This window comes from Proteus terrae (assembly GCF_003144325.1).
Classification (GTDB): Bacteria; Pseudomonadota; Gammaproteobacteria; order Enterobacterales; family Enterobacteriaceae; genus Proteus; species Proteus terrae.
The window spans coordinates 288,358-403,700 of record NZ_PENS01000001.1 but is presented as its reverse complement, the minus strand read 5'-3'; the positions used below and the strand labels follow the sequence as shown (position 1 = coordinate 403,700).

General features: G+C 38.6%; 99 protein-coding genes, 1 other RNA gene and 1 other annotated feature (1 of these 101 running past the window's edge). Of the genes, 56 read left to right on the top strand and 44 right to left on the bottom strand.

All coding sequences use genetic code 11. The features are described 5' to 3' along the window. Window positions 1-169 precede the first annotated feature (169 nt). From mreB to DK857_RS01665, 10 genes are all read left to right on the top strand, one after another. On the top strand, window positions 170-1,213 hold the full coding sequence (mreB, locus tag DK857_RS01710; RefSeq protein ID WP_023582893.1) for a rod shape-determining protein MreB: 1,044 nt from the start codon (window positions 170-172) through the stop codon (window positions 1,211-1,213). 91 nt (window positions 1,214-1,304) lie between these two features. Then, window positions 1,305-2,357, top strand: coding sequence for a rod shape-determining protein MreC (gene mreC / locus DK857_RS01705; RefSeq protein ID WP_109393129.1), 1,053 nt, complete (start codon window positions 1,305-1,307; stop codon window positions 2,355-2,357). 5 nt (window positions 2,358-2,362) lie between these two features. After that, a complete protein-coding gene (mreD, locus tag DK857_RS01700) occupies window positions 2,363-2,851 on the top strand; it encodes a rod shape-determining protein MreD (protein WP_109393130.1) in 489 nt (162 codons plus the stop codon). 52 nt (window positions 2,852-2,903) lie between these two features. Then, on the top strand, window positions 2,904-3,491 hold the full coding sequence (locus DK857_RS01695; protein WP_109401366.1) for a Maf family protein: 588 nt from the start codon (window positions 2,904-2,906) through the stop codon (window positions 3,489-3,491). Next, a complete protein-coding gene (gene rng / locus DK857_RS01690; RefSeq protein WP_088493817.1) occupies window positions 3,488-4,957 on the top strand; it encodes a ribonuclease G in 1,470 nt (489 codons plus the stop codon). The genes DK857_RS01695 and rng overlap by 4 nt, the downstream gene beginning before the upstream one ends. A 45-nt stretch (window positions 4,958-5,002) precedes the next feature. Continuing rightward, window positions 5,003-8,803 (top strand): AsmA2 domain-containing protein YhdP, encoded by a 3,801-nt coding sequence (gene yhdP, locus DK857_RS01685; RefSeq protein ID WP_109401365.1) that lies wholly within the window; start codon window positions 5,003-5,005, stop codon window positions 8,801-8,803. Then, window positions 8,800-9,660, top strand: a complete 861-nt coding sequence (gene nit1 / locus DK857_RS01680; RefSeq protein WP_109401364.1) for a deaminated glutathione amidase — start codon at window positions 8,800-8,802, stop codon at window positions 9,658-9,660. The genes yhdP and nit1 overlap by 4 nt, the downstream gene beginning before the upstream one ends. Next, window positions 9,657-11,102: a metalloprotease TldD gene (gene tldD, locus DK857_RS01675; RefSeq protein ID WP_109393134.1), complete on the top strand. Its 1,446-nt coding sequence runs from the start codon at window positions 9,657-9,659 to the stop codon at window positions 11,100-11,102. The genes nit1 and tldD overlap by 4 nt, the downstream gene beginning before the upstream one ends. 86 nt (window positions 11,103-11,188) lie before the next feature. Beyond that, the gene (locus tag DK857_RS01670) at window positions 11,189-11,689 is read left to right on the top strand and encodes a ribonuclease domain-containing protein (protein ID WP_109401363.1); all 501 of its coding nucleotides are present in this window, start codon (window positions 11,189-11,191) and stop codon (window positions 11,687-11,689) included. Beyond that, window positions 11,689-11,970 (top strand): barstar family protein, encoded by a 282-nt coding sequence (locus tag DK857_RS01665; protein WP_109401362.1) that lies wholly within the window; start codon window positions 11,689-11,691, stop codon window positions 11,968-11,970. Before DK857_RS01670 ends, DK857_RS01665 begins: the two co-directional genes overlap by 1 nt. A gap of 73 nt (window positions 11,971-12,043) precedes the next feature. On the opposite strand, the gene yjgA is transcribed toward DK857_RS01665, so the two are convergent. Continuing rightward, window positions 12,044-12,604 (bottom strand): ribosome biogenesis factor YjgA, encoded by a 561-nt coding sequence (yjgA, locus tag DK857_RS01660; protein WP_088495963.1) that lies wholly within the window; start codon window positions 12,602-12,604, stop codon window positions 12,044-12,046. A gap of 187 nt (window positions 12,605-12,791) precedes the next feature. Here yjgA and pmbA point away from each other — a divergent pair, with 187 nt between their 5' ends. Beyond that, complete coding sequence (gene pmbA, locus DK857_RS01655) at window positions 12,792-14,120, top strand: metalloprotease PmbA (RefSeq protein ID WP_109393136.1); 1,329 nt, start codon at window positions 12,792-12,794, stop codon at window positions 14,118-14,120. 117 nt (window positions 14,121-14,237) lie between these two features. Here pmbA and rnk read toward each other — a convergent pair whose 3' ends face one another. The 12 genes from rnk to DK857_RS01595 all read right to left on the bottom strand — a co-directional run bounded on the left by rnk (window position 14,238) and on the right by DK857_RS01595 (window position 22,895). Further along, window positions 14,238-14,648, bottom strand: coding sequence for a nucleoside diphosphate kinase regulator (gene rnk / locus DK857_RS01650; protein WP_109393137.1), 411 nt, complete (start codon window positions 14,646-14,648; stop codon window positions 14,238-14,240). 175 nt (window positions 14,649-14,823) lie between these two features. Continuing rightward, window positions 14,824-15,096: a PTS phosphocarrier protein NPr gene (gene npr, locus DK857_RS01645; protein ID WP_006535359.1), complete on the bottom strand. Its 273-nt coding sequence runs from the start codon at window positions 15,094-15,096 to the stop codon at window positions 14,824-14,826. Next, window positions 15,093-15,947, bottom strand: coding sequence for an RNase adapter RapZ (gene rapZ, locus DK857_RS01640; RefSeq protein WP_023582880.1), 855 nt, complete (start codon window positions 15,945-15,947; stop codon window positions 15,093-15,095). Before rapZ ends, npr begins: the two co-directional genes overlap by 4 nt. 79 nt (window positions 15,948-16,026) lie before the next feature. Continuing rightward, complete coding sequence (ptsN, locus tag DK857_RS01635) at window positions 16,027-16,494, bottom strand: PTS IIA-like nitrogen regulatory protein PtsN (protein ID WP_023582879.1); 468 nt, start codon at window positions 16,492-16,494, stop codon at window positions 16,027-16,029. Between the two features lie 149 nt (window positions 16,495-16,643). Further along, on the bottom strand, window positions 16,644-16,931 hold the full coding sequence (gene hpf, locus DK857_RS01630) for a ribosome hibernation promoting factor (protein ID WP_036913954.1): 288 nt from the start codon (window positions 16,929-16,931) through the stop codon (window positions 16,644-16,646). A 23-nt stretch (window positions 16,932-16,954) separates the two neighbouring features. After that, window positions 16,955-18,436, bottom strand: a complete 1,482-nt coding sequence (gene rpoN, locus DK857_RS01625) for an RNA polymerase factor sigma-54 (RefSeq protein WP_109393138.1) — start codon at window positions 18,434-18,436, stop codon at window positions 16,955-16,957. Between the two features lie 59 nt (window positions 18,437-18,495). Next, window positions 18,496-19,221 carry an LPS export ABC transporter ATP-binding protein gene (gene lptB, locus DK857_RS01620; protein ID WP_109393139.1) on the bottom strand — a complete coding sequence of 242 codons (726 nt, stop codon included), beginning with the start codon at window positions 19,219-19,221 and terminating at the stop codon, window positions 18,496-18,498. A 6-nt stretch (window positions 19,222-19,227) separates the two neighbouring features. Beyond that, window positions 19,228-19,761 carry a lipopolysaccharide ABC transporter substrate-binding protein LptA gene (gene lptA, locus DK857_RS01615; protein ID WP_075671459.1) on the bottom strand — a complete coding sequence of 178 codons (534 nt, stop codon included), beginning with the start codon at window positions 19,759-19,761 and terminating at the stop codon, window positions 19,228-19,230. Beyond that, window positions 19,742-20,320 carry an LPS export ABC transporter periplasmic protein LptC gene (gene lptC / locus DK857_RS01610; RefSeq protein WP_109401361.1) on the bottom strand — a complete coding sequence of 193 codons (579 nt, stop codon included), beginning with the start codon at window positions 20,318-20,320 and terminating at the stop codon, window positions 19,742-19,744. Before lptC ends, lptA begins: the two co-directional genes overlap by 20 nt. Before the next feature lie 16 nt (window positions 20,321-20,336). Further along, window positions 20,337-20,894, bottom strand: coding sequence for a 3-deoxy-manno-octulosonate-8-phosphatase KdsC (gene kdsC, locus DK857_RS01605; protein ID WP_109401360.1), 558 nt, complete (start codon window positions 20,892-20,894; stop codon window positions 20,337-20,339). Between the two features lie 27 nt (window positions 20,895-20,921). Then, on the bottom strand, window positions 20,922-21,896 hold the full coding sequence (gene kdsD / locus DK857_RS01600) for an arabinose-5-phosphate isomerase KdsD (protein ID WP_109393140.1): 975 nt from the start codon (window positions 21,894-21,896) through the stop codon (window positions 20,922-20,924). Window positions 21,897-21,914: 18 nt separating this feature from the next. Further along, window positions 21,915-22,895 (bottom strand): calcium/sodium antiporter, encoded by a 981-nt coding sequence (locus DK857_RS01595; protein WP_098941209.1) that lies wholly within the window; start codon window positions 22,893-22,895, stop codon window positions 21,915-21,917. Window positions 22,896-23,134: 239 nt separating this feature from the next. Between DK857_RS01595 and mlaF the strand changes: the two genes are divergently transcribed. The 9 genes from mlaF to DK857_RS01550 all read left to right on the top strand — a co-directional run bounded on the left by mlaF (window position 23,135) and on the right by DK857_RS01550 (window position 29,523). Continuing rightward, on the top strand, window positions 23,135-23,947 hold the full coding sequence (gene mlaF, locus DK857_RS01590; RefSeq protein ID WP_109393142.1) for a phospholipid ABC transporter ATP-binding protein MlaF: 813 nt from the start codon (window positions 23,135-23,137) through the stop codon (window positions 23,945-23,947). 3 nt (window positions 23,948-23,950) lie between these two features. Beyond that, window positions 23,951-24,730, top strand: a complete 780-nt coding sequence (gene mlaE / locus DK857_RS01585) for a lipid asymmetry maintenance ABC transporter permease subunit MlaE (protein WP_075671447.1) — start codon at window positions 23,951-23,953, stop codon at window positions 24,728-24,730. A 3-nt stretch (window positions 24,731-24,733) separates the two neighbouring features. Next, window positions 24,734-25,270: an outer membrane lipid asymmetry maintenance protein MlaD gene (mlaD, locus tag DK857_RS01580; RefSeq protein ID WP_109393143.1), complete on the top strand. Its 537-nt coding sequence runs from the start codon at window positions 24,734-24,736 to the stop codon at window positions 25,268-25,270. An 86-nt stretch (window positions 25,271-25,356) separates the two neighbouring features. Next, entirely contained in the window at window positions 25,357-25,986 is a 630-nt protein-coding gene (gene mlaC, locus DK857_RS01575; RefSeq protein WP_075671443.1) for a phospholipid-binding protein MlaC, read from the top strand. Window position 25,987: 1 nt separating this feature from the next. Continuing rightward, complete coding sequence (mlaB, locus tag DK857_RS01570) at window positions 25,988-26,281, top strand: lipid asymmetry maintenance protein MlaB (RefSeq protein WP_109393144.1); 294 nt, start codon at window positions 25,988-25,990, stop codon at window positions 26,279-26,281. Between the two features lie 140 nt (window positions 26,282-26,421). Continuing rightward, window positions 26,422-26,676, top strand: coding sequence for a BolA family iron metabolism protein IbaG (gene ibaG, locus DK857_RS01565; RefSeq protein ID WP_006535338.1), 255 nt, complete (start codon window positions 26,422-26,424; stop codon window positions 26,674-26,676). A 48-nt stretch (window positions 26,677-26,724) separates the two neighbouring features. Continuing rightward, complete coding sequence (murA, locus tag DK857_RS01560) at window positions 26,725-27,987, top strand: UDP-N-acetylglucosamine 1-carboxyvinyltransferase (protein ID WP_109393145.1); 1,263 nt, start codon at window positions 26,725-26,727, stop codon at window positions 27,985-27,987. Between the two features lie 195 nt (window positions 27,988-28,182). Further along, the gene (locus tag DK857_RS01555) at window positions 28,183-29,244 is read left to right on the top strand and encodes a DUF2157 domain-containing protein (protein ID WP_109401359.1); all 1,062 of its coding nucleotides are present in this window, start codon (window positions 28,183-28,185) and stop codon (window positions 29,242-29,244) included. 33 nt (window positions 29,245-29,277) lie between these two features. Next, window positions 29,278-29,523: a CPCC family cysteine-rich protein gene (locus tag DK857_RS01550; protein WP_109393147.1), complete on the top strand. Its 246-nt coding sequence runs from the start codon at window positions 29,278-29,280 to the stop codon at window positions 29,521-29,523. A 26-nt stretch (window positions 29,524-29,549) separates the two neighbouring features. Here the strand turns inward: DK857_RS01550 and degS are convergent, their stop codons facing one another. The 3 genes from degS to zapG form a co-directional block, all read right to left on the bottom strand. Then, window positions 29,550-30,620: an outer membrane-stress sensor serine endopeptidase DegS gene (gene degS, locus DK857_RS01545; protein WP_109401358.1), complete on the bottom strand. Its 1,071-nt coding sequence runs from the start codon at window positions 30,618-30,620 to the stop codon at window positions 29,550-29,552. A gap of 207 nt (window positions 30,621-30,827) precedes the next feature. After that, complete coding sequence (gene degQ / locus DK857_RS01540) at window positions 30,828-32,219, bottom strand: serine endoprotease DegQ (RefSeq protein ID WP_109401357.1); 1,392 nt, start codon at window positions 32,217-32,219, stop codon at window positions 30,828-30,830. A 230-nt stretch (window positions 32,220-32,449) separates the two neighbouring features. Further along, complete coding sequence (gene zapG / locus DK857_RS01535) at window positions 32,450-32,854, bottom strand: Z-ring associated protein ZapG (protein ID WP_109393149.1); 405 nt, start codon at window positions 32,852-32,854, stop codon at window positions 32,450-32,452. Window positions 32,855-33,057: 203 nt separating this feature from the next. On the opposite strand from zapG, the gene zapE reads away from it, so the two are divergent. The 5 genes from zapE to sspB all read left to right on the top strand — a co-directional run bounded on the left by zapE (window position 33,058) and on the right by sspB (window position 37,258). Then, entirely contained in the window at window positions 33,058-34,173 is a 1,116-nt protein-coding gene (gene zapE / locus DK857_RS01530; protein ID WP_109401356.1) for a cell division protein ZapE, read from the top strand. Between the two features lie 434 nt (window positions 34,174-34,607). After that, a complete protein-coding gene (gene rplM / locus DK857_RS01525) occupies window positions 34,608-35,036 on the top strand; it encodes a 50S ribosomal protein L13 (protein ID WP_006535327.1) in 429 nt (142 codons plus the stop codon). A gap of 15 nt (window positions 35,037-35,051) precedes the next feature. Next, entirely contained in the window at window positions 35,052-35,444 is a 393-nt protein-coding gene (gene rpsI, locus DK857_RS01520) for a 30S ribosomal protein S9 (protein ID WP_004245284.1), read from the top strand. Window positions 35,445-36,100: 656 nt separating this feature from the next. After that, window positions 36,101-36,742 (top strand): stringent starvation protein SspA, encoded by a 642-nt coding sequence (sspA, locus tag DK857_RS01515; RefSeq protein ID WP_023582862.1) that lies wholly within the window; start codon window positions 36,101-36,103, stop codon window positions 36,740-36,742. 6 nt (window positions 36,743-36,748) lie between these two features. After that, window positions 36,749-37,258: a ClpXP protease specificity-enhancing factor gene (sspB, locus tag DK857_RS01510; RefSeq protein ID WP_109393151.1), complete on the top strand. Its 510-nt coding sequence runs from the start codon at window positions 36,749-36,751 to the stop codon at window positions 37,256-37,258. A gap of 117 nt (window positions 37,259-37,375) precedes the next feature. Here the strand turns inward: sspB and DK857_RS01505 are convergent, their stop codons facing one another. The 4 genes from DK857_RS01505 to gltB form a co-directional block, all read right to left on the bottom strand. After that, a complete protein-coding gene (locus DK857_RS01505; protein WP_109393152.1) occupies window positions 37,376-38,644 on the bottom strand; it encodes an amidohydrolase in 1,269 nt (422 codons plus the stop codon). Window positions 38,645-38,658: 14 nt separating this feature from the next. Beyond that, window positions 38,659-39,933: a C4-dicarboxylate transporter DcuC gene (gene dcuC, locus DK857_RS01500; RefSeq protein WP_098941196.1), complete on the bottom strand. Its 1,275-nt coding sequence runs from the start codon at window positions 39,931-39,933 to the stop codon at window positions 38,659-38,661. A gap of 501 nt (window positions 39,934-40,434) precedes the next feature. Continuing rightward, window positions 40,435-41,832: an FAD-dependent oxidoreductase gene (locus DK857_RS01495; RefSeq protein ID WP_109401355.1), complete on the bottom strand. Its 1,398-nt coding sequence runs from the start codon at window positions 41,830-41,832 to the stop codon at window positions 40,435-40,437. Window positions 41,833-41,841: 9 nt separating this feature from the next. Next, a complete protein-coding gene (gltB, locus tag DK857_RS01490) occupies window positions 41,842-46,302 on the bottom strand; it encodes a glutamate synthase large subunit (protein ID WP_109401354.1) in 4,461 nt (1,486 codons plus the stop codon). A 673-nt stretch (window positions 46,303-46,975) separates the two neighbouring features. Between gltB and arcB the strand changes: the two genes are divergently transcribed. The 3 genes from arcB (at window position 46,976) to mtgA (ending at window position 50,922) form a co-directional block, all read left to right on the top strand. Further along, a complete protein-coding gene (gene arcB, locus DK857_RS01485) occupies window positions 46,976-49,312 on the top strand; it encodes an aerobic respiration two-component sensor histidine kinase ArcB (RefSeq protein ID WP_109393155.1) in 2,337 nt (778 codons plus the stop codon). Window positions 49,313-49,549: 237 nt separating this feature from the next. Continuing rightward, entirely contained in the window at window positions 49,550-50,200 is a 651-nt protein-coding gene (elbB, locus tag DK857_RS01480) for an isoprenoid biosynthesis glyoxalase ElbB (RefSeq protein WP_109401353.1), read from the top strand. Between the two features lie 20 nt (window positions 50,201-50,220). Next, on the top strand, window positions 50,221-50,922 hold the full coding sequence (gene mtgA / locus DK857_RS01475; RefSeq protein ID WP_109393156.1) for a monofunctional biosynthetic peptidoglycan transglycosylase: 702 nt from the start codon (window positions 50,221-50,223) through the stop codon (window positions 50,920-50,922). A gap of 2 nt (window positions 50,923-50,924) precedes the next feature. Here mtgA and DK857_RS01470 read toward each other — a convergent pair whose 3' ends face one another. Continuing rightward, complete coding sequence (locus DK857_RS01470) at window positions 50,925-51,815, bottom strand: AraC family transcriptional regulator (RefSeq protein ID WP_109401352.1); 891 nt, start codon at window positions 51,813-51,815, stop codon at window positions 50,925-50,927. A 493-nt stretch (window positions 51,816-52,308) separates the two neighbouring features. On the opposite strand from DK857_RS01470, the gene DK857_RS01465 reads away from it, so the two are divergent. Genes DK857_RS01465 through ureG form a run of 7 tightly spaced genes read left to right on the top strand, consistent with a single transcriptional unit; the run spans window position 52,309 to window position 57,344 of the window. Further along, complete coding sequence (locus DK857_RS01465) at window positions 52,309-53,145, top strand: urease accessory protein UreD (protein WP_109401351.1); 837 nt, start codon at window positions 52,309-52,311, stop codon at window positions 53,143-53,145. Window positions 53,146-53,166: 21 nt separating this feature from the next. After that, a complete protein-coding gene (locus DK857_RS01460; RefSeq protein ID WP_023582851.1) occupies window positions 53,167-53,469 on the top strand; it encodes an urease subunit gamma in 303 nt (100 codons plus the stop codon). An 8-nt stretch (window positions 53,470-53,477) separates the two neighbouring features. Next, window positions 53,478-53,804 (top strand): urease subunit beta, encoded by a 327-nt coding sequence (locus tag DK857_RS01455; protein WP_109393159.1) that lies wholly within the window; start codon window positions 53,478-53,480, stop codon window positions 53,802-53,804. Then, complete coding sequence (ureC, locus tag DK857_RS01450; protein WP_109401350.1) at window positions 53,801-55,504, top strand: urease subunit alpha; 1,704 nt, start codon at window positions 53,801-53,803, stop codon at window positions 55,502-55,504. Before DK857_RS01455 ends, ureC begins: the two co-directional genes overlap by 4 nt. 25 nt (window positions 55,505-55,529) lie before the next feature. Continuing rightward, window positions 55,530-56,027: an urease accessory protein UreE gene (gene ureE / locus DK857_RS01445; protein WP_109393160.1), complete on the top strand. Its 498-nt coding sequence runs from the start codon at window positions 55,530-55,532 to the stop codon at window positions 56,025-56,027. Between the two features lie 24 nt (window positions 56,028-56,051). Then, window positions 56,052-56,717, top strand: a complete 666-nt coding sequence (locus DK857_RS01440) for an urease accessory protein UreF (RefSeq protein WP_161711173.1) — start codon at window positions 56,052-56,054, stop codon at window positions 56,715-56,717. Between the two features lie 9 nt (window positions 56,718-56,726). After that, window positions 56,727-57,344 carry an urease accessory protein UreG gene (ureG, locus tag DK857_RS01435; RefSeq protein ID WP_006535303.1) on the top strand — a complete coding sequence of 206 codons (618 nt, stop codon included), beginning with the start codon at window positions 56,727-56,729 and terminating at the stop codon, window positions 57,342-57,344. 112 nt (window positions 57,345-57,456) lie between these two features. Here the strand turns inward: ureG and dolP are convergent, their stop codons facing one another. From dolP to DK857_RS01415, 4 genes are all read right to left on the bottom strand, one after another. Continuing rightward, window positions 57,457-58,035: a division/outer membrane stress-associated lipid-binding lipoprotein gene (gene dolP / locus DK857_RS01430; protein WP_036933029.1), complete on the bottom strand. Its 579-nt coding sequence runs from the start codon at window positions 58,033-58,035 to the stop codon at window positions 57,457-57,459. A gap of 9 nt (window positions 58,036-58,044) precedes the next feature. Then, window positions 58,045-58,635 (bottom strand): DnaA initiator-associating protein DiaA, encoded by a 591-nt coding sequence (diaA, locus tag DK857_RS01425; RefSeq protein ID WP_004245257.1) that lies wholly within the window; start codon window positions 58,633-58,635, stop codon window positions 58,045-58,047. A gap of 22 nt (window positions 58,636-58,657) precedes the next feature. After that, entirely contained in the window at window positions 58,658-59,035 is a 378-nt protein-coding gene (locus DK857_RS01420) for a YraN family protein (RefSeq protein ID WP_109393164.1), read from the bottom strand. Window positions 59,036-59,115: 80 nt separating this feature from the next. Next, window positions 59,116-60,870, bottom strand: coding sequence for a penicillin-binding protein activator (locus DK857_RS01415; protein WP_109393165.1), 1,755 nt, complete (start codon window positions 60,868-60,870; stop codon window positions 59,116-59,118). 61 nt (window positions 60,871-60,931) lie between these two features. Between DK857_RS01415 and rsmI the strand changes: the two genes are divergently transcribed. Together rsmI and rnpB are read left to right on the top strand one after the other, a co-directional pair. Beyond that, entirely contained in the window at window positions 60,932-61,810 is an 879-nt protein-coding gene (rsmI, locus tag DK857_RS01410; RefSeq protein ID WP_075671389.1) for a 16S rRNA (cytidine(1402)-2'-O)-methyltransferase, read from the top strand. Between the two features lie 60 nt (window positions 61,811-61,870). Beyond that, an RNA gene (gene rnpB, locus DK857_RS01405) (RNase P RNA component class A) lies at window positions 61,871-62,246 on the top strand. A gap of 67 nt (window positions 62,247-62,313) precedes the next feature. Here the strand turns inward: rnpB and DK857_RS01400 are convergent. Beyond that, a complete protein-coding gene (locus tag DK857_RS01400; RefSeq protein ID WP_109393166.1) occupies window positions 62,314-63,018 on the bottom strand; it encodes a pirin family protein in 705 nt (234 codons plus the stop codon). 113 nt (window positions 63,019-63,131) lie between these two features. Between DK857_RS01400 and DK857_RS01395 the strand changes: the two genes are divergently transcribed. Then, window positions 63,132-64,034 carry a LysR family transcriptional regulator gene (locus DK857_RS01395; protein ID WP_036933024.1) on the top strand — a complete coding sequence of 301 codons (903 nt, stop codon included), beginning with the start codon at window positions 63,132-63,134 and terminating at the stop codon, window positions 64,032-64,034. A gap of 88 nt (window positions 64,035-64,122) precedes the next feature. Here DK857_RS01395 and DK857_RS01390 read toward each other — a convergent pair whose 3' ends face one another. The 5 genes from DK857_RS01390 to DK857_RS01370 form a co-directional block, all read right to left on the bottom strand. Continuing rightward, complete coding sequence (locus tag DK857_RS01390; RefSeq protein ID WP_075671385.1) at window positions 64,123-64,515, bottom strand: DoxX family protein; 393 nt, start codon at window positions 64,513-64,515, stop codon at window positions 64,123-64,125. Window positions 64,516-64,699: 184 nt separating this feature from the next. Then, window positions 64,700-65,005 carry a YqjK-like family protein gene (locus DK857_RS01385; protein WP_227003101.1) on the bottom strand — a complete coding sequence of 102 codons (306 nt, stop codon included), beginning with the start codon at window positions 65,003-65,005 and terminating at the stop codon, window positions 64,700-64,702. Further along, window positions 64,986-65,396 (bottom strand): phage holin family protein, encoded by a 411-nt coding sequence (locus tag DK857_RS01380; protein ID WP_109393167.1) that lies wholly within the window; start codon window positions 65,394-65,396, stop codon window positions 64,986-64,988. Before DK857_RS01380 ends, DK857_RS01385 begins: the two co-directional genes overlap by 20 nt. A gap of 6 nt (window positions 65,397-65,402) precedes the next feature. Then, window positions 65,403-65,708: a DUF883 family protein gene (locus DK857_RS01375; RefSeq protein ID WP_109393168.1), complete on the bottom strand. Its 306-nt coding sequence runs from the start codon at window positions 65,706-65,708 to the stop codon at window positions 65,403-65,405. 262 nt (window positions 65,709-65,970) lie between these two features. Next, on the bottom strand, window positions 65,971-66,630 hold the full coding sequence (locus DK857_RS01370) for a DedA family protein (protein WP_109393169.1): 660 nt from the start codon (window positions 66,628-66,630) through the stop codon (window positions 65,971-65,973). Window positions 66,631-67,365: 735 nt separating this feature from the next. On the opposite strand from DK857_RS01370, the gene sstT reads away from it, so the two are divergent. Beyond that, window positions 67,366-68,619, top strand: a complete 1,254-nt coding sequence (gene sstT / locus DK857_RS01365; RefSeq protein WP_109393170.1) for a serine/threonine transporter SstT — start codon at window positions 67,366-67,368, stop codon at window positions 68,617-68,619. Window positions 68,620-68,729: 110 nt separating this feature from the next. On the opposite strand, the gene DK857_RS01360 is transcribed toward sstT, so the two are convergent. Further along, window positions 68,730-70,748: an oxidoreductase gene (locus tag DK857_RS01360; protein WP_109401349.1), complete on the bottom strand. Its 2,019-nt coding sequence runs from the start codon at window positions 70,746-70,748 to the stop codon at window positions 68,730-68,732. Between the two features lie 269 nt (window positions 70,749-71,017). Between DK857_RS01360 and DK857_RS01355 the strand changes: the two genes are divergently transcribed. Continuing rightward, window positions 71,018-71,434 (top strand): DoxX family protein, encoded by a 417-nt coding sequence (locus DK857_RS01355; protein WP_109393172.1) that lies wholly within the window; start codon window positions 71,018-71,020, stop codon window positions 71,432-71,434. Between the two features lie 150 nt (window positions 71,435-71,584). On the opposite strand, the gene DK857_RS01350 is transcribed toward DK857_RS01355, so the two are convergent. The 5 genes from DK857_RS01350 to DK857_RS01330 form a co-directional block, all read right to left on the bottom strand. After that, the gene (locus DK857_RS01350) at window positions 71,585-74,383 is read right to left on the bottom strand and encodes a M16 family metallopeptidase (RefSeq protein WP_109401348.1); all 2,799 of its coding nucleotides are present in this window, start codon (window positions 74,381-74,383) and stop codon (window positions 71,585-71,587) included. Continuing rightward, window positions 74,373-76,082: an ABC transporter ATP-binding protein/permease gene (locus DK857_RS01345; protein WP_098941175.1), complete on the bottom strand. Its 1,710-nt coding sequence runs from the start codon at window positions 76,080-76,082 to the stop codon at window positions 74,373-74,375. Before DK857_RS01345 ends, DK857_RS01350 begins: the two co-directional genes overlap by 11 nt. 63 nt (window positions 76,083-76,145) lie before the next feature. Next, entirely contained in the window at window positions 76,146-78,908 is a 2,763-nt protein-coding gene (locus tag DK857_RS01340; RefSeq protein WP_109393174.1) for a TonB-dependent receptor, read from the bottom strand. A 103-nt stretch (window positions 78,909-79,011) separates the two neighbouring features. Further along, window positions 79,012-80,040 (bottom strand): FecR family protein, encoded by a 1,029-nt coding sequence (locus tag DK857_RS01335; protein WP_227003100.1) that lies wholly within the window; start codon window positions 80,038-80,040, stop codon window positions 79,012-79,014. Next, a complete protein-coding gene (locus tag DK857_RS01330; RefSeq protein WP_109401347.1) occupies window positions 80,030-80,578 on the bottom strand; it encodes an RNA polymerase sigma factor in 549 nt (182 codons plus the stop codon). The genes DK857_RS01335 and DK857_RS01330 overlap by 11 nt, the downstream gene beginning before the upstream one ends. A 171-nt stretch (window positions 80,579-80,749) precedes the next feature. On the opposite strand from DK857_RS01330, the gene DK857_RS01325 reads away from it, so the two are divergent. Next, window positions 80,750-81,547 carry an energy transducer TonB gene (locus tag DK857_RS01325; protein WP_109401346.1) on the top strand — a complete coding sequence of 266 codons (798 nt, stop codon included), beginning with the start codon at window positions 80,750-80,752 and terminating at the stop codon, window positions 81,545-81,547. Window positions 81,548-81,635: 88 nt separating this feature from the next. Here DK857_RS01325 and ettA read toward each other — a convergent pair whose 3' ends face one another. After that, on the bottom strand, window positions 81,636-83,303 hold the full coding sequence (ettA, locus tag DK857_RS01320; protein ID WP_036911774.1) for an energy-dependent translational throttle protein EttA: 1,668 nt from the start codon (window positions 83,301-83,303) through the stop codon (window positions 81,636-81,638). A gap of 341 nt (window positions 83,304-83,644) precedes the next feature. Between ettA and sltY the strand changes: the two genes are divergently transcribed. Both sltY and trpR read left to right on the top strand, forming a co-directional pair. Further along, complete coding sequence (sltY, locus tag DK857_RS01315) at window positions 83,645-85,564, top strand: murein transglycosylase (protein WP_109393177.1); 1,920 nt, start codon at window positions 83,645-83,647, stop codon at window positions 85,562-85,564. Between the two features lie 101 nt (window positions 85,565-85,665). Beyond that, complete coding sequence (gene trpR / locus DK857_RS01310; protein ID WP_075671359.1) at window positions 85,666-85,977, top strand: trp operon repressor; 312 nt, start codon at window positions 85,666-85,668, stop codon at window positions 85,975-85,977. Between the two features lie 120 nt (window positions 85,978-86,097). Here the strand turns inward: trpR and yjjX are convergent, their stop codons facing one another. Next, window positions 86,098-86,634 (bottom strand): inosine/xanthosine triphosphatase, encoded by a 537-nt coding sequence (gene yjjX / locus DK857_RS01305; protein WP_023580954.1) that lies wholly within the window; start codon window positions 86,632-86,634, stop codon window positions 86,098-86,100. Window positions 86,635-86,685: 51 nt separating this feature from the next. On the opposite strand from yjjX, the gene gpmB reads away from it, so the two are divergent. Beyond that, window positions 86,686-87,333, top strand: a complete 648-nt coding sequence (gpmB, locus tag DK857_RS01300; RefSeq protein WP_109393178.1) for a 2,3-diphosphoglycerate-dependent phosphoglycerate mutase GpmB — start codon at window positions 86,686-86,688, stop codon at window positions 87,331-87,333. A 43-nt stretch (window positions 87,334-87,376) separates the two neighbouring features. On the opposite strand, the gene robA is transcribed toward gpmB, so the two are convergent. Continuing rightward, window positions 87,377-88,285, bottom strand: a complete 909-nt coding sequence (robA, locus tag DK857_RS01295) for an MDR efflux pump AcrAB transcriptional activator RobA (protein ID WP_109401345.1) — start codon at window positions 88,283-88,285, stop codon at window positions 87,377-87,379. Between the two features lie 221 nt (window positions 88,286-88,506). On the opposite strand from robA, the gene creA reads away from it, so the two are divergent. Then, the gene (gene creA, locus DK857_RS01290) at window positions 88,507-88,965 is read left to right on the top strand and encodes a protein CreA (RefSeq protein WP_193528581.1); all 459 of its coding nucleotides are present in this window, start codon (window positions 88,507-88,509) and stop codon (window positions 88,963-88,965) included. A gap of 211 nt (window positions 88,966-89,176) precedes the next feature. On the opposite strand, the gene arcA is transcribed toward creA, so the two are convergent. Beyond that, a complete protein-coding gene (gene arcA / locus DK857_RS01285) occupies window positions 89,177-89,893 on the bottom strand; it encodes a two-component system response regulator ArcA (RefSeq protein ID WP_006535263.1) in 717 nt (238 codons plus the stop codon). Between the two features lie 663 nt (window positions 89,894-90,556). Further along, window positions 90,557-90,677, top strand: a sequence feature (Thr leader region). Window positions 90,678-90,699: 22 nt separating this feature from the next. Between arcA and thrA the strand changes: the two genes are divergently transcribed. From thrA to DK857_RS01265, 4 genes are all read left to right on the top strand, one after another. After that, window positions 90,700-93,159 (top strand): bifunctional aspartate kinase/homoserine dehydrogenase I, encoded by a 2,460-nt coding sequence (gene thrA, locus DK857_RS01280; RefSeq protein ID WP_109401344.1) that lies wholly within the window; start codon window positions 90,700-90,702, stop codon window positions 93,157-93,159. Beyond that, window positions 93,141-94,091, top strand: coding sequence for a homoserine kinase (gene thrB / locus DK857_RS01275; protein WP_088493767.1), 951 nt, complete (start codon window positions 93,141-93,143; stop codon window positions 94,089-94,091). Before thrA ends, thrB begins: the two co-directional genes overlap by 19 nt. A gap of 3 nt (window positions 94,092-94,094) precedes the next feature. Beyond that, window positions 94,095-95,387 carry a threonine synthase gene (gene thrC / locus DK857_RS01270; protein WP_109401343.1) on the top strand — a complete coding sequence of 431 codons (1,293 nt, stop codon included), beginning with the start codon at window positions 94,095-94,097 and terminating at the stop codon, window positions 95,385-95,387. A 163-nt stretch (window positions 95,388-95,550) separates the two neighbouring features. After that, entirely contained in the window at window positions 95,551-103,743 is an 8,193-nt protein-coding gene (locus DK857_RS01265; protein WP_109401342.1) for a calcium-binding protein, read from the top strand. A 62-nt stretch (window positions 103,744-103,805) separates the two neighbouring features. Here DK857_RS01265 and yaaA read toward each other — a convergent pair whose 3' ends face one another. Continuing rightward, complete coding sequence (yaaA, locus tag DK857_RS01260) at window positions 103,806-104,588, bottom strand: peroxide stress protein YaaA (RefSeq protein ID WP_109401341.1); 783 nt, start codon at window positions 104,586-104,588, stop codon at window positions 103,806-103,808. A 304-nt stretch (window positions 104,589-104,892) separates the two neighbouring features. Here yaaA and tal point away from each other — a divergent pair, with 304 nt between their 5' ends. The 5 genes from tal (at window position 104,893) to dnaJ (ending at window position 111,479) form a co-directional block, all read left to right on the top strand. Continuing rightward, window positions 104,893-105,846: a transaldolase gene (gene tal / locus DK857_RS01255; RefSeq protein WP_075674224.1), complete on the top strand. Its 954-nt coding sequence runs from the start codon at window positions 104,893-104,895 to the stop codon at window positions 105,844-105,846. Between the two features lie 183 nt (window positions 105,847-106,029). After that, a complete protein-coding gene (locus DK857_RS01250) occupies window positions 106,030-107,013 on the top strand; it encodes a tetratricopeptide repeat protein (protein ID WP_109401340.1) in 984 nt (327 codons plus the stop codon). Between the two features lie 224 nt (window positions 107,014-107,237). Continuing rightward, window positions 107,238-107,825, top strand: a complete 588-nt coding sequence (mog, locus tag DK857_RS01245; protein ID WP_088493762.1) for a molybdopterin adenylyltransferase — start codon at window positions 107,238-107,240, stop codon at window positions 107,823-107,825. 483 nt (window positions 107,826-108,308) lie between these two features. After that, window positions 108,309-110,234 carry a molecular chaperone DnaK gene (gene dnaK / locus DK857_RS01240; RefSeq protein WP_109401339.1) on the top strand — a complete coding sequence of 642 codons (1,926 nt, stop codon included), beginning with the start codon at window positions 108,309-108,311 and terminating at the stop codon, window positions 110,232-110,234. Between the two features lie 105 nt (window positions 110,235-110,339). After that, on the top strand, window positions 110,340-111,479 hold the full coding sequence (dnaJ, locus tag DK857_RS01235) for a molecular chaperone DnaJ (RefSeq protein WP_109393188.1): 1,140 nt from the start codon (window positions 110,340-110,342) through the stop codon (window positions 111,477-111,479). A 77-nt stretch (window positions 111,480-111,556) separates the two neighbouring features. Here the strand turns inward: dnaJ and DK857_RS01230 are convergent, their stop codons facing one another. Beyond that, window positions 111,557-112,402: a DMT family transporter gene (locus DK857_RS01230; protein ID WP_109393189.1), complete on the bottom strand. Its 846-nt coding sequence runs from the start codon at window positions 112,400-112,402 to the stop codon at window positions 111,557-111,559. A gap of 440 nt (window positions 112,403-112,842) precedes the next feature. On the opposite strand from DK857_RS01230, the gene nhaA reads away from it, so the two are divergent. Both nhaA and nhaR read left to right on the top strand, forming a co-directional pair. Then, window positions 112,843-114,021 carry a Na+/H+ antiporter NhaA gene (nhaA, locus tag DK857_RS01225; RefSeq protein WP_109393190.1) on the top strand — a complete coding sequence of 393 codons (1,179 nt, stop codon included), beginning with the start codon at window positions 112,843-112,845 and terminating at the stop codon, window positions 114,019-114,021. 190 nt (window positions 114,022-114,211) lie between these two features. Next, window positions 114,212-115,132, top strand: coding sequence for a transcriptional activator NhaR (gene nhaR / locus DK857_RS01220; RefSeq protein WP_109393191.1), 921 nt, complete (start codon window positions 114,212-114,214; stop codon window positions 115,130-115,132). 72 nt (window positions 115,133-115,204) lie between these two features. Here nhaR and rpsT read toward each other — a convergent pair whose 3' ends face one another. Continuing rightward, window positions 115,205-115,343, bottom strand: partial view of a 30S ribosomal protein S20 gene (rpsT, locus tag DK857_RS01215; RefSeq protein ID WP_109393192.1) — the 3' portion only. The gene runs 122 nt beyond the window's last position; only the last 139 of its 261 coding nucleotides appear in the window; the start codon falls outside the window, past its right edge; the stop codon is at window positions 115,205-115,207.

Here is a 115,343-nt window from a genome sequence, read left to right as displayed (position 1 = left end):
TGCAGTTTTTTTCTGCTCCAATTGGGAAAAGTAACGTAGAATATTGTGCCTTTAAGATTATTTACGTGTCCACTTTAATTTAAGTAGTGAATCGCGCCTTGTCGCTGCTTATTGTGGTTGATAGAGTAGACGGATTTTTCCGTCCCGGCTTGCAGGATTATCCTTTCGTATGTTTAAAAAATTTCGTGGCATGTTTTCCAACGATTTGTCTATTGACTTGGGTACCGCCAATACCCTTATTTATGTCAAAGGACAGGGTATTGTTCTCGATGAACCCTCCGTTGTCGCTATTCGTCAAGATCGCGCTGGCACATCAAAAAGTGTTGCAGCTGTAGGGCATGAAGCCAAACAGATGTTAGGGCGTACACCTGGGAATATCGCTGCCATCCGTCCAATGAAAGACGGTGTGATTGCTGATTTTTATGTAACCGAAAAAATGCTTCAGCACTTCATAAAACAGGTTCATAACAATAGCTTTATGCGTCCAAGTCCTCGTGTATTAGTTTGTGTACCCGTTGGGGCAACTCAAGTAGAACGCAGAGCTATTCGTGAATCAGCATTAAGTGCAGGTGCTCGCGAAGTGTTCTTAATTGAAGAACCTATGTCTGCGGCAATCGGTGCAGGTTTGCCTGTTTCTGAAGCAACTGGCTCAATGGTGGTTGATATTGGTGGTGGTACAACAGAAGTTGCTGTGATTTCATTAAACGGTGTCGTTTACTCTTCTTCTGTTCGTATCGGTGGTGACCGTTTTGATGAAGCTATCATTAACTATGTGCGTCGTAACTATGGCTCACTGATTGGTGAAGCAACCGCAGAACGTATCAAACACGATATCGGTTCAGCTTACCCTTCTGATGAAGTCAATGAGATTGAAGTTCGTGGTCGTAACCTTGCAGAAGGTGTACCTCGTAGCTTTACATTAAATTCTAATGAAATTCTTGAAGCCTTACAGGAACCATTAACAGGTATCGTAAGTGCAGTCATGGTTGCATTAGAACAATGCCCGCCAGAATTGGCTTCTGATATTTCAGAGCGCGGCATGGTATTAACTGGTGGTGGTGCGTTATTACGTAACCTAGACCGTTTATTAATGGAAGAAACAGGTATTCCTGTGATTGTTGCTGAAGATCCACTGACTTGTGTTGCTCGTGGTGGTGGTAAAGCATTAGAAATGATCGATATGCACGGTGGCGATCTGTTTAGCGAAGATTGAGATTAATTCTAACAAGGGAGAATGGATTCCCCCTTGGTGAGAATATTAACGCCTGTTCTTTTACTTCTCCGTGTGAGTGATCTTAGAGTTTATGAAGCCAATTTTTAGTCGGGGCCCTTCCCTGCAACTAAGATTAATAATCGCCGTGGTTGTCGCTATTTCTTTATTGATTGCTGATAATCGTATTGGTGCATTTTCTAAAGTCCGCCAGTATCTTGATACTGCTGTTAGTCCCTTCTATTTTCTTGCAAATGGCCCTCGCCGTTTCCTTGATCAAATTTCAGAAACATTTGCCACTCGTGAGCGTTTACAATTTGAGAATCAGGCGTTAAGAAAAGAGTTGTTAGTTCGCAGCGGAGAAAGTCAATTACTTGAACAATTTAAACAAGAGAATGCCCGTTTACGAGAATTACTTGGTTCACCATTACGCCAAAATGAACAAATGACAGTGACGCAAGTGCTGTCTGGTAATAGTACGCCTTATCGAGATCAAGTGGTTATTGATAAAGGCACCAATGATGGTGTCTATGAAGGACAACCTGTTATTAGTGATAAGGGTGTTGTAGGACAAGTTATTGCCGTAAGTGAGCTTACGAGTCGTGTCCTATTAATATGTGACACTTCTCATGCATTACCGGTACAAGTTTTGCGTAACGATATTCGAGTTATAGCTTCTGGTGCAGGTTGTGCTGATGATTTATTGTTAGAAGCATTACCCGCCAATATTGATATTCGTGTAGGCGATGTTTTAGTGACATCAGGATTGGGCGGTCGTTTCCCAGAAGGGTATCCTGTTGGTGTAGTATCTTCCGTTAAAGTAGATAATCAACGAGCTTATTCCGTGATTAATGTTCGTCCATCAGCAGAGCTACAGCGTTTACGCTATTTACTTTTATTATGGAATGCTTCAGATAAAACAGGGGAGCCCCCTCTTCCTTCAGAGGTTTATCACGCAGCCAATGAGCGTTTAATGCAATTGATGCCTCAAGTATTACCTAATTATGAACAAGCAGGGCCACCGCTTCCTCGTTCTATGTCTCAAGAGCCGTTAGACAATACGGCTGAAGGAACTAACGGAATCACGGCACCAGCAACAACGCCTGCTGCAACAAATACACCAGCTAATACCAATAGAAGTAGGTAGACACGATGAATCCATATCAAAGTCGTGGACGTTGGGTTGTTTGGCTCTCTTTTCTTGTCGCATTGGTTTTACAAATTATGCCGTGGCCAGAACAGTTAGCAGTATATAGACCTATTTGGCCCATGTTATTTCTTATTTATTGGATAACAGCAATTCCTCATCGTATCAGTGTCGGAACCGCATTTGTCTTGGGGATGGTTATGGACTTAGTCCAAGGAACGACCTTAGGTGTCAATGCACTGGCCTATACTTTAGTGAGTTATGTCATCGCCTTTAAATATCAGCTTTTTTGTAATTTAGCGTTATGGCAACAAGCCTTAGTGGTGATGTTCAGTGTTGTCGTTGTTGATCTTGCTGTATTTTGGGCGGAATTTTTACTTTCACCAGTGACTTTTCACCCTCAAGTATTCTGGAATAGCCCAGTCAGTGGTATTCTTTGGCCATGGCTTTATTTTTTGCTTCGCAAAATCCGTCACCAGTTTTTAGTTCACTAAGTTATTGGATCATGGCGGTCACTTTTGCGTTACCGTCATGAGGACATTATTTGTGACCACGCTTTACCTTGCTTCCAGCTCGCCAAGGAGACGTGAACTTCTCGCGTTATTAGATATTGAATTTAGTATTATCACGCCAGCAATTGATGAAATTTGGCAACAAGGTGAAAAGCCAGAAGAGTATGTTCTTCGTTTGGCAAAAGAAAAATCACAAGAAGGTGTAAGGCAAGCACCTCATGATTATCCCGTATTGGGCTCTGATACTATTGTGGTTCATGATGGTCATATTCTTGAAAAACCTCGTGATAAAACCCATGCCGCGCAAATTCTACGTTCACTTTCAGGCGCAACTCATCAAGTGATGACAGCAATTGCTATCTCTAATAGAACACGGACATTGAGCCAATTAGTCGTCACACACGTCACTTTTAGAGAGATGACAGAGAGTGAGATTAGCGCGTATATTGAGTCAGGAGAGCCAATGGATAAAGCTGGCGCTTACGGTATTCAAGGAAAAGGAGGCCGTTTTGTTCAACGGATTGAGGGAAGTTATCATGCTGTTGTCGGATTGCCTCTTGTTGAAACCGAAGCGTTGATAACTCAATTTTCGTCTCTAGCTAATGAGAAGGAGATTTCATGACAGCTGAGTTATTAGTGAATGTGACGCCATCTGAAACTCGTGTTGCTTATATTCGTGGAGGCATACTTCAAGAAATACATGTCGAAAGAGAAGCTAAACGAGGTATCGTCGGAAACATCTATAAAGGTCGGGTAAGTCGCGTATTACCCGGGATGCAAGCTGCATTTATTGACATCGGGCTGGATAAAGCCGCTTTTCTACATGCTTCTGATATTATGCCTCACACTGAATGTATTGCGGGTGAAGAGCAGAAAAAATTTAATGTTCGTGATATTGCACAACTGGTGCATCAAGGACAAGACTTAATTGTACAAGTGGTTAAAGATCCTTTAGGAACTAAAGGTGCTCGCCTTACCACTGATATTACATTGCCTTCTCGTTATTTAGTCTTTATGCCTGGTGCATCTCATGTGGGTGTTTCTCAGCGAATTGATAGTGAAGAAGAGCGTGAGCGCTTAAAACAACTCGTTGAAGAGTATTGTGATGAAAATGGCGGTTTTATCATTCGCACAGCCGCTGAAGGTGTTGGCGAGAATGAAATTAAGCAAGATGCCGCTTTTCTTAAACGCTTATGGAATAAAATTATTGAGCGTAAGAAAAGAAATAAAACCCGCATTCAAATTTATGGCGAACTGGCTTTAGCACAGCGTATTTTACGCGATTTTGCAGGTTCTGAATTAGATAGCATACGAGTTGATTCTAAATTAACTTACAATCAACTACAGGAATTTATTGGTGAATATATTCCTGAATTAACCGCTAAACTTGAATTACACCAAGGCAATCAGCCTATTTTTGATCTCTATGGTGTAGAAAGTGAAATTCAACGGGCTTTAGAGCGCAAAGTTGAATTGAAATCAGGTGGTTATCTAATTATCGATCAAACTGAAGCAATGACCACTATTGATATCAATACAGGGGCATTTGTTGGTCATAGAAATTTAGAAGAAACGATTTTTAATACTAATATTGAAGCAAGCCAAGCCATTGCTCGTCAATTACGGTTACGTAATTTAGGCGGTATCATCATTATTGACTTTATTGATATGAATAATGATGAGCATAAACGCAGAGTATTGGCATCACTTGAACAAGCACTAAGTAAAGATAGAGTGAAAACAACGATTAATGGCTTCTCTCAACTTGGCTTAGTCGAAATGACACGTAAAAGAACTCGAGAAAGTCTCGAACATGTTCTTTGTGATGACTGCCCAACTTGCCAAGGGCGAGGTACGGTAAAATCAGTTGAAACGGTTTGTTATGAGATTTTACGTGAAATAGTGCGCGTACATAAAACTATTGATGCAGATCGCTTCTTGGTTTACGCCTCTTCAGCAGTGGCAGATACCTTAAAAGGTGATGAGTCACATGCATTAGCAGAGGTTGAAATTTTTGTCGGTAAACAAGTGAAAGTGCAAACTGAGCTACTCTATAGTCAGGAGCAATTTGATGTGGTGATGATGTAATGGATTCGCCTTCCTAATGAATATGATGGCAGAAAGGAGACAAAAATGAAGCGGCTGCCTAAATACCTGTTAGTGATAACAGTTTTTTGCCTCATCGTTTTTGCCTTGGTATTAAGCGGATTTCGCTACTTTCTGCCTCGCTTAGATAGCTATCGCCCTGAAATAGAATCGTATCTTACGAAGCAACTCAATAGCCCTGTCTCCATGACAAAAATCATGGGAGAGTGGCAAAATTTTGGCCCAGAGATCCAAGTAGAAGGGCTGAACGTAACCAATAAAGATGTGAACGTTACGGTAGAAAAAGTCACTTTTTCTTTTGATGTTTGGCGTTCATTATTTGCTTTTCGCCCTCATTTTCGTGAGCTAACTTTTGAACAGTTATATGTTAATTACCACAGTCCTATTTTTACTGGGCAAAGTGGAGATATAACGTTAACTGAACCTGATGATATTTCTTCTATTTTCCTTGAACAGTTTGATCGTTTTAAACTGATTGAAAGCCGTTTTGTTTTTTTAACCCCTTCAGGAGACACCAGTACATTGCATGTGCCTGAATTGATGTGGTTAAATCAAAAAAATCGTCATCGTGCTCAAGGTGAAGTCACTCTTGATACACCGATTAATCATTATGGCGGATTAAAGGTACGTCTTGATCTCTATACCACAGAGAACGGTTTAATCGATAACGGTAAAGTATTTCTTACTGCTGATGATATTGATATCTCACCTTGGCTTAGTCAGTGGGTAAAAAATAATAGCGGAGTAGGTGAAGCCAAAGCGAGTTTATCTAACTGGATTGAAATTACTCAAGGGCGTATTACCGGAAGTCAGTTGCAAATTCATCAAGGTGAAATGGATTGGAGTAGTGATGGAACCTCACATGCATTAAAAGTTGAAGACTTAATACTGCGGATGAGAAGGCAAGAAAATGGTTGGCTTGCTGATATTCCTTATACTCGAAAAATTACCATGGATGGTGAAGAGTGGCCTGATGGCTATTTAGCCGTTCTTTATCAACCAAAAGAAAAACAACATGATGAAGCATGGCGTATTCGTGCCAAAAATATTGAGTTAGATAGGCTATATGCTGTATTGCCATTATTCTCTTTTTTAACCCCTGATTTTGTTCGTCAATGGCAGTATCGCCAATTTTCTGGGATGGTTAATGATTTTGCATTAGATCTCACGCCTGAGCATTTCGAGCAAAGCGCGATTAATCTCTCATGGGAAAATGTGGGTTGGAAGCGTTGGCAAGAGATCCCTTCAGTACAACATTTCAGTGGGCAATTAAAAGGTAATATGCAACGCGGTGAACTTAATTTCGCGTTAGCAAACAGTGAAATAGATACTGGTGAATTGTTTAAAGCACCGCTGAATATTGAGAAAGGGAAAGGAACAGTTTATTGGACTCATTCTGGAGATGACTTATCTCTTTGGAGTGAAGGGTTAGATGTTCAAGCTACATCAGCATGGGTTACGGGTGATTTTCGTTACGAGAAACAAGGAGAAGATCAGCGTCTTTCTATACTCTCAGGTGTAAGAGTTACAAATGCAGGAGATGCATGGCGTTATCTGCCAGAGGAATATGTTGGTAAAGAGCTTACACAATACCTCTCAGAGGCGATTATTGCGGGTAATATCGATAATGGAACCTTTATTTTCCATGGCGATCCCGCCGATTTTCCTTTTGATAATCACAAAGGGTGGTTCCAAGTTTATGCCCCTGTTAAACACGCCACCTTTAAATTTGATAGCGAATGGCCTGTATTATTCGATCTAGATATTAATTTAGATTTTAAAAATGATGGGCTATGGATGTCTTCTGCACAGGCGAAAGTGGGCAAAGCCACTGCCACAAATTTAAGTGCAGTGATTGAGAGCTATCGACAAGAGAAGATCTTAATTAATGCAGATATTCAAGCCACAGGCGACGAGCTGAAAGAGTATTTCTTAGATTCTCAAATGGCGAGTATAGGTCATACACTTGAAGAGCTTAAAGTCGCAGGGAAAATCAATGGTACATTGAAATTAGATATTCCCTTTGATGGTGAAGATGTGATTGCTTCTGGTGATATTAATTTAAAAAACAATGATGTCACATTGAATTTTATGGATACCACCTTACAGGGCGTAAGTGGACAATTTCGTTATCACAATGACAAACTTGAGAGTGATACATTAACGGCTAATTGGTTTGGGCAGCCTCTTGCTTTCTCATTTACAAGTCACAATGATACGGATAATTATCAGGTCGATGTGGGCTTAAAAGGCCAATGGGATATTCAAAAAATTCAAGGATTGCCTAGCGATATTCAACAGAAATTTAGTGGCGTATTTCCTTGGAGTGGCAACGTTGATGTGAAGATCCCCGAAAAAGGCGATGTCGATTATCAAGTCGATTTAACCGGAAATATCAATGCATTAAGTAGCAAATTAACTGCACCTGAAACGCAAGATTTAAAAACTTCACCACCTATTGTTATTTCTGCAAAAGGTAACAGTGAAACCTTAAGTGTGAATGCAGGTGCTGAGAAACAGTGGAAACTTAATAGCCAGTGGACATTAGGAAAACAGTTACGGTTATTACAAGGTAACCTTGTTTCTTCTTCTATTAAATTACCAGAATTGAGTTCACAACAACGCTTAACTATTGCTCTTAAAGGATTAGAGGGTGATAAATGGTTGCCAACATTAATGGCTTTTTCATCTTTAACGCCATCTGAAAATGAAATCACTTTTCCTGATAATGTGCACATCAGTTTGCCTGACTTAAATTTTGCAGGGCAAAAATGGCGTGATCCTCAAACTGAAATTATGCGCGTTAGTGACGGTGTAAAATTTGCATTTTCAGGAAATGAATTACGAGGCGATGTGTTTATTCCTGAAGCATCGGCACCTTGGCAAGTGAATATTAATTATCTCTATTTTAATGCTGTTTCTTCTACCCAAGAAGAGAAAACGTTAAAAATGGCGAACGTTGCTGATCCTAATGAATTGAAATTTTCAGTAAAAAATATTCCTTCTATTGATTTTGAATGTCGAGAATGTTGGGTGAATGGTCTGCTTTTAGGGCAAATTCAAGGCTCATTAAAGCAAAGTAATGGCACATTGCTTTTAACTGACGGTAAATTAGAAAATAGCAGTGGTGAGCTACATGTTAATGGCGAATGGTCTGATGATATCGCAGGAAACAACACTACAAAGCTACAAGGTCAGCTAAAAGCAGATGAAATTGATGAAATGGCAGCTTACTTTGGCTATATCGTTCCTATTTTGCAATCTCCTCTTTCTGCTGATTTTTCATTACAATGGCATAATACGCCGTGGAATTTTGAGCTTGCGACCTTAAATGGCGATATTAAATCAACTTTAGGTAAAGGGCGGATAGAAAAAGTGAATGTCGGACAAGCCGGTAAGTTACTTCGCCTTGTGAGTTTCGATGCACTTTTACGTAAATTACAGTTTGATTTTAGAGATACTTTCAGCGAGCATTTTGAATATGACTCGATTAAGAGTGAAATTACGATTAATCAAGGTATTATGAATGCTGATAGTGTCCGAATTGATGGTGTTATTGCTGATATTGCAATCAGTGGGAAAGTTGATTTACTTGAACGTAAAATGGACCTACAAGTTGTGGTAACGCCAGAGATTTCAGCAACAGTCGGTGTTGCTACTGCATTCGCTATAAACCCAATTGCAGGCGCCGCAGTGTTTGCGGCATCAAAGGTTCTGGGGCCACTTTGGAGTAAGATTTCAGTTATCCGTTATCATGTGACCGGAACTATGGAACAACCCAAAATTGACGAAGTACTGCGTCAGCTTAAGGAGAATCAGGCGTTATGAAAAAAGTTAATGTCGCACTTTTGCAACTTTGTAGCGGTAAAAACACAAAAAATAATCTGGCGCAAATTGAGCAACAGATTAAGCAATTACCCGATTCAGTGAAGCTTGTATTAACACCTGAAAATGCGTTACTTTTTTCAAACTCTAAAGATTACCATAAACACGCTGAAATTCAGGGCGATGGGCCTTTACAAAATGCTATCACTAAAATGGCTCAGCGTTACAAAGTATGGATCTTAGTCGGTTCTATGCCATTGATTAGTCGAGACTCTCCAGACCAAATTACCAGCAGTAGCTTGGTGTTTGATGATGAAGGGGTTATTCGCGCTCGTTATGACAAAATCCATATGTTTGATGTCAGTATTGATGATGAGCAAGGTGAATATAATGAGTCTTCTATTTATCAACGTGGTGAACGCTTAACCGTTGTTGATACTCCCGTTGGGAAATTAGGTTTAACGATCTGTTATGACTTACGCTTCCCAGGTATTTTCCAAGCATTAAGAGAAAAAGGTGCCGAGATAATCTCTGTGCCAGCTGCTTTTACCCGTTTAACAGGAAAAGCACACTGGGAACCTTTATTACGTGCTCGTGCCATTGAGAATCAGTGTATTATCTTAGCGCCAGCACAAGTGGGTACACATGATACGCGCCGGACTTGGGGTCATACTATGGCGGTTGATGGCTGGGGTAAAGTCTTGAAAAAGAACCCTGATGCTGTCAGTGCGCTAACGCTGAATGTTGGTGTCGAAAGTTTACACGGTATGCGTGAACAGATCCGAGTTGTAAAACATAACCGTTTTCGCCCGAAACTGACCCACTTAATCAAAAAAGTTAAGGATAAAGAAGAATTATGAGTTTAGCTGTTGTCAGCGAAAGTCTGTTGGAAGCAAACAAACTTAGTTTAGATGATTTAGCATCAACACTAGAGCAGCTTGCACAGCGTCAAATTGATTATGGTGATCTTTATTTTCAGTCCAGTTATCACGAGGCTTGGGTCCTCGACGATCAGATTATTAAAGATGGCTCTTACAATATTGATCAAGGTGTTGGCGTTAGAGCAATTTACGGTGAAAAAACCGGTTTTGCTTATGCTGACCAACTAACGCTTAACGCACTTAACCAAAGTGCTCATGCTGCACGAAGTATTGTTCAAGCTAAAGGTAATGGTCGTATCCATACTTTAGGTGCTATTCAACATTCTCCGCTATACAGCTTAAATGATCCTCTGCAAAGCCTCTCTCGCGAAGAGAAAATTGCATTATTGCATGAGGTAGATAAAGCCGCTCGTGCTGAAGATAAACGCGTTAAACAAGTTAATGCGTCATTAACTGGTGTTTATGAGCATGTGCTGGTTGCTGCAACTGATGGTACGTTAGCCGCTGATGTACGTCCTTTAGTTCGCCTTTCTGTCAGCGTGCTGGTGGAAGAAGATGGCAAACGTGAGCGTGGTGCAAGTGGCGGTGGTGGTCGCTTTGGTTATGACTATTTCTTAACTAAATTGGATGGTGAAAGCCATGCAGTCACTTATGCTCGTGAAGCAGTACGTATGGCATTAGTGAATTTATCTGCGATTGCAGCACCAGCGGGAACAATGCCTGTGGTATTAGGTGCAGGATGGCCGGGTGTATTATTGCATGAAGCTGTGGGTCATGGTTTAGAAGGTGATTTTAACCGCCGTGAAACATCTGTATTTTCTGGTCGCCTTGGTGAGAAAGTCACTTCCGAGCTTTGTACGATTGTTGATGATGGTACTCTTGAAGGCCGTCGAGGCTCTGTTGCTATCGACGATGAAGGTGTTCCGGGTCAATACAATGTTTTAATCGAAAACGGCATCTTAAAAGGCTATATGCAAGATAAGATGAATGCACGTTTAATGGGTGTTGCACCAACAGGAAATGGTCGTCGTGAGTCTTATGCGCATCTTCCTATGCCTCGTATGACGAACACCTATATGTTAGCAGGCAAATCTTCGCCTGAAGAAATTATTGCCAGCGTTGATCGCGGTATTTATGCACCAAACTTTGGTGGTGGCCAGGTTGATATCACATCGGGTAAATTTGTTTTCTCAACTTCAGAAGCTTATTTAATTGAGAATGGGAAAATAACAAAACCCATTAAAGGGGCAACTCTGATTGGTTCAGGTATTGAAGCCATGCAACAGGTCTCTATGGTGGGTAATGATCTCGCTTTAGATAAAGGAGTCGGCGTTTGTGGTAAAGAAGGACAAAGCCTCCCTGTTGGTGTGGGTCAACCAACGTTGAAGCTTGATAAGATCACCGTAGGTGGTACTGCTTAATCTTTGTTATAGTTATTTATACGTATTAATTAAACTCCATCTTTTGATGGAGTTTTTTATCCCAGAGACAGTGAAGGTGCTAATTTATGGGTAAACGTTTATTACCAGTTATTATTGTTATTGCTGTTTTATTTGGTGTTCTCTATAAAGGTTTACTTCCTGAAGCGAAAGTATCATCCTCTTCATCGCCAGTTTCTGTTCCAACATCATCAAGCAACAGCAGCAATAAACCAGCACAAATCCCTCTTTCTATTGATGAAAAAACACAAGCCAATGTAGTGGCTAACTATTTACAACGTCATCAACAGCTACCGAGTTTTTATCTCACTAAAAGACAGGCAAGAGAGCAAGGCTGGAACGCGAAAGAAGGTAACTTATGTGAAGTTCTGCCGGGAAGAGCAATTGGTGGTGATCGTTTTATGAACCGTGAAAAACAGCTACCAGAAGAAGCAGGACGCCAGTGGTATGAAGCCGATGTGAATTATCACTGTGGTCATCGTGGTAGCGACAGATTGCTCTATTCGAATGATGGGTTGATTTATGTCACCACCGACCATTACCGCACAATGACAAAGGTTGCTCCTTAATGAAACAGGTTATCTTCGATTTTAAGATGCTAGTAGATAGAGATGCTTTTTATCAGGATTTTGCACTGCAATTTCAGTTAGATGATAATTTTGGCGATAACCTAGATGCATTATGGGATGCGTTAGTGGGAGGAATAGAATTGCCTGTCAGTATTGTGTTTAAGCATCTACCTCATCATTCCCGTGATTTTCAGCCTTTAGTGGAAGTGATGCAAGAAGCACAAAATGAGCTTGGTAAAGACGTATTGTGCTTTCATTGTGAGCATAAAGCGCAAAAGTAATTAAGCGTAGAAGGCTCGTCCTGAAAATCGCAGTGATACTGAATTTACACTGCGTTTTCAGGATGATCAGGTTTTATGCTGATTCTGATAAATCTTTTAGATATTGGAATAGTAAGCGGAATGATTTTGGTGGTTTATTCGCTTCTTTTTCTTTTTTTGCATTACGGATAAGTGTGCGTAATTGTTGGCGATCGGCCATTGGATAAAGCGCCACGACTTCTTCAATCACTTCATTACCACCTTCAACAAGGCGAATTCGCAGATCTTCTAGTTTATGTAACACTAAGATCTGTTGGTTATGGCGGTTTTTCAGTTTATCAAGCGCTTGGCGGATCGGATCTTCGTCCACATTGCGCAGTAGTTTTCCAATATATTGAATTTGGCGGCGGCGTGCTTCACGCTGTACTTTTTGTGCTAATTGAATAGAGGCTAATAATTTTTCATCTAATGGCACACGTTCTAACTCTTGCGCACTTAATTCAACTAATTCAGTACCCAGTTTTTTGAGTGCTTCAGCATCACGTTTAATTTCACTTTTGCTGACCCAGATGATTTCGTCCTCTTCTTCCTCTTCTGACGACGTATCGTCAAATTCAGGATTGAGGTAATGCCACTCTTCAGGCTGCTTTGCCATAATAAAAATTCCTGTTGCAGAGTAAGCCGGGAGTGTGATTTGGTGAATGACCAAAAGCCCGACGGGTGATAACATTCATATATCTTCTATTGTAACTGGGAAAATCGCTTGTTGACCACCTGTCAATTGATTTACTTTGCTAAAAATAAGTAAAAAGTGGTGTTCTCCTTAGGAAAAATGGTTCTCAATGAATAATTCAGATCAGGTAAAACAGCTTGAAGACGCCGTCTCACTCGCATTAGAGCTGGCTGCGAAACAGTGTGATAGTGCCGAAGTCGCTATTAATAAATCGACGGGCATAAGTGTGAGTACGCGTTATGGTGAAGTTGAAAATGTTGAATTTAACAGTGATGGTGCTTTAGGCATTACGGTTTACCAACAACAACGTAAAGGTAGTGCATCTTCAACAGATTTAAGCCCTGATGCAATTAAGCGTGCTGTACAGGCCGCTGTGGATATTGCGCGCTACACTTCCATTGATCCGTATGCAGGACCTGCTGATCAAGAACTATTAGCCTTTGATGCGCCTTTCCTTGATCTTTACCATCCTACTGAGGTAACGGCAGATAAAGCGATTGAATTAGCATCAAGAGCAGAAAAAGCCGCTTTAGATAGTGATAGCCGAATTATTAATACAGAAGGAGGCAGCTTTAATAGCCACAGTGGAACCCGTGTATTTGGTAATAGCCTTGGCTTATTAAAAAGCTATTCATCTTCACGCTATTCTATGTCGAGTTGTGTTATTGCTCGTGATGGTGAAGATATGGAGCGCGATTATGCCTACACCATTAGTCGTCGTTTTGATGATCTAGAATCACCTGAATGGGTAGGTCAAGAGTGTGCTCGCCGTACTTTATCTCGCCTTGCACCTCGTAAGCTGCCAACCATGAAAGCCCCCGTTATTTTTGCAGCCGATGTTGCGACAGGTATTTTTGGTCATTTAGTTGCGGCAATCAGTGGTAGCATGATTTATCGAGAGTCTTCTTGTTTACTCGATAGTTTAGGTAAGCAAATTTTCCCTCAATGGTTAAATATTCAAGAGCGTCCTCACTTAATGAGAGGCTTGGCATCAACACCGTTTGATAGCGAAGGTGTGCGCACAACAGATGCCGAAATCATTAAAGATGGTGTATTACAAGAGTGGCTATTAACCACTTATTCAGCAAGAAAACTGGGTTTAAAAAGTAATGGTCATGCTGGTGGGATCCATAACTGGTATATCCCTGGGCAAGGTTTATCGTTTGATGCATTGTTAAAAGAGATGGGAACAGGTCTTGTTGTCACTGAATTGATGGGACAAGGCGTCAGCACAGTAACGGGTGATTATTCTCGTGGCGCGAGCGGTTTTTGGGTTGAAAATGGTGAAATCCAATACCCTGTAAGCGAAGTGACTATTGCCGGTAACTTAAAAGATATGTGGGCAAATATTGCCACTATGGGTGATGATATCGAGATACGCAGTAATGTTCAGTGTGGATCGTTGTTATTACCAGAAATGAGTATTGCAGGTGAGTAAATTTTAGATACTTATCGCGACCTTTAATCTCAGCCCGCAATGGGCTGAGATATCGCGTTTATCAGTGTGCTTTTCAATTTGAGAAGATAAAAATAAGACGCGAACCTTCAGCTCTGTTTAACGGTGTAATTCACCCGCAGCTTCCGGTTGGTATAGAATTTCTAATACTTTAACCTTGGTTTCAAGGCCATTTGGCAGCTTCCAACTGATCTCATCATCAACCGCTAAACCTAGTAGCGCAGCACCCATTGGTGCCATAACGGAAAGTTCAGTAGTGCTGTCTTTTAATGAAGCCGGATACACTAACGTACGAGTACGCTCTTCATTATTTTTTAAGTCCATAAAACGGACTTTGCTGTTCATTGTGACAATATTAGCAGGGATATCAGCTGGTGTAACAATGTCAGCACGATCTAATTCTTCATTCAATGCTTCAGCAATCGGGCTATCTGCAAATGCCGGTTGTTCAAGTAATGAATCTAAACGTTCAGCATCAAGTTCGTTGATGATAATTGTTGGCTTTGTCATACCACACTCCAATTTATTCCAATGCAAAACAACACCCCCACGGGTGAAGTGGGGGTGTTGTTAAACTCATATAAGAGATAATAGGCGGTTCTGTATAAAAAAGAAAGAGACAGTGATCACAGTCTCTTTCGGGTTATTTAGTTAAGAAATGCTAATCTATTGTTTTCTATTACGATTATTCTTCATCAAACCCCGATTCAAATAATGCGATAATAGCATCAATAGCTTCATTTTCATCACTACCAGTAACTTCTATATCAATTTGACTGCCTTGCTCTGAATCTAACATCAGCATAGCAATCACACTATCCGCTTGTGCTTCAACCCCTTCGTTGTTGCGTAAAATGACGGTTGATTGAAATGTTTTTACTAAATCAAACAATTTCATCGCAGGTCTTGCATGCATACCGAGTCGATTTTTAATCGCAACTTGTCGATATTGGGTCATTTGCGTTTTTCTAGTGTTCTGTGGCGTGATTGTACGTTTTTCCCTCTAGAGCGGAAATAATCTGCGAGTTGCTCCGCAACATAAACAGAACGGTGTTTACCACCCGTACAACCAATCGCAACCGTCAAATAACTACGGTTATTGGTTTCTAACATCGGCAACCAAAGTTCAAGGTAGCTTCTAGTTTGATAAATAAAGTTATGAACTTCGGTGTGTCTATCTAAAAATGCTGCGACAGGGCGATCAAGACCTGTCATTGGGCGCAGTTTAGGATCCCAATGTGGATTTGGTAAGAAGCGCACATCAAAAACATAGTCTGCATCAATAGGAATACCATGCTTAAAGCCAAACGATTCAAAGACCATCGTCAGCTCACGTTCACGCTTACCTAATAAGCGAGTACGCAACATTTCTGCGAGCTCATGAACTGACATCTCAGAAGTATCAATGATGAGATCAGCGCGTGATCGCAATGGCTCAAGTAGATCACTTTCGGTATCAATTGCCATTTCTAATGAAAGGTTCTTGGTCGAAAGAGGGTGAAGACGTCGAGTATCACTATAACGACGAATTAAGGTATTTCTATCTGCATCTAAAAATAAGAGTTGTGGAGAATATTCAGCGGGTAAACTTTCCAGCGCTTTTTCGAAGATCTCCGGCGACTCTGGCATATTTCGGACATCAATACTGACTGCGGCAGCAGAAGCATCACGTTCAGCCAGTGTTTTTGCGAGCTCAGGTAAAAGATCAACAGGTAAGTTATCAACACAATAAAATCCCATGTCTTCAAGCGCACGCAAAGCGACTGACTTACCTGAACCAGAGCGTCCGCTGACTATCATCAGCACCATGAGGTAGCTCCCCTATAATTTCCCAGTGATGAATATCATTCCACTGTATGCTATTCGCGTCCTACTAAACCCGTAGGGGTTATTCTGTGATAATCTGATAAAGCTCTTCATCACTTTGTGCGGAGCGTAGTCGGCGACATAAGTTTTTGTCTGCCAACTGTTTTGCAATCAAAGACAGTGTGTGTAAATGTTCCTTACATTGTGTCGCAGGAACGAGTAATGCGAACAACAAGTCGACAGGTTGATTATCAATAGCGTCGAAGGCAATAGGTTCGCTTAGGTGAAGAAACACACCAACTACTTTTTCTGTTTCATCACTTTCAATACGTCCATGAGGGATAGCTAAACCACCCCCAATCCCTGTTGTACCGACTTTTTCACGCGTCAATAAAGCTTCAAATATCAGTGTTTCGGGTAAATTAAGTGCTTTTGCTGCATTTTCACTGATAATTTCTAACGCGCGCTTTTTACTCGTGCAATGTACATCATTATGCGTACATGCCAGAGAAAGTACGTCGCTAATATTCATCTTTGTATCGTTGTTCATTGTCTTATTCACTTAGACCAGCAAACCAGATGCCACAAAGTGACATCTGGTTTTTTGTTACTGATATTGATTAGGCGTTGGATTAAACCGAGTCATAAACAACGCAGTAACTTCGCCGATTGTATCCCCATTTTACAATGGGAAATGAATTAATGTTGTCTCAGTTTATCTTTGTGTTTGGTTAATTGACGAGCCAGCTTATCCATTAATCCATCAATTGCTGCGTACATATCTTCTGCTTCTGCAGAAGCATGCAACTCACCGCCATTAACTTGAATGGTCGCTTCCGCGATTTTATTAACTTTCTCGACTTTCAGGATCACCTGAACGTTATTAATTTTGTCAAAGAACTGAGGTAATTTCGCGCTTTTTGCTTTGACTGTGTCACGCAGAGCATCGGTTAATTCAATATTATGACCAGTGATTTGAAGTTCCATAGTGTCTTCCTTCTCAATTATGCTCAAACCAACTCTTTGCGTTGATTTGAAGGCGGGATGGATAATGACTCTCTATACTTCGCAACAGTGCGTCGAGCAACTTGTATTCCAAGTTCTCCGAGCATATCAGCCAGTTTACTATCACTAAGTGGTTTCGCTGGATTTTCTGCTGCGATGAGTTTCTTCACTAAAGCCCTGATTGCCGTTGAAGAGGCTTCGCCTCCGCTATCAGTATTCACATGGCTAGAGAAAAAATACTTCAATTCGAAAATTCCTCTTGGGCAATGCAAAAATTTTTGCGTTGTCACTCGAGAAATGGTGGATTCGTGCATTTCAACCTGTTCAGCAATATCTGCTAACACAAGGGGTTTCATATGCTCTTCACCCAATTCGAAAAATGCCTGCTGTGTGTCAACAATGCAATGAGCGACTTTTAATAATGTCTCATTACGGCTTTCTAAACTTTTTATCAGCCATTTGGCTTCTTGTAAATTGTCACGAATAAATTTTCCATCGCTCTCATTTTGAGTTGATTGACCCAATGCCGCATAGGTCTCATTTATTCGTAGGCGAGGAATGCTATCTGTATTTAACTCAACTTGCCAGCGTTCACCTGATTTTTTTACCAGTATATCTGGAATAACATACTCTGACTCGCCTGTATCAATACTTAATCCGGGCTTAGGATCAAGAGACTGGATCATCTCAATAACAGATTTAAGTGTCTCTTCTCGTAACTTCGTTTGACGCATCAATTGGCGAAAGTCACGGTTACCTAGCAACTCTAAATATTGGCTAATCACTAACTGCGTTTCTTTAAGATAAGGTGTTTCTGTTGAAAAAGCGGATAGCTGAATCAAAAGACACTCTTTTAAATCACGCGCAGCAACACCAATAGGATCAAAGCGTTGGATACGTTTTAATACAACTTCGACTTCATCAAGCTCTAACTCATCATCGCCCATTCCAGCAAGGATGTCATCTGTTGTGACAGTTAAATATCCTGTTTCATCAATAGCATCGATAATACTTATCGCAATTGCTCTGTCTGTTTCTGAAAACGGAGTGAGATCAGCCTGCCATGTTAGGTAATCTTGCAATGAAGCAGTTGTTTCGCCTTGATACAGTGGAAGTTCATCATCAGTATAGTCATTACTGGTGCCAGAAGGTGTGCCTGCGGTGTAGATCTCTTCCCATTGAGTATCTAAAGGGAGATCGTCAGGCATCTCTTTTTGCTCTAAAGCATCCAGCGTATCGAACTCTTCAACTTCGTTTTCAGTTGTTGTTTCTGTTGTGGAGTCTGACTGATTTTCTGTATGAGAGGTATCATCTGAAACGGGATCTTGCTGATCATCGTCTTGTTCTAGAAGTGGATTAGACTCAAGCGCTTGCTGAATTTCTTGTTGTAATTCAAGCGTCGAAAGTTGCAACAAACGAATAGCCTGTTGTAGCTGTGGCGTCATTGCCAGTTGCTGACTAAGACGAAGTTGCAGACTTTGTTTCATAATAATGCGATGAGTCCTTTGCTGTTGTCATCCATGACAGAGTAAAAGTGAATCAAAGATTACAGGCGGAAGCCTTCACCTAAGTAAACACGTTTAACTTGCTCATTTTCAAGAATTTCTTCTGGTGAACCATGAGCAATAAGGTGACCTTGGCTGACGATATAAGCACGTTCACACACATCTAATGTTTCACGAACGTTATGGTCAGTAATCAGTACACCTAATCCATAATCACGTAGATGCTGGATAATTTTTTTAATATCTAATACGGAAATAGGGTCAACACCCGCAAAAGGTTCATCTAATAAAATGAATTTAGGGTTTGCTGCCAATGCCCGTGCGATTTCAACACGACGGCGTTCACCCCCTGATAATGATTGCCCTAAGCTGTTACGTAAGTGGCTGACATTAAACTCTTCTAGCAGCTCTTCTGCACGGTCTTTTCGTCCTTCAGGTGTTAGATCATGACGGATTTCTAAGATCCCCATAATGTTGTCATAAACGCTTAAGCGTCTAAAAATAGACGCTTCTTGAGGAAGATAACCAATGCCTTTACGTGCTCGTTCATGTAACGGTAACAGCGTAATGTCTTCATCATCAATTGTAATACTACCTGCATCACGAGCTACAATGCCAACAACCATATAAAATGTGGTTGTTTTACCTGCACCATTAGGTCCAAGTAAGCCGACAATCTCACCTGAATTAACGTTCAGGCTCACATCACCGACAACGGTGCGCCCTTTGTATGCTTTCGCTAAATTTTCAGCTTTTAACAGCGCCATAAAGTGTTACTTACCTTTGTTGTTAACACCAGGGCCTTTCTCTTGCAACTGGGAAGGCAGTAAAACAGTAGTTACTTGTTTACCTTTACCGCTAAAAGCTTCCATTTGCTGAGTTGGGACGAGATAAGTGATCTTATCACCGGTGATATTACTGTCTAATTGTTCAAGATAGGCTTTACCCGTTAAGGTCATTAACTCTTTATCCATTTCATAGGTCATTTTCTCGCCACGACCTTTGATAGGTTTGCCATCATCTTGTAACTGATAAAAAGTCACAGGGTTACCAAACGCTTCTATTACGATCCTTTTGGAGTCACCGCCTGGGCGTGTGACAACAACTTTATCAGCACGAATATCGATAGAACCTTGTTTGATCACAACATTTTGTGTAAAGGTTGTGACGTTTTTTTCTAGATCAAGCGACTGTTTCTCTGAGTTCACAACAATAGGTTGTTGTGTGTCATCTTTAAGCGCCATCGCAGGTACACTTATCGCTAAAAGTGTACCGATAATCAGTGTATTACGGATTTTTTGATTCATTAGGGATCTCATAATAGGTGTTTACCTTTTCAATCAGCTCTGCACGTTTCTCGCGCAGATTGCCTCGCATTTTTAAGCCGACTGATTTCAGTCCGACGCCGATAATAGTCACTTCATCATCAGAGGAAACATCCTGTGTATCCAAATTTGCAATAGCATTGTCTGTGCTTATTCTCTGTAGCTTAGAATCATCCGTTAAGCTATCAATTTGAACATCGCCATAAAGATAGAGCATTTTACTGTTTGTTAGCTTGGCTTTATTTGCGCGTACTGTCCATGTTGCATCCCCTGTCGGTGAATAGGTAGTTAAGACAGGGTTAGTAAACCATGTAAACTTTTGCTGAGCATAGTTTTTGACATCATCAGCAACAAGTTTATATCCGAGTATACCTGTTGGCTCGTAAACAAAAGATATCGATGATTTGGATTGATAGGTTGGCTGACCATCATCAACAATCTCACCATCACCGAATTCAGTGTTATTAGTATAGTTCCAGCCAATCAGCCCAAGGGCGATAATGGCAAGAATTAAGGTAAACCAGGATTTTAATTTATTCATTCTGTATCGTTATACGTTAAATCGAAAGACCTTTAGCTTCTTCAAGCCGACCTTGCGCTAAAAGGATTAAATCACACAATTCTCGTACTGCACCACGACCACCTGCAATGCGTGTCACGTAATTTGCACGAGGTGTTAGTAATGGATGTGCATCAGCCACGGCGACAGAAAGTCCCACTTTGTCCATTACAGGTAAATCAATCAGGTCGTCACCAATATAGGCTGTTTGTTCAGGTTTAAGGTTTAGTGTATCTAACAGTTGTTGATACGCCAAAAGCTTATTATGCTGACCTTGGTAAAGATATGTAATGCCAAGGGTTTTAGCACGATCTTCTAACAGCTTAGACTGACGACCTGTAATGATAGCAACCTCAATGCCGGATGTAAGCAAACAACGGATGCCATACCCATCACGGACATTAAAGGCTTTTAATTCTTCGCCATTATTGCCCATGTAAATGAGTCCGTCAGACATCACACCATCAACATCACAAATCAGCAATTGGATTTTTTCTGCTTTTTTGATGATTTGCTCACTTACTGCACCATAACAAGTTTCTATCATTGTATTCATTTTTATCCTTCGAATGTTATGAATAGCTTATACAACACCAGCCTGTAATAAATCATGCATATGTAAAACACCTAACAGGATATCACTATCTTGTTCTGTTACTAATAGCGAGGTGATATGTTTTGCTTGCATTAAATTCAGTGCTTCAACCGCCAAACAATCAGGGCGAATACGAATACCGCCTTTTGTCATAACATCTGATATTTTGGCATTATTAAGGTCTATCCCTAAATCAAATATTCTTCGTAAATCACCGTCAGTAAAGATACCGTTGATCAGCATACTATCATCACAAATGACGGTCATACCTAATTTTTTACGGGTTATCTCGACAAGTGCTTCACGTAAAGTGGCGTCTTTAGTGACGCGTGGAATATCTGCCTCTTTATTCATTAAATCACTGACATGAAGGAGTAATTTACGACCTAACGCACCACCTGGATGAGAAAGAGCAAAATCTTCAGCAGTAAATCCACGGGCACGTAACAGTGCGATCGCGAGTGCATCCCCCATTACCAAGGTTGCCGTTGTACTGGTTGTTGGTGCAAGTCCTAAAGGACAGGCTTCTTTAGGTACTTTAATACAAAGATGAATATCAGACGCTTTCCCCATTGTACTTTGAGGAGTGCGTGTCATACAAATCAGTGTTATCTGTTTACGTTTAAGTACTGGGATCAGCGCGAGGATCTCGCTGGCTTCACCTGAGTTTGAAATTGCCAGAACGATATCTTTTTCTGTCACCATGCCTAAGTCACCATGGCTTGCTTCACCGGGATGAACGAAGAAAGAAGGTGTTCCTGTGCTGGCGAATGTAGCCGCAATTTTATGTCCAATATGGCCAGATTTACCCATACCCATAACAATCACTCGACCTTGGCAGTGAAAAATTTTTTCGCAGGCAAGAGTGAAGTCATCATTGATATATTGTTCTAGTTCAGCTAACCCATCACGCTCAATATGAAGGACTTTTTTACCTGCTTGCTGAAAATCAAACTCGGTCATTTTTTTGTACCATTTATTTTAGGTTAAGAGAGAATGTGCGACGCACAACACCGTAATATAAACAATAAAGCAAACTAACAAGAATATTCCTTTACCTCGATTAAGACGTCGTTTACGCCCTAATGAAAAGAGAGAAAACAGTAAACTGGCGACACCAAGCACAGCAAAGCTAAAATAAAATGTGTTGATATTAAATGTGCTTGGTGAGAGTAATGCTGGCATTCCTAACACAAAAGTTAGATTGAAAATATTAGCACCTATAATATTCCCTAATGCTAATTCATTCTCGCGTCTTAGTGCTGCCACAATAGTTGTGGCTAATTCAGGTAGGCTTGTTCCTATAGATAGCAAGGTTAAACCAACAAAAAAGCCACTAAGATGATACTGTTGCATTAAAATAAAGACATTATCCAATATCATTTGAGTAGCAACTGGAATAATAAGTAAAGCAATAACAACCCAAAAAAGTGCAACAGAATTACGGGGATTTGTCTGTAATTCGAAACGCGTTAAGGTTTCTAAAGGTAATACGTGACGCTCTTGCGTGAGTGTTTTATGCATCGTTTTTATCATTAGAAAGATGGATGCAAAACCAATAAAAAAGAGTAGCGTACCTTCTCTAAGCCCTAAGTTTCCGCTAGAAACGATAATGCCAACGAGCATGATGACTATAATCATCAAGGGAAGCTCTTTTTTGAGCACTGCGGATTGAATGTTCATGGGATAAATCATCGCGCCAATACCTGCGATGAGAAGAAGGTTGGTGAGTGTTGAGCCAATGGCCGTCCCGATAGCAATATCAGGCAAATTATGTACAGCTGCATCGGTTGAAACAAAAAGCTCAGGCAGTGAAGTACCAGTGCCTACAATTAAGATACCGATAACGGCTGGTGGGATTTTTAACGATTGCGCAAAAACGCTCGCACCATAAACTAATCGGTCTGATGCATAAACGAGTAGCATCAATCCAAAAATTAAAAGAGACAAAGTAATCAACATGCCATCAGTTTTCCAACAATGAGCGAATAAAGAAAAAACCAATAAGACAGGGCTGATAAAAAAACATATTGTCAAAAGGTTTTGCTAATTAACCATATTTTGACTAGCCAAGCACGAAAAGTAAAATTAACCGTGCAATAAATTGCTAAATAGTGGTGATTTCTTTGTAACATAGCGAATGACCTGCCAAAATAGCGTAAAAATTCGTTTATGCAGACAGGCTTGAGGATGTTTTATTCATGAACGCACAATCTGACAATCTAATTGAAGTGCGCAATATGAACTTCACTCGCGGTAGCAGAAAGATCTTCTCTGAGATTAATCTTGTTGTACCAAGAGGAAAAGTGACTGCGATTATGGGCCCTTCAGGGATTGGTAAAACAACCTTGTTACGCCTAATGGGAGGACAAATCCTTCCAGATAGTGGTGAAATTTGGTTTGATGGCGACAATATTCCTACGCTATCGCGCTCTGCGTTGTATCAGGCAAGAAAGAAAATGAGTATGCTTTTTCAATCGGGTGCACTGTTTACAGACATGAATGTGTTTGAAAATGTGGCATTTCCACTAAGAGAGCATACAAATTTACCTGAAGCATTGATCCGTACAACGGTGATGATGAAACTTGAAGCTGTAGGTTTACGTGGTGCGGCAAGTTTAATGCCTTCTGAATTATCAGGAGGAATGGCGAGAAGGGCGGCATTAGCAAGGGCTATTGCGCTTGATCCTGAACTGATTATGTTTGATGAGCCATTTGTTGGGCAAGATCCTATCACCATGGGTGTACTTGTTAAATTAATTGATGAGTTAAATCATGCGCTTGGTGTGACTTGTGTTGTGGTTTCCCATGATGTACCTGAAGTGTTAAGTATCGCAGATTACGCCTATATTGTTGCAGAGCAGAAAGTCATTGCTCAAGGTAGCGCACAAGAATTACAGGACAATCCAAATAGGCAAGTAAGACAGTTTTTAGATGGTATTGCTGATGGCCCTGTACCATTCCGTTTTCCTGCGGGAGATTATCAGGACGACCTATTAGGACGAGGAAATTAGTACGTGGTAAATTTATTATCTCGCATTGGCGTTAGAGCGTTAGCGATTTTTGCAACCTTTGGTAGAGCTGGCATTATGCTCTTTCGTGCATTAGTCGGTAAGCCTGAATTTCGTAAACAGTGGCCTCTGTTACTGAAGCAATTGTATAACGTCGGTGTTCAATCCTTATTAATTATCATGGTATCTGGCTTATTTATTGGCATGGTGTTGGGATTACAAGGCTATCTTGTTTTAACAACCTTTAGTGCTGAAGCTAGCCTTGGCATGATGGTCGCACTTTCATTGTTAAGAGAATTAGGCCCAGTCGTCACGGCATTATTATTTGCGGGTCGTGCGGGCTCGGCTTTAACAGCTGAAATCGGCTTAATGAAAGCCACAGAACAAATTTCCAGTTTAGAAATGATGGCAGTCGATCCTTTAAGACGTGTCGTTGCACCCCGTTTTTGGGCGGGTCTTATTAGTATGCCATTGCTTTCACTTATTTTTGTTGCCATCGGTATCTGGGGTGGTGCAATTGTGGGGGTGGATTGGAAAGGGATCGATGAAGGCTTTTTCTGGGCATCTATGCAAGGTGCCGTTGAATGGCGACTCGATTTAGTAAACTGCTTTATTAAAAGTGTCGTTTTTGCTATTACCGTCACTTGGATAGCGCTCTTTAACGGGTATGACGCAATCCCAACATCAGAAGGGATTAGCAGAGCAACAACACGTACTGTTGTTCATTCATCGTTAGCCGTATTGGGTTTAGATTTTGTGCTAACAGCACTGATGTTTGGGAACTAAGTCATGCAAAGTAAAAAAATTGAAGTTTGGGTTGGTCTATTTGTTCTGATTGCGTTAGCTGCCGTGATTTTCTTATGTCTTAAAGTGGCTGATATTAAAGAAATGGGTAATCAACCGACTTATCGCGTTTATGCCAGCTTTGGTAATATAGGTGGGTTAAAAGAACGTTCCCCAGTTAAGATTGGTGGTGTGGTGATTGGCCGTGTTTCTTCTATCACTTTAAAAGAAGAAGATGAAGGGAATTATCGCCCTGAAGTCGCGCTCGATATTCTGAGCATTTATGACCACATTCCAGAAAGTAGCTCACTGTCTATTCGTACATCGGGTTTATTAGGTGAACAGTTCCTTGCATTGAATTTAGGCTTTTATGATGAAGCATTAGATTCTACTCTGCTCAAAGACGGAGGACGGATCACAAACACTAATTCAGCAATGGTATTAGAAGATCTGATTGGTCAATTCCTTTATAAAACGGGTGATGGTGATGATTCAGCAAAATCTGAATCTCAACCAACGCAAGAACACTCTGCATTACCTTAATCATTAATTCCTATACGATGCACTTATACATTTAGCGTCATGAATGCATCGTATTATTGAAACCCTATTTGAGGAGAAGCGAACGTATGTTTAAACGCTTATTGATGGTCGCATTATTAGTGATAACGCCTTTTGCAATGGCAGTAGATAAAACTAATCCTTACGCATTGATGGAAGATGCGGCGCAAAAGACTTTTAGTAAATTAAAAAATGAACAGCCTGAAATTCGTAAAAACCCTGAAGTTTTACGTCAAATTGTTCAGCAAGAATTATTGCCTTATGTACATATCAAATATGCGGGCGCATTAGTGTTAGGACCGCATTATCGTAATGCAACACCTGCACAACGTGATGCTTATTTCACGGCATTTGAAGCGTATCTTGCTCAAGTATATGGTCAAGCATTAGCGATGTATGAAGGCCAAGAGTACCGTATTGAGCCTGCAAAACCTTTCGCAGATAAATCAACTCTAACTATTCGTGTCACTATCATTGATACAAATGGTCGCCCACCTGTTCGTCTTGATTTCCAATGGCGTAAAAATAGCAAAACAGGCGAATGGCAGGCGTATGATATGATTGCTGAAGGTGTCAGTATGATCACAACAAAACAGAATGAGTGGTCAGATATTTTAAATTCTAAAGGTGTTGATGGTTTAACAAAACAGTTAGAAATCAGTGCTAAAACACCAATTACACTGGATGAGAAAAAATAACATGTCAGCTTCGTTAAATTGGGAAAAAAAGGAGAGTGTCCTCTATTTCCAAGGAACGCTAGATCGTGAAACGTTATTGCCAGCTTGGCAGCAACGTAAAGCATTATTAGCTGATATTAATATCATCGATATTTCTGCCTTAGGACATATTGATTCAACAGGGTTGGCGCTTTTTGTTCACTTAAAAGCAGAAATGGAAGAGCAAAATCGTCAATTTATTATTCAAGGCGTAAGTGAGCGTTTTCAGACCTTAATTACACTCTATGATCTTGATGAAATTATGAATATTGCCTAATACAGATTTTGAGTAAAGGTATTAAAAAGCCCCCTTCGTGATACTTTTATCATTAAGGGGGTTTTTGATGGTTTAAGAGTAGAGCGGATTCCATTAGGATAGACGACTGATTATTATTTTAACGTTGAGATTGAGCAATTATGGATACAAATGAAATCAAACAAGTATTAATGGACAGCCTGTCTTTAGATGAAGTCATCGTCAATGGTGATGGTAGTCACTTTCAAGTTGTCGTTGTTGGCGCAATGTTTGAGGGAATGAGCAGAGTAAAACAACAACAAACCATTTATGCCCCTTTGATGGAATATATTGCAGATAACCGTATTCACGCTTTGTCTATTAAAGCCTACACACCTGAAGAGTGGAAGAGAGATCGTAAACTTAACGGGCTTTGATTCAGTAGGTATACAGCGTACAGCAAAATAAAAAAGAGAGTTCTACAGATGGATAAATTTAGAGTACAAGGGCCAACCTGCTTATCAGGTGAGGTCACTATTTCAGGCGCAAAAAATGCCGCATTACCAATCCTGTTCGCTGCGATCCTTTCCGAAGAGCCAGTAGAATTAACGAATGTTCCTAAATTAAAAGATATCGATACTACGATTAAGTTACTTAATCGCTTAGGCACTAATGTTGAACGCAATGGCTCTGTTTTCGTTGATGCTCGTAACATTAATGAATTTTGCGCTCCTTACGAATTAGTAAAAACCATGCGTGCTTCTATTTGGGCTTTAGGCCCACTGGTGGCGCGTTTTGGTCAAGGTCAGGTTTCTTTACCGGGGGGGTGTGCCATTGGTGCTCGTCCTGTTGATCTTCATATTACAGGTTTAGAGCAATTAGGTGCTGAGATCACACTGGATGAAGGTTATGTGAAAGCACGTGTTGATGGACGTTTAAAAGGCGCGCATATCGTCATGGATAAAGTGAGTGTGGGTGCCACTATCACTATTATGACTGCTGCGGTATTAGCTGAAGGCAAAACCATCATTGAGAATGCGGCAAGAGAGCCTGAAATTGAAGATACTGCAAACTTCCTCAATACATTAGGTGCCAAAATCAGTGGTGCGGGCACAGATAGCATTACTATTGAAGGCGTAGAGCGTCTTGGTGGTGGTACTTATCAAATCCTACCTGACCGTATTGAAACAGGTACTTTCTTAGTTGCTGCTGCGATTTCTCGTGGTCGTGTTGTTTGCCGTAATGCCAAACCTGACACATTAGATGCTGTGTTGGCAAAATTACGTGAAGCAGGCGCTGATATTGAAGTTGGTGAGGATTGGATAAGCCTTGATATGCATGGCAAACGTCCTAAAGCGGTAACCTTGCGTACTGCGCCACATCCGGGTTTCCCAACCGATATGCAAGCACAATTTAGCCTTTTAAACTTAGTGGCTGAAGGTGCAGGAATGATCACTGAAACTATTTTTGAAAATCGTTTTATGCACATTCCTGAGTTAATCCGTATGGGTGCTCACGCTGAAATCGAAAGTAATACTGTATTATGTCACGGGGTTGAAAAGCTTTCAGGCGCACAAGTAATGGCAACGGATTTACGTGCTTCTGCAAGTTTAGTACTTGCAGGTTGTATTGCTCAGGGCACAACCATTGTTGATCGTATTTATCATATCGATCGTGGTTATGAAAATATTGAAGCTAAATTACAAGGACTAGGGGCAAAAATAGAACGTTTGCACTCTAATGACTAATTTATTTTAGTTATCCTTTTTTAGTTATTTAAAACCATAGTGCATTGTTGTGCTATGGTTTTTTTTACGCATTATTTTAATAAGACTCTCAATAGAATAGGATAATTCATAAGGCATTTCTTTCGTAGCAAGATACAGTAAGAAAAACAGACCTGTGTTATAAAAATCACTATGAGCTAATAGGAAGGAATATATATGCAGGTAACAAGGAAACAAGAGCGCCTGGTTCGTCAAGCACTGGATGAATGGCAACAATCTGGTGAGATTTCAGAACAAGAATATCAGCAATTAGGAAGTACATTGCACCGAATTCCCTTTGATTGGAAACGGTTGAGTCGCTATGCATTTTGGATAGCAATGGTGTGTTTGATTATTGCTGCTGGCAGTATCTTTAGTGATAGTGAATTAATTTATTATCTCGTTGAGATTTTTAGTGTTTCTGAAATTATGCGAGTGATATCTCCTGCACTTATTGCTTCAGTGCTCTATTTTTGGGGATTTAAACGTCAGCAAAAAGAAACACAGTGGCATTACAGTACCGAATTTATTCTCTTTTTAGGTGTGATGTTTACGGCTACTTTTCTTTGGCAACTGGGAGAATTGCTGGATACAGGAAGTGGCCATATTGCGCCTCTCTTTTTAATTGGCTGTGTCATTTATGGTGCAATTGGATTTATTAGTCGCTCCTCATTGGTGTGGCTATTCTTCTTATTGATGTTAGGAAATTGGTTCGGTGCTGAAACGGGCTATGTCTCTGGTTGGGGCGCTTATTGGTTAGGGATGAACTATCCTATCCGTTTTGTCTTTTTTGGTGCGATATTATTAGCAGGCTGTTATTTCCTACAAAATACGTTGATACATCGTCGTTTATTTACCATGACAAAAATAATGGGGCTCACTTATCTGTTTATTGCATTATGGATAATGTCTATTTTTGGTAATTACGATCCTGATACTTGGTATCGTACTTCAAGTCTGAATTTGTTACCTTGGGCACTGTTATTTGCTGTCGTTTCAGTTATCTGTATTTATATTAGCCTTAAAACAGATGACGGTATGTTAAGAGGTTTTGGCCTAACATTCCTTGGTATCAACCTTTATACCCGATTCTTTGAATATTTCTGGGATAGTTTACACAGTGCAATTTTCTTCTTTATTATGGCGGTTTCATTGATTTTAATTGGACGAAAAGCGGAAAAGATTTGGCATGCTGTTGAAAATAACTCAATTGCCAATAAAGAGAGTAAGAGCAAATAGTATAATTAATAATATGATAGGAGAACCCATCCTATGGAAAAACGAAGTTGTCATATTCCTTTAGAAGTGAGTTGTGTTGCGTGCCATTATTTTGTTTTCAAAGATAAAGATGAGGCATTTTTTGAGATCTGCCCCGTATGTGGTTGGCAAAATGATGGTACTAAAGAAGGGCAATATAGCGGTTGTAATCACAGCACATTAGAGGACTATCGCAATACTGAAAGGTTTAAAGAAAATTGCTTACAAAGTGCGACGTTTTATATGAAATCTCCCTACTAGCCAAGCATAGGGAGATTTTTTGTTAGTTATGGTTCTGGTTGGTATTCAGAAATAGTGACATCAACATTAATCTCATTACCTTCCCGTAATAACGTGACAGGTAATACCGTACCAGGGCGTGTTTCTGCAATGTAATCCATCATTTCTATCGCGGAAGTCGCTGGCGCATGATTAATACTAAGGATGATATCACCTGTTTTTATTCCAGCTTTATCTGCTGGGCTATTTGGTGTGATCCTAAAAATGCGTAACCCTTGAATTTGCTTAATATCGGTATTCGATGAGCGAATTCTTGGTAATTCTTTTGCTGTAATACCAATAAAGCCACGGATAACACGACCATCACGAATTAGCTTATTCATAATTTTAACTGCAAGTTCGGTCGGAATAGCAAAACCTAACCCTTCGGCTGTAGGGCGGTATCCGTTATAGGAGCCTGAATCAAACGTCATAGTATTAATACCTACAAGCTCACCTTCAGTATTAATTAGCGCACCACCAGAGTTACCTTCATTAATTGAGGCATCTGTTTGTAGGAAATTTTGGTAACGAGTTGGACTTAATCCAACACGCCCCGTAGCACTGATGATCCCTTGCGTAATAGTTTGCCCAATATTAAATGGGTTACCAATAGCCAGCACAACATCACCTACATGAGAAATTCGTTTAGTATTAATGGGAATTGTAGGGAGTTTATCGGCATCTATTTTTAATACCGCAAGATCAGTTAAAGGATCGGAACCAACAAGTAAGCCTTCATAAAGATCACCATTTTGGAGTGCGATAATGATCTGATCAGCATTATTGATAACATGTTGATTTGTCAGAATATAACCACGACCATCCATAATAACGCCAGCGCCTAGAGATGTTAGTTCACGACCTTCCTGAGAAAAACTTCCCATCGTACTGCTATAAACATTAACAACCGCAGGGGCAGCTCGTCGTACCGCGGTGTTATAGCTAAAAGGCGCATTGAGAAAATCACCATTAAGTAGGCGTTCAATAAAAATAGGGCGAATTGAAGGGACTGCAATCAAAAGAATTGCTGCTGTGAGAAGACCAATTAGTGTTGATCGCAGTAACTTAGTTAACATAAAAATCCTGTATTTATGTCTGACTGTGAAATTATTCGCGTAGGAGCGGTGAGAATAGCATAGTTTAACTTATGAAAGCATCGCTCAGCGCATAAAATCCCCTTTTAAGCTAATGACTCTTATCAAAAATAGATATAAAAAAAGCCCTATAATGGAAGTTATAGGGCTAAAGAAATCAATAAATTAGATAGGTGAAAAGCTTACTTCTTAGCGCGGTGTATTACGTAACAGCAGGTAAATTTCTTCATTACCACGCTGAATATTCAATGCAAGAACAGGCGGTTTAGCATCAATTGCTTTACGTAAATCGCCTAGAGAGGTAATTGGCGTATTATTGATACCAATAATAAGGTCACCTTTTTGTAAACCTGATGCCGCAGCAGCGGAATCTTTCTCAACAGAATCAACAGCAACTGCTTTAATTTGTTTGTTTAAGTAGTTACTTAATGTGGCACCTTGTAGTGCAGGAGAGAAATTATCGGCGCGAGTTGCATCTGCTGATTGTTTCTCTAATATCACTTTAACATCCATTGGTTTACCTTGACGGATCAAGCCAATTAGGATCTCTTTACCCGGCGGTGTAGTACCCACTTTAGCTCTTAATTCAGCAAAGCTATTGATACGTTTGCCATCAACTGAAATTAAAACGTCACCCGGTTTAATGCCTGCTTTTGCAGCGGATGAATCTGGCATGACTTCGCTAACAAAAGCACCTCGTTGTGCGTCAATATTAAAGGATTTCGCCAGATCAGAATTCATTTCTGTACCACGAATACCTAAGATGCCACGTTTAACTTCACCATGAGAAATCAGTTGTTGGCTAAGATCTCGCGCCATATTACTTGGGATGGCGAAGCCGATACCGATGTTGCCACCACCTGGAGCTAAAATAGCAGTGTTAATTCCGATTAACTCACCATTTAAGTTAACGAGCGCACCACCAGAGTTACCACGGTTGATTGAAGCATCAGTCTGGATAAAGTTCTCTAAACCTTCAAGATTTAAACCGCTACGACCTAATGCGGAAATAATACCTGATGTTGCTGTTTGGCCTAAACCAAATGGGTTACCTACTGCAACAGCAAAGTCACCAACACGTAATTGGTCAGAGTCCGCCATTTTAATTGCGGTTAAGTTAGTTGGTTTTTCAATTTGCAGTAATGCAATATCTGTTTGTGGATCGCTACCAATTAATTTTGCACTAAATTCACGACCATCATTAATTTGCAGTTGAATTTTATCTGCACCATCAACAACGTGATTGTTTGTTAATACATAGCCTTTTTGTGCATCAATAATGACACCTGAGCCTAAGCCTTCAAAAGGGCGAATACTTTGTTGTTGTGATGGAAAGTTTGGGCCAAAGAAGAATTTGAATTCTTCAGGCACTTGCTGGCTTTGTACTCGTGTTCCTGAAACGTGCACACTGACAACAGCAGGTAACACTTTTTCTAACATCGGTGCAAGGCTTGGCAGTTGTTCGCCTGATGGCATAACTGCAGGCAGTGCCGCCATACTGGTTGCTGGAATAGTAGAGAGTGAAAGTCCGACACTCATTGCTAACGCACTAAGTAATAATTTTCTTTTTTTAGTCAACATGAATTAGAGTCTCTTGATACAGTTATCAAAATAAAAGTTATTGCTCAAAATGAGCTCGATGTCACTAAGACCTGTACTGACAAAGGAAAGTTCATTAAGACATGATGTGCTTTGTTTCCTTTTACACGGATTTACAAGACAAAAGCTATCTTTAAAACCATGGCAAATAATTGTCATTTTATGATATTTAGTAGAAAGAAAAACGCCACAATAAATGTGGCGTTTTAATATTAATTGTCTTTTTTTTCTGTAGGTCTGAACAATCCAGATGCCCCTTCGGAGTAATCACGAGGTGGCATTTTTATTGGAGATTGATCATTAGCCGCTTCTGACTCACTTAATCGGTAATTAAATGGATTTTCTTGAGCAGGCATATCAGGCATGAGCTCATTAGAGCTTTTTGCCATATGTTGATAAAGCTGACGGTAATCTCTCGCCATGTTATCTAATAATTCAGCACTTCTAGCAAAGTGACTGACAAGTTCATTGCGATATGTATCAAGTTCTTCTTTTTTCGTGTCTAACTCTGCTTTGATAGCATCTTGTTGGCGAAGGGTGCTGTTACCGTAACGCATTGCAAGTGCGCCGATAATAAGACCGACAACTAATCCAATCAGTGCATAAACCCAAACCATGGCAACTCCTTTTCATCTAATAGTGAGGACGATGGATTCTTATAACATCATAACCGCTAAAAGGCATGGGTGGAATAATATCCTTAAGCTTAATATAAAATTCGTGTGTTACGTTGATGTTAAAACAATTCTTAATGCTTATAATAGAGGCATTCGACAGACACAAATCAGTATGTCAGAAAATTAAGGATAAGAGGGCATTCATGACTGTTAGTACGCCGTTATCACTTTATGAAGCCGCATTGAAGCAAGGTGATTATCAACCTGATGATGTTCAGAGAAAAACTGTTCTCCACCTTCAACAGATATACCATGCATTATTAAAAGAGACTCCACCAGAAAAAAATTCGCTAACACAGCGATTATTCGGGCGAATTCGCACAAAAAAACAGATTGTTGCACCAGAACGTGGTTTATATATGTGGGGTGGCGTTGGACGAGGTAAAACATGGTTGATGGATATGTTTTATCAAAGCTTACCGACAGAACGAAAACTTCGCTTACACTTCCATCGCTTTATGTTACGTGTTCAAGAAGAGCTGAAAAACTTACAAGGGCATGAAAATCCGTTAGAAATTATTGCTGATGGATTTAAATCACAAACCGACGTGCTCTGTTTTGATGAGTTTTTTGTTTCTGATATTACTGATGCAATGATTTTAGGTACCTTGCTTGAAGCGTTATTTGCTAGAGGTATCACGCTGGTGGCAACCTCAAATATTCCACCTGATGAGCTTTATCGTAATGGATTACAACGTTCTCGTTTTTTACCTGCAATAGAACAAATCAAACATCATTGTGACATTTTAAATGTTGATGCAGGTATTGATTATCGTCTTAGAACATTAACGCAAGCGCATCTTTTTTTGTCTCCGCTTAACGATGAAAATCGCCAGGAGATGGATAGAATTTTCATGCATTTGGCAACCAGTGAACCACAAGTTGATTGTACCTTAACCATTAATCATCGCCCTATGAAAGTAAGAAAAGCATCTAATGGTGTACTCGCTGTTAATTTTTCAACCTTGTGTATGGAACCGCGTAGTCAGCTTGATTACATTGAACTTTCTAAGCATTACCACTCTGTTTTGTTATATGACATGAAACAAATGGGAACATTAAATGAAGACGCTGCGCGTCGGTTTCTAGCGCTTGTTGATGAATTTTATGAGCGTAAGGTGAAACTTATTATTAATGCAAATGTAGAAATGAATGAGATTTACCAAGGTGATTTTTTACGTTTTGAATATCAACGTTGCTTATCTCGTTTACAAGAGATGCAAAGTGAAGAATATTTAGTTCAACCACATCTCGCTTAATTTTTAATTCTTGAAGAAAGTCATCTTTCATTATGGTAGGATGACGCAGGTTAAGTTGCTTGATGTTTTTTTCTATGAAAATAGAAAGTATTAGGCAGCTTACAAGCGCTCTGGAAAGGAACAATTCTTCTCTTCAGGTAGCAAGAATTTATCAGTCAAATCAGAAAAAAGTGCCAGATTCGTTTTTTTCGCTGAAATATTGAAAAAGAATTCAATTGTTTTTCAATTATGACTCGATTTTTTTTTCTGACTTCTCTATAATCTTGCGACCCCACGTTGCAGCAAGTTTTTTATTTCCCAAAAAACTCGCATTTTAGAGTCAGCAGTGCTACTCGAAGGGGTAGGTTTGCTGGACACAAGAGTCGTGTGAACCTCAATAGTATTTGAACCGAGCGTTCACCAACGTGTAACTAAACATTGGGTAATTTTCAATAATGAAAACTTTTACAGCTAAACCAGAAACCGTAAAACGCGACTGGTACGTTGTTGATGCAGACGGCAAAACTTTAGGCCGTTTAGCAACTGAAATTGCTAGCCGTTTACGCGGTAAGCACAAAGCGGAATATACTCCGCACGTTGATACTGGTGATTACATCATCGTTTTAAACGCTGAGAAAGTAGCGGTAACTGGTCATAAACGTACTGACAAAGTTTACTACCGTCATACTGGTCACGTAGGTGGTATCAAACAAGCGACTTTCGAAGAGATGATCGCCCGTAGTCCTGAGCGTGTAATCGAAATCGCGGTAAAAGGCATGCTGCCAAAAGGGCCTCTGGGTCGTGCGATGTATCGTAAACTGAAAGTTTACGCAGGATCTGAGCACAACCACGCGGCACAACAACCGCAAGTTCTGGACATTTAATCGGGATAATAGGCAATGGCTGATAATCAATACTACGGCACAGGTCGCCGCAAAAGTTCTTCCGCACGTGTCTTCATTAAGCCAGGTAGCGGTAATATCGTAATCAACAAACGTAGCCTAGAAGTTTACTTCGGCCGCGAAACAGCACGTATGGTTGTTCGTCAACCGCTGGAATTAGTTGATATGCTGGGTAAATTAGATTTATACATCACTGTTAAAGGTGGTGGTATTTCTGGTCAAGCTGGCGCGATCCGTCACGGTATCACTCGTGCACTGATGGAATATGATGAGACTCTACGTTCTGATCTGCGTAAAGCTGGTTTCGTAACCCGTGATGCGCGTTCTGTTGAACGTAAGAAAGTGGGTCTGCGTAAAGCACGTCGTCGTCCACAGTTCTCTAAACGTTAATTTGTTATCTTTTAGATATCAATTTGATGTTGAAAACCCGTCTTCACAGGCGGGTTTTTTATTTTTGACTTATTTGTGTTTATTAATAATAAAAATATAGTGTTGCTAAAGCATCATGCTATTACTCATAAAACAGGCTTTATGTAAGATAGCAGTAGTATTAAAAAACGTATTTTTTAGATGTTATCTCTAAATAAATTCATTTTTTGATATTATAATCTTAGTTTTAAGGTAGTGTGGCATATTGTGTTGAATTATTTGCATTAGCCCCCCTAAGTAACATGAATTCTGGTAGAATAGCGGGCTTTGGTGTCTTTCTTTCCATGACTTCACAATGTTGCCAACGGGTATATCGATAGTAATACCTGTAATGAATTTGAAAGCCATACCAAAATTATTATGACAATAATGATTGTTGAATGATTATTTTGGTATTACTTGATAATGATATGTGCCGCAAAGACAGGTGAGTTTTTAACCCTGTAAAATATGATTATCCCACGATAACACTGTTATACAGGTAGTTACCCAATGCAGTTAATAACTTAAATGTTTATTTAGGTCTACTGCGTTTGTGTGCTTGTCTTTTAGGAATGGGGAAATGGAAGGGGCATTGTGCTAATTCATTTCTTTAATTGATTAACTTGGAGGTTTTCATGGCTGTCGCTGCCAACAAACGTTCGGTAATGACTTTGTTTTCCGGTCCGACTGATATTTTCAGCCATCAGGTCAGAATTGTCCTAGCGGAGAAAGGTGTCAGTGTTGAAATTGAACAGGTTGAAGCTGGTAATCTTCCACAGGATCTTATCGATCTAAACCCTTACCAAAGTGTACCGACTTTGGTTGATCGTGAGCTGACCCTGTATGATTCACGCATCATCATGGAATATCTTGATGAACGCTTCCCTCATCCTCCTTTAATGCCAGTTTATCCTGTTGCTCGTGGTAGCAGCCGTTTAATGATGCATCGCATCGAGCATGATTGGTATTCTTTAATGAACACCATCGAGAAAGGAACAGAACAGCAAGCAAATGCTGCTCGTAAACAGTTAGCAGAAGAGCTACTGGCAGTCTCTCCTGTGTTTAAAGAATATCCTTACTTTATGAGTGAAGAGTTCAGCTTAGTAGATTGCTACCTAGCTCCTCTGTTATGGCGTTTACCAGTCCTCGGTGTAGATTTAAGTGGTGCTGGCGCTAAAGATGTACAAATTTATATGCAACGTGTTTTTGAGCGTGATTCATTCCTCGCGTCATTAACCGAAGCAGAGCGTGAGATGCGCTTACCTTCAAGAGGGTAATAAAGTATGGAGATTATGGATATGTCTCCGCGTCGTCCGCATTTATTGCGTGCGCATTATGACTGGATCATCGAAAACGATTTAACACCACACTTAGTTGTTGATGTGAATATCGATGGTGTCCAAGTCCCAATGGAATATGCGCACGATGGTCAAATTGTACTAAATATTTCATCTCGTGCAGTAGATAACTTAGAGTTAACACCGTATCAGGTTTTATTTAGTGCAAGCTTTGGTGGCATACCTCGTAAAGTACGAGTGCCTATGGCTGCTGTTATGGCTATTTATGCGAGAGAAAACGGTGCGGGAATGATGTTTGAGCCAGAGCCTGCTTATGAATCTGGTGCATCATTACAGTTTGCTGAAGATGAAAGTGAAGAGAATACTTTAACGCCTGTTAATGAAGGCTTATCGCTTGTCACTGATGGTACGGTAGAAACCGATACATCTTCACCGGATGATGATCCTGAGCCACCTCGCCCAACAGGTCGTCCGTCATTACGTGTTGTGAAATAAGAGAGCATCTTATTTGTATGAATGAAAAGCCCAGTTTATGAACTGGGCTTTTTTTATGTACAAAAAAAGCACTCTATATTGCTATAGAGCGCTTTATTGGATTGCATTACTGAAAAACTATTTCAGCAGTTCTTCTAAACAGCCGGTATAAAGATTAACCGCAGTCATTAATTGTTTTTCATCGAAATCAAAGCCGGCTTGGTGGTGACCTGCAGTTCTATCGGCACCAACAACGAAATACAGTGATTTACCACCACAACGTTGTACACGTTTTGCTAATACAGTTGCATCTTCACTTCCCCCAAATGGGCGAGTAGCAACGGCGGTTAACTCTGCATGTTTACCAACAACTTTGGTCATAATATCAATCAGTTCTTGGTCATTTGTCAGGTCAACGGCTTCACCCATGATCTCGCTTTCCATTTCTAACTGGAAGCTATGTGCTGCGCCTTCAGCCATACGTACTGCATTGGCAGCCATAAAGCTGTTGATCTCTTCGTTTTCACCGCGAACTTCAATTTGCATCTCAGCATTAGCTGGGGTGACGTTACGGCCTTCACCGGCTTTTAATACACCGATATTGATACGAGACATCCCTTTACCATGGCGAGAAATACCCAACATTTGTGTTGCTGCGTGGCAAGCACCAGCTAACGCATTACGACCTAATTCAGGCTCTGCACCAGCGTGAGATGGCGCACCTTTAAAACGGAAGTCATATTTAGTGGTACATAAGAAATGTGTTGGGTTGATAACAATTTCACCACTGTTTGCGATAAAACCTAAGTGCGCGCCTAAGAAGTAATCTGCATCATCGGCAATACCACTTTCAGCCATCGCACGAGCGCCACGAACACCTTCTTCTGCTGGTTGGAATAAGATTTTAACTTTACCAACGACTTTATCTTTATTCTCAACTAACCAATGAGCAACACCTAAACCGATAGAAATGTGCCCATCGTGACCACAAGCGTGCATTTCGCCAGCGTGACAAGAAGCAAAGTTCTCAGCATGAGGGCGGTGTTTAGTTTCGGTTGCTTCGTTAACACCCACACAGTCGATATCAAAACGCAGCGCTACTGTTGGACCTGCTTTACCACTGTCAAAGATGGCCACACAGCCTGTAAGTTCTTTCATCTCATCAAGCAGTGCTTCATCAACGTTGTGTTTTCTTGCAATAGCCAGCCCTTTCTCAACGACTTGGCGACGACGACCAAAAGCGAACTCTTGGTTGATAACTTCAGGACCAACTTTAACTTCTAAACCTAAGCTACGTAATTCTTTAACGATCTTTGCTGTTGTAAGAAATTCAGACCAACCAATTTCTGGATATTGGTGAAATTCGCGACGCCATTTAATTAATTTTTCGAGAGTAAGAGCTGACATATTCATTTCTCCACTTATAGCATGAATAACGCAACCGCGATGACGCCGATAATCATACCTGGTGCAGTACGTTTTGCGATTTCCATAGGGTTAATGTTTGCAAGGCCAGCACAAACAATCGCTGCACCTGCCAGTGGTGACATAGTACGACCTAACGCGCCAGATAATGCCGCTGCCATACCCATATCAGGGATTTCATAACCGAATTGTGCAGCATGAGGTGTTACTGTTTCGTTGAATGCGAATGCTGCTGCGTCACCAGAGCCTGTGATAATACCCATTAAGAATGGCCCTAAAGTACCACCCCAGCGAGCAAATTCAGGAGAATGAGTTAAGAAGTTGATGAACGCGTCGATTAAACCAGATGCTTTCAGACCAGCTGCGAATACTGCAGCTGCAATGATGATACCTAATACATCACCATAAGCATTACCCATACCTTTAAAGAACTCTTTCGTAATTTGAGCTGGGTTAGTTAATGTGATGAACAGGGCATAGATAGAACCGATTAACATTGCTGCAGGTACTGACAATTTGAAAGTGCTAAATGTTTCAAAGAATGGCAGAACTAACAGGATTAAAGGAATGAAAGGTGCTGTTGCATATAAGTAGTTAGGACGAACAGCTTCTGGCGTTGCTTGTGCTGATGAAGAAGATGCATCACCAGTAACAGAAGCCATTTTGAACTCTTTTTTCACTAAAGCGACAACAGCAAGTGAAACTGCAGCAATACCACCAGCCATTAAGCTGTATGGGCTATGGCGAGCGATTAAATCAACCACTTCCATATTTGCCATGTTAGCAACGAAGGCATTATGCGACATACCTGGGCTTAACATTGAACCGATAGTACCACATAACACTGCACCACCTGCGATAGCTGGGTGAATACGTGCTGCGATTAATAATGGAATGAGTGTTGCACCTACCGCAGCCGCACAACCTGCTGCTGATGGGATTGCGATATTAATAAAGTATGTTACGACAACAGTGGCTGGAATAAGGAAGAAGCCCAGACGAGTCATTACTTTTGATAAAACATGAACCAGATGCATATCGCATTTGGTATATTTCATAACATAAGCAAAACCCATACTCGAACAGATTGCTTGAATTAATGATGAAGACACCATGCGCTCGCTAAATGCGGTAAGCGCATCTAATGGGCTCAGACTTAAAATACAGAGTAATAAGCCTGCACCAATTAGCACCATTCGGGTTTCATATTTTTTTATTAGCAAATAGACAGTTACGATAATAACTGCTACTGCGATAAGTTGCATCACCATAGTGATCCCCTAGTTAATTATGACAATTTTATGAAAACGAACCTAACATCAATAAATTATATTTTTCTGTAAAGTTATTAGGTGACTCCATTATGAAGTTGGTAGATTGACAATATTTGATTGTTATCAAATTTAATAGCTGAAATAAAATCTATTTTTTTAGACTGTGATGTTATTAACAAATGCCGTAAAACCATTATCATTAAAAGATGACGGAAAGGTTAAATAAAAAGAGATAAAGTAAAAAATACGAAAATAAATTATATTTACTATAGATCAAGAGTGTTATTTTGATACAAAAAAGAATATCACTTTTTATCAGGCTATTATTCTAGAAATTACATTAAATGGTAATGAGAATGATTAATTGGTCAGATATCTTGATGATCCTTAAATACTATTTATTAATTTCATCGATAATATTGAAAAATTATCCCACTTAAATTAAATGGGATAATAAACAAGAGAAATTGTTATTTTAAATAACGAAAATAAAAATATTTAGCATGATAAATATCGCAATATGCCTTCGGCCGCCTCTCTTCCTTCTGCTATTGCAGTAACAACAAGATCAGAGCCTCTTACAATATCCCCCCCTGCAAACACTTTAGGGTTTGTTGTTTGATTTGGTATTTCTTGATTATCTGAAATAATAATTCTGCCTGAAGATGCATATTCAATATTATTTTCATCTAACCATGGGTAATGAGCAGGTTTAAAACCAAATGCCAGAATAACCGCATCAGCAGATAACACATGTTCACTTCCTTCAATAGAAGTTAATGTTTTATCGCCTTGAGTTTTAATAACGTGAATACCGACCACTTTATTTTGGTTATCGACTTCAATATCTATAGGTTGAAGATTAAATAAAAATTCGCCACCTTCTTCTTTGGCATTTTTTACTTCACGTTTTGAACCTGGCATATTGCTTTCATCACGACGATAAACACAAGTGACTTTATTTGCACCTTGTCGAATGGCAGTACGGATACAATCCATTGCGGTATCACCTCCTCCTAATATCACCACATTTTTATTTTTAAGGTCGATATAAGGTGTTTGAGGATCTTCATCATAACCCATTAAATAACGTGTATTCCCAATTAAATAAGGTAGTGCGCTATAAACACCATTAGCATTTTCATTAGGAAAATGACCACTTAAACTGTGATATGTGCCCAATCCAAGAAATACCGCGTCATATTGTGTTATTAGGGTATTTAGGGAGACATCTTTGCCTATTTCCGTATTGAGGCAAAACTCGATACCCATTTCACTAAATAATTCGCGGCGTCGGATCATCAGTGATTTTTCGAGTTTAAAAGAAGGGATCCCAAAAGTAAGTAACCCTCCAATTTCTGGATGCTTATCATAAACAACGGGTTTCACACCTTGTCGAATAAGAACATCTGCACAGGCAAGACCTGCGGGGCCTGCGCCGATAATCGCGACCTTTTTATCAGTCATTGTGACGTGAGAAAGGTCAGGGCGCCATCCTTGTGCTAAGGCTGTGTCATTGATGTAACGTTCAATATTGCCAATTGTGACTGCACCAAAATCATCATTCAGCGTACAAGCGCCTTCACACAACCTATCTTGAGGACAAACACGACCACAAATTTCAGGCAAACTGTTTGTTTGATGAGAAAGTTCAGCAGCCTCAATAATACGTCCTTCGTTTGCTAGTTTTAGCCAGTTAGGAATGTAATTATGAACAGGGCATTTCCATTCACAATAAGGATTACCACAGCCTAAACAACGATCGGCTTGTGCGGAGGCTTGTTGCGGTGAAAAAGCTTCATAGATTTCAACAAATTCAATTTTGCGAATTGCTAATGGTTTTTTGGTCGGCTCAACACGATTTAAGTCGATAAACTGATACACATTCTGACTCATAATATTCTCCTATTGTGCCTGAACGCGTAATTCAGCAGATGAACGACGAGGATGACCAAGCAACGCATTAACATCACTGGATTTTGGTTTCACCAATTTGAAATGTTGTGACCAATATTCCCATTGTGAAAGTAATCTTTCACCTTGTTGTGAGCCAGTTAGTCTGACATGTTCTGCAATCATGCCACGTAGATGTTCAGCAAGAATGGCAAAGGATGCAACAGGAAGCAACTCAATCGATGAAGTGTTGATCCGTTGTGATAATGTGAGATCTTCATCTAATAGATAGGCAAATCCACCAGTCATTCCCGCACCAAAATTAATCCCTGTTTTACCCAGAACACAGACAATACCACCCGTCATATATTCACAACCGTTATCACCAACACCTTCAACGACAGCAATTGCGCCAGAGTTTCTAACAGCAAAACGCTCCCCAGCCAATCCTGAAGCATAAAGTTTTCCGCCTGTTGCGCCATAAAGGCAAGTATTTCCCATAATGGTGGCGTGATGACTTTTAAATGCAGAGCCAACAGGAGGTGAAATGACAATACGGCCTCCAGCCATACCTTTACCAACATAATCATTGGCATCACCCACTAAGGTTAATTCAACGCCTTGTGCATTCCATACACCAAAGCTTTGACCTGCGGTTCCGGTAAAATAAAGTTTAATTGGTGTGGCAGATAAGCCACTTTCACCATATTTCTTGGCGATAATGCCTGATAATGTTGCTCCCACAGAGCGATCTGTATTACGGATATTAAAGTAGTGTGTTTGGCTTTTTTGTTGTTCGATAGCATCATAGGTTTGAGCAACAATTCGCTGATTTAACTCACCTTTATCATAAGTATGATTATTTTCCTGGAAATAAAGCGAATTGCCTGATGGTGAAGTTGCTGTTTCTAACAATCCACTTAAAGAGAGTTTTTGTTGTTTACTGCTCACACCTTCTAGGCATGAAAGCAGATCAGTTCGACCGATTAAATCGGTGATTTTTCTCACACCAAGTAAGGCCATTAACTCACGAGTTTCTTGCGCAATAAAACGAAAGTAGTTAATAACACGTTCAGGTAATCCATGATAATGATTGCGACGGAGTGTTTCATCTTGGGTTGCAACACCCATTGCGCAATTATTTAAATGGCAGATGCGCAGATATTTACAGCCTAATGCCACCATTGGCCCAGTACCAAATCCAAAACTTTCTGCGCCTAAAATTGCCGCTTTAATAATATCTAGACCTGTTTTTAATCCACCATCAACTTGCAAACGAATTTTATGGCGTAAATTATTTGCTACTAACGCTTGTTGAGTTTCAACTAAGCCTAATTCCCATGGGCTACCTGCATATTTTACGGAAGTTAAAGGGCTTGCACCTGTTCCGCCGTCATAACCCGCAATGGTTATCAAATCAGCGTAAGCTTTAGCAACACCTGTAGCAATAGTGCCTACACCAGGCTCTGACACTAGTTTTACAGAAATAAGTGCAGTTGGATTGATCTGTTTTAAGTCGAAAATAAGTTGTGCTAAATCTTCAATAGAGTATATATCGTGATGAGGAGGCGGTGATATTAGGGTAACACCAGGCACGGCATAACGCAGTTGCGCAATATAAGGTGTCACTTTATCGCCAGGAAGTTGTCCACCTTCACCGGGCTTTGCCCCTTGTGCGACTTTGATTTGTAAAACATCCGCACTCATTAAATAAGAAGGTGTTACACCAAAACGACCAGAGGCGATTTGTTTAATGCGAGAGACTTTATCGGTACCGTAACGTGCGGGATCTTCGCCACCTTCTCCTGAATTTGAAAAACCTCCCAATGTATTCATCGCTTGTGCAAGAGCTTCATGAGCTTCTGGGCTTAATGCCCCAATTGACATAGCGGCAGTATCAAAGCGTTTAAATAACTCGGTTTCATGTTCGACTTCTTCAATCGAAATAGGCGTTGTCTTGTTATTGAGAACTAACATATCGCGCAAGGTTGTGATTGGGCGCTGTTGCACTAGATTTGCGTAATGCTGATAGTCAGTATATTTCCCGCTATTTACAGCTTTTTGTAGTGCTTGAACGACATCAGGGTTATAAGCGTGGTATTCCCCTTTATGGGCGTATTTTAATAAACCACCCGCTTCTAAAGGATAACGGGCTAACCAAGCTCGCTTAGATAGATTAAATAAGTCGTGCTCAAAATCGCTAAAATCAGCGCCATTAATTCGATTATCAACGCCTGCAAAACAGAGCTCGACAACCCTATCATTTAATCCGACTGCTTCAAAAAGTTGAGAGCAACGGTAAGACGCCACGGTTGAAATGCCCATTTTAGACATGATCTTATACAACCCTTTGTTGATGCCGTTGCGGTAATTAAGCATCACTTGGGCATAGCTTGTTTGTAGGATTTGTTTATCAACACGTTGAGCTAAAGATTCATAAGCAAGGTAAGGATAAATAGCGGTAGCACCAAATCCAAGTAGTACAGCGAAATGGTGAGGATCACGGGCACTGGCTGTTTCAACAATGATATTGGCATCACAACGTAAATTATTGTCTACCAAAACTTTTTGTACTGCACCAACCGCCATAGGGGCAGGAATAGGTAGTCGCTCTTTAGTGATATTTCTATCTGATAAAACTAATAACACCGCGCCACTATGAACTTCCTGTTGTGCTTTTTCACATAATTGGCGTAACGCAGTTTCTAGATTGCATTCTGTTGGTCGATAAGTGATATCAAGATGAACAGAGCGGTAATAAGGGGTTTCTTGATTAACAAGTTGTTGAAAGTCGCTATAAAGCAAAATAGGCGATTTAAAGCTCAGTCTATGTGCTTGACCTTCTGCTTCACAAAACACATTCATCTCGCGTCCAATGCAGGTCGCTAAAGACATGACATGGGCTTCTCTTAATGGATCTATAGGAGGATTTGTGACTTGCGCGAATTTTTGTCTGAAATAGTCATAAATAAGACGAGGGCGTTGAGAAAGAACAGCAAATGGAGTGTCATCGCCCATTGAACCTGTCGCTTCTTGCCCATTTTCTGCAAGCACATGCAAAATGTTTTCAAGCTCTTCTTGGCTATATGCAAACTGTTTTTGATAAGTGGCTAATAAGGTGTCATCAAAAGCACGTTGTCCTGTGGCTTGCTGTTCTGGCAACTCTTCAAACGGCGTTAAGCGTTTGACATTGCGCTCTAGCCACAATTTATAAGGATGGCGTCTTTTTAAATCCTCATCGGTTTCGGCAGAGTGGAGAATACGTCCATGATGAGTATCGATAACCATTAGCTCGCCGGGACCGACGCGTCCTTTTTCTCGCACTTCATCAGGCTGATAATCCCAAATACCAATTTCAGAAGCGCAAGTGATGATGTTATCTGTGGTAATAACATAGCGAGCAGGGCGTAAACCGTTTCTATCTAGCGTACACGCAGCATAACGACCATCTGATAACACAATACCTGCAGGGCCATCCCAAGGCTCCATATGCATTGAGTTAAAATCAAAAAATGCCCGTAAATCCTCATCCATTTGTGGATTATTTTGCCATGCAGGTGGCACTAATAACCGCATTGCACGAACAATATCCATACCGCCATTGAGAAAAAGCTCTAGCATATTGTCGAGTGAACTTGAGTCTGAGCCACTCTCATTTACAAAAGGGGCGGCACTTTGTAGATCAGGAATAAGGGGTGTATGGAATTTATAGGCGCGAGCTCTAGCCCACTGGCGATTGCCTGTAATGGTATTAATTTCACCGTTATGTGCTAAATAACGAAAAGGTTGTGCAAGAGGCCATCTGGGAATGGTGTTAGTTGAAAAACGTTGGTGGAACAAACAGATTGAAGATTCCATCCGTAGATCAGCGAGATCGGTAAAAAAGCGTGGCAGATCGATGGCCATACAGAGGCCTTTATAAATCGTCACCAAATTAGAAAGACTACAAATATAAAAATCATTATCAGTAATGCGTTTTTCAATACGTCTACGAGCAACAAAGAGCCGTCTTTCAATATCGCTTATCCGCCAGCCAGCGGGTGCATTAACAAAGACTTGTTCAATTAAAGGAAGAGATGAAAGGGCGATACTACCTAGAATATCCGTGTTGATAGGGACTTTACGCCAGCCCACAATAGAGAGTGTTTCATTTTGAAGTTCTTCTTCAATAATAAGGCGGCATTGTGTCGCGATATTAGGGTCTTGGCTTAAAAATAGCATTCCAACAGCGTAGTTTTTGGCTAAATGCCAGCCTTTTTCCTCAGCAACTAATTGAAAGAAGCGATCGGGCTTTTGTAAAAGTAATCCACAACCATCGCCTGTTTTACCATCAGAAAGAATGGCTCCTCGATGTTGCATTCTGGCGAGACCGTGGATTGCATTTCTGACAATTTTATGACTGGCTTGCCCTTCAATATGCGCGATCAACCCAAATCCACAATTGTCTTTTTCCTGTGTCTTTTGATAGAGCATTTTTTTGCTTCCTACTTAGTTTACTGGGCACCTCAAAACAGAGCGCAAAAGGAACGTTTTGGCTCAAAGTATGTAGGTAAATTTATGGGTGCTCATCGGGTGATGTTGTGTTTGCTTAGCTTGGAGTGTTTTTTATATAGCTACGCAATGCCTTTTCAACTTATCGATAAATAAAAATGAGGTCAATGTGTAAGGAGATTTGACTAGAATAAGATGAATAAGAGAATTTTTATTTTAATTTATTGATAAATAAATAAAATGTTTGTTTTTTGAAGGAGGTTAATACCTATTTTTAGTGTGAGTTATATCACTTTATTTAAGCCATTTCGCTTTATCACATCCTTTAATGATAAAAGCGAGTAGTTAGTTATTCTAATGATTAGAATAAATTTAGTTTTTTATTGTTTTTATACATTTTGTATAAAAAAAGACAAATTGAATTTTTTCTAGTAAGGTCTATTTATCGTTGATATCGCTATCGTTTATGCAATTAAGTTTTGCATTATTTTTATGAATACATATATCGGAGAGGTTCTTGTTAAGAGAAAATAGAGAGTTAAATCAAACAAAGTAATGAGAAATAACTACTCTTAGCAAGATTTCTGAATGTTCGCCACTGCGCCAATTCATTTTTGGGTTATCATTCCATAGATTCAATATATTGGAGTTTTCAATGAAATTGCTCAAAGGGCTTGCCCAATACTACGTTGACTTAATGATGAGGCTGGGGCTAATTCGCTTCTCATTATTGTTGGCTTCTGCATTAGTTGTTTTAGCGATGGTTGTTCAAATGGCGGTGACATTCTTGCTTGCAGGTGATGTTACCAGTATTGACCTTGTTCGCTCTATTTTCTTTGGGCTGATTATTACGCCTTGGGCTGTCTATTTTCTCTCTGTTGTGGTTGAACAACTTGAAGAGTCACGACGCCGTTTATCTCGTATGGTGGATAAACTTGGGGTAATGCGTCAGCGCGACTTAGAGCTTAACTCTCAATTAAAAGAGAATATTGAGCAATTAAACTTGGAAATTCAAGAGCGTGAAAAAGTTGAAAAAGCACACCTTGAACTACTCGAAAAACTAAAAAGCGAAATGAAGCGTCGTGAATTGACGCAAATCGAGCTTGAACAGCAATCCTCACTTTTACGCTCATTCCTTGATGCCTCTCCTGACTTAGTTTATTACCGCAATGAAGACAATGAATTTTCAGGATGTAACCGCGCGACGGAATTACTGACAGGCAAAAGCGAGAAGCAGCTTATCGGTTTAACACCACTTGATGTTTATGACGAAGATATTGCAATAAAAGTGATGGAAACAGATGAGAAAGTCTTCCGTCATAATGTGTCACTCACTTATGAGCAATGGTTAGTTTATCCAGATGGACGCAAGGCTTGTTTTGAGCTGCGCAAAGTGCCGTTTTATGATCGTATTGGTAAACGTCATGGCTTAATGGGCTTTGGACGTGACATTACAGAGCGTAAGCGCTATCAAGACGCGTTAGAGAACGCGAGCCGTGATAAAACCACCTTTATCTCAACAATCAGCCACGAATTGCGTACACCGCTAAATGGTATTGTTGGGTTAAGCCGTATCTTATTGGATACCGAGCTTTCGCCAGAACAACTCAATTACTTAAAAACCATACATGTGAGTGCGATTACGTTAGGAAATATTTTTAATGACGTGATTGAAATGGACAAAATTGAGCGTAGAAAAATTCAATTAGATAACCAGCCAATTGACTTTACTGAATTTATTTCTGATTTAGAAAATCTGTCTGGACTGTTAGTACAGCCAAAAGGATTGAAATTCACACTGGAAGCAGAAGAAACACTACCACATAAAATAACCTCTGATGGAACTCGATTACGCCAGATCTTATGGAACCTCATCGGTAATGCCGTGAAGTTTACCCAAGAAGGCGAAATCAAAGTGCGTATTTGGCAAGAAGCGCCAGATAAGTTGTTCTTTGAAGTGAAAGATAGCGGAATTGGTATTCCAAAAAGTGAGCTGGAGAAGATCTTTGCTATGTACTATCAAGTTAATGATAGTCAAGGTGGTCGTTCTGCAACGGGAACGGGTATCGGACTTGCCGTCTCAAAACGCCTAGCACAGCATATGGGCGGTGATATCCGTGTTGAGAGTGAGTTAGGTAAGGGGTCTACTTTTACTCTCTCTATCGTCGCTCCTGCGATTGAAGAGCAGCACAATATCGAAAGTGATGATGAGCTCTTATTACCGGCTTTAAATATTCTTCTTGTGGAAGATATTGAACTCAATGTAATTGTCGCCTGCTCTGTTTTAGAAAAATTGGGTAATACTGTTGATGTAGCAATGACAGGGCAAGAAGCATTATCGATGTTTAAGCCTGATGAATATGACTTAGTGCTATTAGACATTCAATTACCAGATATGACAGGGTTCGATATTTCAAGAAAATTACGTCAAGAATTCGACAGTAATGAACTTCCTCCTCTGATTGCTTTAACAGCAAATGTTTTGAAAGATAAAAAAGAGTATTTGGATGCAGGAATGAATGATGTGCTAAGTAAACCACTTTCTGTGGATGCGCTTACCGCGATTATCAATAAATTCTGGGGGGATGGTGCGGTTTCTGTGCCATGTAATGAGTCATCGGAATTGTTGAATAAAAATGAAGAATTATTAGATATAGACATGCTGAATCAATACATCGAACTTGTCGGACCTCAATTAATCACTGATGGTCTAGATGTTTTTGAGAAGATGATGCCAAGTTATATGTCTGTCCTTGAATCTAACATGACTGCACGTGATCAGAAGGGCATCACTGAGGAAGGACATAAAATTAAAGGAGCAGCGGGTTCTATAGGTTTAAAACATTTACAGCAACTCGCTAAACAGATCCAATCATCGGAATTACCTGCTTGGTGGGACAATGTACAAGAGTGGGTAGATGAGCTAGAAAGAGATTGGAGAAAGGATGTGGAAAGTTTAAGAAACTGGTTATCAGACACTAGAAAAAAATAACCCCAACCGAAGGTTGGGGTGCGCGAATACTGCGCCAACACCAGGGAAACTTTTCTATCCGCTTTTTTTGATTCTCATTACATAGGCGAATAGGATGAAACTATTCCATACATCATACAAGCAACAAAATAGCAAAGATAAGTTTTTTTGTTACAAGAAACATTTAAATATGTGATGCCGATTGGTGCTTACACCTATAAATGGGTAACTAGTAATCTACTACAAACGGAGAAAGATATGAAATCAATTGCGGTAATTTTAAGTGGCTGTGGTGTATTCGATGGGAGTGAAATCCATGAATCAGTGCTCACAATGCTTGCTTTAAGCCAAAATAATGCTGAAGTTCATTATTTTTCACCTAATAATTTACAACCAACTGTAATTAATCATATTACAGGTGAAGAAAAATCAGAAAAAAGGAATATGATGGAAGAATCTTCTCGTATTTCTCGTGGGAAAATATCCCCTTTATCAGAGGCAAAGGCTGAAAACTTTGATGCTGTCATTATTCCTGGTGGTTTTGGTGCAGCGAAGAATTTGTGCAATTTCGCAACAAAAGGGAGTAACTGTGAAATTAACAAAGATCTCTTAAGGTTTGTACAAGCGATGCATCAGCAAAATAAACCATTAGGGCTAATGTGTATTGCACCTGTAATGTTACCAAAAATGTTAAATTCTCCAGTAAAATTAACAATTGGAAATGACACAGAAACAGCACATGCAATCGAAAAAATGGGTGGCGTCCATATAGATTGCCCTGTTGATGATATTGTTGTTGATGAAAAATATCGTGTTGTCACAACTCCTGCGTATATGCTTGCACAATCTATTGCACAAGCACAGGTAGGTATTGAGAAACTGGTTAAGAAAGTCCTTGAAATGGCATAAAGAGTAGGTAAAAACAGCAGATGGTACTGGTGAGAAAGTTAAAGAAAGTATTAATTATTTTAATTGCTTTATGGCTGTTAACAGTTGTGCTGTTTTCTTTTTTACCTGTGCCTTTTTCTGCTGTTATGGTTCAAAGACAAATTTCTGCTTGGAGTGAGTTTGATTTCTCTTATGTATCACATTCCACTTGGGTGGGTGAAAAAGAGATAGCATCAGTGATGTATTTAGCCGTGATTGCTTCTGAAGATCAAAATTTTCCCAAACATTGGGGCTTTGATTTTGATGCTATTGAGAAAGTTTTCAAAAAAAATCATAACAACGGGAAAACATTACGTGGTGCATCGACTATTTCTCAGCAAACTGTCAAAAATCTTTTTTTATGGGATGGTCGTAGTTGGATAAGAAAAGGGCTTGAGGCGGGAATGACGCCCGTTGTCGAGCTTATTTGGTCAAAAAAACGTATTTTAACCGTATACCTGAATATTGTTGAGTTTGGTGATGGGATCTTCGGTGTAGAGCAGGCTTCCCAACACTATTTTAGAAAGCCAGCAAAACAACTCACAAGTCATGAGGCCGCATTACTAGCCGCAGTATTACCTAATCCGCATATTTATCATGTAAATAAACCTTCTGCTTATACTCTAAAGCGGCAACAGTGGATCTTAAATCAGATGCGACTAATGGGGGGAATTAGCTTCTTAAAGAAAAATAATTTGTCATAACTCTATAAGGTTTGAAATATCTTTCTATTAGGCTCAGCAATCTTCTCTGATAGCTTTGTTATCGCTGAGGGATCGTTAGATTGGCGAGACTGAATACGAAATTGTGAAGGCGTCATGCCGTATTTACGTTTAAAAGCATCGCAAAAATAGGCATTACTGCCAAAACCACAGCGATGACTTATTTGAAAAACAGAGTAATTAGAAAATGTCAGGTAATTTAAAGCAATCCCCATTCTGACATCCAGTAATAGCTGACAGAACGAGACACCTTCTTTACTTAAATGCCGACGTAACGTTGATGGTGTTGTAAAAAGTGTTTTAGCCACATCTTCTAAATGCCATTTTTTTTGCGGATCTTGCGTAATTAAATGCGTAATTGCCTGATTTTTGGGCTCATCATAGTTAAATCGGAAGATATTTAAAATATCGATACCTTCTTGATACACCGCCATCAAAATAAAAAACAAACATTGCTGCATAAACATGGTTTCTTGAGATGGAGAGCCATGTGGAAGTGGTAAGCACTGTTTTAAAATTCCAAAATTACTTTTTATCACTTCAGGCGTTGATAAATGGTAAGCAGGTAGGTGGCTTGTTAGTGGTGAACTAGATTTAATTAAAGGCTTTAGTAAAGAGAAAACAGATTGAAGCTCTGTTTCACATAACACAAGCGTGTGTAGTTCAATCGATTTATGCGTAAATTGGCTGACTATATCGCAAGAGACTTGACTGTATTTCGGAATAATAAGCGTTAAATGGCTGGATACATCAATAGTTTGTCCATTGATGCAAATCGTACCTTTTGCGCCACTAACCATCGCTACCATCGGGTTTTCGATGTAAAACGTTTTTAAAGACATTTGGTTAGAGGACAGGATGTGTTTGTATTCCATGATCTCCGATATACCGTAGGCAAGTTAAGCATTAATCTTGCTTAAATGAACAATACTCAAAATTAGCTCATTGGTTGTATAAACTGATAAGCCACGTCTAGAATAATAAATAGAGAGATTATTCTATTTAAATTAGTGTTGTCATGCAAAGCAGAATGAGAGTGAAGCAGAATATAATCTTGTTGATAAAACATGACTATATAGATATCTGCTCATTTTTTACATTTATTTTAAACAGTGTCATTTTTTCTAAATAAATTGCTATTTATTCAAAACGCATTTTTCGTAATAAGGTGTAGAATCGCGCGTCACAGACGAAGGAGATTATCCTGTTCTTAGGATATCACTGTTTGTCTTTTATCCACACCCTATCCAACATTCATTAGCTTATTTTCTATTTGATTTTGAATGACTCAATCTTATGGATAGCGCTGTATGTATTCACGTATTTTCCTGATTTATTGATAATTTTGCCGAGTTGGCAGGAGTGAGTATGTCTGACTTTTCAGGGAAGGGTTGGCTTGCTGAAATCGTTTTACGTTATGAAGTAAAACGCGAAATAACACGTCTTACAGAAAAGCGTCATATCGGCCCATTAATGGTTCAGCGTCCTTTTTATCCTGAGCAAGGTATTGCACACACTTATTTGCTTCATCCCCCAGGTGGTGTGGTCGGTGGCGATAAACTATTGATTAATATTGATGTGCAACCCCAAGCACATGCATTGCTCACAACACCCGGAGCCACTAAGTTTTACCGTAGTGCTGGCGGTGTTGCTCGGCAAGTTCAAACCTTAAAAGTGGCAGCTAATGGTTTTTTAGAGTGGTTACCTCAAGAAAATATCTTTTTTCCTGAAGCCCAAGTTCGCCTAGAAACACATATTCATATTGCATCTACTGCCAGATTTATTGGCTGGGAAATTCAATGTTTTGGTCGTCCCGTTTTAAATGAATGGTTTGAAGATGGCAATGTAAAAGGGCGTTTAAATATCTATATCGATGAAAAACTGACATTAACTGAGTCACTTTTTGTCGATGGTTTACAAAAAAGATCGGCTGCCATGCGTGAGTTTCCGATGTTGGGATCACTTTATATCTATCCCGCAGCTGACGAATTAAAAAGCCTTATTCAACAAAGTATCGAGGCTTTCTCCGCTTCTTATGATCATGTTATCGAATATGGTTTAACGGATGTAGACGGTATTTTAGTTTTACGGTTATTAGGCTCGCAAACAGAGCCGATGATGGCGTGTTTTGCTCAAGTTTGGCAAGCCGTCAGACAACACTGGTTAGGGTATTGCCCTGAGCCGCCTCGTATATGGGCGACATAATCGTTAATTTTAGGAGCAGAAATGGAATTAACACCAAGAGAAAAAGATAAATTACTGCTTTTTACAGCGGGTCTTGTTGCTGAAAGACGTTTAGCGAAAGGGCTCAAGCTTAATTATCCTGAAGCGGTTGCACTTATCAGTTGCGCCATTATGGAAGGGGCAAGAGAGGGTAAAACCGTTGCCCAATTGATGAGTGAAGGGCGTACTGTTTTGACGGCGGAACAAGTCATGGAAGGCGTGCCAGAAATGATCAAAGACATCCAAGTGGAATGTACATTCCCTGATGGTACAAAACTTGTTTCTATTCATGATCCTATTGTGTAGGTAATAACATGATACCCGGTGAAATTAGAGTTAACCAAGCATTAGGCGACATCGAACTTAATGCTGGTCGAGAAACAAAAACAATACAGGTTGCAAATCATGGTGATAGACCCGTGCAAGTCGGCTCTCATTATCATTTTTATGAAGTGAATGAGGCGCTGAAATTTGAACGAGAAGGCACATTAGGTTTTCGTTTAAATATTCCAGCGGGCATGGCGGTTCGTTTTGAACCAGGGCAAAGCCGTACTGTTGAATTAGTGGTTTTTGCTGGAAAGCGTGAAATTTATGGCTTTCATGGCAAGGTGATGGGTAAATTGGAGAGTGAGAAAAAATGAAAACTATCTCACGTCAAGCTTATGCAGATATGTTTGGTCCAACAACTGGCGACCGTCTGCGATTAGCTGATACTGAGCTTTTTCTCGAAATTGAAAAAGACTTCACCACTTATGGCGAAGAGGTCAAATTTGGTGGTGGTAAAGTTATTCGCGATGGCATGGGGCAAAGCCAAGTTGTCAATGCTGAATGTGTCGATGTGCTTATTACAAACGCAATTATTTTAGATCATTGGGGTATTGTAAAAGCGGATATCGGTATTAAAGATGGCCGCATTGTAGGTATCGGTAAAGCGGGTAATCCTGATGTTCAACCTAATGTAGATATTGTTGTAGGGCCTGCCACAGAAGTGGTTGCAGGTGAAGGCAAAATTGTTACCGCTGGTGGCGTTGATACGCATATTCACTTTATCTGCCCTCAACAAGCACAAGAAGGTTTAGTGTCTGGTGTCACCACGTTTATTGGTGGTGGTACAGGGCCTGTTGCTGGAACAAATGCAACCACAGTAACGCCAGGTATTTGGAATATGCACCGCATGTTAGAAGCCGTTGATGAATTGCCTATTAATGTGGGGTTATTCGGTAAAGGCTGTGTGAGTCAACCAGAAGCCGTTCGCGAGCAAATTGAAGCCGGTGCTATTGGTTTAAAAATCCATGAAGACTGGGGTGCAACACCGATGGCAATTCATAACTGCCTTAATGTTGCCGATGAAATGGATGTGCAAGTCGCTATTCACTCTGACACTTTAAATGAAGGCGGTTTCTACGAGGAAACTGTGAAAGCGATAGCTGGTCGTGTGATCCACGTTTTCCACACAGAAGGCGCAGGTGGTGGGCATGCACCTGATGTAATTAAATCAGTTGGTGAGCCGAATATTTTGCCTGCTTCTACTAACCCAACAATGCCTTATACCATTAACACTGTAGATGAGCATCTCGATATGTTGATGGTTTGCCATCATCTTGATCCGTCTATTCCTGAAGATGTGGCTTTTGCTGAATCTCGTATTCGCCGTGAAACCATCGCAGCAGAAGATATCTTACACGATATGGGTGCTATTTCTGTTATGTCGTCAGACTCACAGGCAATGGGACGTGTAGGTGAAGTTATTCTTCGTACTTGGCAATGTGCGCATAAAATGAAATTACAGCGCGGCATATTAGACGGTGATACCGCTGAAAGTGATAACCATCGTATTAAACGTTATGTGGCGAAATACACGATCAATCCTGCTTTAGCACATGGTATTGCACACGAAGTCGGCTCTATTGAGAAAGGTAAATTAGCGGATCTGGTTTTGTGGGATCCGGCTTTCTTTGGAGTGAAACCTGCGTTGATCATGAAAGGTGGCATGGTAGCTTATGCGCCAATGGGTGATATTAATGCGGCTATTCCAACACCTCAGCCTGTACATTATCGCCCAATGTATGCTTGCTTAGGTAAAGCGAAATATCAGACGTCGATGATCTTTATGTCAAAAGCGGGCATTGAAGCTGGAGTGCCTGAAAAACTGGGCTTAAAGAGCTTAATTGGTCGTGTTAAAGGCTGTCGTAACATCACTAAAGCTTCGATGATCCACAATAGTTATGTGCCTCATATCGAGCTTGATCCTCAAACCTATATTGTGAAAGCTGATGGTGTGCCATTAGTGTGTGAACCTGCAACGCAATTACCAATGGCACAACGCTATTTCCTCTTTTGATTAGCGTTTACCGAGAATGTAGAGAATGAAAAGATTTACTCAACTTATTGATAAACAAAAAGCACTTGAATTAGTAACGCCAGAAACAAAAGCTCTTACTTTATGCTTAACGATGGATGAAAGAACCAAAAGTCGTTTAAAAGTGACGTTAAGCGATGGGCAAGAAGCTGGGCTATTTTTGCCTCGCGGTACGGTGCTAAAAGAGGGTGATATCTTACTGTCAGAAGATAATACGCTAGTCACAATTGAAGCGGCAAAAGAGCAAGTTTCAACGGTATATAGTGACGATCCTCTGTTATTGGCTCGTGTTTGTTACCACTTAGGTAATCGCCATGTTCCATTACAAATCGAGGCGGGTTGGTGTCGTTATTTTCACGATCATGTTTTAGATGATATGGCGAGAGGTTTAGGTGCCAATGTGGTTGTGGAGTTAGAGAAATACCAACCTGAGCCGGGCGCTTATGGTGGATCGTCAGGTGGTCATCATCATCATTCTCATGGCGACCATCACCATCACCACTAATTATTTGAATAGGGGAGCTTATTGATGCTTGCAGATCTGCGCTTATATCAATTAGTCAGTCCTTCTTTACCTGTAGGATCGTTTACTTATTCTCAAGGGTTAGAGTGGGCGATTGAAAAGGGCTGGGTTTGTTGTCCTCAAACATTAGCGGACTGGCTAAGTACCCAAATAACTGGCACTTTAGCAACGTTAGAGCTTCCTATCTTACGGCGATTACAAGAAAATCTAGCTCAAGCCAAAATGAGTGAAGTGAAGTATTGGTGTGATTTTATTGTCGCAAGTCGTGAAACTAAAGAGTTGCGACAAGAAGAGCGCCAACGAGGCATCGCTTTTGCTCGATTACTTCCTCAATTAGATATTGAGCTAGATGAAACCTTACAGGCTTGTGTAAAACAGACACAACTCATGGCATTTGCGTTAGCTGCTGTGAAATGGAATATTTCTGCTGAAAAGTTATGTTGTGCTTACGCTTGGGGTTGGCTTGAAAATACGGTGATGTCAGGAGTGAAACTGATCCCTTTAGGGCAAAGTGCAGGACAGAAAATATTGTTTACATTAGCAGAGCAGATCCCCGCGATTGTTGAACAATCTACACATTGGCCCACTGAAGATATTGGAAGTTTTACACCTGCGCAAATTATTGCCAGTAGTCGCCATGAAACACAATACACTCGACTTTTTCGTTCATGAGAAATCTATATGCAAGAATATAATCAACCACTCCGTATTGGTGTTGGTGGCCCTGTTGGATCAGGAAAAACGGCACTGTTAGAAGTTCTTTGTAAAGCAATGCGCGACACTTATGAAATCGCAGTTGTCACTAACGATATTTATACTCAAGAAGATGCCAAGATCTTAACGAGAGCTGAAGCATTAGATGCGGATCGTATTATTGGTGTCGAAACGGGGGGTTGTCCTCATACTGCTATTCGTGAGGATGCATCAATGAACCTTGCGGCGGTTGAAGAATTAGCAATGCGCCACAAAAATCTTGATATCGTTTTTGTGGAAAGTGGTGGTGATAACTTAAGTGCGACATTTAGCCCAGAGCTTGCTGATTTAACTATTTATGTGATTGATGTGGCTGAAGGGGAAAAAATTCCACGTAAAGGTGGCCCCGGAATTACACATTCAGACCTATTAGTTATTAATAAAATCGATCTGGCACCTTATGTTGGCGCATCATTAGAAGTGATGGAAGCAGACACAGCAAGAATGCGTCCTGTGAAGCCTTATGTTTTCACAAATCTAAAAGAAAAAGTTGGCTTGGAAACTATTATCGATTTTATCATTGATAAAGGCATGCTAAGACGCTAACAGTTTGTTGAGAAAAGGCGAGTTTTAGTCGAGAAAGAAACTGTCAGTATCGGTTATTTATTATAAATACCGATACTGACAGGATAATACAAAAACGATGTTAGTAATGGGATCAGTTAAGGTAAGTAAATGCCGTGGTTACTTTTACTACACCTTTGGTTTCACTGGCAATTTTTGCAACCGCAGCCCCTTCTTGGCGAGTCAAAATACCAAATAAGAACACTTCACCATTTTCAGTGATCACTTTTACAGAAGAAGATTTGACTGAATCACTGCCTAAAATTTGAGAGCGAACTTTGGTTGTTAACCATGTATCTGAAGACGCTGTGCCTAATGTTACAGGTTCGCCTTGGCGGACTTCGTTATAGACGTTATTCACGCCTTCAACCTTACTCGCAACTTGTTTTGCTGTATTCGCAACAGACATATCAGGGCTTTGGCCTGTTAACAGAATATTGCCTTGATAAGCCGTAGCTACGATACGTGAATTGCTTTTCTTGATCTGTTCGTTTTTGTTTAGAGCACCAGAAACTCGTGCTTCCAATGTACCATCGTCAACTTGTTGCCCTAATGAGCGAGGATCGGTTGCAGTCTTACCCGCAACTGCGGCAGTGCCGACAACCGCTGCGCCGATACAACCTTGCAGTAAAAGTGCAGAACATAGCACTGCAGTGATAGGAAGCAATTTCATAGTAACTCCTTAGTCATCCTGATGTGGGAATAATGTATTATCAATTAAATCACAGAGACAATTGACTGTTAGCATCTGAACTTCCTGTATTCTGACGGTGCGTTGAGATGGAATACGAATTTCAACGTCTTGAGGGCCTAATAATCCGGCAAGCTCTCCGCCATCATAACCTGTTAATGCAACAATGGTCATATCTCGTGTAACAGCGGCTTCAACGGCTTTAATAATACTTCTGCTGTTACCGTGAGTTGAGATAGCAAGTAGCACATCTCCAGCTTGTCCTAATGCACGCACTTGTTTTGCATAGATTTCATCGTGTTGCTGATTCCCCATAATTGCAGTCATCACAACGCTATCTGTGTTTAACGATAATGCAGGCAAGCTTGGGCGCTCTGTTTCAAAACGATGGATCATGCTGGCGGCAAATCGCTGTGCTGTTGCTGCTGAGCTACCGTTTCCACAGCTTAATATTTTATGGCCGTTTAACAAAGATTGAACCATCATCATGGCGGCTCTGGAAATGGCATCTGGTAATGCTTCTGCTGCTGCAATTTGAGTTTGAATACTCTCTGTAAAGCAGACTTTGATTCTATCAAGCACGTTAAGACCTATATAATCTAATTTAACGAATAAATTCCGTATAATCGAGAATGTTTTTTAGCCATATTAGCTGGCGTTGATTAAATGCACAAATATCAAAACGACAGTCTGAAGTCTCAATACTTTCTTGGCGTTGTGCTAGCCAACATTTTGCTGTATGCCATAAGCGACGCCGTTTTGAGGTAGTAATAGAGCTTATAGCATCACCAAATAAGATGTTACGTCTAAAACGAACCTCAACAAATACCCATGTCCTCTTTTCCTGCATAATAAGATCAATTTCTCCACAGGGATATCGGACATTACGCTCAATCAATATTAATCCTTGTTGGCGTAAATATTTTAGCGCTTTTTGTTCATAGTATAGCCCTAAAAAATAAGGGCTTTTAGAAAAAATCATCCATGATTTCCTTCTTTATATCACTCATAAAATAAACCGCCATTATGGCGGTTTATTTTAATGATAATTAACTGCGTGCATTATTGTGCAACAGGTTCAATCTTACCTTGTTTAAATTGCATCCAAGGAAGTTGTCTATAAACAGTACAGTTGTCTTCAACACGTAATGAGCCTGAAATACCATTAAAACGCAATGTGCCTTTTGTCAGATCATTGTAATTGTTTGCTAATGACCATGCATCAATTCCCATGGCATAAAGACGCATTAATGAGTAATCGTTCGCAAATTTGCTTGATGCTTTTTGCATTAACGGCAAATTAGCACCAGTCATCAATGGAATATCACTAAATTGAATACCATCCATCTCCATACGGAAATCAGGGCCTGTTCCACCTTGGTTACTACGCGAACTAACATAAATTGGTGGACGCTTTTTGGTACTGATCGCCATATCAATCATTGGTTTAATTAAGGTTAATTCATCGCTAGTCGCAATGATATAAACAGAATCAATGGCACCACCTGCTGATGGAATGGATTGAGTCTCTAATGGTAAAGGTGCATTAGCCGTTGGTAGAACAGGCGTACCCGTCATGCGAATACCCACACCACGGTTGATAGAGGCTTTTAAGCTTTCAACAGAGCTAAAAGTTTGTTGTAAAACGGTACCGCCGCCGGTGCGTTGCCATTCATCAGCAAATGTTTGTGCCATTCTTTGGCCAAATTTATTATCAGGAACAATAATTAATGGGGTTGATTTTTGCTGCTGACGTAAATGTTGTGCCGCATTACGGGTTTCATCTTCTGGTGAAAGAGAGAAGAAACAAACGGTTGTTGCTGAAGGAACACTGTCTAATTCATTTAATGCCAATACAGGTAAGCCACTTTGAAGCTCAATAGTCTTCATGACTTCAGGTTTTAGCAGAGGGCCGACAATTAAGTTAGCACCGTCTTGCTGTACTTTTTTCAGTAAAACATCGATAGATTGACTATTGGTATCATAAACAATCACTTGGCGAGAGTTTTGTGCAACAGGATCTAAGCGTAATGTTGTATCACCAGAAAATGTCGAGCTCTCTTTTTCTTGATCTTGAGTCGCTTGCGTATTTTCAGTTGTTTCTTTGGCGGTATCTGTTGTTGGTGTTTCAGTATTTTTGATACCTAATTCTTCTAAAATTGAATTAAGGCTATCGTCATTTTTAGGTGCTTGTGGCTCTGGCATTGCTTGAGGTTGTGGTAAACCACTTTGCGCATCAAGGAAGCCTTGACGAATAGCTTCACCAAAAACTTTCGCTTGCCCTGTTAAAGGTAACAATAATGCGATTTGGCTACTTGCACTCACTGAAGGTTGTGAAAGACGCAATAATGATGCTGGAAGTGTTAATGCGGCTGGGTTGCGAGGATAACGAGTCTGCCACTCTCTGACCGCTATTGATAACTTATCAGCATCATCTTTGTTGTATTCATAGGTATTCAGTAAGTCTAACCAACCTTGCAGTGTATTTTCATCTGCTTTGATAACAACACTACGGCGTTGCTCTGGTGTGAGTTTGGTTAGCGTGAGCCATGTATCATCAATATTTTTCTGATGCAGTTGAGGATCAGTAATTAATGTTTCTAACCCAATATAGGCCCTAATAACATCTAAAGATGCCAGCCCTTGAGCGTCATCAATCACTTTTTGAAATTGTTTCATCTCCATTTCTGCTTTTGCAGCGGGAGTGAGAGGTTGTTCTTGTTGCCCCGTCAGGGTACAACCTGACATAATCAGCGCAGAAAGTATCGCAGTATAGGATAAACCTGTTTTAAAACGCACAAAAATTGAGGAAAGCATACTGTACCCAGTGATGTTTTATAATTATGCTCAATTTTAAATCGGTCATTCGGAATAAACAATGAATCAACCTAATCGAGCAGCGGTAACGACATCCACACTGTACATAGTACCCACACCTATTGGTAATCTGGGCGATATCACCCAGCGGGCACTTGATGTGCTGTCTCATGTCGATTTAATTGCTGCAGAAGATACCCGTCATACAGGGCTTCTATTACAGCACTTTGCCATTAACGCACGTTTGTATGCGTTACATGATCATAATGAACAGCAAAAAGCAGATCAATTAATTAGCAAATTACAGCAGGGGCTAAGTATCGCATTAGTCTCTGATGCAGGTACACCATTAATTAACGATCCTGGCTATCATTTAGTCAATCAATGTCGTAAGAATGGCATAAATGTCGTGCCATTACCCGGCGCTTGTGCTGCTATTACGGCACTGTCTGCGGCAGGGCTACCTTCAGATCGTTTCTGTTATGAAGGCTTTTTGCCTGCAAAAACAAAAAGTCGTCAAGACTGTTTACGGTCATTATCAGAAGAGCCTCGTACATTGATTTTTTATGAATCAACACATCGGCTGTTAGATAGTTTAGCTGATATGGTGACAGTTTGGGGTGAAGATCGCTACGTAGTATTAGCGAGAGAGCTCACAAAAACGTGGGAAACTATTCAAGGCATGCCTGTTGGCGAATTACTTAAATGGGTTCTTGAAGACGAAAACCGCCGTAAAGGTGAAATGGTATTAATTGTTGAGGGTTATGAAAAACCCGTTGATGACGATTTTTCTCCTGAAGTATTACGGACATTGGCGATTTTACAAAAAGAGTTACCACTGAAAAAAGCAGCCGCAGTCACTGCAGAAATTTATGGCGTGAAGAAAAATGCACTCTATAAGCATGTCATTGAGCAAAATGGTGAAGCTCAAGACGAGTAAAGTGATTTTTTAGCTTCTTTTGCTATACATTTTCTACCAAAATCCCTATAATCCGCACCCTGAGTTGACTAGACAACCGCTGCTTTATCGTTGTCCCTTCGGGGGAGACGGATAGAGGGGAGGAAAGTCCGGGCTCCACAGGGCAGGGTGCCAGATAACGTCTGGGAGGCGCGAGCCTACGACAAGTGCAGCAGAGAGTAAACCGCCGATGGCCTGTTTACAGGATCAGGTAAGGGTGAAAGGGTGCGGTAAGAGCGCACCGCGCAACTGGTAACAGTTTGTGGCATGGTAAACTCCACCCGGAGCAAGACCAAATAGGGGTTCTTATGGTGCGGCCCGCATTGAACCCGGGTAGGTTGCTGGAGCCAGCGCGCAAGTTCTGGCCTAGATGAATGGTTGTCCACGACAGAACCCGGCTTAACGGTCAACTCACCTCATAAAAAACCCTCGATTCACATTGTGTTTCGAGGGTTTTCTGTTTTTAAGCTCATCGAGATTGATTATCACGAGATAATATCAATAAATAAACCACGAAACTCAGCCGAGCTTTTCAATGTAATACTATGGCTATCTTGAATAAAAGCCCCATCACCACACTGGATTTGCCCATTTTCTTGTGTTGATGTTTGCAAATAGGTGCCGCCTTTTATGGATTGCAAAAAGCCTTTCTGTCCTTTTATTGGCAGTGTAATTTCATCGCCTGCTTGCAAATGAATATGATAAAGCCAGATAGTTTGCCTTAACATTAACGAGCCATCATCACCGGTAGGTGAGGCTAATAATTGATATTTTAAATTTTCATCTAATACCAATTTTTGTGAAGCTACACTTTCTTGTTGTGGACACGCATTTAACCACAATTGAATGCGAGTTAATGGCGTATCAGGACTACTGTTTTTCTCTATATACGTATCAGTATTATGCGGTGAAATAAGTAAGCACTCATTTTCTTTTGCCGTCAATGTACGCCCCATATTATCAAGGTATGTTGCTTCCCCTTGAAGAATAAGATTAACCACGTCCACATGAGGATAGGTCTTTGCTTTAAATTCAGAATTTGGAGCGAGCACTTCTTGGTTGAGTACTCTTAGCGTGCCATAGTCTAAAAAATGAGGGTCAAAGTAGTGGCCAAAGGAAAATGTGTAGCGAGCTTGTAGCCAACCATAATCCGCTTTACCACACTGTTGTGCTGTTCTGTATTTTATCATAGCGGTATTTTTCGAGTAGATTATCAATATATTTATCATAGAGGTATGGACTGTCTATTGTTAGCAAGTTAATCTGGTGCCTATAATCAAATTATTTGATAGAGATAAGTATAATGAGTAAAGACAAAGCAATTACGTTGGAATCTTTACGAGTCATGGATGCCATTGATCGTAGAGGGAGTTTTGCAGCTGCGGCTGATGAACTAAATCGAGTCCCATCGGCACTCAGTTATACCATGCAAAAATTAGAAGAAGATTTAGATGTTGTCCTTTTTGACCGTTCTGGCCATAGAACTAAATTTACCAATGTTGGCCGAATGCTACTTGATAGAGGACGCATATTACTTGAGGCGGCTGATAAATTAACGTCAGATGCAGAAGCCTTAGCAAGAGGTTGGGAGCCACATATCACTATTGTTTGTGAAGCGCTTACACCAGCTTCTCGACTCTTTCCTTTAGTTGATAAATTAGCAGAAAAATCCAATACGCAACTTTCGTTAGTAACAGAAGTATTAGCGGGTGCATGGGAAAGCTTAGAAAGCGGTAAATGTGACATTGTGATTTCACCCGATATGCATTTTCGTACTTCATCTGAAATCAACTTTCGCCCTTTATACAATACCACTAGCGTTTATGTTGCCAGCCCAGATCACCCAATTCATAACGAGCCTGAGCCATTAGCAGAAGAAACTCGCTTAAAATATCGGGGTATTGCGATTGCAGATACCGCAAGGGAACGCCCTGTATTGACAGTATTGTTGTTAGATAAACAGCGCCGTTTAACGGTCAGCTCTATTGAAGATAAACGCCGAGCGTTAATTGCAGGTTTAGGTGTGGCGACAATGCCGATTGATTTAATTGAAGATGATATTAAAGAAGGGCGTTTACGTGTTGTTGGCCCTGAATATCACCATGAAAATAATATTATTATGGCATGGCGCAGAGATAGCATGGGCGAAGCTAAATCGTGGTGTTTACGTGAAATACCTAAACTCTTTGCGAGCGATAAAAAATAAGTAAAACAAATATAAATAATGAGTAAGTTTTATTTTAAGCAAACAAAAAAGATCCCCTAGAGGATCTTTTTTGTTTCTAAACTCGTTATTACCAGTTTTTATTGAAAATACGATCTAAGCTCCATTTACCCGGGCCTGTTACAACCAGTAATAAATATCCACCTGCAATTGTCATGTTTTTCATAAACATTAATTGGTTCATGCCTTCAGCAAAATTACTGTGGAACAGTAATGCAGTTAAGAGAGTAAAGACTGCGGTAAAGATTGCTGTGGTGCGAGTTAAGAAACCAAATAAGATTGCTAATCCACCACCTAATTCTAATAAAATCGTCAGTGGTAATAAGAAACCGGGAACACCCATTGCTTGCATATATTGTTGTGTGCCTTCGTAGCCACCAATTTTTCCATAGCCTGCGCTGATAAATAAAATCGGCATTAAAATACGGGCAATTAATAACGCAATGTCTTCAAATTTTTTCATAATGTTTATTCCTAATTAAACTCTATTATCTGCAATGTATATCTGTTTATATTTGTATTTTCGTTGGTTAATTTTCTATTTTTAGAATTAATAACCACGGCTACGTTGTGAGGCATACAATAATAGGAAATTGGAAAAGAGGATATTAAGAAGAATTAACATTCTTAGACAAAAAAATTGATGTTCAATCTGAGGTTTTTTTGAAGGACTTCTGTATTGCCCGAATTAAGCCAATTGCACCGATAGCGCGTTGTCCTAATCGTATGATTTTTTTAGGGTGTTTAATACTGTAAAGAGAAATAAAACTAGCGCTTACTAAAAATGCAGGTTTTAAAGAGACTAAAATTCGCCACGCTTTATCATAAGGCTCTGTCACATCAAGCCAAGTTTGCGTGCTTTGCCCTAAATCAGAGCGCTGTTGCTGAATTTTATTCAACAACAGCTTTTTACGTCTTGCGAGGATTGCTTGCTTATTTTGTCTGTTCATCATGATATTGCTCCAAAAGACGTTTATCTAATTCCAATTGTTGGCGAGTGTCGCCTAACAAGGTGGAATTTCGCGCTTTTCTTAATGTCATGATGGCACCAATAAGTGCACAGAAAAGTAAAGTAGCGGTTGTGATAGCTAAAGCATAAATTCGATATTCAGGTGGAATAACCCAAAAAATCAGTATAAGCAGGCTCATTAGGCCAAAAGCGGTGAGTAACAGTGTGACGCCAGACATTAAAATAAGCTGGATCAGGGTAGTTTTTTCTTCTTCCAGTTCAATGGCGATTAGCCGTAGGCGAGTTTCAACCATGCCTATCACGATGGCACCAATTTTACTGAGAGAATTCAGAACCCCGGATGCGGGGCCCTGTGGTCTTTGAGTATCACTCATTACAAATTAACGTTTTGCTAGGAGAACACCAAGAACAACACCAACAGCCGCACCAATACCGACACCTGTCCATGGATTTTCACGAACATAGTTATCTGCTTTTCCGGCGATTTCTTTGGTGTTATCGACAATTTCTCGACCTGTATCGCTAAGTTTTGCACGAGAGCCTTTTATCGCCGATTCTGCTTTTGCACGCAGGCTTTGGATTTCTTCTTTGGATTTATCTGCAGAGGAGTTCAGCACTTCTTCTAGAGTATCAGCAAGAGATTTCAATTCACTACGCAGATCTTCATTTGAACGTTGATGAGACATAATTAACTCCTTTAATAGAGATAGACATGATACTTATAACAATAGACTAATTTTACCGCTTAATGAAATTAAATAATGACTTATTGGTAAAAAAAAGAGATAAATCTTAATAGATATCCGCAGTTAAAAGAATGAGAGGGTGTTAAGGCGAGTGTATAGCGAAATAAAATAAAGGCCTGTTCAATTGAATGAAACAGGCCTTTGTCATTTTTCTTACTGCTTTTTATGGCAGTCGGAATATCTTTATATTATTTGATAGATCTTACGCTTTCGCTTTTTTCTTTTTAATAACAACCCAGATGCTACCAATTAATCCTATAACTAATAGGCAAACAGGTAATAGCATAAGGATATTCATTAAATGGTGTTCGTACTGACGAAATAGTGGGCTATTACCTAATATATAACCCAATGTGGTCAGTATACCGACCCATAAAAGTCCACTTAACCAATTGAAAATCTGAAAGCGAGTATTATTCAATCCAGCAAGGCCGGCAATTGTTGGCAACAATGTTCTAACGAACGCTAAAAAGCGACCAATAAGTAATGCAGCTAAGCCATGACGATGAAAAAGCCCATGTGCGCGCTGGTGATAATGTTCTGGTAGATGTGATAGCCAACTGCGTACTAATTTCGTATTTCCAAGCCATCGCCCTTGAAGATAGCCCAACCAACAACCTAGGCTTGCTCCTGCAGTCAAAATAAGTAAGGTCAATGGAAAATCCATTGTATCTTTAGCAATTAACACGCCCACTAAAATTAATAAGCTATCTCCTGGTAAGAAAGCTGCGGGCAATACTCCGTTTTCTAGGAATAGTATGGTGAATAATAAAATGTAGATAATCCATATTAATGAAGGATTAGCTAAGGTTTCGTAATCTTGATGCCATAGCGCCAAGAATAGCTCTCTTACGATTTCCATATAAAAGGCTTCCTAAAACTGAGTCATTTGGGGGTAAATATAAAATCAATAGGTGTTGTAATCTATTTACCCGTTTTCTACTTCATAGGGTCTATTTTTCATTGTTTAAAACAGCAACACTCTAACAAAATCAGGAAAAACTAGACAGAAAATTTTTCAACTGGATGACGACACCACTTACGCATGGATATTGGATTGTGAAAAATAGACATCTAATCTTTTTTTGAGTTCAGAATAGAGAGTTTTTTAAATTAAACCTTAAGAAAATGAATATTATCAAAAGGCATTCTCTATTTTATAGAGATCATAAAAGATAAATTTTTAATATTAATTGAGAGAAAATAAAACGTTATCTTGTTTATATTGTTCATCTTTTTTTGTTTGTTTTTCATTCAAAACAAGGCGGTTCAGAGCAGATAATTGTTAGTTATAATGTTAATAAAAAAGGCTATCAGTTGATTAAAAAAAACAAAAAGAAGAGAAATAAAATAAAAAACAAGTAAGATAACTAAGTATAACTTACTGATAATAATAATTTCTTTCATTTTGTATTGGTACACTAAAAAGAACAAAATCCTATTATGATCACAGTTATGTTATTTTATTGTTAACAAAAATGGTTAATGCTGTATATTTTGCATAATCAGCTTTTCAGCGCGATTCAATTCCTTATACTGGCATTGCAAACACTCAATAATGCCTTTTTTAAATATTATTTTAAGTAATGGAATAGCTATGGATAAACAACAATCCAGAGTCTTCAGCCTGTTTTTTAAGGGAAGCCTCGTCAAACAAATACTCGTTGGTTTAGTCGCAGGGATCTTACTTGCTTGGTTAGCGCCAGAAGCTGCCAAGATGATGAGTCTATTAGGTACCCTGTTTATTAGTGCACTGAAAGCTGTAGCACCTATCTTAGTATGGGTACTGGTTATGGCTTCGATTGCTAATCACCGTCAAGGGCAAAAATCGAATATTCGCCCGGTATTAATTTTATATCTGCTAGCAACGTTCTTTGCTGCATTAACCGCAGTTGTTGCGAGCTTTATGTTCCCATCTGTTTTAACGCTGGTTGTTAACGAATCACAACTGTCACCACCTGAAAATATCGCTGAAGTGCTTAAAGGCGTATTAATTAATGTGGTTGCAAACCCTGTTGATGCGCTTCTCAATGGTAACTATATGGGTATTCTAGCGTGGTCTATCGGGCTGGGATTAGCATTACGTCATGCAAGTGATACCACTAAAGCCTTAACACAAGATTTAGCGGATGCAGTGACAAACTTGGTACGTGTTGTTATTCGTTTAGCGCCTATCGGCATTTTCGGCCTCGTGTCATCGACGATAGCAACAACAGGTTTTGAAGCTTTATCTGGCTACTTGCATGTTCTTGTTGTGCTAATTGGCTGTATGTTGTTTGTAGCTTTAGTTGTGAATCCAATAATTGTATTTTGGAAAATTCGCAGTAACCCATATCCATTAGTCTTTGCCTGTTTACGTGAAAGTGGTGTAACCGCCTTCTTTACACGTAGTTCAGCTGCAAATATTCCTGTGAATATGGCTATGTGTCGTCGTATGAATTTAAATGAAGACACTTATTCTGTTTCCATCCCATTAGGCGCAACCATCAATATGGGGGGAGCTGCAATCACTATTACTATTTTGACACTCGCGGCTGTAAACACTCTGGGGATGCCTGTTGATATCCCAACTGCGCTGTTATTAAGCCTAGTTGCTGCAATTTGTGCCTGTGGTGCATCAGGAGTTGCTGGAGGATCATTACTATTAATTCCATTAGCTTGTGGCATGTTTGGTATTAGTAATGATATTGCAATGCAAGTTGTTGCTGTTGGGGTCATGATTGGTGTGTTGCAAGATTCAGCAGAAACTGCATTAAATTCAGCAACGGATGTTCTTTTTACTGCAACAGTCTGTATTGCAGAAGATAATCGTATTACAGAAAACCCGTTAACTGAAAAAAATAATGGGTAAGTAGTTAAAAGTAGTAAGACAGGAAGTGCAGTAAAAATAATAATTAATAAAAAAATAGAACCCCACATTCTTATGTGGGGTTTCTTTTTTGCTAATATATTGATAATCCATTAAATATTAAGAGCTAATTCTGTTCCTTGTCTAATCGCACGTTTTGCATCTAATTTACTGGTATCCTTTGCACCACCAATAAGGTGAACGATTTTGTTTTTTGTTTCTAACGGTATCAGTAATGGGTGATAAGTACGTTGTCCTGTACACAATATAATATTATCAGCCATAAGAAGTTGTTGTTTGCCATCTTGTTCAATAACAAGGCCTTCTGGCGTAATTTTTTGATAATGGCAATGTGTTAAGAATTTAACGCCTTTTTTCTCTAATGTTAGCCGATGTATCCAACCTGTTGTTTTACCTAAATTCAATCCTATCTTTCCAGCTTTACGTTGGGTCATAACAATCTGTTTATTATCATCTTTTAATTGATTTTCTGGTTTTATACCGCCACGAGATGAAAGTGTTGGATCAATGCCCCATTCTTTATTAAAAGCACAGGGGCTTAGGCTACTGCATTGGCCTTTTTGTGTAAGATAAAGGCCAGTATCAAAGCCAATACCCCCGCTACCAATGATCACTACATCTTTGCCCACCGATTGATGGTGTTTTAAAACATCAAGGTAAGTTTTAACAATCTTATTATCTTGGCCTTCAATATCGGGAAGGTGCGGAGTAACACCACTGGCTAAAATAATCTCATCAAAATTTTCAAGATGATGAGGAGTAGCTTCGATATTATTTTTAACAATCACACCAGTGAGTTGTAGTTGTCGTTTAAAGTAGCGTAAGGTTTCCTTAAACTCTTCTTTTCCAGGAATTTGGCTAGCAATATTCAATTGTCCACCAATAACATCTTCTTTTTCAAAAAGAGTGACATGATGACCGCGTTTCGCGGCTGTTACCGCAAAAGATAATCCTGCGGGACCCGCACCAACAACCGCTAACTTTTTAGGTCGTTGGGTTGGTATAATAAGAAGCTCGGTTTCTCGACACGCAAAAGGGTTAACTAAACAAGAGGCGGTTTGGCCTGAAAATATTTCATCAAGGCATGCCTGATTACAAGCAATGCAAGTATTGATTTCATCTTCACGTCCTTGTTGCGCTTTAAGCACGAATTCAGGATCAGCAAGAAAAGGGCGAGCCATTGAAACCATATCGGCGCAGCCTTCTGCCAAAATAGCTTCTGCAGTTTGTGGTGTGTTAATGCGATTTGATGTAATTAGTGGGATATTGACCTTTCCCATTAGTTCTCGCGTCACATTCGCAAATTGGCCTCTTGGCACCATAGTGGCAATGGTCGGAATTCGCGCTTCATGCCAACCGATCCCTGTATTGATCATTGTTGCGCCCGCTTTCTCTACGGCTTTGGCAAGATAAAGCACCTCAGAAGCATCCGAGCCATCTTTAATTAAATCCAACATAGAAAGACGGTAAATAATAATAAACTGCTCACCGACGGCTTTTTTTATGCCTTCAAGAATACGTAAAGCGAAACGACAACGATTTTCAATATTTCCACCCCATTGATCGTTTCGCTGATTTGTGTGGCTGACTAAAAACTGATTAATTAAATAGCCTTCAGATCCCATTATCTCAACGCCATCATAGCCCGCTTTTTGGGCTAATTGAGCACAGTGAATATAGTCATCGATAGTTTGTTCGATTTGTTCATGACTCATTTCTGTTGGCATAAAAGGGGTTATTGGAGATTGAATTGCTGAAGGGGCAACTAAGTTTGGCTGGTAACTATAACGACCTGTATGCAAGATCTGTAAAGCAATTTTACCACCTTGTTGATGAACTGCATCCGTAACAAGTTGATGAGTTGTTAGTTGGTTTTCAGACATTAATGTCGCAGCATGAGGCAATAAGACACCTTGTTTATTGGGAGAGATCCCTCCAGTTACTATTAATGCAACACCTGCTGCCGCACGTTGGGCATAAAACTGTGCAAGTTTTGGGGCATCATTTGGATTTTCTTCGAGTCCAGTATGCATAGAGCCCATAAGAATACGGTTTTTAAGTACAGTAAACCCTAAATCAAGCGGCGAAAATAGATGAGAATAATGTGCCATCAGATACCCTTTTTAGACTGGTCAGATGAGATATCTATAGCATAACGAGAAGTGAGTGATTAAGAGTTCATTATGTTAATAAGTTGTGATCTTAATCATGGAAAAGGTGAATAGCACGTTATAAAGCAATAATAATCTAAGTGATTACTTAATGAGAACAAATAGTGATAATAAAAATCACACTCATTCATAATATTTCATCATATAATGTAGTGTACCTATTAATACGTATTAAAAATACACATCACTATTTTCAATTTGGAGACGTTATGATTAATAAATTTAATCAACTTGTTGACTGTTCTGACTTGGGTAAACTTGTATTACGTGTTTCTCTTGGTGTTTTAATGTTATTACATGGGCTTCATAAAATGGAACCGGGTGGATTAGCTGGTATTCAGGGGATGTTAGCTAATTTTAATCTACCCGCCTTTATTGCTTATGGTACCGTGATTGGGGAGGTGGTTGCACCTATCTTACTGATTATCGGTCTATTTACTCGTGCATCAGCACTTATTTTAGCAGGTACAATGTTTGTTGCTGTCTTGATGGTTCATTCTGGTGATTTATTTGCATTAAACCCTAAAACAGGGGGATGGGCACCAGAAAGTGCTGGCTTTTACCTATTTGCTGCGATAGCGGTGATGTTTTTAGGTAGTGGCCGTTTTGCAGTTAAAAAAGATTAATAAATTTAATAGTCAATAAAATTGAATGTTATTGCTGTAACTTGATTAAAATAGATGAATAAACGCCCAGATCTCACACTATATGCAGACTCGATCTGGGCGTTTTATTTTAAGCAATTTTATGGCTTATCGGTTTAACCTAAGTCATTTTTATTTTTGAGTTGCTGGCGTTAACTTAAAGACCTTTTCATTTTCACCTAACCACTGGCGAGCAACTTGGTTTATATCGTTAACACTTAATGTTTTTATAATGGCAGGATCAGTGAGTAAACGCTGATACTGTTGGTCATCTGTTGCAACTTGAGCAAGAGCATCTGTCCAATAACTTGCACTGTCATTCACCTGTGAATTTTCAGTTAGCCAGATATTTTTGGCCTCTTGTAACTCTTTCTCTGTAATACCTGACTGCTTAACTTCATTCACGACTTTACGGGCGAGAGTGATTAATTCATCTGCGCGTTCAGGTGATGCTGTAAAATTTAAACGACCGGTATAGTAGCTTGTAGGCACTTTCGTTAACATTTCAGAGAACCCAAGTGAATAAATTCCACCTGCTCTTTCACGTAGGTTGAGTCTTAAACGTTGACTGATCACTGTATCCAGTAAATTTAGCGTAAGTACTTGTTGTTGTGACCATTGAGCTGGTGCTGCATATTGAATACTTACCATACTCTTATCACTGCTTGCGATAGGGTATGTTTTGCTAAATGAAGTCAGCTTTGGATTAATAGCAGGATCTGCCCAGAATAGACGCCGTTCAGAGCGTGTCGGGAGACTTGCAACCCAGCGTTCAATCAGAGGTTTTACCTGATTAATATTGACAGGGCCACTGATAACTAATGTCATATCAGCAGGTTGTCCTAAGATCATTTGGTTTGTTTGCTGTAATTGTTGAGCAGTAAACTGTTTCCAAGCACCTTGCGGAGAAACCACTAAACGATTGCCATTTTGATAGCTTTCTTTATTGATCTTATCCAAGAAAGTGCGTTCAACGGGTGTTTTTGAAATTCCTAATGCCATGGCTTGCTTCTGTTGCTCTAACTTCTCACCATTAAACTGTGGAGACGTAATTTTTAGATGCATTAAGGTTAGCAAGGTTTCTAGTTCATCAATTGGCGCTTCGCCACGGAAACCATGGAATAACAGTTCACTGTAAGGGCGCAAACTAATTTGGTGTTGCTTAGTAAATAGCGCTAACTCACGCGCATTATAATTACCGTATCCACTCACTTCAGGTAATTTTAATGCCCATTGTACCATGCCTAAGCTTTGATTTGTTTCAAGTGAAGAGCCGCCCGGAATACGCAGTGAAACTTGAATATTATCTTTGAGATAACTGTCATTTTTCACAATCACTTTTACATTATTGCTCAGTGTCCATTCTTGTGTTTTTTCAATCGGAAGTGATTGCGTTGAAACAACTGAACCTGTGAGATCAGGTTTAATATCGAGTACAACAGCTTGAGTTTTTAGGGTAAATGCTCCCGGGTTTGATTGTCTAATTTCTTGCCAACGTTGCGTAGCTTTAGTTGCATTAAACAAATTAGCATCATTATCGGGGCCAATCACCGCAACTCGTGGTGATGATTGCTTTAGGTATTGAGCAAAATAAGCTGACAATGTTTCAGGGGTCACTTTATTGATTAATTGATAGCTTAAATTCAGTGCCTGTTTTTTCGTTTGAATTGGCATATCCAATTCAATAGCTGTTGTGATTTGGTTGGCCAAATAATCGTGCTCATAACGCTCTTCACCCGCAGCTTGTTGGCTTAGGCGCTTTAGCATTGCGTTACGGGCATTATCTAGCTCTTCTTGAGCCACTGGAACAGAGGCGAGGCGTTGAACTTCTGTAAATAAGATATCTAGTGCGCCTTGATAATCATTACCTTTAGGGTGCGCAATCATCAATTGTTGTGAACGACGAGAGTCTAACATTGAGCCTTGTGCATTAGCGCTAATAGAAGCTATTAAGCCATTATCAACAATAGTGGAAAAACGTTGATTTAAAATTGATAGCCATAATGAATCCATTAAATCTTCATATTGACCTTGGCGACTATTTAAAGGTGCTGGCAAAGTACGTTGCAAGGTGAACTGTAAAATACGCGAACCTTGCTCTTTGTCGAAAATCGTTTTGACCAGTAAATCTTTATGATCAATAAAATTGTGCCAAGAAGGATCATCAATTCCTTTATTTTCGCTATTTTTAGCGTTAAACAGATGCTTAATATCAGCAATAGCGTCGCCCTGATTAAAGTTACCAACCAGTACTAATGCCATTCTTTCTGGTTGATACCAAGTATCGTAATAGCGTTTTGCATCTTTCACATCGCCATGTTTAACGATTTCTAAATCGCCAATAGGATCACGGTCTAGATAACGGCTACCATAATAACGCAATTCTTCTAACTGGCGGTTAATACGAAAACCAATGCCTTGGCGCAAGCGCCACTCTTCAACAATAACAGGGCGCTCTTTATCAAACTCAATAGGGTCAAAGGTCATTTCAAATGCCCAGTCAGATAAAATCTTTAACCCTGTTTTAATTTGGATCGGGTTTGCATTTGGCAATGACAGTTTATAAGTCGTCGCATTTAAACTTGTCGCGGCATTAACATGACTACCTAATTTCATGCCAAGGCTCTCAAGTTGTTTAAAGCCTGTTGTTCCCGGAAAATGAGTTGTACCTTTAAATGCCATATGTTCAGTAAAGTGCGAAAAACCAAGCTGTTTTTCATCTTCTTGAACAGAACCACTTTTTACCAAAAGACGCATTTCAACACCGGTTTGTGGGCGTTGCAGTAAGTAAACGTCTAAACCATTATCTAGGGTAAAATGGCGAATATCAGGACGCAGTAATAGCGTACTTTTGTCATTTTGATTAGGGGTGTTTGCCGCACACCCTAAAAGTGAAAGACTGACTGAAACAATCAGTAATTTACGATACATATTCGGTAACTCCAGCAGGTTGAGAGGAGGACACGGTAGGGGCTTTGAGTGAAATCACATTATCTGCAATCACATGTGTAAAGCGCTGGTGGCTGACTAACGCAATACCCGCGGTTGGCAGATGTTGTTTTAGTAACTGCAACATGTTTAATGCATTTTGTTCATCAAGTGCAGAGGTGGTTTCATCTAATAAAATAAGATCAGGTTTATTGAGCAATAAACGAGCAAAAATAAGACGTTGTTGCTCACCGCCTGATAGACGTGTTGTCCAATCCGTTTCAAGTGAAAGTTGATTTTTTATTTTGTCTAAACCCACCAAATGAAGTGCTTCTTCATACTCTTTAGTGGAGAATTGATTAGGCTGACAAGGATAAGCGAGCAAACTGTCTAAACGAGCAAAAGGCAGATACATACGCTGTGGGATCCAACACACATTTGGTGAACGTTGAATTTCCCCTTTAAAATAAGGCCAATGCCCACTTAGTGCTCTAAGCAGTGTTGATTTACCTAAACCAGAGCAACCTTCAATAACGGTTAATTCACCCGCTTTTACAGAGAAGTTAATATCTTGGATTAACAGGCTGTCATCTTGCATAAACAGAGAAAGATTAGCTTTTAATTTAGTCTGTTTATCGTTTAAATCAGCGACTTCTGGTTCATGATCGTGCTCTAAAAGCACCACAAAATTATAAAGACGTGTCACTGTTGCTTGCCATGCGGCAATCTCTTTATACGAGAAAATAAACCAGCTTAATGCACCTGCAACACTAGAGAATGCTTGTCTTAATTGCATTAATCCTCCTAGCATTAATTCGCCAGCAAGGAATTTAGGTAAGGCAAAAATAATCGGTGCCATTGCAGTGGCTTGTTGATAGCCGACAGTGAAGAATGCAAGATTTCTCTCGTAGCGGATAAGGTTATTCCAGTTACGAATAACCCCTAAAAAGCGGTCCATTAATTCGTTGCGATCACTGATTTCACCACGCTGACCTGCAATTGCATCGCCATGTTGTTTACGGGTGATGAGAGCAGTACGGTAATCAGCCTCTTTGCGCTGTTTATCCATATTAATCTTACGCAAGGGTGAGCCAATAAATTGCGTAATGGTTATCCCGATAATGGTATAGATAATACAAGCCCAGAACATATACCCTGGAATTGTCCACTCACTTCCTCCTAATGTGAAGGATATAGCGCCAGACAGTGACCAAAGAATAGTGGCAAAAGAGATAAGCGTGAGTAACGAGTGCAAAAATGTGACAGTTAAACGCATTGTTGATTCGATCAGTAAACGAATATCTTCTGCAATACGCTGATCGGGGTTATCAGGCTCTTGAGATGTCAGCCTTAACATGTAGTGTTTACTGTTTTTTGATAACCAGCGATCGAGCACTTGTTCAGTCATGCCTTCGCGCCAGCGAATAACCATTTTTTGGCGTAAGAAATCGCCCATTACTACAACAGTAATTAATCCTGCGATAATAATGACAAATTGTTGAAGAAGCTTGTAGAGCGCTTGTCCATCAAGTTGTTGTAATGCGTTATAGAAACTACCATTCCATTCATTCATTTTGACGTTAAACCAGACGGATGACAGGGTTAAGGTCAAAGAGACTATCAATAGAAACCAGCAGTAAAGGGCGGCGCGCCGCCCCCAAAAAGGTGAAACTAAATAGAAAAATTGTTTTATTGTTTTCATTGCTTATTGGTCATATTTTTATTGTATATCGACTTGGTTGCTCACATTAACTTCGTCAATTTATTAATAGTCGTAGCTAACTTGTAACCAGAACTGACGACCTGGCTCATACGATTTGTATTCTTTATCTTTGTAAGTAAAGTGATCAGCAACGTTTCGAGTATTTAATACGTTGTTAACTTCAATTGACACACCAACACCATGAGCAAACTCAGGTTGCCAGCTTAGTTTGGTATCCCAAGTAAAGCGGCTACTGTAGTTCTGTTTTTTATAGGCATAAATATAACCCGCTTCAGGTGTTTTAATTGGGTTGCCGTTATTGGTTTTTTCTGCTTGAGAGCGCCAGCTATTCCATTGTAATTGGTTAAACCAAGTCACATTCCATTCATCCCAAACACTTGTAAGATCTGCTGTGACTTTTAATGGAGAATTGAAGTTACCAGAGGGTAAGTCTTTGGCATCAATGATTTTTCCGTCATATAGCACTTTGTTTCGGTTAACGTTTTGAGTATTTGGACTAAAGTCGGCATAACCTGAATCTTTAGGGGTATTGGTTTTGCTTTGTTGCCAACTTATTGAAGCATTAAAAATATGATCAGCTTGTGCTAATTCCCAAGGCTGGCTATTTTTCACCGATAAAGTCACGGTATCGTGTGAACTACGGCCCTTGTTATTGAATGCACGAATATTCATTTTTTCGTAATCAGTGCTACCTGGATATTTTGTATCACTACGCACTTCATCACGACCATTACGATGAACGTATTGTAAACGCCAAGTGGTTGAGGCGATTTCTTGTTGCAAGCCCAATGTGAATTCGTCGTTGTAAGGCGTTTTTAAAGAATCTAGACCGTCAAAGTCTGTACGGTTATTCCAATTGGCATTAGGTGATTCGCAATCGAAGTAACAGTGTTGCAAGCCTGCATTTTGTGCCCCATACAATGCATAAGTTAACATGGAGCGGCCGTAGTAACGGTTTACACCACCGATTAAGAGCGTATTGCCTGTGCCCCAAATATCATAAGTACCACTTAAACGAGGTGAAATATTGTTTCTTTGAACAAAATCATCTCTATCTAAACGAATACCAGGACGCAGTGTTAAGCGTTTATATTGAATATTATCATCAAGATAGATTGCATAGTTTGTATAGGTTGCACTATGGCTTCCTGATCGGAAGCGTGTTGTATTTGAACGTCCGCCACTCCACTCGTTTGTATCGGGATTAGTTATTCCTGTATAGAAATAACTATAAAAATCTTTATCTCTGATATAAGAGCCTTTAGTTCGAGCAACTTCAAAGCCCGTTGTGGGCTGGTGTATGGTTGAGCCTAAGTCGAACGCGTTAAAGCGCATTATCGCTTTAGTGCTTACGGTTTCTTGATTACTCTTTAGATCACCCTGACCTCCACTGTTATAACTTGTTGGTGTTGACCAACCAGTAATTGCATCATCTAAACGAATAAAGTAATTTTGATCATTCGTTCGTTTATCTTCTAGTTTTTGATAACCCGTTGTTAATTCTAATGTTCCGAGATCTAATTTATGTTTATAAAGCGCAGTGAAACTTAAACCATTATGCTCATTATCATAGCCTGAGTTATAGACTGAACCTGAGAATAAATAGCTTTTATAACGCGCGATATTACTTGATAAATCAAGAGATTGGGTCTCTGAAATATCCCAAGAATATTTGATAAAATAGTTATCTGAGGTACGAGTTTGGTCACGATAACCTGCGTTTTGTTCAACTTGTTCTAATTGATAGTCAGGTGTGTGAATAAAACCTCCCGCACTACTCATCATCATCGGAATGGTTGATTCACGGCGAGAAGCAGAGAATATTAAACCTGTATGCTCAGTTAACCCTGTTTCAAACCAACCACCAAAGTTTTGTTTGTCGTATTTTTTCTGGAAACGGGCAGGATTACTAAAATCATTATTGGCTGTATCAAAATTTAGTTTTGGATCAGTAAAAATATTATTCCAGCTTGAACGCGTTGTGCGGTAATAAGCATTAGCATGAGTTTCACCAGACCAGCGACGACTCTGCACATCAACGGTGCCTCCTGTAAACCCGCCAAATTCAACAGGAATATTGTTATCGTAAACCGTGACGCTATCAATTAAACGACTATCAAGGTACATCCCTTGTTCATCACTGGTTACTCGAGTATTGGTTTCACCATTACCTGAATTAGCCGGATCAAAGTCATTGTTAAAGCTGACACCATCAAGTTTATAAGAGTTTTGATAACTGCTAGAACCATGAATAGAAATGCGTGAGGGTTTAATTTCACCCTGATTCATTGACGTGCTGTCATTATTGGAGAATTGAACTGCGGGGTTACTTTTTAGTAGGTCAGTGATGTTGCCATCACCGGTATTACGCTGTTTTATCTCTTCTGACGTGAGGTATTGCGGAGCGGAAATGACATCGGTAGCTGGGTGATAAGTACTACCGACACCGGTGACTTTAACTTCAGGAATAACAATCGCGTTAGTTGTGGCGAGAGGACGAATAACAAATCCACTTCCTTGTGGAATAATTTCTAAACCACTACCAATTAAGACTTTTTGTAATGCAGTTTGGGTTTCAAATTGACCTGAAAGTGCTGGAGCCCGCAGGTTTTTGATCGAATTTGCATCAAATAAAATTTGTACTTGCCCTTGTTTTGCAATGGCACTTAATGAATCAGCCAAAGACTGTTCTGGCAAAGCCACTGAAACGGTAGATGCATAAGCGCAAGGTGCGACAATAGTGGTACTTATTAGCAATGCTAGCAGAGACCTCTTAAGGATCTCTTTTTTGTTATTCATTTTCATTTCACCAATCCCATTCACTAACTTAATAATTGTTGTTACTAGGGAAGAGGGTGAAATGAGAATTATCCTCACCTGTAAAAAAGAATATTTTTCATATTTCTTTTTACTTGTTGATAATTAACGCATTATTTTTATCAGTAAAAACGACATTAACCGGCAATATAAGTGGAATTGCGGTAATAAAGTCTTTGGCATCATTTATGTTAGCTATTCCCGAGACTTTCATGTTGGCAATTTCGGGTGAGGAAATTTGAATATTGATATCAAGATAAGGTTTGAGTTTAGCTATCACTTCATTTAATGGACGCTCAAAGAAATGCAGTTGGCCAAAACGCCAACTTCCCACGGAATCAATGTTGACCGAAGAGATAACAAAATTGTCATTTGCTAATGTGCTGGTGGCTTGAGAGCCTGCATACAAATAGGCTGGGGACGATTTTGGTGTTGCTTTTACTTCAACAATCCCTTCATGGACAGCAACGTTAATTTGGTGGTTATCATAGCGACTAACTTCAAATTCAGTGCCGACAACTTTAATTAATCGAGTATCCGCATGAACATAAAAGGGGCGATAAGGATTTGATTTGACCTTGAAATAGGCTTGTCCTTTATCTAACCATAGCTGTCTTTCTGCTTGCACATAAGCCACTCTTACCTGTGTGTTTCTGTCTAAATAGACTTTAGAGCCATCAGCTAAGGTCATTTCTTTCGGTAAGTCGCTGGTTGCAAGCGTCATATTATCCATCAATAATGCAGGTAAATGACTATAAGGAAGATACAAAACAGTAAGTAAACAAAGAGTAGCAGTGGTGTGGATCATTGGACGCCAAGGAGAGCGTTTTTTCTTTTCAACTGTGGCTATTGTTGGTCGTGGTAATGCATCGCATTGACGCCAGATCCCCGCAATATCTTGATACGCTTGCCGGTTTACATCATTTTCTATCCATATTTTAAATGCTTGGCGTTGTTTGGGAGTCATCCTTTGGCTGTGTTGTCGGGTGAACCAAAGGGCTGCTTGCTCATCAGTCGATTCATTGAGTAATTCATCATTAGTCTCCAAAAAAAAGGAGTCTAGATCCTCATCTGTGTGAGGTTTCGTTTCCGGTATGTTTTTCTCCGGCTTACTCATCATTCGTGCACTTCTCCTGTCCTGCATCGACATATCTTTTGCAATGTAATAGGGCAGCAGCAATATGTTTTTCCACCATGCTGATTGAGATTTCCATTTGCTCTGCAATTTCGCTTTGTGATAGTCCATCAAAACGATAAAGAACAAATGCTTCTCGACGGCGTGGAGGTAATGTTTCAATTGCTTCGCTAAGTAGATCTAAACGCTGTTGATGCTCAAGGACATATCCCGGATCAAGCTCCGTGGTATAGCTTTGAGCGGCGTCATCTAGTTCATAATCATCCTGATAGATATCTTTTTGCTTTTGATTTTTTCTCCAATGGTCAATCAAAACGTGGTTCGCTATTTTAAACAGAAAAGCACGCTGTTCTTGTACAGGTGTTTGTTCTTTTCTGTTTAGCCATAGTGTAAACACATCTTGAGACAAATCATCTGCATCATGGTAATTACCCGTACGTTTGTGGAAAAAACGCACAAGTTGTCCATAGGTTGATTGATAGGCACAACTAATTTTTTGTGCCAATGATTTATCGCTAGCCATAATCTCTGGTGTCTAAAAAAGAGTGAAATAATAAGCTCTTACTGCTTCTCATGCGAACAAGTTATGATAATTATCAAGCTAATTTTTTATTGTATTATTAATAATAAGCAATATCATTTGTGTTTATATTATGCCTATAATTCACAAGAAAGAAAATCTGAGGCAAGAATTATGAGTAGTATGTCGGCGACTTTTTCGCGCCGTGGTTCATTTTCTATTGGTGGATTAACCGCCAGTATTTTATTTCATGCAACGTTAGTTGTTGTCGCTATTGGCTGGATAACATCTAAAGATGAACGCCATGGCGTTTTACCACCCGCGATGACAATGGATCTTGGTATCTATCAACTAGCACAGGCAGAAACAAAAGAAGTTCCTGTTGGGCCTGAGAAAGTGATGTCTGTTCCTGAGCCAGCAGAAACAGAACCAGAGCCTGTGAAAGAAGTATTGGATTTGCCTAAAATGCCAGTAGTGGCACAGGGTACTTATGAGCGCATTCCAGAAAAACCGAAAGTAAAGCCAGTGGTTAAACCAAAGCCGGTTGCAGTAAAAGTCCCTGATGATCTTCCTGTCTCAGAAGCGCCATCGGATGTAACAAGCGCGCCTATTTCAGGCTCTAATACAAGCAGTAGTGCTCAGTTTAATAGTTTATCTTCCTCTTCTGTGAGTGGACAGATAGGATGGGAAAGCTTGGTTCATAGCCATATTAATGCCTATAAACGTTATCCTCGAACAGCATTGCGCTTTAAAGCAACGGGCGTGACACAAGTTTCTATTGTGTTAAATGCCAAAGGTGAATTATTAGATGTAAAAGTAGAAACATCATCAGGTAATCGCCTTCTTGATAAAGAGGCTTTAAATACAATTAAACGCGCTTCGCCATTTCCAGTACCAGAAAGTTATCGTTTAGAAAATGGGAGTATTTCGTTTACGGCACCTTTAAGTTTTGATTATAAACAGAACAGTTAACCAAAACGTTACGTGCTAGATCTTAAAATATAAAAAAGCAGAGAATAATCTCTGCTTTTTTATTATCGAATACCGTAAATAAATTCGATTATTTACTCATACGTTTGTACTTCATGCGACGAGGCTGAATAGCATCGTTACCTAATGTACGTTTTTTGTATTCTTCATATTCAGTAAAGTTACCTTCAAAGAATTCCACTTTACCTTCATCTTGGTAATCGATGATATGTGTGGCAATACGGTCAAGGAACCAACGGTCATGGGAAATAACCATCGCACAACCTGGGAATTCTAACAGGGCATTTTCTAATGCACGTAAAGTTTCAACGTCGAGGTCGTTGGTTGGTTCATCGAGCAGTAACATATTACCGCCAACTTGCAGCAGTTTAGCAAGGTGTAAACGACCACGCTCACCACCAGACAGTTCGCCAACACGTTTACCTTGATCAACGCCTTTAAAGTTAAAGCGACCAACATAAGCACGGCTTGGAATTTCAAAATTACCAATACGCATAATGTCTTGGCCACCTGAAACTTCTTCCCAAACCGTTTTACTGTCATCCATACTATCGCGGAACTGATCAACCGATGCCAACTTAACAGTATCACCAAGTGTTAAGGTGCCTGAATCAGGTTGCTCTTGACCAGAGATCATTCGAAATAGTGTTGATTTACCCGCACCGTTAGGGCCGATAATACCGACAATCGCCCCTTTAGGAATAGAGAAGCTTAAATCATCGATCAGAACGCGATCACCATAAGATTTTGTTAGATTATTAATTTCTAACACTTTATCCCCTAAACGTGGTCCAGGTGGAATAAAGAGTTCACTGGTTTCATTACGTTTTTGATAATCAACGTTGTTAAGTTCTTCAAAGCGAGCAAGACGAGCCTTACCTTTTGCTTGACGACCTTTAGGATTTTGGCGGATCCACTCAAGTTCTTTCTGAATAGATTTATGGCGAGCCGCTTCGGTTGCCGCTTCTTGCTCAAGACGTGCATCTTTTTGCTCTAACCATGAAGAGTAGTTACCTTCCCATGGAATACCTTCACCACGGTCAAGTTCTAAGATCCAACCTGCTACGTTATCAAGGAAGTAACGGTCGTGCGTGATCGCCACAACGGTACCTTCATAATCGTGTAAGAAGCGTTCTAACCAAGCTACAGATTCTGCGTCTAAGTGGTTAGTTGGTTCATCTAATAACAGCATATCTGGTTTTTCTAAAAGAAGACGACAGATAGCAACACGACGGCGCTCACCCCCTGAAAGTTTCTCAATTTTCGCGTCCCATTCAGGTAAACGCAGCGCTTCTGCTGCACGCTCTAATTGGTTTTCAAGGTTATGCCCATCATGAGATTGAATAATCGCTTCTAGCTGACCTTGTTCTTTTGCTAATTTATCGAAATCAGCATCAGGATCGGCATAAGCCGCATAAACTTCATCAAGGCGGTTTAATGCGTTTTTCAGTTCGCTGACGGCTTCTTCAACGGCTTCACGTACGGTATGTTCAGGATTTAATTTTGGTTCTTGTGGTAAGTAACCAATTTTAATACCTGGTTGTGGACGTGCTTCACCTTCGATATCAGTATCAATACCTGCCATGATGCGTAGTAATGTTGATTTACCGGCACCATTAAGACCAAGCACACCAATTTTCGCGCCCGGGAAGAAGCTGAGTGAAATGTTTTTAAGGATATGTCGCTTAGGCGGGACTATTTTCCCGACACGCAACATACTATAAACGTATTGAGCCACTATAATTACCCTTTGATTATAAAAGAGATTTTATCTGAGGAGCCACTTTTCGCGCTAAAAACAAATTTTTTGTAATTAAGCCGCGTGTTTATGGCACCAAAATGAACAATAGCAAAGTCAATGTCAGTATTTGCCAAAGACCCGAAAATGATGAAAGTCGCCAGTATACCCGATTTATAAAAGAAAACCTTAGTCAAAAGAGAGGTTTTTATCTACCTTTCGTACTTCCTCTGAAAGTAATGAATATTTATCTTAAAGAGGGGAACTTACATTGTTAATGATTATCATATTAGCTAATGTATTCAGTCTTTGGTGGTTCTATTTGAAGTGGGAGAAATTACGTGGTAAAGCAAACATGGTCATTAGCAGTAGCAATAGGTGCATTGTGTTTTTCTACATGGGCACAAGCTGATTCATTAAGTGAACAACGTGTTCGTTATCAAGAAATTAAAGCTGCATGGGATCTTAAAAAAATAGATGAAGTAGAAAAATTACTTCCAACATTGCAAAGTTACCCACTTTATCCCTATTTGGAATACCGTCAAATTACGGACAATCTTGATGTGATTGCACCAGCTGTAGTCACTGAATTTGTAGCCAAATATCCTACATTACCACCAGCAAAAGCACTTCCTTCTCTATTTGTAAATGAATTGGCAAAACGCCAAGAGTGGCAAAATTTACTGACTTTTAGCCCAAATCCACCCAACCCTAAAGCTGCAAGATGTAATTATTATTATGCAAAATGGGCAACAGGCGATATTCAAACCGCGTGGGTAGGTGCTAAAGAAGCATGGCTAAATGGCACCTCAATGCCATCAAGTTGCGATGCTCTTTTTGATGAATGGCAAAAGGCGAATCAATTAACTCCAGAATTAGTGTTAGAGCGCATTAACTTAGCGATTAAAAATGGTAATACGGGACTTGCTGCTTACTTGGCACGGCGCCTTCCTCAGAATTATCAAACTATTAGCGATGCCTTGGTTGAATTACAAGACTATCCAAACTTAGTGGGGCGATATGCAACCGCTCTTTCACCGACGGATTTTTCTCGCTCAATCATACAATCTGCATTTTCTCGTTGGGCAAGAAAAGATGCAGATGCAGCTAGAGCACAAATTGATAATATCGCACATGCCCAAAAAATGACGGCGAGTGAACGTCAGTTAATGCGTGATACGGTGGCGTGGCAATATATGCCTTATGCGACACCAGAGCAGGTAAAATGGCGTGATAGCGTTATTCAAGACACTGCATCTGATACATTGCGTGAGCGTCGAGTACGACTAGCATTAAGCCAAAACCAACCAGCTGAATTGGCATTATGGCTAGAAAGACTCTCACCTGAAAGTAAAAATAAGGAAGAGTGGCGTTATTGGCGTGCAATGGTGTTGCAATCACAAGGTAAAAACAGTGAAGCACAAGCTATTTTAGAAGCGCTGACACAAAATCGTGGTTTTTACCCTATGGTTGCAGCGACCAAATTAGGTAAGCCTTATGTGATGGTAATAGATAAGGCACCCAGTGTTTCACCAAGTATCCCTAATCAGCCAGAAATACAGCGTGTTCGTGAGTTAATGTATTGGCAAATGGACAACTTAGCGCGATCAGAGTGGGCAAACTATATTGCTTCACAGCCAGCGCAAATACAGTCTGAATTAGCGCGTTATGCGTATGAGCAAAAATGGGCTGATTTAGCAGTACAGGCCACGATCACAGGTAAAATGTGGGATCATCTAGAAGAACGTTTCCCTCTTGCTTGGAAAAATGAGTTTGAGCAATACACGAAAGATAAATCGATAGATCGCAATTATGCGATGGCAATTGCTCGTCAAGAAAGTGCGTGGAACCCACAAGCACGCTCTTCAGCGGGGGCAACAGGTTTAATGCAGGTAATGCCAAAAACAGCCGAATTTACGGTAAAACAGGCGGGTATTACGGGTTATGTCAGTAGTGCGCAGTTAACAAATCCTGTGAAGAATATTGAGATTGGTACGGCATATCTTGATTCTGTCTATCAACGTTTTAACCAAAACCGTATTTTAGCAAGTGCTGCGTATAATGCGGGGCCTGCGCGCGTTGATCGTTGGTTATCTGATGCAAATGGTCAATTAGATGCAATAGCGTTTGTTGAAAGTATCCCTTTTGCTGAAACGCGAGGTTATGTCAAAAATGTACTCTCTTTTGCAGTTTTCTATAGCTACTTTGCGGGTGAACAGCAGCCTGTACTGACTCAAAATGAGTGGAATAGTCGTTATTAAGAGATAATAGCGCGGATTTATCGTCGGAGCCTCTTTGTACATTAGCAAAGTATGTTATATTGTGTACTAGTTAATGAGTGTGGCAAAAAGAGGTTCCCACGATGCAAGATCCTGCATTATCACCTGAAGAGAATGAGCACTGGCTAAGATTTGTTGCGTTATTACAACATGCTTTTGAGCAAGATGTGCAATTTCCTATTTTACAACTTTTAATGACACCCGATGAACGTAGTGCTTTGGCAACGCGAGTCCGCATTGTGCAAGAGCTAATGCGAGGCGATTTAAGTCAGCGTGAGTTAAAAGAAGAGTTAGGCGTTGGTATTGCCACCATCACTAGAGGCTCTAATAGTTTAAAAACAGCGCCACATGACGTGAAATTATGGCTTGAAAAAGAGCTAATGACAAAGAAATAGTTGCGTTGTTATGATATAAACTAGAGTAATAAAAAAGCCATTTAATCATTTGATTAAATGGCTTTTTTGTTTCTTATTTATCTAAAGCTGATATATCTAAAAAACGTATCAGATTAATTATTAATCTTCTTTTTGATTGAGTTCTTTATAGATATCATGAGTGACGGGCACTAATGCCAGCACTAATGCTTGTTGATACACAGAAGTACGACTAAGTAGGCCATCAGTAAAATAACCAATCGCACCACCGCGCTGTTTAATATTATCAATCTTTGTTAAGAAAGCCATTTCATCGCCAAGCTCGCGACCTTCACGGATCCCTTTTAAGATCTGTTCTGGTAGCATAAGGCTTGCAGAGCGTGATTCTCCACGAATTTGCCCATGTTCGACAACAATCCAAGCAAAAGTCATATCATCTTCAATACCGGCTTCGACGCCAACCCAAAAATCAGCTTCAGGGCGAACTTGACGAGCCGCCATCACACGTTGACGTGCGCCAGTTCTCGTTTCTGTATTTCCGATAGGTTGCTGTGGAACACGGCTATCGACATTAATATCTTCAATATCAAAGGTATCTTTACCGAATACTTGCTCAAAGGCGAGTTTTATCGCGTTGATTTTTGCTGGATTCGTAGTGGCTGCAATGACATGATACATAATGAATTAATCATCCTTTGAAAAATTAGAGCAGTATAACGGAAAAAATGTATGTTACAGGTCTATCTTGTTCGCCACGGTGAAACTGAATGGAACGTGGCGAGACGTATTCAAGGGCAATCTGATAGCCCACTAACAGCAAATGGTGTGCGTCAAGCACAGCAAGTTGCTGAAAAAGTAAAATCAGCAGGCATTACCCACATTATCTCAAGCGATCTTGGCCGCACTCGTCAAACGGCAGAAATCATTGCACAAGCTTGTGGCTGTGAAGTGATAACTGACCCACGTTTACGTGAACTCAATATGGGCGTTCTTGAACAGCGAGAGATCGCAACATTAAAGACACAAGAAGAGGCTTGGCGCAAGAGTTTGATTGATGGTACACCTGATGGGCGAATTCCCCAAGGAGAATCAATGGCAGAATTAGCAAGTCGTATGCAGGCTGCGCTAAATCAATGTCTTGAGTTACCCGAAAATAGCCGTCCTCTCTTAGTCAGTCATGGTATTGCTTTAGGGTGCTTACTGAGCACAGTATTGGGATTACCTGCATATGCAGAACGCCGTTTAAGATTGCGTAATTGCTCGATTTCACGCGTTGACTATCAAAATAGCCCTTGGCTTGCCAATGGTTGGGTGATTGAAACGGCAGGTGATGTAAGTCATCTTACTGATACTGCATTAGATGAAGTTCAGCGCTAAAAAATAAAAGCTCTCTTTTTCATATCATAAAGAGAGCTTTTTATTATGCGGTTACATCTTCACGTTTAATGGGAATGTAATATTCAAAACGTTCGATATGATCTTGTGGCTCTGTCACCATCTCATTGCTGTAACGCACATTTTTAAGATAGTATTTTTCAACATCATAGCCTTTACGGCGTGTTAATCCCATATTGGGTAAACAGACACCATAAATTAGGAATAAAAACTCCTGCATTGCGCCTCGTTTTGCCTCACCTTCAAAATCAAAGCGAATATAATCACCGCCAGCGAGAGAGACTTCATTTGCTGCATCATCATCAATAAACGTTGCATAATCTGGCTCAACCGCAGTTGTATAAAGTACGCGCTGTTCGTCTTCATGCTCATCGCTATGTTGAGTGTGATGAAGCCCATACACTTGATGAGGAACGGCACTTATCTTACTCATATAGTAGTGCCAGAAGGTTTGACGCATGTTAGAGCAGGCTTCAGCCCATTGCTCAAGGGTATGGCTGCAAGTTTGCTCAATACCAATTAATTTCTTCTCAGATAACGTTACAAATTCCCATTTAGGTAAATTTTGAGGATCTAAGGTAATTGGTGGACAAATTCCTACCGCACACCATTCATCAGAACGGCGATAAAGAGCGGGTGTTCTATCAAATTGCTTTTTAAAAGCGCGGGTAAAAGTCTGTTGAGAATCAAAACGATATTGCAAAGCAATGTCTAAAATAGGGCGGCTCGTTAAACGTAATGCAACGGCTGCACGGGATAGGCGCCTTGAACGAATATAAGAACCAATCGCTTGTCCTGTAACTTCTTTAAACATGCGTTGTAGATGCCACTTGGAGTAACCCGCTTTAGTTGCGACATTATCGAGGGATAATGGCTTATCTAGGTTATTATCAAGCCAAGCGAGCAAATCACGTATGATGTTGGTTTGATCCATACATCTCCCTTAGTCATATTCGTTTATTTATTGCTGTAGATGGTAAATAGCCTGAACATCTATAACAAGTTATATTGTTAGACAATCGTAAAATATAGTCTTTTTCATCGACTAATGTACACAAATTCTTCTATCAGTTAGTAATGGATTGTTTTATTCTAGATGGAATTATTTTCTCATCTTTTCAATGGAACAAGGTAAATATGTTAAATTTCAAAAAGATGTTAGCTGTATCTATCTTACTCCCTTTTTCTTTGATGGCAAAAGCAGAAGAAATTGGCTACGTGGATACGGTATTTAAATTTTTTGGCGCTAACCATAAAATTGTGATTGAAGCATTTGATGATCCTGAAGTTAAAAATGTCACATGTTATTTAAGTCGAGCAAAAACTGGGGGCATTTCAGGAAGTTTAGGTCTTGCTGAAGATACTGCTGATGCGGCAATCTCTTGCCAGCAAGTAGGGCCTATTGAACTAAGTGAAAAGGTTATTAAAGGAAAAAATAATGGTGATGTTGTTTTCCAGAAAAGAACATCACTTGTATTTAAAAAGCTTCAAGTTGTGCGTTTTTACGATAAACAGCGTCATGCTCTGATTTATCTGACTTACTCAGATAAAGTCATTGATGGTTCGCCAAAAAATGCGATTAGTGCAGTACCTATTATGCCGTGGAAAGAGTGATTTTTATTTGCTAAAGAAATTAATGGTTAATAAAATTAATACGAATAAGGTTTAAAATTTTTTTTAAAAATAAGTTATATTTTTTTTCAAAACAGTTGCTGAGATCAATTTTCACCTTTTGTGATTTTACTAACTCTTCTTTAGATGAAAGAAAACCCCCGAATATTATTCAGGGGTTTTCTATTAGTTAAGTGCTTGATGTTGGATCAAATCACTCGTCTAAATCACCACAGAAGCGATAACCTTCACCATGAATTGTTGCAATGATTTCTGGTGTATCTGGTGTTGATTCAAAATGCTTACGAATACGACGGATGGTTACGTCAACAGTACGATCATGAGGTTTCAGTTCACGGCCTGTCATTTTCTTCAGTAATTCTGCACGAGTTTGGATTTTTCCAGGATTCTCGCAGAAATGTAGCATCGCACGAAATTCACTGCGTGGTAATTTATATTGTTCACCAGCAGGGCTGATTAGTGAGCGACTGTTAATATCAAGCTCCCAACCATTGAATTTATAGCTTTCAACTAAACGACGTTCTTCCGTGCCATTAACTAAATTCATGGTACGTGACAGTAAGTTACGTGCACGAATCGTTAATTCACGAGGGTTAAATGGTTTAGTAATGTAATCATCGGCACCAATTTCTAGGCCTAAGATTTTATCTACTTCATTATCACGACCCGTTAGGAACATTAATGCAACACTTGCCTGTTCACGTAATTCACGAGCAAGTAATAGCCCATTTTTACCAGGAAGATTAATGTCCATAATGACCAGATTAATATCATGATCAGATAGAACATTGTGCATTTCGTTGCCATCAGTGGCTTCATGTACGATATACCCTTCAGCTTCGAATATGCTTTTCAGGGTATTACGAGTAACAACTTCGTCTTCAACAATCAGAATGTGCGGGGTTTGCATATTTGCTACCTAAAATTACCAAAAATAGAAAAAGGAAATCTGTGTTTAACTTCTGTGTGCATTTGTGTGGTTATTCATTTTTGTTATTAGCACGTAAAAACTAGACCCAGATTGAAATTCGATAAATAACCATCACGTTATTACAAAGCTTGCAATTTTAATCGACAATGAACGCTAAAATCAGAATGCAAAACGCCCATAGTCTATTAACAGCAATATAACACCAGTTGTATTAAATACCATCTAAAAAGCTAACTTTTGTTGACACATATCAAAATCAAGATAACAGCTTAACCTTGATTTCAATAGTTAACTATATAATTTGATTTATGTAATGTAAAAGAAAAATATATGTTAAATATAGTGGGGTTTATTTTTTTTTCCAGTTTTGTTACACAATTTAAACTAGCATAAAATACCTTATTCCTTATAAAAGTACAAATCCCCAAATAACCCTAAAATGGTAGCTTTATTTTCTTTGTTTATCCCTTTGTGATAGCAATATCTATACTACAATAGAGGTAAGGATCGAATATATTTTATTTAAGTTGAGTTTATTTTTCGGTGAAAAAAAAGAAAAAATTTGACATCTCTCTCGCTTTGCTTTAACCAGTATATAGTCAAACTAATTTTGAGACAGACAGGATAGTTATGCGCATTTACAGCCCAGCTAAAATGACAATTATTACCACCACCACCGGAATCTTATATTGCGGGGCGGGCTGTCGCATATAAAAAACGAAAATCGAAAAAGCCCGCATTGAGAAATGCGGGTTTTTTTTTGGGTGAAAAATCAGGAGAGCTGTATGCGAGTGTTAAAATTTGGAGGAACTTCAGTTGCCAACGCAGAGCGTGTGCTGAATGTTGCTGATATCGCTGAGAAAAAAAGAGAGCAGGGACAAGTCGCTCTCGTATTATCAGCACCAGCCAAGATAACTAACTACTTGGTTGCAATGATTGAAAAAACGGCAGAAGGCGAAGATCCTCTCACTCAAGTACGAGAAGCTGAGCAAATTTTTGCTAACTTATTACAAGGTCTAAGAGAAAAACAGCTTGGTTTCGATTATGAACGCTTAAAAGATAAAGTTGAGCGTGAATTTGCAGAGATCAAACATATTCTTCATGGGATCTCTTTATTAGGCCAATGCCCAGATAGCATCAATGCAGCGATGATTTGTCGTGGTGAAAAGCTTTCTATCGCCATTATGGAATCTGTTTTACAGGCTCGTGGCTACAATGTCACTGTAATCGATCCAGTAAAAAATTTGCTCGCACAAGGTCATTATTTAGAATCTACTGTTGATATTCCTGAATCTACTCGTCGCATCTTAGAACTCAATATCGCAAAAGACGATATGATTTTAATGGCAGGTTTTACTGCGGGTAATGAGAAAAATGAACTTGTGGTATTAGGCCGTAATGGTTCAGACTACTCCGCTGCTGTATTAGCTGCTTGCTTACGTGCAAAGTGTTGTGAAATTTGGACCGATGTTGACGGTGTTTATACTTGCGATCCTCGTTTAGTTCCTGATGCACGCCTGTTAAAAGGGATGTCATATCAAGAAGCGATGGAACTCTCTTACTTTGGTGCTAAAGTACTTCACCCTCGCACAATTGCGCCTATCGCCCAATTCCAAATTCCTTGTTTAATAAAAAACACAGGCAATCCAGATGCTCCGGGTACATTAATTGGTGATGGTCAAAAAGACGATAGTACACCCGTTAAAGGGATCACCAACCTTAATAATATGGCGATGATCAACGTATCAGGCCCCGGTATGAAAGGTATGGTAGGGATGGCTGCTCGTGTGTTTTCTGTTATGTCGAGAGCGGGGATTTCTGTTGTCCTGATTACACAATCTTCTTCTGAATACAGCATCAGCTTTTGTGTGCCACAAAAAGAGCTTATTAGAGCGCAAAAAGCATTATCAGATGAATTCTATTTAGAATTAAAAGATGGTGTACTTGATCCATTAGATATCATGGAAAACGTCGCTATCATATCTGTTGTTGGTGATGGTATGCGTACTTTAAAAGGGATTTCAGCGCGCTTCTTCTCTGCATTAACTCGTGGCAATATTAATATTGTAGCTATTGCACAAGGTTCTTCAGAACGCTCAATTTCAGCTGTTATTGCGAATGATTCAGCGACCAATGCTGTGCGTTTGTGCCATCAAATGCTTTTCAATACCAATCAAATTGTTGAAGTCTTTATTGTTGGTGTTGGTGGTGTAGGTAGCGCGTTAATTGAACAGATCCATCGCCAACAAGCATGGTTAAAAAATAAGCATATCGATCTTCGTGTATGCGGCATTGCTAACTCAAGAGCCATGCTGAAAGATATGCAAGGTATTGATTTAGATAATTGGCAGCAAGCTTTAAAAGAAGCCAAAGAGCCTTTTAGCTTTAGCCAACTTATTCGTTTAGAAAAAGAGTACCACTTCTTAAATCCAGTGATCGTTGATTGCACGTCAAACGAAGAAATTGCACAACAATACGCAAATTTCTTACAAAATGGCTTTAACGTGGTTACACCAAACAAAAAAGCGAATACGCTGTCGATGGATTATTACTATCAAATTCGACAAGCTGCGGAAGCTTCACGCCGTAAGTTCTTATATGACACTAACGTAGGTGCAGGTTTACCTGTTATTGAGAACTTACAAAACTTGCTAAATGCAGGCGATGAGTTAGTTCAATTTAATGGTATTCTTTCAGGATCATTATCTTACATTTTTGGTCAATTAGATGAAGGTAAAAGCTTATCTGAAGCAACTCTTTCAGCAAAAGATAAAGGTTTTACTGAGCCAGATCCTCGTGATGACCTTTCAGGTATGGATGTTGCGCGTAAACTGCTTATTTTAGCGCGTGAAGCGGGTTATAAATTAGAACTAAGTGATATCGATGTAGAGCCTGTACTGCCTGCTTCATTTGATAGCTCTGGTGATGTGGCAAGCTTCTTAAATCGTTTACCTCAAGTTGATGTTGAATTTGATGCTAAAGTCGAAGAAGCACAAAAAGCAGGTAAGGTATTACGTTATGTTGGCATCATCAATGAAGGTAAATGCCAAGTTAAGATAATGGCAGTTGATGCAAATGATCCTCTGTTTAAAGTGAAAAATGGTGAAAATGCTTTAGCCTTTTACACTCGCTACTATCAACCTATTCCATTGGTATTACGTGGATATGGTGCTGGTAATGATGTTACTGCTGCTGGGGTGTTTGCAGATGTATTACGTACCTTATCATGGAAATTGGGAGTTTAAGCGTGGTTAAAGTTTATGCACCAGCATCAATAGGCAACGTGAGTGTCGGATTCGATGTCCTTGGCGCGGCAGTTTCACCTATTGATGGGCAATTACTGGGTGACTGTGTCACCGTTGAAGCGGCTTCGGCATTTACACTTGAAAGTAAAGGGCACTTTGTTAGCAAATTACCTTCAGATCCTAAGCAAAATATTGTGTATCAATGTTGGCAGTTATTTTGTGAGAAGTTAGGCAAAGAACTTCCTGTTGCAATGACACTTGAGAAAAATATGCCAATTGGTTCTGGTTTAGGATCAAGTGCTTGTTCTGTTGTTGCGGCATTGGTTGCGCTTAATGAATTTGCTCAAAAGCCTTTTGGTGAAAGGCAATTGCTGCTGATGATGGGCGAGCTTGAAGGACGTATTTCAGGTAGTGTTCACTATGATAATGTTGCGCCTTGTTATTTAGGTGGCTTACAACTTATTTTGGAACAAAATGGCACTATTTGTCAGTCCGTACCAACTTTTGATGATTGGTATTGGGTCATGGCATATCCGGGGATTAAGGTATCTACGGCAGAAGCTAGAGCAATTTTGCCAAAACAATACTCTAAAGCTGACATCATTAACCACGGTCGTTATTTATCTGGCTTTATTCATGCTTGCCATACTCAGCAATCAGGATTAGCCGCTAATTTGATGCAAGATGTGATTGCTGAGCCTTATCGCACCCAACTTCTTCCTGGGTTTGAAAAAGCCAGAGAGGCTTCGCAGAAGAAAGGCGCATTAGCTTGTGGCATTTCAGGCTCAGGGCCTACCATTTTTACTATTAGTGATTCATTAGAAATCGCACAAGAGATGGCCGAATGGCTGAAACAAAACTACGTACAAAACAGTGAAGGCTTTGTGCATATCTGCCGTATAGATACGCGTGGCGCAAGACAGATAGGGTAAGTCATGAAATTATATAATTTGAAAGATAATCAAGAGCAAGTCAGTTTTGCTCAAGCAGTAAAACAAGGTTTGGGTAAACAGCAAGGGCTCTTTTTTCCTCAAGACTTACCTTCGTTTTCTAAAGCTGAAATTGATGAATTATTAGCACTTGATTTTGCAACACGTAGTAGCCGTATTTTAACGGCCTTTATTGGTGATGAAATTCCTGCTGATGTATTAGCAAAACGTATTAGCACAGCATTTGCGTTCCCAGCACCAGTAACCCAAGTTGAAGATGATGTGAGTTGTTTGGAGCTTTTCCATGGCCCAACACTGGCGTTTAAAGACTTTGGTGGTCGCTTTATGGCGCAAATGTTGTCCGAAGTTGCTGGCAACCAACCAGTGACTATTTTAACGGCAACATCAGGTGACACGGGGGCCGCTGTTGCTCATGCTTTCTACAAATTAGAAAACGTACAAGTTGTTATTCTTTATCCTGAAGGCAAAATTAGCCCGTTACAGGAAAAACTGTTCTGTACATTAGGTGAAAATATTCACACTATTGCAATTAAAGATGACTTTGATGCTTGCCAATCATTAGTAAAACAAGCTTTTGATGATGAGTTCTTAAAGAAAACAATGTATTTGAACTCAGCAAACTCCATTAATATCAGTCGATTACTTGCTCAAATTTGTTATTACTTTGAAGCGGTTGCTCAAATTCCAGCAGAAAAACATGAACATCTAGTGATTTCAGTGCCAAGTGGTAACTTTGGTGATTTAACGGCTGGTTTATTGGCTAAATCAATGGGATTACCTGTTAAGCGTTTTATTGCAGCTACAAACGAGAACGATACTGTTCCTCGCTATTTAGATAATGGTAAATGGGAGCCTCATCGTACTGTTGCAACACTTTCTAATGCAATGGACGTTAGTCAGCCAAATAACTGGCCACGTATTGAAGAATTGTATCGCCGTAAAGGTTGGGATCTTTCTGATCTTGCTCATGGTTCAGTAAATGATGAAATAACAGAAGAAACAGTGCGTGAACTTGCGAAGAAAGGCTATATTTCAGAACCGCATGCTGCGATTGCATATCGTTTACTGCGCGATGAACTTCAAGACGGTGAATATGGTTTATTTTTAGGAACGGCTCATCCAGCGAAGTTTAAAGAAAGTGTTGAACGTATTTTAGGAGGTGAATTACCATTACCTAAAGAGCTTGCGGAGCGTGCAGATAAAGAGTTACTCTCACATTTCTTACCTGCTGACTTTGCTCAATTACGTGCATTTTTGCTTGAACGAGCACCTAAATAAAAATCGCATTAAATAATTAGATATGTATTTAATTAAATAGCCCAACAAGATGTTGGGCTATTTTTTTATCTAAAATAGGAAAATCAGTATTTAAAAAATATAAAATTAAATTTATATATTTTATTTCCAGTAAACAAATTAATTAGAACCAAGGAAATTAAATATGAATGGATTCAAAGAAGTAACGTTTAAAGATAATATTAATAGTATTGTATTAAAAATAGAAAATCATATAAAAGAAAATAGGTCTGAATTATTTTTCAAGATAGAGTCTATAAAAAGAATATTAACAGAGAATTATATTTCTATTTTTATTTCTAAAAATGAATATGCTGCAGATGAATTCTTAGAAAAAATAAATAATAATTTTTTACTGTATCATAAAAATGACTTAACGAAAGATTTTGATTTTATTAGAAAAGAAATAAATTTAAGTATAGAAACCTTATTTTTTAATAGTGCTAAATTAGCAAGTAGAGAACCCAGTAAAATTCAAAAAGAACGATTGAAACTATTAATTCAGAATAATTTATCTGGTGATTACTATTTGGATTTTGAAAATAATAAGGTATTTATGCAAATAGATAATGAAAATAATGTTTTTAAAATTATCAACTTTGATGGATATGCTGATTTTTTTTATAATAAGAATGAGTTAATAAATACAATTTATGATCTTATAAGTGATAACAGTAATAGTAAATTTATATATTATCGTTTTTATCATAGGAAAGAATATATTAGCTACTTTAATAATACGGAAAATTGGAAAGTAAATAATAAAGATATTATTAGGGAAATAATTAATGATATTAAGAAAAAGAAACAAATAAGCATTAATGAATACATTTCTATTGAATTAAATGAAAGTTATTCATACAAAAATATTTTTATTATCAGAGATAAATTAGAAAATACAGAAAAGGTGTTACATATTTATGTTGATGATATAGAAGAATCATTTACAATTGCAAAATCTAAATATAATCAGATAACAGAAAGTGGAGAACATTTACTTTACAAAGCGGGTACGGGTTGGTTCATTACTAAAATAAAAAATAATATTATAAAGAAATTCTCACAATATATTGATTTATTAAAACCTTTAGAAAGAGTAATGAGTCGAGTTAATTTAATTACTTCAACAGAAACTAATTATGATTTTAGCCATATTCATAATTTAGCTGGATTATGTTATGGATTGAGTTTAAATTATTTAGTTGAAGTTAGGAATGGCGGTTTAGAAGGAGGTAATAAATACTTATTTTGGTTAAAAGAAAATATACGTTCTTATCAAAGTGAAAAAGAAACTATAGTTGATAAACTTGATTCTATTTTATTTAGTAGTATACAAGAGTATGAAGTATTAAATCTAATCAAAGAAATAAAAAATATTATATTTTCTCAACATTTCCAAATGGAAAGATTAAATAAAAAAGTACAATATTTTATTTTTGATTCAATAAAATCAATTGAATATAGCCAAATATTAGAGAGTCGAGGATTAAAAGGATCACATGTAGAAAAAATAGTATTTGATAAAAATAAAATTAATGAATACTTAGAATATATTATGAAAAATAATGATGACTATTACGCTATTATTGGGTTTAAAGATCATGCTATTGCTATTTCATATAAAAAATACTCTGAAAATAATTATAAATTTTCTTTGTTTGATTCTAATAGTGAATTGTTAGAATATTCTAGTATTAAATCTATAAATGAAGTATTAGAGAATAAAATGGATTTTTATGGTCCACATGAAGTTAATAATGAAAAATATATTATTTTCGATGAGTATAAAAAAAGTGAAATTTCAAATTACCATAGTGTTTGGGATTATAATAATATAGAGATAAATAAAGGTGTTGCTGAAAATATAAAGAAAATAGGTTTTTCATTGCCTTTCAATGACAACATTATAGGACGCATTATTCATTATAATGAGCAGCGAGATCTTATTGTTGAGCTTAACAGAGATAACAAAATTATAGAAGTTATTGTAAAAGATTCAAATGTCGATGAAGGGGTTTATTTAATAAAAAATTATCTTTCTCAGATAATAAAAAACGATAAAGCCAGTAAGATTATCTTAAATAAAAGCGATAATGGTGATATTAGTATTCAAGAAGCTACATTTGATTCTTTTCAAGAAATAAGGAAAGATAAGAGTTATATTGAATTTAATGATATATATTACAGTGAGTTGATTAAGATTAATAGTTATTTATTAAAAGGAAATAAAGCAACATTATTAAATGAAATCACTTCTTTAATTGATGTGTTAAAAGGAAATATATACTTTGACAAAATAGTAGCAAGTTTTTCTCTTATTAATAAAATAGATGATTTTAATCAAGGGAGCAAAAATATATCAATTGTTAATATATTAAATAAAGTAAAAGAAAAACTAGAGAATAAACTGTTTTATGATGAATTAATCTATGGAAAAGATAAGTTAATCGCATTATCTGAAAAAAATAGTTCAGTTGCTGCCAAATTCTATCAATTAATGCTTAATGAAATTAATGAAGGAAAAAATGGGGTCAGTAATTTTATTTACAATAATATTATTGAAAGCCCTTATTTATTATTAGATAAAAATAGAAGTGTGGGTATATATGGGTATGATTATACTATTGAATTTAAAGGGGATCATCAATACTTAAATGAGTTAATTAAAGGGATTGATATTCCAGAATTAAAAAATAAATTACTAATTGAAGATCGAAATAAGTTACATTTAAAAGAGAATTATAAAAAATTATCAGAATATAAAGATCATGAAAATATAAATAAATTACTCGTTTTCATTGAAAACAAAATAGACTTGAAAAGAAAAAGTAACTTAAGTTCTTATCATGATTTATATTTTGATTTTTTTGCAAATCAGCAATTTACAAATAAAATGATTACTCACGAAATAGCCCAGTTAGAAGATTATTTTCTTAGTAACTATCGTGAAAAAAATTATGATTATCATCCAAATAATTTCTACCTTAATGAAGATGATCCTAGTGTTCTTTTAGGTAAATCATTAAATAAAAATAAGAATGAAATAGATTGTAGCTATTTATTATTTGATGACAGCAAGGAAAGTTTTAAGTTTCTATTTTCTGAGAATGCAATATTTACTGATAAAATGATAGACAATATTATTGCTGATAATATAGATTCATTCTATCAAGATGATATTACAAATTATTTTTATAATGGTGTTAAAAGTGAAGAATTAGCCTTTTATTTAAAGGATAAACCAGAAATAAATCATTTTATAGACTATTGTCTAAAAAATAGAATACGAATTACAGTTGTAGGAAATAGTGATAAATGTTTTTTTAATCAAGATTTTATTAGACAGAAAAATGAAGTAGAAAAATTACATGATATTATTTTAGAAAATCAATTTTTTAATGAAAAAACAGTTGTTTTTGCTAAAAAAGAGAAGTTATTAAGTTATCAATATGGTGATTTTTTTATTGAGGGTATTGCTCAGCGACTCAATATGCCTATTTATCAAGTAATTGATAATAAACTATCTCTATCAAAGGATAATGTAATTGTTAAACCTCTAATTGAACGAAAACATATAGATAAACCTTTACTTGAAAATATAGTATTATCAGATTTAATTATTTCTGATATGGAATATAATAATATAAAACCTACTTCGCTTAATGAAAAAATAAAAGAAGAAAGTAAAAAGTTAATTCAAGAATTATACCAATTTGTTTCTAAAAAATATCCTAATTATCGCAATGATAAAGAGTTTAAGCTAGGCTACAAAAAAGATATTAGAACTGTTATTTATGATTATTCAGATAAAACAACAGTATTAGATATCTTTGATTATATTAAAATTAATCATTATGATATTAATATTTTTCAACTTGGTTCTATCATTAATAAAGTTGATAATATGAATGTCAAACAGAATAGGGAAAAACTAAAAGAACTTAGTGATAAACTTATCAATAATGATATTTCAATAAATGCTGCATACAAAAAATATCAATATGAGTTATCTGCTTTTTTTAACGTTTCAGGTAAAACAAAAATAGAGAATAAGTTAACACAAATAATACATGATCCATTGATTAATAAAAAATTTAATCAATATTTAATGGGGGAAATAACATATCAGCAATGGCAATCATTGGATTCTTTATCAAAAGGAACACTGACATTAGCTGAAAAAGCAAATAAAACAATTGAAGTGGTTCATGCAATTTATGATAACCCAACCTTGATAAGAAAACTAAGCCTATTTTCAAAGAGTTTACTTAATTCATTTTTCGATGGGAATAAAAAAGGTATTTTATATCGAGTATTACTCGATAATATTTCTACATTTAAAAACTATAAGAAATTAATTGATAAACTTCAACGTATTATCTATATAGAGACTAATAAAAAGGGACTTAAAGTATCTTCACCAGCTGAAGCACTTAATAAAGTAAGTACTTTAAATATTTTGGATTTCTTCGATAGTAGGAATAATATTAGCTCTAATAAAAATAAAGAAATAGTAAAAATAAATGACATACCTTTTGATAAAAATTTATTAATTAGTCTCGGTGCGAAAATAAACAATAAAAATATAGATTCGATTTCATTAAATATGCTGACTAAATGGAAAGAAAAATTAATATTTGTTCCTCATCATCTTAATGATTATTTTTTTTCACTCTCTGGTAGTGAAGAAGATAAGAAAATTATTTCACTTTTTAGAACCTTATTAAATAATAAAAAAAACAAAATTAAGCATCTACTTTCTAATGATACAAGTAGAATTGACTATTTAATGGCATCTAAAAGACTCTCTGAAATCATTAAATTAGGTAGTAAAAATTATGATATTAATGATTGGAATACATTGAGGAAAAACTCGTTAAATATTCCTCGGCATATGAAAATAATTAGTAAAATTGGCTACGCTAATATTACGTTTGGTATGTGGCAATCAATCAACGCTACATTTATGCTTGCCGAACAGCTCAATGACCCATTATTAACTGCAAAAGAACGTAAAGAGATTATTAATAATCTAGCCATTATGTGGTCTGAAATGGCTTACAATGGCCTTTCTGAAATGATTGAAATTACTTTAGCTAAAGGGTTACTAAAATATAGACATAACCCATTGGAATACGTCAATAAAATAAGCACAAGAATTAGCATTGGGCTTAATGTGCTTTCTATTGGATTCGATATTTATAATGCTTACGACAACTTTAGCCGAATTTCAGTTGGTACAAATGAAAAACAACGCATCGATTATATTGTCAATGGCTCTTTAGCGGTTGTTTCGGGATTGGTTACATTAGGTGTTTCTATTGCGATGCTTGCAGGCTCTACTGTTGCTGGCCCTGTTGGTATTGTTGCTGGCGCGGTTATAGCTTTAGCAACCTCAATTTACAATGCGGCAAGGCTTATCGAAGAAGCAAAAACAAAAGTTCATTTTACACCTATAGAAGAGCTTAATAATGGATTTTATGCCTTTTTAGTAGGTGATCTTATTCCTGATAAAAAAAATGAAATTATTTATTTAGAAACAGAAACACAATTAGAAGCAATGATTGATAAAAAGGCGATTAGTTATCTTGAGGAAATAAAAAAGAAATCTTATCTTAGTCGTTATTTTTACACTAATGAAAAACAAATATATCAAGAATATTATTATTATAAAGTTGTACCCAATCTAATGGGGAAAACATTAGATTCAATTTTAAATCCTTTGGGAGAATATATTTCTCAACGAATATCATTAAATATAAATCAAGAAGAAGCAGAAAAAATAGCTTCGCTTTCTTATCATTTACGTGCAGAAAAGACAGAGTATAAATATTATCTTCCGAAAGAAGCTATTGCTACGAATGAAACACTTATTTTTGATATGGATTTTTATGTCGATGAATTAAAGCGTTATAATCTAGATGTTATTTCTGATAATGGCTCTCCTATTTTTGATAATATTGTTGATAGTGATTTTATTAAAAAAATAAAAACAACAAAAGAAAACAGCATCCTATTATTTGGTGAAAATAAAGTAATAGAAAATTTAACTAAATCCAATCAGGATAGGAAATATTATTCATCTGGTTGGGACGAGAACGAAGATTTTTATTTTAATACTCATAATGGTGATGATATTATTGTTGCTCCTTCGAACGTTAAAAATAATTTTGATATCTATAATGGAACTAAGAGGCTAAGTGGAGGAAATAAAGATGATGTATTTAATTTATTTACCTCAGAATCTCCACTTTATGCAAGTCGTTTTTATGGCAGAGAAGGAAATGATACTCTTCGTATTATAAAAACGACAAGTAAATATCAAGGATATGAGGTTAATTTATTAGATAACTACATCAAATTTACGCATTCAGAAGAACAAACAAACAGTCAAAACTTCCATTCAAAGCTTTTTCTGTATCAAGAAAATGACTATCTTTATTCAAAGCAATTAACTGATTCTATGCCTAATATTGTATTACAAGATCAGCACGTTATTGCTTATTTAGATAGTGTTGAAAATGTTATAGGAAGTGAAGTGGGTAATGATGTTATTTATGGAAATCAAGAGGATAATTACTTAGATGGTGTTGGTGGTGCTGATTTATTATATGGATTAGGCGGAAATGATACTTTGGTTTTACAAGAGGGATATGCAGAAGGCGGTGATGGAAATGATAATTATCTTATATTAAGAGCTTCTTTAGAAAATAATTATAATATTCAATTTGAAACGATTATTAATGAAAAAAATGATGAACAGTCTAGTGTTGTAAGACTAAATTATCATTTTGATGAAATATCTTCTATCTATCGTCAAGGAAAAGATATTATTTTTTACATTAAAGTGAATGATGGTAATAAATATAATGAATCGATTTATCATTTAATGACGCTGAGAAATGTGTATAGTAGCAAAGAAAATAATTTATTAGCTCATCGTTATACTTTGACAACAATGGATGGTTTTATATTAACAGCAAACGAAAGTAAAACTATTGAAAATGATGTATTATATGATTTTAGTTATTTAGATAAATATAATAATACTGAAGAAAATCTTCAATCATTATATCTTAATGACAATAGTAGTTTTTTATCGCTTTCATACTCGAATAAAACTAAAAAAATTAGCTTATCACCACAACTAAAATATAGTGGATTTTCTTCGGGAGAAAATTTACGGTTTGGTCTTCAGGGTAATTTTCAAAATAATTATTATTTTGGTCTTACAAAAAATTCGTTTATTACGCTTAGTTCAGGGAATGACAGTTACCAAATTGAAACATTTTTAGCTTCCGACAAAAGTGACAAAATTAAAATTTTATTCCCTGATAATAGTGAAAAACTATCTCATCATGATACCAGTCATTTCTTTTTATCTGACGTGAGCGGTTTTGATTTAGTGTTTTATAATAATGTTCTATCACATCGTTATCATCCAGATATTTACTTAAAACTCGCTTTTGAACCTTCTCATATTAATAGTATTTGGGGATCAGGAATGCAGATTCGCTTTATTGATAAAGATAATACGGTTTTCACTCTTCCTGCAAAAGAGAGTCGGCAACGTTTACTTGTTCCTATTACAGATCTGAATTTAACGATAACAGCAGAAGATGATGTGCTTATGATCCCTGAATCACTCACCTTAAATAGAGAGACATTATCTGCATATTCTCTTTCTTTCTCGCCGTTTTATTCGCTTGCCTCTCAAAAACAATCAAATCAGGCGGTTGATTTATTAGCCATAATTGAGCCAATGGAAGGGAATGATATTGTTGTTAATCGTAATAAAAATAGTTCGGTGATTAATGGTGGAAAAGGGGATGATCAAATTGCCGTTAACCACGGACATCATATTTTAATTGCAGGGGAGGGAAATGATAACCTCAATGCAGGAAGCGGAAATGACTTATTAATTTCAGAATTTGGTGATGACTATTTGAGTGGTGGTGTGGGCCATAATGTTTATATTGTGAACAAACGCCATGGTGAAGTAACGGTTTATGATGAAGGGAGCTGTAGCCACCTTTTTATTTCAGGATTATCAGAACACGATAAGCTTATTGCTTCTCAAGTAGATGATGATATGCAGTATAAAACGCAGGATAATCAGTTTGTTTTAACTGTAAAGAGACCACAAGATGAAGCAGCAGATAAAACGGTTTCTATTATTGAGAAACAAAGTGTACTTTCAGCGCAATCTCTTGCTGCAATTATTCAAGAAATGGCACAGTTTAATGAGCAACAATTAACGATAATGCAAGGTAGTGAATTTACTTCACCATCAGCATGGTCGCCATTACCCGTGGTAGTAAAGTATTGGGAATATTAACAATTAAAAAATAGCCCTTGAATAAGGGCTATTTCATCATTGATCGTTTTATTAAACGATATCTATTTAGCCATAGATTCTGTACGTTTAAATACTAGGGTATTGCCCTCTGATTCTGCTGAATTAAACTGATAGCCTTCAAGATCAAACTCTTTAAGTTGTGCTTTGTTGGTCAGTTTTTCTTGAATAATAAAACGGCTCATTAATCCACGAGCTTTTTTAGCGTAGAAACTGATAACTTTATATTTGCCATTTTTTTCATCAAGGAAAACAGGTTTAATAATTTCAGCATTGAGTTTCTTCGGGTTAACTGATTTAAAATACTCATCAGATGCTAAATTAATAAGAATATTGTCACCTTGTTCTTCAAGTGCTTTGTTTAACGCTTCTGTAATGGTATTTCCCCAAAATTGGTATAAATCACTTCCTTTGTTATTTTTTAGCTTTATTCCCATTTCAAGGCGATAAGGTTGCATTAAATCAAGAGGGCGAAGCACGCCATATAAGCCAGAAAGCATACGTAAATGCTGTTGTGCAAATTGAAAATCATCTTCAGAAAAAAGTTCAGCTTGCATTCCGGTATAAACATCACCTTTAAATGCCAAAATAGCTTGGCGTGCATTCTCTGGTGTGAAATTAGGTTGCCATTCACCAAAACGAGCAGCATTTAATCCTGCGAGTTTATCGCTTATTTTCATTAAGCTAGCGATGTCGCTAGATGATAATTTTCGACATTCTTCGATAAGTTGTTGGGAATATTTTAGCAATTCAGGTTGGGTGAAGTGCGTTGTTGCTAAAGGCGATTCGAAATCCAGTGTTTTAGCTGGTGAAATGGTGATTAGCATAATTCCCTCGATACGTTATTTTAATGTTGACCAAATATAGCAAATTCTTTCGATTAAAGACTAAATTATAGTAATAGGAAAAAACAATAGTTTCTCTTATTTGTCGTAAAACTCGACAGTTTAAACGATTCAGCCTGTAATTATCTTCTGTTTTTTTCCGCTTTTGTTTTGCGAAAACGTTTGGCATTCAAATAATTGCTTTGTATGAATCTAAGCGTCTTGTAGTGTGAGCAGTCCATGTTATTATCAATAGATATCCGCAGGTGACTGCAAACAGATTTACCTAGTAGATGAGATAAACAAAATGACCAACAAATTGACTTCTTTGCGTAAGCTGACAACTGTTGTTGCTGACACTGGTGACATCGCAGCAATGAAACTGTATCAGCCACAAGACGCAACTACCAACCCATCTTTAATTTTAAATGCAGCTCAAATTCCTGAATATCGTAAATTAATTGATGAAGCGATTGAATGGGCTCGTTCACAAAGCGATTCTCGTGAACAACAAATCGTTGATGCTTGCGACAAACTGGCAGTAAATATCGGTTTAGAAATTTTAAAACTGATCCCTGGTCGTATTTCAACAGAAGTTGATGCACGTCTTTCTTACGACACACAAGCGTGTATCGAAAAAGCACGTCATCTAATGAAACTTTATAATGATGCCGGTATCAGTAACGACCGTATTCTTATCAAATTAGCATCTACTTGGCAGGGTATCCGTGCCGCAGAGCAATTAGAAAAAGAAGGTATCAACTGTAACCTGACTTTACTGTTCTCTTTTGCTCAAGCGCGTGCATGTGCTGAAGCAGGTGTTTACCTGATTTCTCCATTTGTTGGTCGTATCATGGATTGGTATAAAGCCAATACAGATAAAAAAGAATTTGCTCCTGCTGAAGATCCTGGTGTGATTTCTGTTACTGAAATCTATAACTATTACAAACAACACGGTTATAACACTGTTGTTATGGGCGCAAGCTTCCGTAATATAGGTGAGATTTTAGAATTAGCAGGTTGTGATCGTCTGACTATTGCTCCAGCACTGTTAAAAGAATTATCAGAAGCTGAAGGTGAAGTTGAACATAAATTATCTTATAAAGGCGAAGTGAAAGCGCGTCCAGAAGCTATCACTGAAGCTCAATTCTATTGGGAGCACAATGCTGACCCAATGGCAGTAGATAAATTATCTGACGGTATTCGTAAATTTGCTGTCGATCAGGAAAAATTAGAGAAAATGATTGCGGATTTATTATAATTCGTCGTTAAATTCTTATAAAAATCTTAAATACCCATCTTATATAGGTGGGTATTTTCATTTTTTTTCTCTCAAAATAACATTTAAGTAAATTTTAAGATTAAATTGATTGGAATATATTATTTATCCGGTAATAATTATAAAAATATATTATTAAAATACTCTATTTATTATTGGTGAATTATGAAAAAGATTGTCTTGGCAACGGTATTTGCATCGTTATTTTTTAGTGGCGCTGCAATGGCAGAAAGCAAAACCGCATTCTCTTTACCTGCAATTGAAAAAAGTGCTGAAAGTGGAAATTCAGCATCTCAGTATCAATTGGGCATAAAATATGAGAACGGCGAAGGTGTTGAGCAGGATGCACAAAAAGCACTGGAGTGGTATACCAAAGCGGCAGAGCAAGGTCACGCTGAAGCACAGTTAAATTTAGCACTTATGTATGACATGAGTGATGATATCGACCGTGATGCAGAAAAAGCAGTTTATTGGTATAACAAAGCGGCTGTTCAAGGTGTCTCTTTAGCCCAATACAATCTTGCTGTTTCTTATGATGATGGTGATGGCGTAGAGCAAGATCATGAGAAAGCAGTGTATTGGTATACTAAAGCCGGTGAGCAAGGTGATAGTGATGCACAATACAACCTTGGTATCTCTTATGATGAAGGTATCGGTGTAGCACAAGATCATGAAAAAGCTGTAGTTTGGTATATCAAAGCAGCAGAACAAGGCCATGCTGACGCACAATATAACCTTGCTGTTTCTTATGATGACGGTGAAGGTGTAGAACGTAATGGCACTAAAGCAGTTTTTTGGTATACCAAAGCAGCAAACCAAGGTAATCGTGATGCGCAAAATAACTTAGGCGTAATGTACGATGAAGGCGATGGCGTCGCTAAGGACGCGCGTAAAGCGGTTGAATGGTATAAAAAATCAGCTATACAAGGTAATGGTCTGGCACAAAATAACTTAGCTTTAAACTATTACTATGGTAAAGGCGTTAAACGTGATCTGAAAGAAGCTTATGCATGGTTCTCTGTTGCTGTTGAAAATGGTGATGGTGATGAAGCTATGTTAAAACGTACTGCTCGTGCATTAAATGCAGCACAATTAGCTGAAGCAAAAAAATTGGCAGCTTCTTATATTGCTAAATATATTGATGAGTAATATTAATTAATATTATTCAAGATTAAAGAAAGGGAGCTTATGCTCCCTTTCTTATTTTTAGTTAAAGCTAAATAAAAATAGATTGTTATCATTTCTTTATTATCTATTCTCAATAATCAAATATTAAATATCAGTAATATATTGAGATTCCTTTTAATTCTCTTGTGTTCTCATGGTAATATCTGCGCGCAAGTTAGATGGTTATTGATTAATTGAGGTTTGATATGAACGAATTACGCATAGGGTTAGTTTCTGTTTCTGATCGCGCATCAAGTGGGGTTTATGAAGATAAAGGCTTACCCGCTTTAGAAGCTTGGCTAAAAGCTGCATTAACAACGCCTTTTCATATCGAATCACGTTTAATTCCTGACGAACAACTCATGATTGAACAAACACTGTGTGAACTTGTTGATGAAGTTGGCTGTCATTTAGTGTTAACAACAGGGGGAACCGGGCCTGCTCGCCGTGATGTTACTCCTGATGCTACATTGGCTATTGCAGACAGAGAAATGCCAGGCTTTGGTGAACAAATGCGCCAAATTAGTCTGAAATTTGTGCCTACGGCTATTTTATCTCGCCAAGTTGGTGTTATCCGTAACCAAGCGTTAATTCTAAATCTGCCGGGGCAACCTAAAGCTATCGCAGAAACGTTGGAAGGGTTAAAAGATAATGACGGCAATGTAATTGTTAGCGGTATTTTTGCCAGTGTACCGTACTGTATTCAACTGCTTGATGGTCCTTATGTCGAAACAAATGAAGCTATCGTTGCAGCCTTTAGACCTAAATCAGCTCGCCGTTCTACTTCAGCATAAATAATGTAAAAGGTTATTTTTGTCATCACACTTCTGGCTAGGAAATGTTCTGACTCAGTTTGGATAACGCAAAGGTAACCTTATATTTATTTGATATTTTTATTGTGAAAATTAAAAGATGTTATTTTTCAATTGATTATGTTTTTATTTTAAGCCTAGACTTAAAAAAGCATTTCAGATAAATCATAATGCTATTTGTGATTGAACTAACGTTATGAAAAATAACAACTTTTAATCCTTCCTTTATTCTCAGACACAAAATTTTCGCATTTTTTGCATTTTTTTTCATTATTCCCCTTGATGAATGTATTTATGACCCCATCTTCTTTTCAACTGCAATTACCACTATTGAGTTGCGTTGATTTTATATCCGCTTCGAGATGATATTGTTAAGTCTATTAATTTGTGACTTGAAAAATGAATATTCATCCGCATATAGATTGGTAGTCAAATTGATAAAGAATTCTCTTTGGAGGCGTTTAAATGGGTAAAATTATTGGTATTGACCTGGGTACAACTAACTCTTGTGTTGCTGTAATGGATGGCAAAAATGCCCGGGTTATCGAAAACAGTGAGGGCGATCGTACTACTCCTTCAATCGTTGCTTATGCACAAGATGGTGAAATCTTAGTTGGTCAACCTGCAAAACGTCAGGCAGTGACTAACCCACAAAATACTTTATTTGCCATCAAACGTTTAATTGGTCGTCGCTTTGAAGATGATGAAGTTCAGCGTGACGTTGCTATCATGCCTTACAAAATTGTAAAAGCTGATAACGGTGATGCTTGGATTGAAGCGCGTAACGATAAAATGGCTCCACCACAAGTATCTGCTGAAGTCCTGAAAAAAATGAAGAAAACAGCAGAAGACTATTTAGGTGAAGCTGTTACTGAAGCAGTTATTACTGTTCCTGCTTACTTTAACGATGCTCAACGTCAAGCAACTAAAGATGCTGGTCGTATCGCAGGTCTTGACGTTAAACGTATTATTAACGAACCAACAGCGGCTGCTCTGGCTTACGGTTTAGATCGTGAAGTGGGCAACCGTACTATCGCAGTTTACGACTTAGGTGGTGGTACATTCGATATCTCTATCATCGAAATTGATGAAGTCGATGGCGAAAAAACCTATGAAGTTCTGTCAACCAATGGTGATACTCACTTAGGTGGTGAAGACTTCGATAGCCGTTTAATTAACTACTTAGTTGATGAGTTTAAGAAAGAGCAAGGCATTGATCTGCGTAACGATCCATTAGCAATGCAACGTCTGAAAGAAGCAGCAGAAAAAGCGAAAATCGAATTATCTTCTGCACAACAAACAGATGTTAACTTGCCATATGTCACTGCAGATGCGACTGGCCCTAAACACTTAAATATCAAAGTAACTCGTGCAAAACTGGAATCTTTAGTTGAAGATTTAGTTAAACGTTCAATGGAACCAGTACGTGTTGCATTAGAAGATGCCGGCCTGAAAGTTAGCGAAGTTAACGACGTTATTCTGGTTGGTGGTCAAACTCGTATGCCAATGGTTCAAAAAACCGTTGCTGATTTCTTTGGTAAAGAACCTCGTAAAGATGTTAACCCAGATGAAGCTGTTGCAATGGGTGCGGCTGTTCAAGGTGGTGTATTAGCAGGTGATGTTAAAGACGTTCTGTTACTTGACGTAACACCACTGTCTTTAGGTATCGAAACAATGGGTGGTGTAATGACTTCCCTGATCGGAAAAAATACCACAATCCCAACTAAACATAGCCAAGTATTCTCTACTGCAGAAGATAACCAATCCGCTGTAACTATTCACGTATTACAGGGTGAACGTAAACGCGCAAGTGATAACAAATCACTGGGTCAGTTTAACTTAGATGGTATTCAAGCGGCACCACGCGGTATGCCACAAATCGAAGTTACTTTTGATATCGATGCTGATGGTATCCTGCATGTATCAGCGAAAGATAAAAACAGTGGCCGTGAGCAAAACATCACAATCAAAGCTTCTTCTGGTTTAAATGAAGATGAAATCCAAAAAATGGTTCGTGATGCAGAAGCAAACGCAGAAGCTGACCGTAAGTTTGAAGAATTAGTACAAACTCGTAACCAAGCTGACCAATTAGTTCACGGTACTCGTAAACAAATTGAAGAAGCGGGCGATAAATTACCAGCGAACGATAAAGAAGCTATCGAAAAAGCGGTAAGCGAGTTAGAAATTGCTTCTAAAGGCGAAGATAAAGACGCGATTGAAGCAAAAATTAAAACATTAGTTGAAGCTTCTGAAAAACTGCTAGAAATCGCACAACAACAAGCTCAAGCTGGCGCAGCAGGTAATACCGCTGGTGCTGATGCGAGTGCAAAGAAAGATGACGATGTTGTCGATGCAGAATTTGAAGAAGTTGACGGCAAAGACAAGAAATAATGCCCTTAACGGGCCGCGGTAACTCACCTGTGAATAGTTACTGATACCGAACACGGGCGTCGAGGAAACTCAACGCCCGTGTGCTTATGTCAAGGGTAATCTAGAATGGCGAAAAGAGATTTTTACGAAGTACTCGGTTTAAGTAAAACTGCCGACGAAAAAGAAATTAAACGTGCATATAAGCGTTTAGCAATGAAATATCACCCAGACCGAAATCAAGGTGATAAAGAATCAGAAGTAAAATTCAAAGAAATCAAAGAAGCCTATGAGATCTTAAGTGATGCTCAAAAGCGTGCTGCTTATGATCAATATGGTCATGCGGCATTTGAACAAGGTGGATTTGGTGGTCAAGGCGGTGGCGGCTTCGGTGGTGGCGCTGACTTTGGTGATATCTTTGGTGATGTATTTGGCGATATTTTTGGTGGTGGTCGTCGTCAACAACGCGCAGCGCGTGGCTCTGACTTACAATACAACATGGATCTAACTCTAGAAGAAGCGGTTCGTGGTGTTGCTAAAGAAATTCGTATACCTACACTAGAAACATGCGACAAATGCCATGGTAGTGGTGCTAAAGAAGGCACATCAGCAGAAACATGTTCTACTTGTCATGGTGCTGGTCAGGTTCATTTACGTCAAGGTTTCTTCACTGTACAGCAGGCATGTCCAACTTGTCATGGCCGCGGTAAAGTGATTAAAGAGCCTTGCTCTAAATGTCATGGTGATGGTCGTGTTGAACGCTCTAAAACGTTGTCTGTCAAAATTCCAGCCGGTGTTGATACAGGCGACCGTATTCGCTTAAGCGGCGAAGGTGAAGCCGGTGAAAATGGTGCACCAGCAGGCGATTTATACGTACAGGTTCATGTTCGCCAGCATCATATTTTTGAACGTGATGGCAATAACCTTTATTGTGAAGTGCCTATTAACTTCGCTATTGCTGCTTTGGGCGGTGAAATTGAAGTCCCAACACTTGATGGCCGTGTAAAACTTAAAATTCCAGCAGAAACACAAACTGGTAAAATGTTCCGCATGAAAGGCAAAGGTGTTAAATCAGTACGCAGTAGCAGTATTGGTGACTTAATGTGTCGCGTTGTAGTTGAAACACCTGTTAAACTCAATGAGAAACAAAAAGAGTTAATGCAACAACTGGGTGAATCATTCGGTGGCAAGAGTGGTGAGAAAAACACTCCTCGCTCTAAAAGTTTCTTAGATGGTGTGAAAAAATTCTTTGATGATTTAACCAAATAATTTTTCTTATCACCTTCAAGAAAGCCTGATGATAAAGACTGTCATCAGGCTTTTTTTATTTGAAGGGTATTTCATATTTACCCTATCTTGATGGCAACAATACCCGCTAAAATCACTAAACACGCTAATAGTTGTTTACGATTAAATTGCTCTTTTAACAGATAAACAGATAAGATCATGGCGAATAACACGCTGGTTTCTCTTAAAGCAGCCACAAGTACGATTGAAGCATGACTCATCGCCCATATCACAATGCCATAGCTTACCAATTGCATGATCCCACCTAAAAATGCGGGTTTCCAATAATCTTTTATTTTGGCTTTTAAATGTTGGCGATAACGAAGCCAAGCAAGTAAATACATTGCAACACCATTTAAAAAGAAGAGCCATAAAATATAAGCAAAAGGTGTTTCACCTACACGAGAGCCATTACCATCAGACAGGGTATAGCTTGCGGTAAATAATGCGGTAAGCAGCGCAAAAAAGAGTGCATCTTTACGTAAATTAAACTCTGCTATTTTCCTACTGCGTGAGATAAGGATAATACCCAAAATGATAAATAAAATACCTAGCAAGCCAGCTATGGGTAGTGTTTCATGGAAGAGAAAGAAGCCAAGAAAAGCGGTCATTAATGGCGCACTACCACGAGAGATAGGATAAATCTGATTAAAGTCAGCCAAGGTATAACAACGGCTTAAAGAGAGTGTATAACCAATATGAAATAAAACAGAAAGGACAAGCCATTTCCATGCACCAACATCAGGTAACCCAACCCAAAACAGGGCGGGTAGTGTTACAACACCAGAAAAGAAAGTCAGTAACGAGATCCCTAAAAATCGATCACTGCCTACTTTAACCAATGCGTTCCAACATGCATGAAAGATAGCAGCAAATAAAACGGCAATAAAAACAGTAATCGACATATTGATAAAAACCTTAATATGGAAAGGGTAATTTTTTATAAAACAATAACACAATGGTTAACGAGTGGATACGTCACTATTTTTTATCATCTGAGATTATTTAAAGCGTGAGGAAACAGAGCTAGATTATTTTCAGTAATGAAAATTGATATGTTTGACCTATTTTATCGATTGTAGGTAATTATCAAAAAAGAGGCTTGTTTTTACTTATTTATAAAAAATAATCTTTTTATTCAATGTGTTGACTTTGATTTTTTAAATTATTCCAATTTTTATATCACTGAAGGAACGTGTTGATAAATTGATATTATTCATCCTATTTTTCTTGATATTTCTTTCATTAATCGAATAATCCGAGTTATTATCCATAAATAATCTGTTTTTTACGAATTCATGATTAGCATATTATTAACAAGATTAGAGATTTCGAGGTTAATATTATGACGGCAATTATTAGACAATTTTTGAGATTAGAGGCATCAGGCGGTATTCTTCTGATTATTGCTGCTATTATCGCATTGATTATGGCGAATACACCTCTAAGTGCTTTGTATAATGAGTTTTTATCTATTCCTATTATGATCAAATTCGGTGCTTTCGAACTTGATAAGCCATTATTACTTTGGGTAAACGATGCCTTAATGGCGATCTTTTTCTTAGTGGTAGGATTAGAAGTTAAACGTGAATTAAAAGAAGGCTCTTTGGCTCAGCGTGATAGAGCTATTTTCCCTGCAATAGCCGCAGTGGGGGGCATGTTAGCTCCAGCATTGGTTTATTTGATGTTCAATAGTACTGATGCCATTGGACAGCAGGGGTGGGCAATTCCTGCAGCAACAGACATTGCTTTTGCACTGGGTGTTATGGCGTTACTTGGCAAGCGTGTTCCTGTTGAGCTAAAAGTCTTCTTATTAGCATTAGCTATTATTGATGACTTAGGTGTAATCGTTATTATTGCGCTTTTTTATTCAAAGAGTATTGCACTAATACCTCTCGCTTTGGCAGGGTTGATAGTGATTGCTCTGGGTGTAATGAACTGGCGTAAAGTGGGTAATACGGCTGCTTATTTAATTCTTGGGTTCATCTTATGGGTGTGTATTTTAAAATCAGGTATTCATGCAACGATTGCAGGTGTGATTGTTGGATTCCTTATCCCATTAAGAAATAAAGAAGGGGATTCTCCTTCTGAAGAATTAGAGCATGTGTTGCACCCTTGGGTTGCCTATTTTATTTTACCGCTGTTCGCATTTAGCAACGCAGGGGTTTCTTTAAATGGCGTAACGCTTGATGGCATGTTGTCTGCCTTACCGTTAGGTATCGCGTTAGGTCTATTTTTAGGTAAGCCGATTGGAATTTTCCTCTTTAGTTGGATTTCGGTAAAACTAGGCATTGCAAAATTACCAGATGCGATTAATCTTAAACAAATATTTGCAGTGTCTGTGCTATGTGGTATCGGTTTTACTATGTCTATCTTTATAGCAGGATTAGCATTCGATGGTGCGGATGAAGCTTATAATACCTACGCTAAGCTTGGTATTTTAGTAGGTTCAACGGTAGCCGCTATTGTGGGATATTTGTTGCTTCGCTCTGTTTTGCCGAAGTTAAAAACGAAGTCAATATAGGGAAATTTATTACGGATTTGAGTTTCTCAACACAATAAATACCGAGCTATATATTTAAACCTACGGTGCAATACAATGTATTGTGCCGTAGGTGTTTTTATGAGGATTGGATACAAGGAAAGCCAATCGCAAACTAATGCGTTATTAAATAGTCTGTGTTTGAAGCACAGAAGTTGAAAGGAAGATAACTATGCGGGTGTCACATCTCAATTTTAACCATCTTTATTATTTTTGGCATGTGTGTAAAGAAGGCTCTGTTGTGGGTGCAGCGCAAGCGCTGTATCTGACACCTCAGACAATAACAGGGCAAATTAAAGCATTAGAAGAAAGATTGGGTGGCAAACTATTTAAACGCCAAGGAAGGGGGTTAGTTCCTTCAGAGCTGGGGCAACTCATTTTTCGTTATGCCGATAAAATGTTTATGCTCAGCCAAGAAATGCTGGATATCGTCAACTACAGCCGTGAATCGAACTTACTGTTTGATGTCGGTGTTGCGGATGCATTATCTAAACAATTAGTCAGTCGCGTATTAGAAACAGCTTTGATTGATAATGAGCAAATCCACCTGCGCTGTTTTGAATCGACTCATGAATTATTACTCGAACAATTAAGTCAGCATAAGCTGGATATGATCCTATCCGATTGCCCTGTGGATTCGTCACAACAAGAAGGTCTGTTCTCTGTAAAGCTTGGTGAATGTAATATGAGCTTTTTTTGCAGTCATCCTCTTCCTGAAAAACCATTTCCTGAATGTTTAGAAGAGCGAAAACTCCTCATTCCGGGTCGTCGATATATGTTAGGCCGCCATTTATTAACATGGATACGTAACAAAAACCTTCAAGTGGAAATATTGGGTGAGTTTGATGATGCGGCATTAATGAAAGCATTTGGCTTAAATTATAATGCTATCTTTGTGGCGCCTTCACTGTATACCGATGAAACTTTTGCTCATAGTAATATCGAAGAGATTGGGATGCTTGATACGGTAAAAGAAGAGTACTATGCAATTTTTGCAGAGCGAATGATCCAACATCCAGCCGTTCAACGTGTTTGTAATACGGATTTTTCAGAGCTTTTTAATGGAGACAAGAAGAGTGTTGCAAACCCATAAGTGGATTGTGATTAAAAAGCAGAAAATAAAAAACCGGCATAAGCCGGTTTTTTATAACACAAGAAAGCAATATTACATTGCTTTGATTTGTGCTTGCAGATTAGCTTTATGACGTGCAGCTTTATTCTTGTGAATTAAGCCTTTAGTTGCCTGACGGTCAACAAGTGGTTGCATGTCATTAAATGCTTTTTGTGCTGCTTCTTTATCACCT

Coding starts and splice junctions, on each gene's coding strand:
- sspB (WP_109393151.1), top strand. CDS start 36,749: ATGGAGATTATGGATATGTCTCCGCGTCGTCCGCATTTATTGCGTGCG.
- nit1 (WP_109401364.1), top strand. CDS start 8,800: ATGAAAAAAGTTAATGTCGCACTTTTGCAACTTTGTAGCGGTAAAAAC.
- lptB (WP_109393139.1), bottom strand. CDS start 19,221: ATGGCGCTGTTAAAAGCTGAAAATTTAGCGAAAGCATACAAAGGGCGC.
- DK857_RS01395 (WP_036933024.1), top strand. CDS start 63,132: ATGAGTAAAGACAAAGCAATTACGTTGGAATCTTTACGAGTCATGGAT.
- DK857_RS01460 (WP_023582851.1), top strand. CDS start 53,167: ATGGAATTAACACCAAGAGAAAAAGATAAATTACTGCTTTTTACAGCG.
- lptC (WP_109401361.1), bottom strand. CDS start 20,320: ATGAATAAATTAAAATCCTGGTTTACCTTAATTCTTGCCATTATCGCC.
- mlaB (WP_109393144.1), top strand. CDS start 25,988: ATGTCAGCTTCGTTAAATTGGGAAAAAAAGGAGAGTGTCCTCTATTTC.
- creA (WP_193528581.1), top strand. CDS start 88,507: ATGTTAGCTGTATCTATCTTACTCCCTTTTTCTTTGATGGCAAAAGCA.
- robA (WP_109401345.1), bottom strand. CDS start 88,285: ATGGATCAAACCAACATCATACGTGATTTGCTCGCTTGGCTTGATAAT.
- degQ (WP_109401357.1), bottom strand. CDS start 32,219: ATGTTGACTAAAAAAAGAAAATTATTACTTAGTGCGTTAGCAATGAGT.
- DK857_RS01360 (WP_109401349.1), bottom strand. CDS start 70,748: ATGGCACATTATTCTCATCTATTTTCGCCGCTTGATTTAGGGTTTACT.
- DK857_RS01335 (WP_227003100.1), bottom strand. CDS start 80,040: ATGATGAGTAAGCCGGAGAAAAACATACCGGAAACGAAACCTCACACA.
- DK857_RS01325 (WP_109401346.1), top strand. CDS start 80,750: ATGAGTAGTATGTCGGCGACTTTTTCGCGCCGTGGTTCATTTTCTATT.
- rpsI (WP_004245284.1), top strand. CDS start 35,052: ATGGCTGATAATCAATACTACGGCACAGGTCGCCGCAAAAGTTCTTCC.
- DK857_RS01375 (WP_109393168.1), bottom strand. CDS start 65,708: ATGTCTCATCAACGTTCAAATGAAGATCTGCGTAGTGAATTGAAATCT.
- mreC (WP_109393129.1), top strand. CDS start 1,305: ATGAAGCCAATTTTTAGTCGGGGCCCTTCCCTGCAACTAAGATTAATA.
- rng (WP_088493817.1), top strand. CDS start 3,488: ATGACAGCTGAGTTATTAGTGAATGTGACGCCATCTGAAACTCGTGTT.
- dcuC (WP_098941196.1), bottom strand. CDS start 39,933: ATGGTGATGCAACTTATCGCAGTAGCAGTTATTATCGTAACTGTCTAT.
- yhdP (WP_109401365.1), top strand. CDS start 5,003: ATGAAGCGGCTGCCTAAATACCTGTTAGTGATAACAGTTTTTTGCCTC.
- DK857_RS01415 (WP_109393165.1), bottom strand. CDS start 60,870: ATGCTTTCCTCAATTTTTGTGCGTTTTAAAACAGGTTTATCCTATACT.
- yaaA (WP_109401341.1), bottom strand. CDS start 104,588: ATGCTAATCACCATTTCACCAGCTAAAACACTGGATTTCGAATCGCCT.
- DK857_RS01345 (WP_098941175.1), bottom strand. CDS start 76,082: ATGAAAACAATAAAACAATTTTTCTATTTAGTTTCACCTTTTTGGGGG.
- DK857_RS01370 (WP_109393169.1), bottom strand. CDS start 66,630: ATGGAAATCGTAAGAGAGCTATTCTTGGCGCTATGGCATCAAGATTAC.
- mreB (WP_023582893.1), top strand. CDS start 170: ATGTTTAAAAAATTTCGTGGCATGTTTTCCAACGATTTGTCTATTGAC.
- thrC (WP_109401343.1), top strand. CDS start 94,095: ATGAAATTATATAATTTGAAAGATAATCAAGAGCAAGTCAGTTTTGCT.
- hpf (WP_036913954.1), bottom strand. CDS start 16,931: ATGGAACTTCAAATCACTGGTCATAATATTGAATTAACCGATGCTCTG.
- DK857_RS01505 (WP_109393152.1), bottom strand. CDS start 38,644: ATGTCAGCTCTTACTCTCGAAAAATTAATTAAATGGCGTCGCGAATTT.
- arcB (WP_109393155.1), top strand. CDS start 46,976: ATGAAATTGCTCAAAGGGCTTGCCCAATACTACGTTGACTTAATGATG.
- yjgA (WP_088495963.1), bottom strand. CDS start 12,604: ATGGCAAAGCAGCCTGAAGAGTGGCATTACCTCAATCCTGAATTTGAC.
- ptsN (WP_023582879.1), bottom strand. CDS start 16,494: ATGAACAACGATACAAAGATGAATATTAGCGACGTACTTTCTCTGGCA.
- ureC (WP_109401350.1), top strand. CDS start 53,801: ATGAAAACTATCTCACGTCAAGCTTATGCAGATATGTTTGGTCCAACA.
- sspA (WP_023582862.1), top strand. CDS start 36,101: ATGGCTGTCGCTGCCAACAAACGTTCGGTAATGACTTTGTTTTCCGGT.
- rnk (WP_109393137.1), bottom strand. CDS start 14,648: ATGACAAAGCCAACAATTATCATCAACGAACTTGATGCTGAACGTTTA.
- DK857_RS01230 (WP_109393189.1), bottom strand. CDS start 112,402: ATGTCGATTACTGTTTTTATTGCCGTTTTATTTGCTGCTATCTTTCAT.
- kdsD (WP_109393140.1), bottom strand. CDS start 21,896: ATGACCGAGTTTGATTTTCAGCAAGCAGGTAAAAAAGTCCTTCATATT.
- dolP (WP_036933029.1), bottom strand. CDS start 58,035: ATGAAATTGCTTCCTATCACTGCAGTGCTATGTTCTGCACTTTTACTG.
- gpmB (WP_109393178.1), top strand. CDS start 86,686: ATGTTACAGGTCTATCTTGTTCGCCACGGTGAAACTGAATGGAACGTG.
- rapZ (WP_023582880.1), bottom strand. CDS start 15,947: ATGGTGCTGATGATAGTCAGCGGACGCTCTGGTTCAGGTAAGTCAGTC.
- rplM (WP_006535327.1), top strand. CDS start 34,608: ATGAAAACTTTTACAGCTAAACCAGAAACCGTAAAACGCGACTGGTAC.
- DK857_RS01380 (WP_109393167.1), bottom strand. CDS start 65,396: ATGAGTGATACTCAAAGACCACAGGGCCCCGCATCCGGGGTTCTGAAT.
- kdsC (WP_109401360.1), bottom strand. CDS start 20,894: ATGAATACAATGATAGAAACTTGTTATGGTGCAGTAAGTGAGCAAATC.
- tldD (WP_109393134.1), top strand. CDS start 9,657: ATGAGTTTAGCTGTTGTCAGCGAAAGTCTGTTGGAAGCAAACAAACTT.
- DK857_RS01420 (WP_109393164.1), bottom strand. CDS start 59,035: ATGATTTTTTCTAAAAGCCCTTATTTTTTAGGGCTATACTATGAACAA.
- mlaF (WP_109393142.1), top strand. CDS start 23,135: ATGAACGCACAATCTGACAATCTAATTGAAGTGCGCAATATGAACTTC.
- zapG (WP_109393149.1), bottom strand. CDS start 32,854: ATGGTTTGGGTTTATGCACTGATTGGATTAGTTGTCGGTCTTATTATC.
- mlaC (WP_075671443.1), top strand. CDS start 25,357: ATGTTTAAACGCTTATTGATGGTCGCATTATTAGTGATAACGCCTTTT.
- DK857_RS01665 (WP_109401362.1), top strand. CDS start 11,689: ATGAAACAGGTTATCTTCGATTTTAAGATGCTAGTAGATAGAGATGCT.
- arcA (WP_006535263.1), bottom strand. CDS start 89,893: ATGCAAACCCCGCACATTCTGATTGTTGAAGACGAAGTTGTTACTCGT.
- DK857_RS01400 (WP_109393166.1), bottom strand. CDS start 63,018: ATGATAAAATACAGAACAGCACAACAGTGTGGTAAAGCGGATTATGGT.
- mog (WP_088493762.1), top strand. CDS start 107,238: ATGAACGAATTACGCATAGGGTTAGTTTCTGTTTCTGATCGCGCATCA.
- tal (WP_075674224.1), top strand. CDS start 104,893: ATGACCAACAAATTGACTTCTTTGCGTAAGCTGACAACTGTTGTTGCT.
- DK857_RS01350 (WP_109401348.1), bottom strand. CDS start 74,383: ATGTATCGTAAATTACTGATTGTTTCAGTCAGTCTTTCACTTTTAGGG.
- DK857_RS01555 (WP_109401359.1), top strand. CDS start 28,183: ATGCAGGTAACAAGGAAACAAGAGCGCCTGGTTCGTCAAGCACTGGAT.
- DK857_RS01470 (WP_109401352.1), bottom strand. CDS start 51,815: ATGGAATACAAACACATCCTGTCCTCTAACCAAATGTCTTTAAAAACG.
- mlaD (WP_109393143.1), top strand. CDS start 24,734: ATGCAAAGTAAAAAAATTGAAGTTTGGGTTGGTCTATTTGTTCTGATT.
- ureE (WP_109393160.1), top strand. CDS start 55,530: ATGAAAAGATTTACTCAACTTATTGATAAACAAAAAGCACTTGAATTA.
- elbB (WP_109401353.1), top strand. CDS start 49,550: ATGAAATCAATTGCGGTAATTTTAAGTGGCTGTGGTGTATTCGATGGG.
- DK857_RS01440 (WP_161711173.1), top strand. CDS start 56,052: ATGCTTGCAGATCTGCGCTTATATCAATTAGTCAGTCCTTCTTTACCT.
- gltB (WP_109401354.1), bottom strand. CDS start 46,302: ATGCTCTATCAAAAGACACAGGAAAAAGACAATTGTGGATTTGGGTTG.
- DK857_RS01265 (WP_109401342.1), top strand. CDS start 95,551: ATGAATGGATTCAAAGAAGTAACGTTTAAAGATAATATTAATAGTATT.
- DK857_RS01550 (WP_109393147.1), top strand. CDS start 29,278: ATGGAAAAACGAAGTTGTCATATTCCTTTAGAAGTGAGTTGTGTTGCG.
- DK857_RS01385 (WP_227003101.1), bottom strand. CDS start 65,005: ATGATGAACAGACAAAATAAGCAAGCAATCCTCGCAAGACGTAAAAAG.
- DK857_RS01595 (WP_098941209.1), bottom strand. CDS start 22,895: ATGTTGATTACTTTGTCTCTTTTAATTTTTGGATTGATGCTACTCGTT.
- rpoN (WP_109393138.1), bottom strand. CDS start 18,436: ATGAAACAAAGTCTGCAACTTCGTCTTAGTCAGCAACTGGCAATGACG.
- pmbA (WP_109393136.1), top strand. CDS start 12,792: ATGAATAATTCAGATCAGGTAAAACAGCTTGAAGACGCCGTCTCACTC.
- DK857_RS01250 (WP_109401340.1), top strand. CDS start 106,030: ATGAAAAAGATTGTCTTGGCAACGGTATTTGCATCGTTATTTTTTAGT.
- mreD (WP_109393130.1), top strand. CDS start 2,363: ATGAATCCATATCAAAGTCGTGGACGTTGGGTTGTTTGGCTCTCTTTT.
- sstT (WP_109393170.1), top strand. CDS start 67,366: ATGGATAAACAACAATCCAGAGTCTTCAGCCTGTTTTTTAAGGGAAGC.
- yjjX (WP_023580954.1), bottom strand. CDS start 86,634: ATGTATCATGTCATTGCAGCCACTACGAATCCAGCAAAAATCAACGCG.
- npr (WP_006535359.1), bottom strand. CDS start 15,096: ATGACCCAATATCGACAAGTTGCGATTAAAAATCGACTCGGTATGCAT.
- DK857_RS01670 (WP_109401363.1), top strand. CDS start 11,189: ATGGGTAAACGTTTATTACCAGTTATTATTGTTATTGCTGTTTTATTT.
- DK857_RS01340 (WP_109393174.1), bottom strand. CDS start 78,908: ATGAAAATGAATAACAAAAAAGAGATCCTTAAGAGGTCTCTGCTAGCA.
- ibaG (WP_006535338.1), top strand. CDS start 26,422: ATGGATACAAATGAAATCAAACAAGTATTAATGGACAGCCTGTCTTTA.
- dnaK (WP_109401339.1), top strand. CDS start 108,309: ATGGGTAAAATTATTGGTATTGACCTGGGTACAACTAACTCTTGTGTT.
- rsmI (WP_075671389.1), top strand. CDS start 60,932: ATGAATCAACCTAATCGAGCAGCGGTAACGACATCCACACTGTACATA.
- thrA (WP_109401344.1), top strand. CDS start 90,700: ATGCGAGTGTTAAAATTTGGAGGAACTTCAGTTGCCAACGCAGAGCGT.
- DK857_RS01390 (WP_075671385.1), bottom strand. CDS start 64,515: ATGAAAAAATTTGAAGACATTGCGTTATTAATTGCCCGTATTTTAATG.
- trpR (WP_075671359.1), top strand. CDS start 85,666: ATGCAAGATCCTGCATTATCACCTGAAGAGAATGAGCACTGGCTAAGA.
- DK857_RS01495 (WP_109401355.1), bottom strand. CDS start 41,832: ATGAGTCAGAATGTGTATCAGTTTATCGACTTAAATCGTGTTGAGCCG.
- DK857_RS01355 (WP_109393172.1), top strand. CDS start 71,018: ATGATTAATAAATTTAATCAACTTGTTGACTGTTCTGACTTGGGTAAA.
- mtgA (WP_109393156.1), top strand. CDS start 50,221: ATGGTACTGGTGAGAAAGTTAAAGAAAGTATTAATTATTTTAATTGCT.
- DK857_RS01330 (WP_109401347.1), bottom strand. CDS start 80,578: ATGGCTAGCGATAAATCATTGGCACAAAAAATTAGTTGTGCCTATCAA.
- zapE (WP_109401356.1), top strand. CDS start 33,058: ATGACTGTTAGTACGCCGTTATCACTTTATGAAGCCGCATTGAAGCAA.
- murA (WP_109393145.1), top strand. CDS start 26,725: ATGGATAAATTTAGAGTACAAGGGCCAACCTGCTTATCAGGTGAGGTC.
- DK857_RS01455 (WP_109393159.1), top strand. CDS start 53,478: ATGATACCCGGTGAAATTAGAGTTAACCAAGCATTAGGCGACATCGAA.
- lptA (WP_075671459.1), bottom strand. CDS start 19,761: ATGAATCAAAAAATCCGTAATACACTGATTATCGGTACACTTTTAGCG.
- nhaA (WP_109393190.1), top strand. CDS start 112,843: ATGACGGCAATTATTAGACAATTTTTGAGATTAGAGGCATCAGGCGGT.
- DK857_RS01465 (WP_109401351.1), top strand. CDS start 52,309: ATGTCTGACTTTTCAGGGAAGGGTTGGCTTGCTGAAATCGTTTTACGT.
- degS (WP_109401358.1), bottom strand. CDS start 30,620: ATGTTAACTAAGTTACTGCGATCAACACTAATTGGTCTTCTCACAGCA.
- dnaJ (WP_109393188.1), top strand. CDS start 110,340: ATGGCGAAAAGAGATTTTTACGAAGTACTCGGTTTAAGTAAAACTGCC.
- thrB (WP_088493767.1), top strand. CDS start 93,141: ATGGAAATTGGGAGTTTAAGCGTGGTTAAAGTTTATGCACCAGCATCA.
- ureG (WP_006535303.1), top strand. CDS start 56,727: ATGCAAGAATATAATCAACCACTCCGTATTGGTGTTGGTGGCCCTGTT.
- nhaR (WP_109393191.1), top strand. CDS start 114,212: ATGCGGGTGTCACATCTCAATTTTAACCATCTTTATTATTTTTGGCAT.